The organism is Rhizobium sp. NFR03 (genome assembly GCF_900111275.1).
Lineage (GTDB): Bacteria > Pseudomonadota > Alphaproteobacteria > Rhizobiales > Rhizobiaceae > Ferranicluibacter.
The window spans coordinates 573,474-688,816 of the sequence record NZ_FOGR01000004.1 but is presented as its reverse complement, the minus strand read 5'-3'; the positions used below and the strand labels follow the sequence as shown (position 1 = coordinate 688,816).

98 protein-coding genes and 4 pseudogenes (2 of these 102 cut by a window edge) are annotated in these 115,343 nt (G+C 62.2%); 52 read left to right on the top strand and 50 right to left on the bottom strand.

The features are described from left to right. The 3 genes from BSG19_RS16340 to BSG19_RS16330 form a co-directional block, all read right to left on the bottom strand. Positions 1 to 2,380: the 5' portion of an efflux RND transporter permease subunit gene (locus BSG19_RS16340; protein WP_092989036.1), read on the bottom strand. 803 nt of this gene lie to the left of the window's left edge; 2,380 of the gene's 3,183 nt are visible here — the first part of the coding sequence; the start codon lies at positions 2,378 to 2,380; its stop codon lies beyond the left edge, outside the window. Between the two features lie 198 nt (positions 2,381 to 2,578). Beyond that, positions 2,579 to 3,766, bottom strand: coding sequence for an efflux RND transporter periplasmic adaptor subunit (locus BSG19_RS16335; protein ID WP_092989035.1), 1,188 nt, complete (start codon positions 3,764 to 3,766; stop codon positions 2,579 to 2,581). A gap of 30 nt (positions 3,767 to 3,796) precedes the next feature. Beyond that, positions 3,797 to 4,612: an alpha/beta hydrolase fold domain-containing protein gene (locus BSG19_RS16330; RefSeq protein ID WP_092989137.1), complete on the bottom strand. Its 816-nt coding sequence runs from the start codon at positions 4,610 to 4,612 to the stop codon at positions 3,797 to 3,799. Between the two features lie 141 nt (positions 4,613 to 4,753). On the opposite strand from BSG19_RS16330, the gene BSG19_RS16325 reads away from it, so the two are divergent. Next, the gene (locus tag BSG19_RS16325; protein WP_092989034.1) at positions 4,754 to 5,665 is read left to right on the top strand and encodes a LysR family transcriptional regulator; all 912 of its coding nucleotides are present in this window, start codon (positions 4,754 to 4,756) and stop codon (positions 5,663 to 5,665) included. Between the two features lie 243 nt (positions 5,666 to 5,908). Here the strand turns inward: BSG19_RS16325 and ugpC are convergent, their stop codons facing one another. From ugpC to BSG19_RS16295, 6 genes and pseudogenes are all read right to left on the bottom strand, one after another. Next, positions 5,909 to 6,973, bottom strand: coding sequence for an ABC transporter ATP-binding protein (gene ugpC, locus BSG19_RS16320; protein WP_092989033.1), 1,065 nt, complete (start codon positions 6,971 to 6,973; stop codon positions 5,909 to 5,911). Between the two features lie 16 nt (positions 6,974 to 6,989). Next, positions 6,990 to 7,832 carry a carbohydrate ABC transporter permease gene (locus tag BSG19_RS16315; RefSeq protein WP_092989032.1) on the bottom strand — a complete coding sequence of 281 codons (843 nt, stop codon included), beginning with the start codon at positions 7,830 to 7,832 and terminating at the stop codon, positions 6,990 to 6,992. Beyond that, positions 7,822 to 8,754: a carbohydrate ABC transporter permease gene (locus tag BSG19_RS16310; protein WP_092989031.1), complete on the bottom strand. Its 933-nt coding sequence runs from the start codon at positions 8,752 to 8,754 to the stop codon at positions 7,822 to 7,824. The genes BSG19_RS16315 and BSG19_RS16310 overlap by 11 nt, the downstream gene beginning before the upstream one ends. Before the next feature lie 12 nt (positions 8,755 to 8,766). Beyond that, positions 8,767 to 10,038: an ABC transporter substrate-binding protein gene (locus BSG19_RS16305; RefSeq protein WP_092989030.1), complete on the bottom strand. Its 1,272-nt coding sequence runs from the start codon at positions 10,036 to 10,038 to the stop codon at positions 8,767 to 8,769. A gap of 37 nt (positions 10,039 to 10,075) precedes the next feature. After that, positions 10,076 to 11,686, bottom strand: coding sequence for an FAD-dependent oxidoreductase (locus BSG19_RS16300; protein WP_210185396.1), 1,611 nt, complete (start codon positions 11,684 to 11,686; stop codon positions 10,076 to 10,078). Beyond that, a pseudogene (locus tag BSG19_RS16295) lies at positions 11,683 to 12,752 on the bottom strand (LacI family DNA-binding transcriptional regulator). Before BSG19_RS16295 ends, BSG19_RS16300 begins: the two are co-directional and overlap by 4 nt. Before the next feature lie 258 nt (positions 12,753 to 13,010). On the opposite strand from BSG19_RS16295, the gene BSG19_RS16290 reads away from it, so the two are divergent. Together BSG19_RS16290 and BSG19_RS16285 are read left to right on the top strand one after the other, a co-directional pair. Then, positions 13,011 to 14,759 (top strand): methyl-accepting chemotaxis protein, encoded by a 1,749-nt coding sequence (locus BSG19_RS16290; protein ID WP_210185395.1) that lies wholly within the window; start codon positions 13,011 to 13,013, stop codon positions 14,757 to 14,759. Positions 14,760 to 14,841: 82 nt separating this feature from the next. Continuing rightward, positions 14,842 to 15,327 carry a GAF domain-containing protein gene (locus BSG19_RS16285; protein WP_092989029.1) on the top strand — a complete coding sequence of 162 codons (486 nt, stop codon included), beginning with the start codon at positions 14,842 to 14,844 and terminating at the stop codon, positions 15,325 to 15,327. 261 nt (positions 15,328 to 15,588) lie between these two features. Here the strand turns inward: BSG19_RS16285 and BSG19_RS16280 are convergent, their stop codons facing one another. From BSG19_RS16280 to BSG19_RS16200, 17 genes are all read right to left on the bottom strand, one after another. Continuing rightward, on the bottom strand, positions 15,589 to 16,668 hold the full coding sequence (locus tag BSG19_RS16280; RefSeq protein ID WP_092989028.1) for an ABC transporter ATP-binding protein: 1,080 nt from the start codon (positions 16,666 to 16,668) through the stop codon (positions 15,589 to 15,591). Further along, positions 16,665 to 17,465 carry an ABC transporter permease gene (locus BSG19_RS16275; RefSeq protein ID WP_092989027.1) on the bottom strand — a complete coding sequence of 267 codons (801 nt, stop codon included), beginning with the start codon at positions 17,463 to 17,465 and terminating at the stop codon, positions 16,665 to 16,667. The genes BSG19_RS16280 and BSG19_RS16275 overlap by 4 nt, the downstream gene beginning before the upstream one ends. A gap of 1 nt (position 17,466) precedes the next feature. Beyond that, positions 17,467 to 18,336, bottom strand: coding sequence for an ABC transporter permease (locus tag BSG19_RS16270; protein ID WP_092989026.1), 870 nt, complete (start codon positions 18,334 to 18,336; stop codon positions 17,467 to 17,469). 95 nt (positions 18,337 to 18,431) lie between these two features. Beyond that, positions 18,432 to 19,439: an ABC transporter substrate-binding protein gene (locus BSG19_RS16265; RefSeq protein WP_092989025.1), complete on the bottom strand. Its 1,008-nt coding sequence runs from the start codon at positions 19,437 to 19,439 to the stop codon at positions 18,432 to 18,434. A gap of 44 nt (positions 19,440 to 19,483) precedes the next feature. Continuing rightward, on the bottom strand, positions 19,484 to 19,816 hold the full coding sequence (locus tag BSG19_RS16260) for an NIPSNAP family protein (protein ID WP_092989134.1): 333 nt from the start codon (positions 19,814 to 19,816) through the stop codon (positions 19,484 to 19,486). Positions 19,817 to 19,821: 5 nt separating this feature from the next. Then, positions 19,822 to 21,285, bottom strand: coding sequence for an aldehyde dehydrogenase (locus BSG19_RS16255; RefSeq protein ID WP_092989024.1), 1,464 nt, complete (start codon positions 21,283 to 21,285; stop codon positions 19,822 to 19,824). Positions 21,286 to 21,289: 4 nt separating this feature from the next. Continuing rightward, on the bottom strand, positions 21,290 to 22,330 hold the full coding sequence (locus tag BSG19_RS16250) for an LLM class flavin-dependent oxidoreductase (protein ID WP_092989023.1): 1,041 nt from the start codon (positions 22,328 to 22,330) through the stop codon (positions 21,290 to 21,292). A 3-nt stretch (positions 22,331 to 22,333) separates the two neighbouring features. Next, the gene (locus BSG19_RS16245) at positions 22,334 to 23,263 is read right to left on the bottom strand and encodes a flavin reductase (protein WP_092989022.1); all 930 of its coding nucleotides are present in this window, start codon (positions 23,261 to 23,263) and stop codon (positions 22,334 to 22,336) included. Next, the gene (locus BSG19_RS16240; protein WP_092989021.1) at positions 23,260 to 24,099 is read right to left on the bottom strand and encodes an alpha/beta fold hydrolase; all 840 of its coding nucleotides are present in this window, start codon (positions 24,097 to 24,099) and stop codon (positions 23,260 to 23,262) included. The genes BSG19_RS16245 and BSG19_RS16240 overlap by 4 nt, the downstream gene beginning before the upstream one ends. Before the next feature lie 13 nt (positions 24,100 to 24,112). Then, entirely contained in the window at positions 24,113 to 24,715 is a 603-nt protein-coding gene (locus BSG19_RS16235) for an amino acid synthesis family protein (protein ID WP_092989020.1), read from the bottom strand. A gap of 105 nt (positions 24,716 to 24,820) precedes the next feature. Next, a complete protein-coding gene (locus tag BSG19_RS16230; protein ID WP_092989019.1) occupies positions 24,821 to 25,993 on the bottom strand; it encodes an iron-containing alcohol dehydrogenase in 1,173 nt (390 codons plus the stop codon). 47 nt (positions 25,994 to 26,040) lie between these two features. Then, positions 26,041 to 26,772, bottom strand: a complete 732-nt coding sequence (locus BSG19_RS16225; RefSeq protein WP_092989133.1) for an amino acid ABC transporter ATP-binding protein — start codon at positions 26,770 to 26,772, stop codon at positions 26,041 to 26,043. Positions 26,773 to 26,799: 27 nt separating this feature from the next. Then, complete coding sequence (locus BSG19_RS16220; protein ID WP_092989018.1) at positions 26,800 to 27,489, bottom strand: amino acid ABC transporter permease; 690 nt, start codon at positions 27,487 to 27,489, stop codon at positions 26,800 to 26,802. Between the two features lie 82 nt (positions 27,490 to 27,571). After that, positions 27,572 to 28,432 carry an ABC transporter substrate-binding protein gene (locus BSG19_RS16215; RefSeq protein ID WP_092989017.1) on the bottom strand — a complete coding sequence of 287 codons (861 nt, stop codon included), beginning with the start codon at positions 28,430 to 28,432 and terminating at the stop codon, positions 27,572 to 27,574. Positions 28,433 to 28,628: 196 nt separating this feature from the next. Further along, the gene (locus BSG19_RS16210; RefSeq protein ID WP_092989132.1) at positions 28,629 to 29,324 is read right to left on the bottom strand and encodes a GntR family transcriptional regulator; all 696 of its coding nucleotides are present in this window, start codon (positions 29,322 to 29,324) and stop codon (positions 28,629 to 28,631) included. A 402-nt stretch (positions 29,325 to 29,726) separates the two neighbouring features. After that, positions 29,727 to 32,123, bottom strand: a complete 2,397-nt coding sequence (locus BSG19_RS16205; RefSeq protein ID WP_139274787.1) for an RICIN domain-containing protein — start codon at positions 32,121 to 32,123, stop codon at positions 29,727 to 29,729. 201 nt (positions 32,124 to 32,324) lie between these two features. Next, positions 32,325 to 32,918 carry an SCO family protein gene (locus BSG19_RS16200; RefSeq protein WP_092989015.1) on the bottom strand — a complete coding sequence of 198 codons (594 nt, stop codon included), beginning with the start codon at positions 32,916 to 32,918 and terminating at the stop codon, positions 32,325 to 32,327. 422 nt (positions 32,919 to 33,340) lie between these two features. On the opposite strand from BSG19_RS16200, the gene gspD reads away from it, so the two are divergent. From gspD to gspG, 3 genes are all read left to right on the top strand, one after another. Then, positions 33,341 to 35,437 carry a type II secretion system secretin GspD gene (gspD, locus tag BSG19_RS16195; RefSeq protein ID WP_092989014.1) on the top strand — a complete coding sequence of 699 codons (2,097 nt, stop codon included), beginning with the start codon at positions 33,341 to 33,343 and terminating at the stop codon, positions 35,435 to 35,437. A gap of 5 nt (positions 35,438 to 35,442) precedes the next feature. Further along, positions 35,443 to 36,360: a type II secretion system protein GspK gene (locus BSG19_RS16190; protein ID WP_170866009.1), complete on the top strand. Its 918-nt coding sequence runs from the start codon at positions 35,443 to 35,445 to the stop codon at positions 36,358 to 36,360. Positions 36,361 to 36,951: 591 nt separating this feature from the next. Further along, entirely contained in the window at positions 36,952 to 37,422 is a 471-nt protein-coding gene (gene gspG / locus BSG19_RS16180; RefSeq protein ID WP_092989011.1) for a type II secretion system major pseudopilin GspG, read from the top strand. A gap of 48 nt (positions 37,423 to 37,470) precedes the next feature. Here gspG and BSG19_RS16175 read toward each other — a convergent pair whose 3' ends face one another. Genes BSG19_RS16175 through BSG19_RS16165 form a run of 3 tightly spaced genes read right to left on the bottom strand, consistent with a single transcriptional unit; the run spans position 37,471 to position 39,576 of the window. Further along, the gene (locus BSG19_RS16175) at positions 37,471 to 37,977 is read right to left on the bottom strand and encodes a hypothetical protein (RefSeq protein WP_092989010.1); all 507 of its coding nucleotides are present in this window, start codon (positions 37,975 to 37,977) and stop codon (positions 37,471 to 37,473) included. Continuing rightward, positions 37,974 to 38,513 carry a hypothetical protein gene (locus BSG19_RS16170; protein ID WP_092989009.1) on the bottom strand — a complete coding sequence of 180 codons (540 nt, stop codon included), beginning with the start codon at positions 38,511 to 38,513 and terminating at the stop codon, positions 37,974 to 37,976. The genes BSG19_RS16175 and BSG19_RS16170 overlap by 4 nt, the downstream gene beginning before the upstream one ends. Then, a complete protein-coding gene (locus BSG19_RS16165) occupies positions 38,506 to 39,576 on the bottom strand; it encodes a hypothetical protein (protein ID WP_092989008.1) in 1,071 nt (356 codons plus the stop codon). Before BSG19_RS16165 ends, BSG19_RS16170 begins: the two co-directional genes overlap by 8 nt. Positions 39,577 to 39,786: 210 nt before the next feature. Between BSG19_RS16165 and BSG19_RS16160 the strand changes: the two genes are divergently transcribed. From BSG19_RS16160 to BSG19_RS16140, 5 genes are read left to right on the top strand one after another with little or no spacing between them, the layout of a single operon-like run. After that, positions 39,787 to 41,595 carry a GspE/PulE family protein gene (locus BSG19_RS16160; RefSeq protein WP_092989131.1) on the top strand — a complete coding sequence of 603 codons (1,809 nt, stop codon included), beginning with the start codon at positions 39,787 to 39,789 and terminating at the stop codon, positions 41,593 to 41,595. Then, on the top strand, positions 41,592 to 42,809 hold the full coding sequence (locus BSG19_RS16155; RefSeq protein WP_092989007.1) for a type II secretion system F family protein: 1,218 nt from the start codon (positions 41,592 to 41,594) through the stop codon (positions 42,807 to 42,809). The genes BSG19_RS16160 and BSG19_RS16155 overlap by 4 nt, the downstream gene beginning before the upstream one ends. Further along, positions 42,806 to 43,273 carry a GspH/FimT family pseudopilin gene (locus tag BSG19_RS26120; RefSeq protein WP_092989006.1) on the top strand — a complete coding sequence of 156 codons (468 nt, stop codon included), beginning with the start codon at positions 42,806 to 42,808 and terminating at the stop codon, positions 43,271 to 43,273. The genes BSG19_RS16155 and BSG19_RS26120 overlap by 4 nt, the downstream gene beginning before the upstream one ends. Further along, positions 43,257 to 43,640 (top strand): PulJ/GspJ family protein, encoded by a 384-nt coding sequence (locus BSG19_RS16145; protein ID WP_092989005.1) that lies wholly within the window; start codon positions 43,257 to 43,259, stop codon positions 43,638 to 43,640. Before BSG19_RS26120 ends, BSG19_RS16145 begins: the two co-directional genes overlap by 17 nt. After that, a complete protein-coding gene (locus BSG19_RS16140; protein WP_092989004.1) occupies positions 43,637 to 44,260 on the top strand; it encodes a hypothetical protein in 624 nt (207 codons plus the stop codon). The genes BSG19_RS16145 and BSG19_RS16140 overlap by 4 nt, the downstream gene beginning before the upstream one ends. 619 nt (positions 44,261 to 44,879) lie before the next feature. Here BSG19_RS16140 and BSG19_RS16130 read toward each other — a convergent pair. Both BSG19_RS16130 and BSG19_RS16125 read right to left on the bottom strand, forming a co-directional pair. Continuing rightward, complete coding sequence (locus BSG19_RS16130; RefSeq protein WP_092989002.1) at positions 44,880 to 46,151, bottom strand: hypothetical protein; 1,272 nt, start codon at positions 46,149 to 46,151, stop codon at positions 44,880 to 44,882. 30 nt (positions 46,152 to 46,181) lie between these two features. After that, on the bottom strand, positions 46,182 to 46,391 hold the full coding sequence (locus tag BSG19_RS16125; protein ID WP_139274785.1) for a hypothetical protein: 210 nt from the start codon (positions 46,389 to 46,391) through the stop codon (positions 46,182 to 46,184). 308 nt (positions 46,392 to 46,699) lie between these two features. On the opposite strand from BSG19_RS16125, the gene BSG19_RS16120 reads away from it, so the two are divergent. Together BSG19_RS16120 and BSG19_RS16115 are read left to right on the top strand one after the other, a co-directional pair. Continuing rightward, positions 46,700 to 48,934, top strand: a complete 2,235-nt coding sequence (locus BSG19_RS16120) for a putative bifunctional diguanylate cyclase/phosphodiesterase (protein ID WP_092989000.1) — start codon at positions 46,700 to 46,702, stop codon at positions 48,932 to 48,934. Between the two features lie 52 nt (positions 48,935 to 48,986). Beyond that, a pseudogene (locus BSG19_RS16115) lies at positions 48,987 to 49,599 on the top strand (hypothetical protein); the annotation flags it as partial. Between the two features lie 276 nt (positions 49,600 to 49,875). Here BSG19_RS16115 and BSG19_RS16110 read toward each other — a convergent pair. Then, the gene (locus BSG19_RS16110; RefSeq protein ID WP_092988999.1) at positions 49,876 to 50,784 is read right to left on the bottom strand and encodes a LysR family transcriptional regulator; all 909 of its coding nucleotides are present in this window, start codon (positions 50,782 to 50,784) and stop codon (positions 49,876 to 49,878) included. Between the two features lie 115 nt (positions 50,785 to 50,899). On the opposite strand from BSG19_RS16110, the gene BSG19_RS16105 reads away from it, so the two are divergent. After that, positions 50,900 to 51,592 (top strand): type 1 glutamine amidotransferase domain-containing protein, encoded by a 693-nt coding sequence (locus BSG19_RS16105; protein WP_092988998.1) that lies wholly within the window; start codon positions 50,900 to 50,902, stop codon positions 51,590 to 51,592. A gap of 367 nt (positions 51,593 to 51,959) precedes the next feature. Here BSG19_RS16105 and BSG19_RS16100 read toward each other — a convergent pair whose 3' ends face one another. Next, on the bottom strand, positions 51,960 to 52,523 hold the full coding sequence (locus BSG19_RS16100) for a TetR/AcrR family transcriptional regulator (protein WP_092988997.1): 564 nt from the start codon (positions 52,521 to 52,523) through the stop codon (positions 51,960 to 51,962). Between the two features lie 103 nt (positions 52,524 to 52,626). Between BSG19_RS16100 and BSG19_RS16095 the strand changes: the two genes are divergently transcribed. The 15 genes and pseudogenes from BSG19_RS16095 to BSG19_RS25755 all read left to right on the top strand — a co-directional run. Further along, positions 52,627 to 54,036, top strand: coding sequence for an amidase (locus BSG19_RS16095; protein WP_092988996.1), 1,410 nt, complete (start codon positions 52,627 to 52,629; stop codon positions 54,034 to 54,036). A gap of 281 nt (positions 54,037 to 54,317) precedes the next feature. Continuing rightward, positions 54,318 to 55,454, top strand: coding sequence for a transporter substrate-binding protein (locus tag BSG19_RS16090; RefSeq protein WP_092989130.1), 1,137 nt, complete (start codon positions 54,318 to 54,320; stop codon positions 55,452 to 55,454). Beyond that, positions 55,451 to 56,032 (top strand): ANTAR domain-containing response regulator, encoded by a 582-nt coding sequence (locus BSG19_RS16085; RefSeq protein ID WP_092988995.1) that lies wholly within the window; start codon positions 55,451 to 55,453, stop codon positions 56,030 to 56,032. Before BSG19_RS16090 ends, BSG19_RS16085 begins: the two co-directional genes overlap by 4 nt. After that, complete coding sequence (locus tag BSG19_RS16080) at positions 56,032 to 56,880, top strand: ABC transporter permease (protein WP_092988994.1); 849 nt, start codon at positions 56,032 to 56,034, stop codon at positions 56,878 to 56,880. The genes BSG19_RS16085 and BSG19_RS16080 overlap by 1 nt, the downstream gene beginning before the upstream one ends. Position 56,881: 1 nt before the next feature. Beyond that, on the top strand, positions 56,882 to 57,802 hold the full coding sequence (locus tag BSG19_RS16075; protein WP_092988993.1) for an ABC transporter permease: 921 nt from the start codon (positions 56,882 to 56,884) through the stop codon (positions 57,800 to 57,802). A 37-nt stretch (positions 57,803 to 57,839) separates the two neighbouring features. After that, entirely contained in the window at positions 57,840 to 59,459 is a 1,620-nt protein-coding gene (locus BSG19_RS16070) for an ABC transporter substrate-binding protein (protein ID WP_092988992.1), read from the top strand. A gap of 81 nt (positions 59,460 to 59,540) precedes the next feature. After that, positions 59,541 to 60,485 (top strand): acetamidase/formamidase family protein, encoded by a 945-nt coding sequence (locus tag BSG19_RS16065; protein WP_092988991.1) that lies wholly within the window; start codon positions 59,541 to 59,543, stop codon positions 60,483 to 60,485. Beyond that, a complete protein-coding gene (locus tag BSG19_RS16060; protein ID WP_092988990.1) occupies positions 60,476 to 62,152 on the top strand; it encodes an ABC transporter ATP-binding protein in 1,677 nt (558 codons plus the stop codon). Before BSG19_RS16065 ends, BSG19_RS16060 begins: the two co-directional genes overlap by 10 nt. 155 nt (positions 62,153 to 62,307) lie before the next feature. Further along, positions 62,308 to 63,090, top strand: coding sequence for a FadR/GntR family transcriptional regulator (locus BSG19_RS16055; protein ID WP_092988989.1), 783 nt, complete (start codon positions 62,308 to 62,310; stop codon positions 63,088 to 63,090). Positions 63,091 to 63,122: 32 nt separating this feature from the next. Continuing rightward, a complete protein-coding gene (locus BSG19_RS16050; protein WP_092988988.1) occupies positions 63,123 to 64,631 on the top strand; it encodes an ABC transporter substrate-binding protein in 1,509 nt (502 codons plus the stop codon). A 63-nt stretch (positions 64,632 to 64,694) separates the two neighbouring features. Continuing rightward, positions 64,695 to 65,642, top strand: coding sequence for an ABC transporter permease (locus tag BSG19_RS16045; protein ID WP_092988987.1), 948 nt, complete (start codon positions 64,695 to 64,697; stop codon positions 65,640 to 65,642). Positions 65,643 to 65,680: 38 nt separating this feature from the next. Further along, the gene (locus BSG19_RS16040) at positions 65,681 to 66,523 is read left to right on the top strand and encodes an ABC transporter permease (protein WP_092989129.1); all 843 of its coding nucleotides are present in this window, start codon (positions 65,681 to 65,683) and stop codon (positions 66,521 to 66,523) included. A gap of 14 nt (positions 66,524 to 66,537) precedes the next feature. Next, positions 66,538 to 68,343 (top strand): gamma-glutamyltransferase family protein, encoded by a 1,806-nt coding sequence (locus BSG19_RS16035; protein WP_092988986.1) that lies wholly within the window; start codon positions 66,538 to 66,540, stop codon positions 68,341 to 68,343. Between the two features lie 13 nt (positions 68,344 to 68,356). Beyond that, positions 68,357 to 70,168 carry an ABC transporter ATP-binding protein gene (locus BSG19_RS16030; protein ID WP_092988985.1) on the top strand — a complete coding sequence of 604 codons (1,812 nt, stop codon included), beginning with the start codon at positions 68,357 to 68,359 and terminating at the stop codon, positions 70,166 to 70,168. An 87-nt stretch (positions 70,169 to 70,255) separates the two neighbouring features. After that, positions 70,256 to 70,357: pseudogene (locus tag BSG19_RS25755) on the top strand (IS5/IS1182 family transposase); the annotation flags it as partial. A gap of 285 nt (positions 70,358 to 70,642) precedes the next feature. Here the strand turns inward: BSG19_RS25755 and BSG19_RS16025 are convergent. Continuing rightward, positions 70,643 to 72,568, bottom strand: coding sequence for a methyl-accepting chemotaxis protein (locus BSG19_RS16025; RefSeq protein WP_092988984.1), 1,926 nt, complete (start codon positions 72,566 to 72,568; stop codon positions 70,643 to 70,645). Between the two features lie 375 nt (positions 72,569 to 72,943). Between BSG19_RS16025 and BSG19_RS16020 the strand changes: the two genes are divergently transcribed. Further along, on the top strand, positions 72,944 to 74,794 hold the full coding sequence (locus BSG19_RS16020; protein ID WP_092988983.1) for an ABC transporter ATP-binding protein: 1,851 nt from the start codon (positions 72,944 to 72,946) through the stop codon (positions 74,792 to 74,794). 67 nt (positions 74,795 to 74,861) lie between these two features. On the opposite strand, the gene BSG19_RS16015 is transcribed toward BSG19_RS16020, so the two are convergent. The 13 genes from BSG19_RS16015 to BSG19_RS15955 form a co-directional block, all read right to left on the bottom strand. Continuing rightward, complete coding sequence (locus BSG19_RS16015) at positions 74,862 to 75,287, bottom strand: thiol-disulfide oxidoreductase DCC family protein (protein ID WP_092988982.1); 426 nt, start codon at positions 75,285 to 75,287, stop codon at positions 74,862 to 74,864. A 95-nt stretch (positions 75,288 to 75,382) separates the two neighbouring features. Continuing rightward, entirely contained in the window at positions 75,383 to 76,750 is a 1,368-nt protein-coding gene (locus BSG19_RS16010; protein WP_092988981.1) for an SDR family oxidoreductase, read from the bottom strand. Next, a complete protein-coding gene (locus BSG19_RS16005) occupies positions 76,747 to 77,214 on the bottom strand; it encodes a DUF2269 family protein (protein WP_092988980.1) in 468 nt (155 codons plus the stop codon). Before BSG19_RS16005 ends, BSG19_RS16010 begins: the two co-directional genes overlap by 4 nt. Before the next feature lie 179 nt (positions 77,215 to 77,393). Then, positions 77,394 to 77,603 (bottom strand): DUF4287 domain-containing protein, encoded by a 210-nt coding sequence (locus BSG19_RS16000; RefSeq protein WP_092988979.1) that lies wholly within the window; start codon positions 77,601 to 77,603, stop codon positions 77,394 to 77,396. Between the two features lie 240 nt (positions 77,604 to 77,843). After that, positions 77,844 to 79,169, bottom strand: a complete 1,326-nt coding sequence (locus BSG19_RS15995) for an NAD(P)/FAD-dependent oxidoreductase (RefSeq protein WP_092988978.1) — start codon at positions 79,167 to 79,169, stop codon at positions 77,844 to 77,846. Between the two features lie 12 nt (positions 79,170 to 79,181). Then, positions 79,182 to 80,069 carry an ABC transporter permease gene (locus BSG19_RS15990; protein ID WP_092988977.1) on the bottom strand — a complete coding sequence of 296 codons (888 nt, stop codon included), beginning with the start codon at positions 80,067 to 80,069 and terminating at the stop codon, positions 79,182 to 79,184. 42 nt (positions 80,070 to 80,111) lie between these two features. Continuing rightward, positions 80,112 to 81,062 carry an ABC transporter permease gene (locus BSG19_RS15985; protein WP_092988976.1) on the bottom strand — a complete coding sequence of 317 codons (951 nt, stop codon included), beginning with the start codon at positions 81,060 to 81,062 and terminating at the stop codon, positions 80,112 to 80,114. Positions 81,063 to 81,181: 119 nt separating this feature from the next. After that, positions 81,182 to 82,846: a peptide ABC transporter substrate-binding protein gene (locus tag BSG19_RS15980; RefSeq protein ID WP_092988975.1), complete on the bottom strand. Its 1,665-nt coding sequence runs from the start codon at positions 82,844 to 82,846 to the stop codon at positions 81,182 to 81,184. A 134-nt stretch (positions 82,847 to 82,980) separates the two neighbouring features. Beyond that, entirely contained in the window at positions 82,981 to 84,312 is a 1,332-nt protein-coding gene (locus tag BSG19_RS15975) for an NAD(P)/FAD-dependent oxidoreductase (protein ID WP_092988974.1), read from the bottom strand. After that, the gene (locus tag BSG19_RS15970) at positions 84,313 to 85,026 is read right to left on the bottom strand and encodes an SDR family NAD(P)-dependent oxidoreductase (protein ID WP_092988973.1); all 714 of its coding nucleotides are present in this window, start codon (positions 85,024 to 85,026) and stop codon (positions 84,313 to 84,315) included. It lies immediately after the preceding gene. After that, complete coding sequence (locus BSG19_RS15965) at positions 85,023 to 85,508, bottom strand: MarR family winged helix-turn-helix transcriptional regulator (RefSeq protein ID WP_092988972.1); 486 nt, start codon at positions 85,506 to 85,508, stop codon at positions 85,023 to 85,025. Before BSG19_RS15965 ends, BSG19_RS15970 begins: the two co-directional genes overlap by 4 nt. 291 nt (positions 85,509 to 85,799) lie before the next feature. Further along, the gene (locus tag BSG19_RS15960; protein WP_092988971.1) at positions 85,800 to 87,446 is read right to left on the bottom strand and encodes an ABC transporter ATP-binding protein; all 1,647 of its coding nucleotides are present in this window, start codon (positions 87,444 to 87,446) and stop codon (positions 85,800 to 85,802) included. Between the two features lie 294 nt (positions 87,447 to 87,740). Further along, entirely contained in the window at positions 87,741 to 88,703 is a 963-nt protein-coding gene (locus BSG19_RS15955) for a GlxA family transcriptional regulator (protein WP_092989128.1), read from the bottom strand. 74 nt (positions 88,704 to 88,777) lie between these two features. Here BSG19_RS15955 and BSG19_RS15950 point away from each other — a divergent pair, with 74 nt between their 5' ends. Next, positions 88,778 to 89,455, top strand: coding sequence for a DJ-1/PfpI family protein (locus BSG19_RS15950; protein WP_092988970.1), 678 nt, complete (start codon positions 88,778 to 88,780; stop codon positions 89,453 to 89,455). A gap of 44 nt (positions 89,456 to 89,499) precedes the next feature. On the opposite strand, the gene BSG19_RS15945 is transcribed toward BSG19_RS15950, so the two are convergent. After that, positions 89,500 to 90,411 (bottom strand): DMT family transporter, encoded by a 912-nt coding sequence (locus BSG19_RS15945; protein WP_092989127.1) that lies wholly within the window; start codon positions 90,409 to 90,411, stop codon positions 89,500 to 89,502. A 282-nt stretch (positions 90,412 to 90,693) separates the two neighbouring features. Here BSG19_RS15945 and BSG19_RS15940 point away from each other — a divergent pair, with 282 nt between their 5' ends. From BSG19_RS15940 to BSG19_RS15910, 7 genes are all read left to right on the top strand, one after another. Continuing rightward, entirely contained in the window at positions 90,694 to 91,443 is a 750-nt protein-coding gene (locus BSG19_RS15940) for a helix-turn-helix domain-containing protein (RefSeq protein WP_170866013.1), read from the top strand. A gap of 405 nt (positions 91,444 to 91,848) precedes the next feature. Then, a complete protein-coding gene (locus BSG19_RS15935; protein ID WP_092989126.1) occupies positions 91,849 to 93,009 on the top strand; it encodes an ABC transporter ATP-binding protein in 1,161 nt (386 codons plus the stop codon). A gap of 71 nt (positions 93,010 to 93,080) precedes the next feature. Next, positions 93,081 to 93,935 (top strand): carbohydrate ABC transporter permease, encoded by an 855-nt coding sequence (locus BSG19_RS15930; protein WP_348272144.1) that lies wholly within the window; start codon positions 93,081 to 93,083, stop codon positions 93,933 to 93,935. Next, positions 93,935 to 94,756: a carbohydrate ABC transporter permease gene (locus BSG19_RS15925; protein WP_092988967.1), complete on the top strand. Its 822-nt coding sequence runs from the start codon at positions 93,935 to 93,937 to the stop codon at positions 94,754 to 94,756. The genes BSG19_RS15930 and BSG19_RS15925 overlap by 1 nt, the downstream gene beginning before the upstream one ends. A gap of 77 nt (positions 94,757 to 94,833) precedes the next feature. Beyond that, the gene (locus BSG19_RS15920) at positions 94,834 to 96,129 is read left to right on the top strand and encodes an ABC transporter substrate-binding protein (RefSeq protein WP_092988966.1); all 1,296 of its coding nucleotides are present in this window, start codon (positions 94,834 to 94,836) and stop codon (positions 96,127 to 96,129) included. Between the two features lie 85 nt (positions 96,130 to 96,214). Continuing rightward, positions 96,215 to 97,015, top strand: coding sequence for a phosphodiesterase (locus BSG19_RS15915; RefSeq protein ID WP_092988965.1), 801 nt, complete (start codon positions 96,215 to 96,217; stop codon positions 97,013 to 97,015). Positions 97,016 to 97,143: 128 nt separating this feature from the next. Next, the gene (locus tag BSG19_RS15910; protein ID WP_092988964.1) at positions 97,144 to 98,937 is read left to right on the top strand and encodes a bifunctional diguanylate cyclase/phosphodiesterase; all 1,794 of its coding nucleotides are present in this window, start codon (positions 97,144 to 97,146) and stop codon (positions 98,935 to 98,937) included. 36 nt (positions 98,938 to 98,973) lie between these two features. Here BSG19_RS15910 and BSG19_RS15905 read toward each other — a convergent pair. Then, a pseudogene (locus BSG19_RS15905) lies at positions 98,974 to 99,636 on the bottom strand (GntR family transcriptional regulator); the annotation flags it as partial. Positions 99,637 to 99,960: 324 nt separating this feature from the next. Here BSG19_RS15905 and BSG19_RS15900 point away from each other — a divergent pair. From BSG19_RS15900 to atzF, 10 genes are all read left to right on the top strand, one after another. Continuing rightward, the gene (locus BSG19_RS15900) at positions 99,961 to 101,088 is read left to right on the top strand and encodes a BMP family ABC transporter substrate-binding protein (RefSeq protein WP_092988963.1); all 1,128 of its coding nucleotides are present in this window, start codon (positions 99,961 to 99,963) and stop codon (positions 101,086 to 101,088) included. A gap of 42 nt (positions 101,089 to 101,130) precedes the next feature. Beyond that, positions 101,131 to 102,264 (top strand): ABC transporter permease, encoded by a 1,134-nt coding sequence (locus tag BSG19_RS15895; RefSeq protein WP_092988962.1) that lies wholly within the window; start codon positions 101,131 to 101,133, stop codon positions 102,262 to 102,264. Further along, a complete protein-coding gene (locus BSG19_RS15890; protein WP_092988961.1) occupies positions 102,261 to 103,187 on the top strand; it encodes an ABC transporter permease in 927 nt (308 codons plus the stop codon). The genes BSG19_RS15895 and BSG19_RS15890 overlap by 4 nt, the downstream gene beginning before the upstream one ends. 50 nt (positions 103,188 to 103,237) lie before the next feature. Beyond that, a complete protein-coding gene (locus BSG19_RS15885) occupies positions 103,238 to 104,254 on the top strand; it encodes a formamidase (RefSeq protein ID WP_092988960.1) in 1,017 nt (338 codons plus the stop codon). A gap of 11 nt (positions 104,255 to 104,265) precedes the next feature. Beyond that, positions 104,266 to 104,967: a biuret amidohydrolase gene (locus BSG19_RS15880; RefSeq protein ID WP_092988959.1), complete on the top strand. Its 702-nt coding sequence runs from the start codon at positions 104,266 to 104,268 to the stop codon at positions 104,965 to 104,967. 20 nt (positions 104,968 to 104,987) lie between these two features. Beyond that, the gene (locus BSG19_RS15875; protein ID WP_092988958.1) at positions 104,988 to 106,067 is read left to right on the top strand and encodes a cyanuric acid amidohydrolase; all 1,080 of its coding nucleotides are present in this window, start codon (positions 104,988 to 104,990) and stop codon (positions 106,065 to 106,067) included. Between the two features lie 82 nt (positions 106,068 to 106,149). Beyond that, positions 106,150 to 107,634, top strand: coding sequence for an ABC transporter ATP-binding protein (locus tag BSG19_RS15870; RefSeq protein WP_244529289.1), 1,485 nt, complete (start codon positions 106,150 to 106,152; stop codon positions 107,632 to 107,634). Next, complete coding sequence (locus BSG19_RS15865) at positions 107,634 to 108,317, top strand: cysteine hydrolase family protein (RefSeq protein WP_092988956.1); 684 nt, start codon at positions 107,634 to 107,636, stop codon at positions 108,315 to 108,317. The genes BSG19_RS15870 and BSG19_RS15865 overlap by 1 nt, the downstream gene beginning before the upstream one ends. Next, the gene (locus BSG19_RS15860) at positions 108,295 to 108,663 is read left to right on the top strand and encodes a cupin domain-containing protein (RefSeq protein WP_092988955.1); all 369 of its coding nucleotides are present in this window, start codon (positions 108,295 to 108,297) and stop codon (positions 108,661 to 108,663) included. Before BSG19_RS15865 ends, BSG19_RS15860 begins: the two co-directional genes overlap by 23 nt. After that, positions 108,660 to 110,474, top strand: a complete 1,815-nt coding sequence (gene atzF, locus BSG19_RS15855; RefSeq protein WP_092988954.1) for an allophanate hydrolase — start codon at positions 108,660 to 108,662, stop codon at positions 110,472 to 110,474. The genes BSG19_RS15860 and atzF overlap by 4 nt, the downstream gene beginning before the upstream one ends. 24 nt (positions 110,475 to 110,498) lie before the next feature. On the opposite strand, the gene BSG19_RS15850 is transcribed toward atzF, so the two are convergent. Beyond that, positions 110,499 to 111,638 (bottom strand): ROK family transcriptional regulator, encoded by a 1,140-nt coding sequence (locus BSG19_RS15850; protein WP_092988953.1) that lies wholly within the window; start codon positions 111,636 to 111,638, stop codon positions 110,499 to 110,501. A gap of 214 nt (positions 111,639 to 111,852) precedes the next feature. Between BSG19_RS15850 and BSG19_RS15845 the strand changes: the two genes are divergently transcribed. The 4 genes from BSG19_RS15845 to BSG19_RS15830 form a co-directional block, all read left to right on the top strand. Beyond that, positions 111,853 to 113,082, top strand: a complete 1,230-nt coding sequence (locus BSG19_RS15845) for an extracellular solute-binding protein (RefSeq protein ID WP_092988952.1) — start codon at positions 111,853 to 111,855, stop codon at positions 113,080 to 113,082. 94 nt (positions 113,083 to 113,176) lie between these two features. Next, on the top strand, positions 113,177 to 114,271 hold the full coding sequence (locus tag BSG19_RS15840; protein ID WP_092988951.1) for an ABC transporter ATP-binding protein: 1,095 nt from the start codon (positions 113,177 to 113,179) through the stop codon (positions 114,269 to 114,271). Next, positions 114,271 to 115,128 (top strand): ABC transporter permease, encoded by an 858-nt coding sequence (locus BSG19_RS15835; protein ID WP_092989125.1) that lies wholly within the window; start codon positions 114,271 to 114,273, stop codon positions 115,126 to 115,128. Before BSG19_RS15840 ends, BSG19_RS15835 begins: the two co-directional genes overlap by 1 nt. Continuing rightward, positions 115,125 to 115,343: the start of an ABC transporter permease gene (locus BSG19_RS15830; RefSeq protein ID WP_092988950.1), read on the top strand. 651 nt of this gene lie beyond the right edge of the window; 219 of the gene's 870 nt are visible here — the first part of the coding sequence; its start codon is at positions 115,125 to 115,127; the stop codon falls past the right edge of the window. Before BSG19_RS15835 ends, BSG19_RS15830 begins: the two co-directional genes overlap by 4 nt.

Genomic DNA, 115,343 nt, shown 5'->3' with positions numbered 1-115,343 from the left:
CGATATCCTCCGGTTTTGCACGATATTTCGCATCTGCCTGCACCCGGACGCTGTAGGTCCGTCCGAAGGCGTTGAAGTCATTGACGTAAAGCGAACCGAGATAGATCTGCAACGCATCGAACACGTCGGTGACGGACACGCCGAGCTGTTCGGCTTTCGTACGGTCAAGATCTGCAAAGAGCTGCGGCACGTTGATCTGGAAGCTCGAGAAGATGCCTGCGAGCTCCGGCGTCTGGTATGCCTTGGCGATGAACGCCTTCGTTGCCTCATCCAGAGCCTGATACCCGAACCCGGCGCGATCCTCGATCTGCAACTTGAAGCCACCCGTGGATCCGAGACCGTTGACTGGCGGCGGCGGGAACATGGCGATGAAAGCATCCTGGATGCCCGCATACTTCTGGTTCAGCTGCATGGCGATCGCGCCGCCCGAAAGCTCGGGTGTCGTGCGTTCCTCGAAGTCGTCGAGGATGGCGAAGACGATGCCGGCGTTCGAACCGATCGTGAAGCCATTGATCGACAGGCCGGGGAAGGCGATCGCATTCTTCACGCCCGGCTGCTGCAAGGCGATATCGCTCATCTTCTTGATGACGCTCTCCGTCCTGTCGAGCGTTGCGCCATCCGGCAGCTGAGCAAAACCGATGAGGTACTGCTTGTCCTGCGCGGGCACGAAGCCGCCCGGAACCGCATTGAACATGCCATAGGTGGCCCCGGCAAGCGCGAGATAGATGACCATCACGACGCTCTTGCGCGACAGGAGACCGCCGATGCTGCGGCCGTATCCGTTCGATGCCGCGCCGAAGGCTCGGTTGAAGCCGCGGAAGAACCAGCCGAATGCCTTGTCCATGGCGATCGTCAGCATGTCCTTCTTGGCATGATGACCTTTCAGGAGAAGTGCTGCGAGTGCCGGAGACAGAGTCAGGGAGTTGATCGCGGAAATGACAGTGGAGATGGCGATGGTCAGGGCAAACTGACGGTAGAACTGTCCGGAAAGCCCCGTGATGAAGGCGAGCGGCACGAAGACCGCGACGAGGACCAGCGCAATCGCAATGATCGGTCCGGACACTTCCTGCATCGCGCGATAGGTCGCCTCCCGCGGTGCAAGTCCGTTCTCGATATTCCGCTCGACGTTCTCAACAACGACGATCGCGTCGTCGACGACGATACCGATGGCGAGCACGAGACCGAACAAGGTCAGCGCGTTGACCGAGAAGCCGAAGACGTACATGACCGCGAATGTGCCGATGATCGAGACGGGAACCGCGATCAGAGGAATGATCGACGCCCGCCATGTCTGCAGAAACAGGATCACGACGACGACGACGAGAGCGATCGCTTCCAGGAGTGTATCGATGACCTTCTCGATGGATGCGCGAACAAACTCGGTGGTATCGTAGACGATCTCGAACCGAATGCCGTCCGGCATGGCTTTCGACAGTTCCGCCATGGTGGCGCGGACATCGTCGGAAATGGCGATGGCGTTGGAACCGGGCGCCTGGAACACAGGCACGGCCACGGCAGGCTCGCCATCAAGCAACGAGCGGAGCGTATAATCGGCAGCACCCATTTCGATGCGGGCAACGTCGCGTAGCCGGGTTATCTCACCGTTTGCTCCGCTCTTGACGATGATATTGCCGAACTGTTCCGGCGTTTGCAGACGGCCTTGCGCATTGACGGAGAGCTGAAGATCGACGCCGGGCAGCGTCGGTGAGGCCCCGATGATGCCGGCTGCGGCCTGGACGTTTTGCTGGCGGATGGCCGTCGTGATATCGCTTGCAGCAAGCCCGTATTCGGCGGCCTTTTGCGGATCGATCCAGACGCGCATGGAGTAGTCGCCGGCACCGAATACCTGCACCTGCCCGACACCCTCGATACGGGCCAGCCGGTCCTTGATATTGAGAACGGCATAGTTGCGCAAATAGGTGAGATCGTAGCGCCCGCCGGCGGAAACGAGATTGACCACCATCATCAGGTCGGGCGAACTCTTGACCGTGGTCACGCCCAGCGCCCGCACCTCGGCCGGCAAACGGGGTTCCGCCTGCGAGACGCGGTTCTGGACGAGTTGCTGCGCCTTGTCCGGGTCCGTTCCCAGCTTGAATGTCACGGTCAGCGTCAGGACGCCATCCGCGGTGGCCTGGCTCGACATGTACAGCATGTCCTCGACGCCATTGATGGACTCTTCGAGCGGCGTTGCCACCGTCTCGGCAATGACTTTCGGGTTGGCGCCCGGGTAGGTTCCGCGCACGACGATGGATGGGGGAACGACATCCGGATATTCGGAAATCGGCAGTGCTCGCATGCCGATCAGGCCCGCGACGACGATGAGGACCGACAAAACGCCGGCAAAGACCGGCCTGTCGATGAAAAATCTTGAGATATTCATGTCATTAACCCCTCTCCGGGAATGATCAGAAGACAAACACACCATGCTCGCGGCATTGCAATCGCGAGTACGGGCATAGGAAGAATGGCATGGCGGCGCCGATCCGGGCTCGGAGCGGCGCAGTGCGGCTTGAACCGGACGGATAGTGTGTCGCCGCTTTGTCGGACGACCCGTAAAGTACGGGTTCCTGTCCGGCCGCTACTGCTGCGCAACCTTGGCTTCGGTTTGCGGATCGACCAGCGCCCCGGGACGAATGCGTTGCAGCCCGTTGACCACGATGCGGTCGCCGGCGCTCAGCCCCTTCTCAACGATCCTTTGACCATCGACGGTGCTGCCGAGTTCGATCTGGCGATAGGCAACTGTGTTCTGAGGATCGACAACGAAGACGAACTTCTTGTCCTGATCGGTTCCCACAGCCTTTTCGCTGATCAGCAGGTGGTTCTCCGGCGTCGGGTCGCCCATGCGGATGCGCACGAACTGGCCCGGAAGCAGCCGTCCGCCCGGATTGTCGAAGATGGCACGAACCCGCACGGTGCCGCTTTGAGCGTTCACCTCGTTATCGATCAACTGCAATGTCCCGCGGATGGGACCGCCCTGCTTTGCCCCGGTCGCCAGTTCCACGGGTACGGCGGTCAGATCCGGCGTTCCCGTGCCGTTCTTGTCGAGTTGCGCCAGTGTCCGGCCAATCAGGTCCTCGTTGACGTCGAAGCTCGCATAGATCGGATCGACCGACACCAGGGTCGTCAACACAGGCGAACCGGAGCCTGCTGCCACGAGATTGCCCTCCGTGATTTCGCGGCGACCTACCCTGCCCGATATCGGTGCGCGAACTTCTGTATAGCCAAGTTCAAGACCCGCCACACGGAGAGCAGCTTTTGCCGACTGTACGGCCGCCGCGGCTTCGGCCTTGGCGCTGCGACGCTGCGCAAGATCGCTGTCGGAAAGCACGTTCTTGGACGTTAGCCGCTCGCCGCGCTCAAGCTCCGTCGTCGCGTAGTCCAGACGGGCTTCAGCCGATGCTACCTGCCCTTCCGCCTGCGCCACGGCTGCCTTGTAGGGCTCAGGATCGATCGTCAGGAGAAGATCGCCGGCTTTGACCAGCGCACCTTCACGAAAATCGATAGACTGGATCGCTCCGGCGACACGTGGACGGATCTGAACGCGCCCGACGGCCTCCAGGCGACCGGAAAACTCCTGCCACGTCGCAACATTCCGTGTTTCGACGGCCGCAACCGTCACCGGAATGGCCTGCGGTGCCGCCGCAGCGGCAGGTTCAGCGGCCACGGCTCCTTCAGTCCTTTCGAAATAGAACGCTGCCCCCGCAACGGACGCAGCAATGCTCAGGCCGGCGCCCATCAGGGCCCAGCGGTTGGTCTTTGCTGTCATGGTCAACTCCTTGGCTCCAAGCGAGCCGCTCTAAACTATTGCCGGATCTCCTGATCGCAGCTCATCGACAAAAGCCGAGAATCCAGCGCCGACCGCGCTGATCCACGGACCCATGTGTTCCTTGTAAATTCCCGTCCATCCAAGGCTTGCGGGCAGAACCTGTTCCCGGACACGAACACCCGCCTCTCTGAGGCGTCCGGCATACGACCTGGCTTCATCCCGAAGGGGATCGTCCTCCGACGTCAGGAGAAAGGCCGGTGCCACGCCGGTGAGACGAGAGCACCCGCAAGGGGCGGCGTAGGGATGTTGCCCACCGCAGACCGCTCGCATGTAGTGGCGCCAGCCGTCCGCCCATCGCGCGCGCATACCGACATCCGCCTCACGCATCGACACGGACGTCATCTGTGGGTCGATCAGAGGCGACAAAAGCATCTGTCCGGTCAGGCGGCCTGGAAACCTGTCTCGCGCTTTCAGCGCGACACCGGCGGCGATATTCCCGCCTGCTTCGTCGCCCACGACGAAAATGGGCGATTTCGCCGTTCCCCCCAGCTCCTTGCGCCGTTCGTCTACGAAACGAAGCACCGAAGAGGCGTGGCTAAGAACCTCCGGGAAGCAGAAATCGGAGAGTTCCCCGTATTCCGCTTCCACGACAACCGCGCCACTATCCGCGATAGCCCTCGGAACGGGTCTTTCCGCCTCAGGGCGTTTTGCACTCAGAAAGGCACCGCCATGGAAATAGACAACGAGCGGGACCGGTTTTGCGGCGTGCCCACATTTATAGACACGCGCACTCAAGGATGGACCAACCTCCTCCGAGATGTCGATTGTCTGCCATGCCGTGTTCATGTCGATGGTTCCGGGCCCGAGCATCTTGCTCGTCGTGAGGACTATCTAGTATTGTTCGCGCGAACTCCACAAGCATCGACAATTCGTGATCAATGTTCCAGAAATCGGAACAGTCGGCCGATAAAGACAGGACCAGTTCTTATGGATCAGCTTTCCGCCATGCGCGTCTTCGTCCGCGTCGTTGAAACAGGAAACTTTACACGTGCTGCTGCAACGCTGAGCATGCCGAAGACGACGGTTACGAATTCTGTTCAGAGTTTGGAAGCGAAGTTGAAAACCACGCTTCTCAATCGGACAACACGGCGGGTGATCGTTACCACGGATGGCGCGCTTTACTACGAACGCGCCATCCAAATCCTCTCCGAGCTGGACGAACTCGACAACAGTCTCAGCAATTCCCAATCCCAGCCCAGTGGCAAATTGCGCGTTGAAATGGCGGGGGCTTTCGCGGATCTCGTCGTTATCCCCGCCCTCTGCGACTTCTATCAACGTTATCCTCAGATCAAGCTCGACATCGGTGTTGGCGACAGGCTTGTCGATTATATCGCCGAGAATGTTGACTGCGCTCTTCGCGGGGGAACACCGACCGACCAGTCTCTCATTGCACGCAAGGTCGGAGAAATGTCGATGAAGGTGTGCGCGGCTCCTCTGTATCTCCAGAAGTACGGCATGCCCCGGGAGCCCGAAGATCTCCTTCGCGATCACGTCGCGGTCGGTTACTTGATGGCTCAATCTGGTCGCGTTCTCGATCTGGACTTCGTTAGCGATAGCCGTTCCGTTGAGATTACGCCGAACTACATTCTTTCCGTCAATGACGCACGCTCCTACGTGAACGCAGCGATCGGCGGGCTCGGCGTCGCGGTTGCTCCCGGCTTCATGATCAACGCCGCCCTTGAAAGCGGCGCCTTGATAGATGTTCTTCCGGAGTGGAGAATTGAGCCTGTTCCCTTGTACATCGTCTATCCGCAGCGACGACATTTGAGCAACAAGGTTCGCGTTTTCGTCGATTGGCTCGCCAAGTTGATGCAAACCTTGCCAGCTGACAGGGTTTGAGGAGCGTTTAGTCGGCTCAGCCAAAATATGAGATTGGGCTTACATCACTGTCCTGACACGCATCGACACATGAGCCGCTGGAAATATTACGGATGATAAGGCCTTTAACGGAGCCTGACCACTTCCTCAGTTCCGATAGATAAGCGATCACAAACTCAGCCGTACGAGGCAAGTGGCTGTTCCAGGCCTGAACAGCGGGAGACCTGTGGAATTATAAAAAGTCTCTCTAAATTAGACGTTCTCTCAGTTAAGGCGGGTCGTTCCGTCTTCAGAAAAGAGGTGAATGGAGTCGATATCCAGTGAGACATGTATCATATCGCCAGGCGAACCATTGATCCTCTCACGGAAGACGCCGGCAACGAGGGTATCCCCCAGCTTCATCGTTACCTGCGTTTCAGACCCCATCGGCTCGATGAGCACAATCTCTGCACGAACACTCGCGTAGTCAGGATGATTATCTAATCGAAAGTGTTCTGGACGAACGCCATAGACAGCAGCCTGCCCAATAACGGTATCTGTCACCTTTGGCAGGGGCACAACGGCGCCCGACGTTTGGAAGCCCTCCTTGGTTATGGTACCTGTGAGGAAATTCATCGAGGGCGAGCCGATGAATCCAGCAACAAACCGATTTGCCGGATGGTCATAGAGTTCGAGCGGCGCGCCGATCTGTTCGACCTTGCCGCCGTTCAGCACGACGATCCTGTCCGCCATCGTCATTGCTTCCACTTGGTCATGTGTGACGTAGATAGTTGTGGTTTTCAGCTTCTGATGCAGCGCCTTGATTTCGCCGCGCATGACGACGCGCAGCTTGGCATCGAGGTTAGAGAGCGGTTCGTCGAACAGAAAAACCTGAGGATTACGCACGATGGCGCGACCCATGGCAACGCGCTGCCGCTGGCCGCCAGAAAGCTGGCGCGGATAACGATCCAGAAGATCGGTCAGCCCCAGAATACCCGCCGCCCACTTTACCCGCTCGGCAATCTCGGTCTTTGCCGCGCCGCGATGCTCCAGAGAAAAGCCCATATTGGTCGCAACTGTCATATGCGGGTAAAGCGCATAGGACTGGAACACCATCGCGATGTCGCGGTCCTTCGGGTCAAGTTCGTTGACGACCCTGTCGCTGATCTTGAGCGTACCGCCGGTGATCGTTTCCAGACCGGCGATCATTCTGAGAAGTGTGGATTTACCGCAGCCTGACGGTCCGACCAGCACGACGAATTCGCCGTCCTTGATGTCGAGATCGACGCCGTGAATGGTCTTTACTGCGCCATAGCTCTTGCGGATATCGGAAAGGGTGACGTCTGCCATGATGTGATCCGGTTGTTCAGCCCTTGAGGCCGGTATGAGCGAGGCCTTCGACGAATTGCTTTTGAGCAATGATGAAGACGATGAGGACGGGCAGCGCTGTCAGGGTGGCGGCTGCGAGCTGGATGTTCCACATCGGCCCGCCATAGGCGTCGGTATATTGGGTAAGCGCCTGCGGCAGCGTGAACATCTCGGAGCTGGAAAGAAATACGATAGGCTCAAGGAAAAGATTCCAGGAATGCAGGAACGTGAAGATGGCAACAGACGCCAACGCAGGTTTTGCGAGCGGCAGAGCGATTTTCGTAAAGATCTTGAAGCGTCCGAGACCATCGACGCGAGCTGCCTCTTCCAGTTCGGCTGGAAGCGTCACAAAAAACTGCCGCATGACGAATGTGGCAAACACGCTCGGCGCGCCGAAGATCGGCACGAGGATCAGCGGCCAGTGGGTGTTGACCATGCCGGCTTTCAGAAACATCTGGAATAGCGGCACGATCGTCACTTCGGACGGGATCAGCAGTCCGAGCAGAACGATCATGAAGACCGCATTCGCATACGGAAACCTGATCCGGGCAAAGGCGTAACCCGCCATGGACGAGATGATCATCGTGCCGACGGTCACCACCGCCGCGATATAGGCTGAATTCCAGTACTGACGGACAAAGGGCTGCAATTCGAAAACCTTCGAATACGTCGTCCAGTCGTAATTTTGCGGCACGAGCTGCGGCGGGAAGGCGAAGATATCGCTGATCGGCTTGATCGACGACGTCACCATCCACCATGTCGGGAACACGAAGGGGATGAGCAATACGCACATCACTCCGTAGAGCGCCAGTTTCGCGCGCGGGGAAATATCAGCTCTCATAGAAGACGATCCTCTTGCGCATCTGCCACTGGGCGAATGTCAGGATGGCAACGATGGCGAACAGCAGGATGGACAGCGTCGAGCCGTAGCCGAAGTAGTGAAACTGAAACGCCTGCTGGTAGAGATAGTAGACCAGCACGGTGGTCGAGAGACCGGGTCCGCCCTGGGTTAGCACCGCGATCTGCGCAAAGACCTGCAGCGAGCCAACGATGGTGATGATCGAGGTCAGCATGATCGTCGGGCTGATCAGCGGCAGGGTGATGCGGCGGAACTGCTTGTAGGCTGGAGCGCCATCAATGCGCGCCGCCTCGTAGAGTTCCTTCGGCACACCCTGAAGCGCAGCAAGAAACAGGATCATGTTCAGCCCGACATTCTTGAACACCTGCACGACGACGACCGAGATCATCGCGGTCGTCTCTTCCCTGAGCCAGTTCGGCCCTTCGATTCCGAACGTCAGGAGCATGCCATTGATGCCGCCGTTCTTCTGCAGGAGGAAACCCCAGACGATCGTCCAGGCAACCAGCGATACCACAACCGGCGAAAAGAACAGCGTGCGGAAGACCCCGATGCCCGCGAGCCTCTGGTTCAACAGCACGGCCAGCAGCAACGCCAGCGACAGGTTGAAGATCACGAGCCCGACGGAAAAGATCGCCGTCGCGCCCAGCACGTCAAGAAGGCTCTCGTCCTCTAAAAGCATCCGGTAATTCTGCGCGCCGGTGAAGGCGAAAGTGTTGGCGAGCACGTTCCACTCGTGCAGCGAATACCAGAAGACCAGCCCGAGCGGGATCAGCACGAAGACAAAGATCCCGATCATTTGCGGTGCGATGAAGAGGAAGCCGGCGAGGCTGTCGCGCCGCGTGATCGTCCAGAACGGCGATGAGGAGCGGCCTTCCGGACGGGCATCTTCCTGCGCGACAGCCATGATCAACCTCCTTCAGCGCTTCAGCAACGGGCCGATCTGGCCGCAGATTTTCTGGAGGACAGCCGGCACGTCCGCGTCCGGTCGCCAGACGGCATCGAGATTGGAGCGAACCATCTGCTGGATCTGGGCAAAGCCGGTATGACCTGGCATAACCGTGCCGGTGGCTATGCCCGAAATCACGACCTTTTCGATCTGTTCCTCACTGAGCAACGGATTGGTCTTCTTCAGAATATCGACATTCAGCAGTGACTTACGAGCAGATGGGAAGAATTGGCTGAGCTTGGCCGAGTTTTCCGGATTGGTCATATAAGCGACGAATTCAGCTGCCGTTTCTGCGTTCTTACCGGATTGCATGACGCCGATGCCCGCTTGGCCGATCAGCGCATATTCACCTGCCGGGCCCTTCGGCAGCGGCACGAGATCCCAGCTGAACGGCTTCTCCTTGGGCAACAGCGACGCACGGCTGATCTGGGTGATCGTCATCGCTGCATTGCCCGCGAAGAAATCGACTGTCTCGCCCGGGCCCGGGATAGCCTTCTTGGTGAACACGGCGTCGTGGATGAAGGTCAGCGCATCGGCCATCGGCTGGTCGGCCATGGCGCAGGTCTTGCCGTCTTCGCTCCAGGGCGATGCGCCCCAGCCTTTCCATACAGAGGTGAGATATTGCCATGCCTGATAGTTGAAATCGCGCACGACCAGCCCGCCCTTGCCGGATTTGGAGACGGCAGCGGCCGTTGCGATCGCGTTTTCCCAGGTCCATTCGCCTGCAGCGATCATCTCTGCCGGTGTTTTCGCGTCGGCGGCCTTGATCAGGTCGTTGTTGACGAAAACGGCGAACGGCGAAGTCGAGAATGGATAGGCGTAGAGCTTGCCACCTTCAGTCCAGCGTTCGGTGGCCCCGGCGCCGACCTCTTCGAGATTGTAGCCTTCTGTCGCCATCAACGTATCGGTCAGCGGGTAAAGCGCACCTGACTTGACGAAGTCATAGGCCGAGGTTTCAAAGATCCAAGCCATGTCGGGCGCGTTGCCACCGGCGATCTGCGTCGTCAGCGCCGTCGTATACGTCTCGAAGGGCAGCGACTCATAAGTGACGCTGACATTTGGATGATCCTTCTTGAACCCCCCGGCTATTTCGTTGAAAAGCTTCAAATGTGCTTCATTGGCGCTCCAGATGGTCATCCGAAGATTGACCGCATCCTGCGCCTGGGCGGTTCCGGCCAGCGCAAGCGATCCGAGGATCGCCAGCGCGCAGGCGGTCGATTTGAAAGTCCTTTGATAAAGCATTCCCAGCCCTCCTCCAAAGATGGGGTTGATCAAAAAATCAGTAGGCGGCGATCTCCGGCCAGCGGAACTCGATGCCTTCGCGGGTCAGCGCCGCTTGGAATTCCGCCAGATGGCTGTCCGTTGCCTGCACCTGATGTGGCGTAAGCCTCCTGCTCAGGCACCAAGCCGCCAGCATGCCGGCCACCTCGCCGATGTTCCATTCGACCGGGTGCAGGCGGTAGCAGCCGTTGGTGATATGCGTGGTGCCGATATTCTTGCCGGCGGGGATAAGGTTCTTCATTCGCTGCGGAAGCAACGCACCCAGCGGGATCTCGAACGGGCAGGACGGCACATCGACATAGTTGTCGCCGCCGGTCGAGGGATGCAGGTCGATGCGGTACATGCCAATGCCGATGCTGTCTCGATAACGCACCGCGCCCTTTTCCCCGCGCACGATGGAGGACAGGTCCTGTTCAACGATCCGAGTCACCGGCTTGATACGCCGGCCCTCACGGATATAGGGCGCCATGGCGAGGCCATGTTCAGTGCCGGTGATATCACCACGCAGACGCAGGCCGCTGTAACCCTGCCCTCCGTCGTGACGCAGTGCTTCCGTCTGCAGCCAGTAGAAGACAGAATAGGAAAGGTCAGCCGCAGATTTCAGATGACGTGCCTTTTCCTCGTCCGGGACGTCGATAATGGTGCCCTCCATGTAGTCGATCATCGGCCAGTTCACGAGGCAGATGTCAGACTGATAGAAAGCAGGCGCAAAGTTCTTGCGCGCTGCGATCCGGCGGAAAATCCAGAGGTTTTCGTCGCCGCCGCCCTTGCGCTGGTCGGCGTCGACAAGAAGCGGATCATCGTCCGGGTTCGGCGTGAACGACCGTGTTGTATGCTCCAGTGTGCGGGGATGCGGCGCCGTCAGGCCGAGCAGCGGGCCACCCCAGAAATGCGGTTGGTATTTGCGCCAGTAGTCATAGTTTTCCGGCTTGTCGATCGTCTGGTCGCCATCGACATGATCGATCGCAAAGCAGATAGAGACTGCCTGAACATTGTCCGGCTGGGCTTCCGCCGGCGCACTCGGTTCGCCGGTGTCGGACTGCGCCTCGAAGCCTTTAGCGTATTCCGTACCCGTCATCGGCAGAAGATCGCCGAGTTCGGTCGCGTCGAGAATGTATTCGGCGGAAATGACGATCTCGGCATTCGTATCGCGGTGGCGCACGGTGACTGAGCGCACCGTATCGCCCTCGACATCTGCGGCAACAGGCCGGTAGGGTTTCAGCACCGTCAGCCGGCCGGCACCGATATAGGGCATTAGCATGCTCTCCATCACTGCCAGGCTGACGCGTGGTTCCGCGCAGATGCGGCTCACCCAACCGCCGCCCGGATTGAGATCACCCCAGGCGCGGGCGCCTTCGGTCAACGGATAATAGTCACGATAATACTGTCGGACGCCGGCGCGCAGTTTGCGATAGGATCGCGTGATGCCGAACTGCTCGACCCAGGTATGCTCGTCCGATGGCACGGCCTGGCTTGTCAACTGACCGCCGATCCAGTCGAATTCCTCCGTCATGATAACGCGCTTGCCCGCCCGTGCCGCGCCCAAAGCCGCCGCCACTCCACCCAGGCCGCCGCCTACCACGAGAATATCTGCTTGCAATTCTTTCACGTCATTACATCCGTTTTGTTGATTGGCGTTTCTTCGCGGGATCCGACGGGCATAGCCCCAGTGTTTCGCCCGCGACGGGCTCACAGGTCAGAAGAATCTGGCTGCCGGAACTGCCGGTCTCAATGCGGTTGACCAGCATCGCCGTTGCCTGCCGTCCCATCTCCTCGCGCGGAATTTCATAGGACGTAAAGCGCACGGGGCTGCGGCCCGCGCGTATATGGCTGCCAAGCACGATCATCGAAATGTCCGAGGGCACCGAGAGCCCGCGTTCGCGTGCGAGCGCTTCGACACGAACGGCATCAGCCAGTTCAATGAAGAAGACGACAGTCGCAGCGCTTGAGAGGATCCCACCAAGGATCTCGTCCGCCGGCCTGTTCACCGCCTTTACGTGGAAGGAAAGCTCCGCCCGCTCGCCCAATGCCAGGCCAAAACCGTGCCAGCGATCGGCAACGGATTCCGCCGGGCCATCGGGGCCAACATAGGCAAGTTTCGCGTGGCCGAGTGCAATGGCCTGCTCGACGAGCCGTTTCGTACCAGCCGTGTAATCGCCGCCGACGTAGGGAACGGGTCCGCCTGCATCCTCACGTCGCCCGATTGCGACGAACGGGTAATCTTCCGCCACCAGCCGCGCCAGCTCCTTGCGGTCGAACTCACGGCCGAGCACGAGGCAGCCATCGGCGATCCTGAGCCGGTTGTTCTCAGAGAATATCTTGCGGTTGCTGCCGACACCGGCGCTGGTCAGAAGCAGGAGGTCGTAGTTCTGCTGCTGCGCCTCTTCTTCGATGCCGAGCAGGAAGGGCGTGAAGAAATCCGCCTGTTCGCTGGGGAACGCCGGTTCGTAAGTGAAGACACCAAGGATGCGGTTCAGACCCTTTGCCATGCGTCGAGCGATCGGATCAGCAACGTAACCGGTCGTGCGAATGACCTTCTGTACTCGTTCACGGGTTTCCGCCGGAATGCGCGCCAACGCAGTCGGTGCGCCATTTAGAACAAGCGAAACAGTCGCCTGACTAACGCCTGCAAGTCTTGCGATATCGTTCTGCGTCAATCGCTTATGGCCTGTCACGCAAGGCGCTCCCGAGCATCAGTCAAATTGCTAATACGTATTAGCTGCTAATGCGTATTAGCACGCTACCCTGGCGGTCTGTCAAGAGACATTGATCGAGGTGCGCGTTATCGCAATGGGAAAGCAATAAGCGCGCGCTATGGAATCGATATCTCGAAATTTCCGGCAATTTGGTACTGGCCGTACTCTGCTTTAAGCGCCCGTAAATGATCGTCGTGTAAGTTTGCCATGACGCCTAGTAGGTAGCGGCCATAAGGTATGAACGACATGCAAAGCTCATTCAGCCTGTTTAACAACCGTGCCGCCGGCTTGCTACGCGCACTTGAGAAGACCCTGGCAATCATTGAATTTGATCCAGACGGTCGGATTCTTCGAGCGAACGACACGTTTTGTTCGGTCGTGGGTTATTCATCATCAGAGATCGTCGGCAAACATCACAGCCTGTTCGTCGATACCGAGCATGCCAAATCACATGCTTATAAAGAGTTTTGGGAGAAGCTGCGGAGCGGGAAATCCGATCAGCAGGAGTACAGGCGCATCGCCAAGGGCGGGCGGCAGATTTGGATCCAGGCGTCCTATAACCCCGTGCTCAACGCAAGCGGCAAGGTCGTGCGGGTCGTTAAGGTTGCGACCGAAACGACGGCCGCCCACCGCAGGAACGCCGCGTTTGAAGCGAAGCTGGAAGCGATATCCCGCGTCCAAGGCGTCATCGAATTCACGCCAGGTGGTGAAGTCGTCACGGCGAACGAGAACTTCCTGTCGTTGCTCGGGTACAGTCTTGATGAAATTAAAGGCAAGCATCATCGGATGTTTGTCGATGATACACTGGCTCAGTCCAGCGATTATCGCGATTTTTGGGAAAAATTGAACGCCGGCGAATTCATCGCGGCCGAATTTCGACGGCTCGGAAAGAACAAGCGCGAGATCTGGATCCAGGCATCATATAATCCGATACTGGATGTCGACGGCAAGGTCACATCCATTGTGAAGTTCGCTACGAACATAACCGGGCGTGTTCGCGCCATATCGGAAGTCGCGCGCGGCATGGCCGCTTTGGCCGACAATGATCTCGAGTATCGACTCAACGAGGAATTCGAACCCGCGTTCGAACCGCTTCGGCTGGATTACAACACGTCGGTCAATCGCCTGCAGACGACCATGAGGAAGGTTACCTCCAGTTCCTCGATCATGTCGGCAGGAACCGAGGAGATTGCTCAGTCATCGGACGATATGTCCCGACGGATCGAGCAACAAGCTGCGAGCCTTGAACAGACCGCAGCAGCGCTGGATGAAATCACGTCTACCGTAAGACGAAGCGCGGAATGCGCCTTGGAGGCCGCTCTTGCCGCGTCCGGTGCGCGCAGCGGGACGGAACGTTCGGGGGCGGTCATGAGCCAGGCGGCGGTCGTCATGGGTGAGATCGACGAGAGCTCAAACAGGATTTCCCAGATCATCGGCGTCATCGATGAAATTGCATTCCAGACCAATCTGCTTGCCTTGAACGCGGGCGTCGAGGCTGCAAGAGCCGGTGAATCAGGGCGTGGTTTCGCCGTGGTTGCTCAAGAGGTCCGAGAGCTGGCGCAGCGGTCCGCGAAGGCTGCCAAGGAGATCAAGACGCTGATTTCATCGAGCTCGGATCAGGTGAAACGGGGCGTAAAGCTTGTTGGTGACGTCGCCGGCGCCCTAGAGGCCGTGACGGCGAAAGTTGGAGAAATCGATCTCGTCCTTTCCGAAATGGCGCGATCCTCGCAAGAGCAAGCCACCGGACTCGCCGAGGTGAATATCGCCGTCAATCAAATGGACCAGGTCACGCAGATGAATGCCGTCATGCTCGGCAAGGCGACGGATGCCGCCGGCCGCCTGAGACTGGCAGCTTCCGAGATGGCTGCCTTGATCGGCGAGTTCCGCGTTGGTGGCGATCAGCAAGACTGGCAGCGCCCAGAGGCTCGCGCACATCATCGGCAACACGCTCCTCGATCGGCGATGCCGCGATCCGCCAGAGGGTAACCTGGAGCGCCGAAACGTACGTGATTTCCTACGTCTTCAACCTGGTCAGTGGTCTGGCCCATGATCGAGAAGGACAGAACTTATGGACGCGGATCAGGAGGCGCGACGACTTGAGCGGCTTCACGAACTTAGCATCCTGGATTCACCGGAAGACCGGATGTTTCGGGGGCTTGCCGAACAAGCGCTGACATTGTTTCCGGGTGCGAGCATCGCCGCTGTCAGTCTCATCGACACCGATCGGCAGTGGTTCAAGACGATTGTAGGTTTGAACACGAAGGAAACACCACGCAGCCAGTCGTTCTGTTCACATACGATAGAAGCGCCAAAGCTCATGGTGGTTGAGGACGCGACGAGGGACAGCCGTTTTCAGGATAACCCGCTGGTCACCGCCGGGCCGGGTATTCGTTTCTATGCCGGTGTCAAGCTCATGAAAGGCGTTGGCGCTCTCTGCGTGATCGGTCGCACCCCTCGTCAGGCAACAGAGAGCGAGCTTGTTAAGCTTCAAAAGCTCGCAAGCCTCGTTGACATACAGCTTATGGCTCATGGCACGTTATCTGCGCTGGGATGACCGCAAACTCAACGACCTCCGGTCAACAATCTTAGCCTCCGCTTTTGCTCATGCGACCCGCAGATTTGCTGTCTCATTCCCCTTTTACTCGGACAGAATATTGTCGCGTGGAATTTGAAAGAGGTTGGCGTCAAGTTCCTGTATGGCGATGAAACGCGGGAGATGTCTTGATTTCGACCCCGGTTTAATCTGCGGCTGAAGGCTTCGCTGATGAGGAGCAAGCCAGAAACATCTCGGATCAGCTAAGCTAAAAGGCATCCTTCAACAGAACACGTGCGCGGAACCCGCATCGAAGGTGAGTTGCACGCGGTCGCCGCGGTTTAGACCGGCAATGGCCTCGTGCCCGAATGGCAAGCGAACCGAAACCAGTGCACCGTCGTCGGTCGTCGTCGAGACGTGAATATTGTTTCCAAGAAAGGTGATGTCACTGACTGTCGCTGCGATGCCTGCGTTCTCACCTGAGATTCGCGCGAGGCGTAGCCTTTCCGGCCGGAGCATAAGGGCCGCTTTGCCGCCGGCAGATGCAAAACCATGGAGAGGGATCCGGTCGAGTGCCCTGCCATCGCCAAGCGATATGGTGGCATGTCCATCTGAAGCCGAAAGAACTTTGCAAGGCAGGAAGTCGCTGTCGCCAATGAACTCGGCGACGAAGCGGGTCTGCGGATTGGAGTATAGTTCCGGCCCGGTTCCGATCTGGTCGATGATTCCCTTTGAAAACACGGCGATACGGTCGGAAAGCCGGAGCGCTTCCTCCTGATCGTGAGTGACGTAGAGGATCGTCACTTCCGTCTGCTGGTGGATGCGGCGGATCTCGTACTGAATCTCCTCGCGCAGCTTCTTGTCGAGCGCCGACAGCGGTTCGTCCATCAGAAGCAGGGGCGGATCGTAGGCGAGCGCGCGGGCAAGTGCGACCCGCTGCTGCTGGCCGCCCGACATCTGCGCCGGCCTTCGATCCTCGAAGCCCTCCAGCCGCACGAGCCGCAACATCTCCTTGACCTTGGCATCGACCTCAGCCTTCGGCAATCGCCGCACCTTCAGAGGGAACGCAATGTTCTCGCCGACGGAGAGGTGGGGAAACAGGGTGTAGCGCTGGAAGACCATCCCGATATTGCGCTTGTGCGACGGGATCGACAGAAGCGAGCGGCCGTCAAGCAGGATGTTGCCGGCAGTCGGGTCCTCGAATCCGGCGAGAATATAGAGCGTCGTGCTTTTTCCCGAGCCCGAAGGCCCGAGGAAGGTCAGGAACTCGCCGCGCCGAACCTGAAGATCGACATTCTCGACCGCCACGACCGGGCCGTACGCCTTGCGGATGCCCTGTATCTGCAGGAATGGTTCGGTCATGATTTCAGTCCTTTGCGGACGAGCGCGAACAGCGCCATCAAGATGACGGTCAACAGGATGAGAAGGGTCGACGCGGCCGCGACGACGGGCGTAAGATCCTGCCGTAGCGTGGCCCACACTTTGACAGGCAGGGTCTGAAGCGTCGGGCTCGACATGAAGATTGCCACCACAACCTCGTCCCAGGACGTTAGAAACGAGAAGATCGCCGCCGAAAACAGGCCATGGCTGATGGCCGGCAGGGTCACGCGGATCTTGGCCTCGAGCGGCGAAGCGCCGCACAGGACGGCCGCATCCTCGATCGATTTGTCGAAGCCTTCGAGAGCCTTGCCGATGGACAGGATCGAGAACGGCAAGGCGAGCACGAGATGCGCGATCACGAAGCCGAGCATCGTGCCGTTGAGGCCGATCTGCAGGAAGAAGGCATAAAGCCCCACGGCGAGAACCACGACCGGCAGGATCATCGGCGTCAGGAACAGCGCACGAAGCGTTTCGCGAAACAGGAACTTGCCGCGCACAAGGCCGAAGGACGTCACCAGACCGAGGAGAACCGACAGCACCGTGACGATGGCGGCGATCTGGAAACTGGTCCAGGCGGACTGGAGCCAGCGCGGATCGGCGAAGAAGTCCGCGTACCATTTCAGCGTCCAGCCCGGTGGCGGAAAGATCAGCCATTGCGACGACCCGAACGACAGGGCGGCGATGAAGAGGATCGGCAGGAGCAGGAACGCAGCGGTCAGGAGGCTGATGGCGAGCAGCGCGTATTTCCACCAGCCGAGGCGTTGGAAGTCGAGAAGCATGTCAGCGATCTCCCAGGCGTTGATCGCCGGCAAAGCGGAGCTGGACGGCATAAAGCGCCAGCGTGACGACGAGCAGCAGGAGGGCCGCGGCGCCGCCCATGCCCCAGTTGACGAGGGACTGGACGAACTGCGCGATCAGCTCCGCCAGCATCATGTTGGCCGTGCCGCCGAGCAAAGCCGGCGTGACGAAGTAGCCGAGCGACATGACGAAGACCATGAGAGCACCCGCAGCCATTCCAGGCAAGGCGAGCGGCAGGAGCACCCGCACCAGCGACTGCCAGCGGGTGGCGCCACACAGCGCAGCCGCCTGCAGGATGGCGGGATCGATCTTGCGGATGACGCCGTAGAGCGGAAGGATGATGAAGGGCAGCATGATATAGGTCATGCCGATGGTGACGCCGACGAGGTTGTTGACCAGTGGCAGCGGCTGGTCGATCAGGCCCATGCCGATCAGCATCTTGTTGATCAGCCCGGTCCGCTGCAGGAGCACCATCCAGGCGTAGGTCCGCGCCAGCAGGTTGGTCCACATCGAAAGGAGCAGGATCGCGAAGATGACCGAGGCGAGCCTGCCCGGCATGATCGCCAGAGCCCAGGCGACCGGAAAACCGATCGTCAGCGAAATGACCGTCACCACCGCCGAAACCAGGAACGTGTTGACGAAGATCTTCAGGTAGGTCGACGACCCGAGCAGGGCCACGTAGTTCTGAAGGCCGAACGCCGGCTCGGTGATGCTGCGCAGGAGGAGCGCTGCGACCGGAACCACGAAAAACAGCATGACGAAGGCGAGCGCTGGCAAGGTCCAGCGCAGCCCGCTCGGTCTCGCCGGCCTTACGGGCGCGGACGCCGTGGAAGCCCTGATCTGCGACGACATCGAAATCCCTTCCTGCCTGACCATGGATGACCAAAACGGCCGGTCCCGAGCGGAGGCCGTATGCCGCGCCGCCGCTCGGGACTTTGCCTTACTGCTTACTGGGCCTGCCAGGCGTACCAGCGCTCGCCGATCGCATCCCGGTTGTCGGCCCAGTAGGTCATGTCGGCGTTCACCTGGCTGGCGGTCTGCTGGTCAGGCAGGGTCTTGACGGTCTCGGCGTCCATCAGCTTGGCCGACTCGGTGTTGACGGGCGCGTAGCCCGTGGCTTTCGCCATATCGGCCTGCGCCTGCGCCGAGGTTGCGAGCGCGATGAATTTCATTGCGGCCTCCTTGTTGGCGGCACCCTTCGGCACGACCAGCGAGTCGGCGGCGGTGATGTTCTGCTCCCAGGAAGTCTGTGCATTGACGCCGCTCTCCTTCAACGCCGTCATGCGGCCGTTCCAGACGCTGCCGAACGGGGCTTCTGCCGATGCCAGAAGCTGCTGCGACTGTGCACCGCCCGACCACCAGACGATGTCAGCCTTGATCGTATCGAGCTTCTTGAACGCGCGGTCCAGATCGAGCGGATAAAGCTTGTCGGGGGCAACGCCGTCGGCGAGAAGTGCGGCTTCGATCACACCGGGCGCCGACCATTTGTAAAAGGTGCGCTTGCCCGGAAACGTCGTCGTGTCGAAAAGGTCGGCCCAGCTCTTCGGGCAGGTAGCGACGGCATCCGCGTTGCAGCCGATGACGAAGGAATAATAGAAGCTGCCGACAGAATAATCGGTAACGAAGCGGGGATCGAGCTTGGTCTTGTCGATGACGGAGAAGTCCAGCTTCTCCAGCATGCCGGCCTTGCCCGCCTGCGCCGCATAGTCGCCCTCGACATCGACAACGTCCCAGGTCACACCCTTGGCCTCGACCATGGCCTTGATTTTTCCGTAGTCGGTCGGGCCATCCTGAAGCACGTTGATGCCGCTTTCCGCCGTGAATTTATCCGCCCACGCCGCCTTCTGCGCGTCCTGAGTCGTCCCGCCCCAGCTGGTGAAAACCATGTCGGCTGCCATAAGCGGTGTCGTGAAGAGCAGTGCTGCCGTGGCAGCGGATGCGATCGCAATTCTCATGTTCCCATACTCCTTGTTTTATTAGAGCTTTTTATGCATATGCTTTAAAAATGACTGGTCTCGCCTCCCACTGGCGAAAACCGGGCAGGCTTCATGATCTTGTTCTCCGCCACCTCGATCAGATCGCGAATTCTGGGCAGGAAAGCCTGCCAGGCCGGGTCCGCCATCAATGCCGAGCGCCGCCGTTCGCGGTCGTCGAGACTGTCGAAGGCCCAGATGTGGACGATCTCGTTGATCGGACCGATCTCGCTGGAGAAATAGCCGACGAGCTGGCCGAGATGCGCCTTCTGGATCGCGATGCCCTCCTCCTCGACCACCTTCAGGTAGGCGGGGATCGCACCGTTCTTCAGTCGATAAGTCCGAATCTCGACGAACATCGGCATCACCGCATCACGAAGGGATCGGGGATCGGATCGTCTGACGTGCGCAGCCAGATCGTCTTGGTGCGCGTATAGTCCAGCACAGCCGCCATGCCGCCTTCGCGGCCATGGCCCGACAGGCCAAAGCCGCCGAAGGGCGCGATGGGGGAGACGGCCCGGTAGGTATTGACCCAGACGACGCCGGCCCGGATCCCCTTCATCAGGCGATGGGCGCGGGTCAGGTTCTGGGTGAAGACGCCGGCGGCAAGTCCGTAGACCGTATCGTTGGCCAGATGCAGGGCGTGTGCTTCGTCCTCGAAGGACACCACCGACAGGACGGGGCCGAAGAATTCCTCGACGAGAGAGGGCGACGCCACGCCGTCGCAATCGAGGATGGTCGGCGGATAGTAGAAGCCGTCGCCCTCGATCGGTCTGCCGCCGGTCACAAGCGTTGCGCCTGCCGCAACCGAGCGTTCGACAAGTGCGACGATGGCCTGCCGCTGGCGGCTGGTGGCAAGGGGGCCGACCTCGGTCGCCATGTCCAGCGGCGCGCCGATGCGGATAGCCTCCGCCTTCGATTTGAGCAGCGAGACGAACCGGTCCTTGATGCTCTTCTCCACGATCAGGCGCGATCCGGCGACGCAGCTCTGCCCGGTGGCGGCGAAGATGCCGGCGATCTGCGCATTGGCGGCACTCTCGAGATCGGCATCAGCGAACACGATGAAGGGCGATTTGCCGCCGAGTTCAAGCGATGTCGAGGCGAGGTTTTCCGCCGAGTTGCGCACCACATGCCGGGCCGTTTCGGGGCCTCCGGTGAAGGCGACGTGCGATATCTTCGGATGTCGGCCGAGCGCCGAGCCACAGGATGGGCCAAAGCCGGTGATCACGTTGACGACGCCGGGCGGAAAGCCTGCCTCGTGGATCAGCCGGGCCAGTTCCAGCAGGGGGGCCGGACCGTCCTCGGATGCCTTGACCACGACGGTGCAGCCGGCGGCAAGCGCCGGGCCGATCTTCACGGCCGAGAGAAACAGCTGGCTGTTCCAAGGGACCACCATCGCCACCACGCCGACGGGCTCGCGCCGCAGCCAGACATCCATGTCGGGCTTGTCGATCGGAAGGTAGGAGCCTTCGATCTTGTCGGCGATACCGGCGTAATAGCGGTAATATTCCGCGACATAGGCGATCTGGGCCGATGTCTCGCGGATGATCTTACCGGTGTCGCGGGTTTCAAGCTCCGCCAGTGTCTGCGCGTTTGCGGCAACGAGATCGGCCAGGCTGTAGAGGAGCTTGCCGCGCTGGGTCGCCGTCATTTTCGGCCAGGCACCGTCATAAAGCGCCGCATGGGCCGCGGACACGGCCCGGTCGACATCCGCCTTCCGCGCTTCGGGCATCGTCGCCCACACCGCGCCGGTCGCCGGGTCGAGGCTGTCGAAGCGGGCCTCCCCGTCGAGGAACTGGCCGTCGATATATTCCTGGAAACGCTCCATGCCCTTACTCCGCAAATGCCGGCATGACGTCGGCAATAAAGCGCTCGAGCGACGCCTTCTTCCGCTCGAAGCTCATGCCGGTGTCGATCCAGAAGGAATACTCGTCGTAACCCATCGCCTCATAGGCCCTGATGCGCTCGATCACGTCGTCCGCATTGCCGACCACGTTGTTCTGCCGCATCGCCGTTCCCGAGAGCATGGCGTTCGCCGCGATGACCTCTTCCGGAATGGCTTCGATGAGCCCCTGGCGGATCGGCTTCTCGTTCTTGAACCAGGCGAAGAAGTAGTTGTAGTAAACGCTCATTTCATGAGCGGCCTGTTCGATATCGTCCTCGGTCGAGCCGACATAGGTGTGGCGCAGCAGCATGATCTTCGGGCGTGCGACCTCCGGATGGGCCGCGCAGGCATCGTTGAAGCGCGCCATCAGCGTCGTCACCTCGTCGTCCCCCTGCCAAAGCGGCGTCACCTGCACATTGCAGCCGTTTGTGACCGCGAATTCATGCGAGTTCGGATCGCGTGCCGCAACCCAGATCGGCGGATAGGGTTTCTGCTGCGGCTTGGGGGCCGATGTCGTCGCGGGAAATTTGAAATAGGCGCCGTCATGGGCATAGTCGCCGTCCCAGAGGCCCTTGATCGCGGGGATCAGCTCGCGCATCCGTTGTCCGGCGCCCCAGGCGTCGAGCCCGGGCAGCAGCCGCTCGTATTCGAACGCATAAGCGCCACGGGCGATGCCGATATCGAGACGGCCGTTACAGATGATATCCGTCATCGCCGCTTCGCCGGCGAGCTTTATCGGATGCCAGAAAGGTGCGATCACCGTGCCGGTGCCAAGTCGGACATTGCTGGTGCGGCGGGCAAGATCGGCGATGGTCACGAACGGGTTCGGGGCGATGGTGAATTCCATGCCGTGATGCTCGCCGGTCCAGATCGCATGCATGCCGCCCTTGTCGGCGATCTCGCACAGCGCAACGAACTCCTCGTAGAGCGTCTTGTGGTCCTGGCTGGCGTCGAGGCGTTCCATATGGACGAACAGGGAGAACTTCATGGCTCAGGCACCTTTCATGCTGATGGCGTGTACCCGTCCCGCACTCTCGTCGCCGACATAGACGCCGAAATTGCCGATCGAACTCTCCAGGGCGAAGCGATTGACGATGTCTTCGGTCGATGCCGTATCGAACGTGCGGCCGCCGAGGCTGGCCGGCGCATGGAAGGCACCGCTGCGCGGCACTCCGTCTGAGGCGAAGGCGCGGTAGACGATGTGCTGCCGGCCACCCGCCTTGTCCTCGAAGACGGAATAGAGAAAGCCGACGGTGATGCTCAATCCCGTCACCTCTTCCAGATGCCCGATCAGCGCCGTTGCTGGATCGCCATCGAGAACCTCGCAGGCGGGAAGTGATAGCGTCTCGTCGCCGATGAGGAGAATATCGCCATTGCGCTCGACCACGGCACCGACGTCGAGCTGGCCCTCGCTGGCCGCCGAAACCGCCCGGCCCGCCAGCCGCGGCGTGAAATAGCCGCCACGGGCATAGCCGAGCCCGTTGCGTCCGCTATTGCCGAAGGCGGTGATCCGACCGAGAAGGATGACGTGGTCGCCCGCCTCCAGCACGCTGTCGAGCGCACAGTCGAACCAGGCCGCGACGTCGTCGAAGACCGGAGCGCCGGATGGCGCGTCGGACCATGACACGGCGGCGAACCGATCCTCGACCGGCCGCGCAAACGTGTTGGAGACATCCTTCTGGTTTTCGGACAGGACATTGACCGCGAAGCGGTGGGTGCCGGTCATGGTCGCAAAGTTGCGCGATGTCCGGGCAAGACAGACCAGCAGCATGGGCGGGTCGAGCGAAACCGAGGTGAAGGAATTGGCCGTGAAGCCGATCGGCCGGCCCTCGGCATCGCGCGTGGTGACGACCGTGACGCCCGTCGGGAAAGCGCCGAAGGCGTCCCTCAATGCGCGCGGATCGATGGTCATCTCCGTCATCTCGCCTCCTCCCCATGTGAAAGCCATTCGGCAAGCAGCGCGTTTACGGCATCCGGGGCCGTCAGGTTGACCATATGCCTGTGTCCCTCGACGATGCGCGCCCAGCCATCGGGCGTCATCGCCGCCATCTGCGCCGCCATTTCCGGCGTCGAATTGGGGTCGCGCGAACCCGTCAGGAACAGAGCGGGGCAGCGCACGTGGCGCCAGTCGTCCGCATAGGTCTCGTCGCCACCGGCAAAGGCATTGTAAGCCACGGCGTACCCCTCGGGATCGACCATGCCCAGCCAGCTGCGCGTCAGTTCGCGCGCCTGGACGCTGTTGGCATCTTCACCGAACCAGCGCTGCAGGGGTCCTTCGCGATCGACGCCCTCCGTGCGGATGGAGGCGGCCCGCGACAGGACAGCGGCCTTGGCGGCGGGATCGCGACGGTAGACGCCGTTGAGATAGGCGACCCGTGCGATCCGGTCGCCGAGCGTGGCCGCAGCACCGCCTGCGATCAGCGCGCCCATGGAATGGCCGGCAACATTGGCGGTCTCGATGCCGATATCATCGAGGAACCGTGCAAACCAGGCGACGAAATCTTCGAGCGTGCTGCCGGTCGGCAGGCTTGCGCTTTCGCCATGACCGGGCATGTCGATGGCGACGATGCGATGGGTCTTTTCAAACGCCGCGATCTGCGGCGCCCAGGCGTCCAGCCGCATGCCGACGCCGTGGATCAGGACCAGCGGCTCGCCCCTGCCCGCCTCGAAATAGGCAGCACCTCTGGCGGAACGGCGTCGCGCGAACGTTGGCTGCGGCGATAACGGGTGGGACGGAGCGCTCTGTGTCTTTCGCATCGCGCGGCCCTTTTCAGACGCCGGCCGGGTTTTCGACGTCGTTGCCGAGATCTTTCAGATCCTGGTACCGATCGCCGATGCGATGATGCGGACGCCCGCCGACAGAAGCCCCCAGCGCCACGACGATTTCGTCAGCCGCCGGCGCGTCGGGGATCGCGGTGTGGATCGTCAGGTAGTGCGAGCGGCGCCCCTCGTCGTTCTTGTCCATCAGCGGTATCATGATCGGCGCGTTGGCGGGACCGCGCGTGTTGCAGAAGGCAAGATAGGACTTTGCGCCAACAGCATGCCGGTAGTGGTTGCCGAAGCGCAACGTGTGGATCAGCGCCGAGGCGTGCTCGATCTCGCCGTCGAGCCCGACCACCGCCGCCTTGCCGTAACCCTCGACCGCCTCGCCGGAGCCGACCGCTTCGATAATCATCCGCGTCAGCAACTCGCCTAGAACGGGCGCCAGCGCATGGATCTCCGGCTTCAGATCCTCGACGAAGCCTCGCCCCGCCCAGGGGTTCTTCACCACCGCGAAGGCCGAGAACAGTTTCAGCGGCTGTGCCGCGGCCTTGCCGCCCTCGATGAGCGTGGTCTCAACCTGCAAAAGCGTCTTGCGGATCTGGATGGTCATGCTGTTTCCTCGCAAATATGATCTTATGGTATGCCATATTATATTCAAGTCAATCGGAATTCTTTATGTATTCCTTGATCTTGAAAGTCATTTCAAAACAGGGGTTTAAACGCCCTCATATTCGTATGCGAGACGATACAGCGTCTCCATCTCGGATGCGGTCGGAATGCGCGGATTGTTGTTCGGTGTTCCCGATGCCAGTCCTTGGCGAACCATCTCCGGCAGAAGATCGAAATAACGTCGCCGATCGACACCGAACGCCCGGAGTGTGGGAACCTTCAGGCGTCGGTTCAGCGCTTCGAAGGCGGCAACCAGCTTGTCGCCGGCAAGGACATCCCCATCCGCTTCCGTGGCGAAACCCAGCGCGCGCGCCGCAGCCGCGTAGAGCGCCGGCGCCGAAGACAGCGAGAAGCGGGTGACCAGCGGCAGGACCATGGCATTGGACATGCCGTGCGGCACATGGAAAATCGCCCCGATCGGTCGGCTCAATCCATGGATCAGCGCGGTCGAGGTGTTGGAGACCGCAAGGCCCGCATGCAGGGCACCGAGCATCATCGCCTCGCGCGCCGCGTGATCGTCGAGATTGTCAGCCACGCGCTCCAGGTTCGCGCCGATCTGCTGCAAGGCGGACAAAGCCAAGGCCTCGGCGTGTGGATTGCCGTTCCGGTTCACGAGAGCCTCGAGCGCGTGGGTCAGTGCGTCGATGCCTGTGTCCACGGTCACCCGGTAGGGGCAGGTCAGCGTCAGCTCGTAATCGACAATGGCAGCGACCGGCAGCGCTGCCGTGCCGAGGATCAACATCTTCTCGTTGGCAGCGGCATTGGTGATGACGGCGGCGCGCGTGACCTCTGACCCGGTGCCCGCCGTCGTCGGAATGGCGACCACGGGCATGACGACGGCATCCACGATGCGCGGCACCTTCAGCGCGGAAAGCGGTTCGCCGGTGGTGACGACGATGGCCGCAGCCTTCGCCGTATCGATGGCGCTGCCGCCACCGATGGCGACGAGGCCGTCATGCCTGCCGGCAACGACCCGCTCGGCGACGACGGCCACCGAGATATCGGTCGGATCTTCCACCACGTCCGAAAAGATGCCGGCTTCGATCCCTTCGCGCATCAGGGCATCGCGGAGGGCATCGGCGTGACCGAGCCTGACCATCACCGGGTCCGCCACGAGCAGCGGCCTGATAACCCCCAGCCCCTTCAGCACGCCCGGCAACCTGAACCGGCTGCCGCCGCCGATGAGAATTTCGCGTGGCATGAGCACACGGTTGATCATTGCGATACTCCGCTTCGAGGGACGTCCGGGAATGACGGCGACAGGCTTCAGTGCGCGAGAATCTTGGACAGGAATGATTTCGCCCGCTCTGTCTTCGGGTTATCGAAGAAGCTCTCGCCGTCACCGATTTCGACGATCTCGCCGGCATCCATGAAAACGATGCGATCGGCGACCTTCCGTGCGAATCCCATTTCGTGCGTCACGACGATCATCGTCATGCCCTCCTGCGCGAGAGCCACCATGACGTCGAGCACCTCGTTGATCATCTCGGGGTCCAGCGCCGAGGTCGGCTCGTCGAACAGCATGGCAACAGGGTCCATCGCCAGAGCCCGCGCAATGGCCACGCGCTGCTGCTGGCCGCCGGAAAGCTGGCCCGGGTATTTTCGGGCGTGGGCCGTCAGACCGACGCGCTCGAGAAGGGCGTTGGCCTTGGTAAGGGCTTCCTCGCGGTTACGGCCCAGCACCTTCTCCTGACCGATGCAGAGGTTTTCCAGAATCGTCAGATGCGGAAAAAGCTCGAAATGCTGAAACACCATCCCTACCTTGGATCGCAGCTTCGGCAGATCGGTCTTCGGATCATGGACGCCGATGCCGGTCACGAGCACCTTGCCCTCGCCGATTGTCTCCAGCGCGTTCACGCACTTGATCAGCGTGGATTTTCCCGAACCCGAGGGGCCGCAGACGACCACGACTTCGCCCTTCGTGACGGTGAGGCTGCAGTCCTTCAGGACCTGAAACGCAGGCCCGTACCACTTGGAGACGGATTGCAGCTCGATCATGTTTGGCTGGCTCATCGGATCATCTCCTCAATGCGCATCTGCCGACATCGGCCCATAGGCCTTGCCGAAGCGTTTCTCGATCCGTCGCTGGATCAGTTCCCAAGCGGTTGTCATGGCGAGGTAGTAGAGCGCCGCGACGACGAAGAGTTCCAGCACCAGAAACTTCTCTTGGATGAGGACCTGCGTCCGCCGCAACAGCTCCTCCATGGAGATGATGGAGGCGATCGAGGTCGTCTTCAGGACCCCGTTGACCGAGTTTCCAAGCGGCGGAATGATGATCTTGAACGCCTGCGGCGCCACGATGTAGCGCATGACCTGCGACGGGCGCATGCCGATGGCGAGCGCGGCATTGATCTGGCCGCGCGGCACGGCAGCAATCCCTGCGCGCACGATTTCCGAGAGATAGGCCGCTTCGCACAGCGTAAGACCGATCAGCGTCGACTGGAGCACCGTGAACTTGATGCCGAGTTGCGGCAGGCCGGTATAGATGATGATCAGCTGGACCAGAAGCGGAGTGCCCCGGAAGATCCAGATGTAGAAATAGGCCGGACCCGACAGGAACCGGTATTTCGACATGCGCATCACGGCAATGACGAAGCCAAGGATCAGCCCTGCGGCCATGGCGAAGATGGTCAGCCCGAGGGTGACCATAGCCCCTTCGAACAGGTAGTAATTGGTCAGGTATTCGAAGAAGCCGTCCCAGTTCCAACCCTTCATGTTGTCTCCAATTCAGGCACGAGCATGCGCGACGGATCGCTCCGCCGTCATGATGACGAGGTGGGGAAATCGAAGAGGCGGATCAGCCGTCCTGTCCGAGGACGGCGAGATCGCCGGGGGCCTGCGTCACGCCATAGGCCGACATGATCTTGTCGAGCGCGCCGTCGGCCTTCATCTCCTTGAGAGCGGTGGAGACGGCTTCGGCGATATCCTTGTTGCCGAACGACAACGATCCGGGCGTCGGGTACATGCCGGACAGCGCATGGGTGAATTCGCCGCGGTCCTGATACTGCTTGGCAACCGGATCGATCGACACGGCCGCCTGCACCTGGCCGGCCCGAAGCGCCTGATAGACGGTGGCGTAGTTGTCGAACAGGTTGATCGTCATTTCCGGCAGGCCGCGCTTGGCGAAGTCGGCGTTGAGTTCCTTGATCTTGCGCTCGGCATAGCCACCGATATCCGTGCTGACCGTCTTCCCCGCGAGATCGTCGATCTTGTTGATCGGGTCCGCGCCTCCCACCACCGTGGAAATGCTGATGGCGAGATTCTCATAAGGGATCATGAAAAGGATCTTGCGGCGCTCGGCAGTGACGAACAGGCCGGCATTGATCATGTCCCAGCGGCCGCCCTGCAGGCCGGGAACCATGGCTGCATATTCCGTGCTGATATATTCGGGCGTGAGGCAGAGCCGCTTGGCGACCTCGACACCGATCTCGATGCGCATGCCCATCAGCGTGCCGTTCTTGTCTGCATAGGCCATCGGCGGAAGCGTCGGGCTCGTCGCCATGACAAGATGGCCGGGCTTGGTCAGCTTGTCGTCGGAAATCCTGGGCTGGCAGTCCTGCGCCAGGACCGAGCCTGCAAGAAGGGACAGCGCGGCTCCATAAACAATAATTCTCGTCGTTGCACTTGCATGGCAGAAAAATCGGTTCTTCCCAGTCATGATCTTGCTCCGCTCTTGTATTATTAATTATGGCATACCATCCCATCAATGAAACGAGGGTGTCAAGCGCGGCTGTAGCGTTTTCACGACGTCGATGCGTCAACGGCACGTATGGCCTTGAAACGACCGGTAAATTCTAACAAGGATCTCGCGGAGCGAGGGGGCGGGAGCGCACGCCGCGCCTCTGTGCTACAATTCAGGCCGATGGCGTCTGGTTTGCGATCACGGCTTCGGCAATGGCGGCCGCGCTATCCACGTGGTCCATGGCGGCACGGTACGCGCCCTCGCCGTCCCCTTGCCGTATGGCTTCGATGATGCGTTCCATCTGGGCCGGGCCTTCGACGTGGCGGTTATCCGTCTTGATGGTCATCGACCGGAGATGGTTTATCCGCACGGTCAGCAGATTGACGATGCCCCACGCCACCTGGCGATCGACCTTGCTGAACAGCGCGTGGTAGAAAGCGGAGGTATGCGTCAACACGCCGCCCATGTCCTTCTCGCCGTAAGAGCGGCGGATTCCGTGCAGGGCCTCTTCCAGCGCGGAAACAATGGACGGGTCGCCGCGCTCGGCGCAAAGCCTTGCGGCCATGCCTTCCAGCGCGCCCCGGATTTCGTAGATCTGCCGGGCTTCGCCGGGATCGAGCAGGGCGACGATCGGTCCCTTGTTGAGGAGATTGGCCACAAGGCCTTCCGATTCGAGATGGCGCAGAACTTCGCGGACGATGGTCCGGCTGACGCCGAGCTGCGCGCAGAGATCTCTTTCGACCAGACGGTCGCCCGGCTTGAAATGACCGCTGACGATGGCTTCGCGCACCTTCTCCAGCGCCAGTTCCCGCAGCGTCTTCGTCGGACGCTCAACCTTGATCCCGAAATCGCTTAATCCCGCCGTCATCATCTGCCCCTGATATCGATATCATAGCCGGTCGCGGTATGCAGAACCAAACCAAAGCTATATTATGGCGTACCAGTATCTAGATAAGTGACGAGGCGTTTGCAACCGAACACGGCAAGGAGATCATGACGCATCCAGGACCGGCAACAGCCAGGCAAGGATAGTCGGATCAAGCGAGAGGCCGGGATCATCAGCCGCGGTTCAAAGTCAGCCCATCTCAGCGTGCCAAGGCATAATGGTTCGGCACTTCTCATGGCGTGAACGCCTGCAAACAGCAACCGCATCGAACGATGCTTTGGCCGCCTCCAGCACGTCCCCGGCTTTGCCAGGTGTTTCATCTCGGACTGTCCCAACGGCTCGGCAAGATCGGCGGCCCTTTTCGAGGGCCGCCGATATGAAACCTTATCCGCCGACCGTGACGGAGGCACGCCAGGCCTGGTTGCCTTGTCCGTTACAGACCCATTGCGTGACCGTAGCGCCGGTGGCAAGCGAGACACCGAGAACGTCGAGGCACTTGTTGCTGGCCTTTACCGTCATCGTCAGCCCCTTGTCGGTCTCGGTTGGACGCCAGATCTGCGCATCGTTGGCAAGGCAGGTCCACTGGTTCAGCTTGGCACCGTCATTTTTGCTGAATCCGTAGTCGTCCAGGCACTTGTTGGTCTGCTTATTGACCAGCGTGTAGCCGCCGTTGACCGCCTTCCATGTCCATTGCTGAATGGCAGCCCCGGTGCAGCTTTCCTGAATAATCTGGGCACCATCCGCATAGGAGCCGCCTTGAACTGACAAGCAGAGGTTGGAGTGGGAGGCGACGAGCGATGCTGTCGTGCCGTTGTCGGGAATTTTCGACCGCGGCCCTGTGAGCCAGGCCTGATTGGCCTGTCCGTTACACGCCCATTGTGTCACCGTCGCGCCGTTGGCAAGCGAAGCGCCGAGAACGTCGAGGCACTTGTTACTAGCCTTGACCGTCATCGTCAGGCCTCGGTTTGTCTGCGTCGGCCGCCAGATCTGCGCGTCGTTGGCAAGGCAGGTCCACTGGTTCAGCTTGGCGCCGTCGTTTTTGTTGAACCCGTAATCGTCCAGGCACTTGTTGGTCTGCTTGTTGACCAGCGTGTAACCGCCATTGACCGCATTCCACGTCCACTGCTGAATGGGAGCACCGGTGCAGGTTTCCTGAACGATCTGGGCGCCGTCGGCATTGGAGCCGCCCTGCACGGACAGGCAGAGATTTGAGTGTGCCGCGATCAGCGGCTTGGTCACTCCGTGAGCCGGCACGGTAGCCACCTCGCCGTTGCCCGTACCGGGAGTTCCGGTTGTACCCGGTGCCACGGTGACGAAGCCGCCGGTCTCTCCGTTCTGCCCCGTCGGGGGAAGGTCGCCGTTATCGGCTATCGGGGATGGAAGACGCATCATCCGGGCGATCGACGGCACGCCCTGCTCGTCGAGCGCAAAGAGCATGTAGTATCCCGGTGTCGCTTCGAGGGCGCTGGACGTGATCTTCAGGTCGTAGCTGTCCCCGTTCTTCGTGAAGGGCACATCGAGGAAACGCTGATCCGTGTTGAAGCTGTGCGTGACGGAACCCGTCTTGATCATCGTGAACCGCGTGATCGGACGCGGGCCGGTCGCCTGCACGGTTACGGTCTGACCCAGCTTGACGATGCCGGGTTCGCTCGCAATCTCCGGTCGCTTGGCGCTATACCCGTTGGCGTCGAAAAGATAAGGCGGCGAATAGATCTCGACATTGTTTCCAATGATCGGACCAGGCGCGCCGCCACCCCCAACGAGAACGCGACCGTCCGGCAGAAGAAGGGCAGAGGAGTGATACAGGCGCGGCGTCCTCATCGACGCGCCGACGCGCCACTGTCCCGTGTTCGGGTTCCAGATCTCGGCGGCATAAGCCACCTTGTTCATGGTATTGTTGCCTTCGGCACCACCGGTCGCCAGCACTTCGCCCGTCGGCAGAAGCGTGCCTGTCAGCCAGTGCCGGCCATAGGCCATGGCTCCGGTTTCCGTGACCTTGTAGGGGTAGGTCGAGAAATCGATAATCGACGCATTTTTCGAGCCGGGGGGCGCCGATTGATCCTCGTTGTGGGTGATGCCTCCGCCGAACTGCAGGATCTTGTTCGGTGCAAACATCACGGCAGTGGACGTGCCGCCCCAGTTCGTCCCGGTGAACGCCTGGAAATCGCCGACCGACCCGTTTCCGTCATATCCGATACGGTACATCACCTTGCCGGCGACGACGAAGACCTTATTGCCTTCGGTCGGGTACACGTGCGGATACCAGTAGCGCCGTTCCTTGTCGTCCGCAGGCTGGCGGGGTTGCGTCGTGCCGTTCAGCACGGTCCAGCCATTGCCGGGCGCGTAGATCTCCGCTGTCGTACTGGCATCCGCCGATCCGTCATAGGGTTTCACGCCGCCATTCACGATGATGCGACCATCCGGCAGTGACGTCGTCGTGGCGTACCAGCGTGGATAGCGCACGTCCTGAAGCCGTGTCATTCGCTTCGTCTTGAAGGAAAAGTTTTCCGTCTTGAAGGTGTTTCTGTCGGCCGCGTTGGTCGAGCCGCCGACCATGAGCAGGTTTCCGCTCCACGGTTCCAGCACCTGGCCGACGCAGAAGCTGTCGACATCGATCCCGTTCGGCAAAGTAATATGGCTGTCGTTGCCAAGGCCGAGCTTGGGATCCCAAATATCAACATCGAGCCCTCCCTGGTCGTTGCGAGGGTTGGCACCGAAGGTCGCAACCTTACCGTCCGGAAGCAGAGCCGCATGAATCGGTATACGTGGCCAGGCCGTCACGGGGCTCCACGCCCCCTCTACATTTGGGGGTCCGGCGAGCGCGGGCGACGAGACGAGACAAAAGAGACTTATCAGGGCCGATGTCCGGCGGGCTGCGCGATGATTAGGCCGCAGATGCGGCGAAGGGAACGGGTGGGTCCAGGTCAATATCTATCTCCTTAAATATATATGTCGGAGAGTCCTTCCGACAAATTGGGTTCATTATTTCAAAAGGTTGGGACCCGCAGATGCGCTCATATGCGTGCCGATCCGTCTACTGACTTCGTGATAGTCCATGTCGTAGGGAAAACGTTCGACCTCGCGACCCTGGGGGTCGAGGAGTTGAACGGAACTCGTATGGTCCACAGTGTAATCGGGGCCATCCTGAATATTGCGCACTGCGACGATCCGGCGGCTGATGGCGAAGCGATCGATGGCCTCGACGTCTCCGCTGACTGTGACAATGCCATGGCCGAGCGGCTTGACGTAGGCGGCCATCAGCTCCGGCGTGTCACGCTTGGGGTCGACGGTGACGAAGACAGGCGTAATCTGTTCCTGCTGGACGGGCGCCAGCAAGTCGAGGGCGGCCGTCATTTCGAACAGCGATGTCGGGCAGACTTCGGGGCAATGCGTGAAACCGAAATACATCAGATGCCAGCGGCCCTTGAGCGAGGCTGCGTCGAAGGTGCGGCCTTGCTGATCAACCAGTCCTGGTGGCACGGATGCTGCCATGTCCTGAGCCGACGCGGACGCCGTTTGAACCAGCAGAATGCCTGCAAGCAGAACACCGTAAAACACGCTAGAAAGAAGAGGCATATCCGTTTCCTGTCTAATATAGGAATTCCTATATCAGCGTCATGCCACTGGATAAAGTTAACCGGAGCCTGCAACCGGCACTGGCAGGCGAATTCGCCGATATTGCTTAATATTCACGATGTGCATCATGACCAGGCGGTGGAGCGGTCACTGCGGAGGCATGCATTCTCCAAGTGAAAACCCTTGTCCGGCAAGGCGTTGACAGGAGTTTTCCATGTCAAACGCGCGGCAATGACGCCTGTCATTCGCGCCATCGGCGATCAATGTCATCCTTATGAATATCGAATGACAAACGGAAATGCGGTAAAATCTGCGTTTTGGCGACATGGCTTTGAAAAAGCGACAGCCCATAAAGTTAACCCTAATTTAACGACGACTGTTTACATCTTGTTAAAGTCAATGGCCCACCGAGAGAGCAAGGCGTGCGCAAACAACTTCGGACATGCTGCCTTCCGGTCGCACTGCTTGCCGCAACGGGCGTGACACTTTCGGGCTGCACCCCGAAAGAACCCTCGGTTGCAGGCGGACGCACGGGGCTGGAGGCAACGCAGTCCCTCAGCGCGCCGCTGCCGAGCGGTGCGCGTCAGCCAGCCTATCCCGGCGGTCAGGTGGCCCGGGGCAACGGCGAAATCTCGCTTCTGTCGGAAGAAAGCACAGGTCCTTCGCGTCCGGCCTTTGAGGATCGTGGCGACAAGGTGACGCTCAATCTGGTCAATGTGCCGATTGCGATGGCAGCGAAGGCCGTTTTCTCCGAAATCCTCAAAAAGAATTTTTCCGTTTCCGATGCCATCTCCGGCACGGTGACGCTGCAGACCACGCGTCCGATGTCGAAACAGGCTTTGGTCGATACGTTCGAGGCCGTGCTATCGGCGCGCGGATACGGCATCTCCAGGCAGGGCGATACCTTCATGATCGGCGTGCTGGACGGGGTGAAGACCGGTTCGGTGAGGGTGTCGAACGGCGGAGACGTTTCGACCGGTCAACAGGCCCGCATCGTCCCCCTCGCCTTCACGTCGGCGACCGAGATGGAGAGGATAGTCAAGTCGATCGCGCCGGAGGGCGTCCTGCGCGTCGATACGCAGCGCAACATGCTGGTGCTGACCGGCACGAATGCAGAACTCAACACGATGCAGGAGACGATCACCCTTTTCGATGTGGACTGGATGAGGGGCATGTCCGCCTCCATCTTCCCGCTCTCCTCGGGCGCGGACCCTGCGGTTCTCGTCAAGCAGCTCGAGGCTTTGTTCAATGCCGGCGCCGAGGAGAGTGCGGGCACCGTAAAATTCCTTCCGAGCCGGGAGCTGGAAGCCATTCTCGTCATCTCCCCGCGCCGCGTTTACCTCGACCGGGCCCGCACGATCATTGCTCGCCTCGACAATGCGGCGGCCGGCCACACCGGGCAGACGTTCATCTACAAGGTCGAGAACCGCACGGCGAAGGAACTGGCGGCCATCGTCCAAAACTCGCTGGGCAACGGCACGGCCGGCAGCAGCGCCCTGTCCGCCCTCTCGACGCCGGAACGGGCGACCCTGCAGGACGGCACGACGGACGACCGGTTGGCAACGGCGATGGCGGCGGGTGGAAACGGCTCCGCCTCCAATCCGGGCAATATCTCCGTGGTGGCGGACGAGGCCAATAATTCCCTCGTCATTGTCGCTTCCCGCCGCGACTACGACCGGCTTCTGGGCATGCTGACACGGCTTGACCGCATGCCGAGCCAGGTGCTGATCGAGGCTGTCATCGCCGAGGCAACGCTCGACGACACGCTGAAATTCGGCCTGCGCTACTCGCTGGGCGCCGCCAACGTGTTCAAGTTCACCAACGACGACGACGGGAATATCGCAAACGATACGTCCGGCTTCACCTACTCCGCGAAAAGCACGGATTTTCGCGCGGTTCTCAATGCGCTGTCCCGCATCACCGACGTGAAGGTGGTCTCGTCGCCCACACTCACCGTTCTCGACAACCGCACGGCGAAGCTTCAGATCGGCGACCAGGTGCCGACCGTCAGCGAAAGCCGGACGTCCGATATCGGGGACAACACGGTCACGAAGGTCGAGATGAAGGACACGGGCGTCATCCTCAACGTCACGCCGCGCATCAGTTCCAACGGCCATATCCTGCTGGATATCGACCAGGAGGTGAGCGACGTGGTCAACACGACCACCTCGGGTATCGATTCCCCGACGATCCGCCAGCGCAAGGTTTCGTCCACGGTCGTCATCGGCGATGGCCAGAGCATCGTCATCGGCGGTCTCGTGCAGGAAAAGCGGCAAAAAAGCACGGACGGCGTACCTGTTCTCGGCAAGCTGCCGATCATCGGCGCAGCCTTCCGCACGCGCAACGACATTGCGAAGCGGACGGAACTCATGATCTTCATCCGGGCACGCGTCATGCGCGACCAGACGGCCGCGCAGACCGTCGCCGATGAATTCCGCAGCCGGCTGAACGCCATCAGCCTCCAGCAGCCCGGCACGGCCTCGTCCAGCACCTGGGATCTGCTGCGCATGACCGAATGAGCCGGATGGCGGCGCACGACGAGGAAGACGGCTTCGTCCTCATTCCGGTCCTCGCGATCGTGCTCGTCTTCGTCATGGTTTCGGCAGGCATGGCGGCGCGCTCCCGCCTGCTGGTGCTTCAGGAAACCAATCGTGTCCGCACCGTCGCGCTGGGCGCCGCTGTAGACGGTTTCACCAGGCTCGCCGCACTTGACATCGCCGGGCCGGCGGCGCGTCTCGTGCCTGACGGAAGCCCGCAGCACTGTCGTCTGCGCGATATGGATATCACGGTTTCCGCAACGGACCAGGACATGCTGCTGGACCTCAACGGCGCATCGCTGCCGATGCTGGTGGACGTGCTGACGGCGACGGGGCTGGCGACCGACGCGGCGAACGTCATCGCCAACCAGATCGTCGACTTCCGCGATCCGGACGACGCTTCCCAGCCGCTCTTCGGTGCCGAACGCTTCGAATACCAGCGGGCCGGACTGGCCTGGGGGCCGCGAAACGGCTATTTCGCCGATACGATGGAGATCGCGCAGCTTCCGGCCGTCACCCCCGTCGTCCTAGCCCGGATCGAGCCGCTTCTCACGATCTACAGCGGCCGCGCGGCGATCGACGTTGCGTCGGGCGGGCCGGTCGCAGCAAGGATCGATTCCGCCGCACAAGGCCGCGTCGAGCGCTGGCAGACGCCAAGCCGGCGTTCGACATTTGGCATCGTCGTCGAAGCGGCGATCAAGGGCCGCGCCACGTTTGCACGCAGCGCCATCGTGGCCGTGACCGAGGGGAAAGCGCCGCGTTTTCTCAGATGGGCGAGACCCTCGCCCCGGGAGGATGTCGCGCCGGTCGCCTCTGTCGAAAGTTCGGGGAACGAGAGACCGGCACCCATCTGCGCCCTGTTCTCCACGCTCTTGCCCCCAGCCGCCGGCCAACCCTCGTCGTGATCCGCCGAGACCAAAGGCCCGGCCATCGCCACGAGAAGGCCGAGGACCAGATGTGGACCAAAGCGGATGCGGGTCACGGGCGTGACCGTGCCGCCCGCCATGCGGCGCAGGCCGACCGTGGCAAGGCCTGACAGGCACGCTACGAGGAGCAGGATCTGCACGCCGTCGAGCCCAACCAGAACAGCAGAGGCTGCAAGGAATTTGACGTCGCCGAGCCCGATGCCGCTGCGGCCGCGCCAGTGGCGATAGGCGATGCGCACGAGCACGAAGAGCGCCAGCACGATTATCCCGTCAATGAGGCGTTCCACGAGAAGATCTCGCCCTGACATGGCCGAGACGGAGATGCCGAGAAGGGCCAGCGCGACATTGCAAGCGTCGGGAATGATGCCGTGACGGAGATCCGCGACGATAACGACGAGGCAGATGGCGAAGAGTACCACAGCGGATAGCATGACCCACAGCATCATCGCGCCGGATCCTCGCGCATTGAACCTTCGATCTTAACGCCGGATTCCGATTTCTCCATTAGGCTTTGCGCACAGAACGTCATGAGCCTCCCGGCGGGGGCTGTTTGAGCCCAAAGGTTTCGCCATGCAACATAGCCCGCAACACCCCCACCTGTCGCGCCCTTCCGAAGCCGCCAGAACCACTGAAACCGCTCAGGACGGCTTTACGCTGGTCGAATTGCTGGTCGTTCTCGCCATCATCGCCATGCTCGCCTCGCTGATCGGCCCGAAGGTGCTCGGCTATCTCGGCGGTGCGCGCAAAGACACGGCATCCTTCCAGATCAGGAACGTGGCGAGCGCCGTCGATCTTTACTACCTCGGCACGGGCACCTATCCGACGGGCGAGCAGGGTCTCTCCGCGCTGGTGGCGGCACCTGCGGGTGTGAGCGGCTGGAGCGGCCCGTACCTCCAGAGCCGTGGCGCGCTGACCGACCCCTGGGGTCGCCCCTATCTCTACGAGCCCAAGGACAATGGCTATGTCGTATCCTCGCTCGGGCGGGACGGCCTGCCGGGGGGAGATGGCGAGGACAAGGACGTAACGACCGGCACACCCTGATACCGACGACCCTACAAGACGCGGGAGGCAGCGGGCGAGCCGCCAAGCTCAGGGCTGCTGACCCGACAGCGCGTCGGCGTAGGTGATCGTGCGGATCTCCGAGCCGCGGGTGAGGATCACGGTCTCCGGCTCGATCGTCCGCACGATCCAGCCATCGATATCCATGCCCTGCGTGAACCATCGGGACGGGTCGGACGCGAACATGACTTTCCGCTCCGCGCCATCCAGCAGGAAGCCATTGACCACGAAGGCCTCGACCGGCGGGGGCATCGATCCGCCGGGCACCGGCAGCATACCCGTCGATGTCTCCGGGCGATGCAAGGGATCGAACGGCGCCCGCGCGAGGAAACTGCCGGCTTCAGGCGCGGCGCCCCCCGGCGAGGTGTTTTCCGCAGCCATGGGCGGCAGGTCGGATATCGGCCAAAACAGAAGCGACCCCGCGACGAGGGCGAGCGCGGCGGCACAAATCGCACCATATCTCTCAGCCGGTAGAAGGCGAAGGCGCGAACGGCGAATGGACGGCGGCTCTTCGCGCGCGACGGCGGGAGCGGTCACTTCGTCTCTCCTTTGGCAAAGGCGGCGGCAAGGGTGAAGCGCGCGGACAAAACCAGCGGCGACCGGTCGTCGTTCGTGGCAGGCAGCCCGGCGGGTACGATAGAAAAGGCAGATGCGCCAAGACGCGGTGTTCCCGCCTCCAGCGCCTCAACGAAATTCCGCACACCCGACGGCGTTGCGGTGGCGGTCACCGCAACCTCCAGAAGCCCCGCCATGCCATCCCTTTGCGGCAGGCCTTGCAAGGTCTCGATGCGAAACGCGCCGTCCGGCGCCGCATTCCGGATGCTGGCAGACACTATTTCCAGCGCCTGTTCCCGGCTCGGGCTCCTGATAATAGCGCCGTTCAGCCGCTGATGGGCGGCAAGCCGCGCCTGGAGCGAGCGGATCGTCCCGATCTCGCGTTCGATCTCGGACTGCGTTTCGTTATAACCGGAGACAGGTCCCGACAGAAGCAATGCCGCAAGACCCAGCACGCAGCCGAGAATCGCGAGCGCGCCGACCCGGCGCCGCAACACGGAGCGGTCGATGTCAATCATCCTTATATTCCGTCTGCGCCGAAACGGGTGGACGAACTTCCAGCGCAAGGCTGTCCGGCGGATCTGCCCTTTCGGCCGGCAGGGCGGTCAGGATCGCCGAACGATCGAACGAGGCTCGGAGAGCCGCTGGATCCCCCCCGCCGAGCCGAAGCCGGATCCGGCCATCGGCAAGGTCGATACCGGTATAATAGACGTCCGTCGTCTGCCGGGCGGAGATCTCGTCGAGCAGCACGGTCAGCTTCGGGGCGCGGCCCAGCACGTCCACTGCCGCAAGCGAAGGCTCGTCGAGCGGCGGCAGGCCGCGCACCTTCGTCATGGTGTCGAGCTTCTGGGCGGTGAGGCCCTCCAGCGTTTGCCCGGAGCGCAACGCGACCAGGAACGGCAGGCACAAGAGAATGGCGAGCGCCGCGGCCCAGAGCAGGCGGGCGGGCCGTGACAGACCCTTGATGAAGCCACGCAGGCTGGCGTCGTCGGTCGACAGGAGATCGACCGGCAGCCCCCGTCCCTGAGATCCGTCAACCGTGATCCGCGACAACGAAAGACCGGCGGCTTCGACCACGGTGGTAATCCGGGCGATGCGGTCGCGTCCCAGAACGACCTGGCGAAGATGCAACTGCCCGGTTACCGGATCCTCCGCCTCGACATACCAGTCCCAGAGAACCGCCTCCGGCCGGAGCGGCGTGCTCTCTGTCATCTCATGCCCGAGGATCGCACGCGCAGCGCGCAACGCCTGTCGCGGCAGAGTGCTGGCGCGCACGAGGCAAAGCGTTCTGGGAACGTCCAGGTGGAGCGTCGCGCTCCGGCCGCGCTCGGCAATGGCATCCACAACACCCGCGAATTCTAAGGACGAAACCGCAAGCGGCGCAGTGTCCTGCGTCTCGACTGTCAGTTCGCCATCCGGCAGCATACGGATTGTCAGGTCGCAGGTTCTCTTGCCGGGAGCACGGGCGAGAAAAGCAGCAGGTACCATCGCGCGCAGTTCGCCGAGCCACCAGCCGACACCCCGGCGCACAGTTTCGGAAAGTGTTGCGGATGACAGGCGGTTATCGGCTGAGGAGATCATGGGAACCGGCTGGTGGATTGTATATAAACTCTTTCTAAACCTTAACCCTCTACAGTTCGTTAAACAATTGGTTCTTGATGCCGAACCGCCCGTCGCCTTCCGGACAGCCGGCTCTTCGCATGCCATACCGAAGCGCCTGCGCCATCGGCGCGTGTTGCGGTGAAGGTCTCCGACGATCGTGCGATGGCATGCGAGGAATGGAACGGTCCGATGCTGATCTGGGGTGCGAAACGGCGGCCGTCGGGGCCAAAACACGATCGGCGCAACGCGGACCGGCCGCAGCCGAACGGCGGGACCGGCCGGTCAGCGACCGATTTCCTCGCCGTCCTGCGAGAACAGGCCGTCCTCGATCAAGCCCAGCTCGACCGGCTGCAATCGGCCATGGAGGGCGGGCGGTTTGACTGTCTGCCTGTGCTGGCGACCGAACTCGGGCTGATTGCGGAGGTGGATCTCTCACATGCGCTTGCCCGTTTCTGCGGCTTTGGCGTGCTTGCGCCGGGCGACCTTCCAGAGAAAGCCGTCCTGACGGATCTCCTGCCGCCCGAGCTTTGCCGCCGACAGCGAATAGTGCCCGTCCGCGAAGATGCGGCCTCGGCCACGGTCGCGATCGTCGATGTCTTCGACCACGATCTCATGGGCGCGCTGGCCTATAGTCTGGCGCGCGACGTACACTTTCTCGTCGTCGGTCCCGCAGCCTGCGAGGCCGCACTCCGCACGCTTTACGGCGAGGATTCGGTCGGCAACGGCGAGGCGGGAGGGAACGGAGACGACGAGGACGTCATCGACGACGCGCTCGACCGGCTGGAGGACGTCTCCCGCCGCGCCCCGATCATCAGGCTGACAAACCACCTTTTCAGAACCGCATTCGAACAGGGCGCGACCGATATCCACGTCGAACCGGGCGAGACCGAACTGCGCGTACGCTACCGGGTCGATGGCATGCTCGTGCTGCCGGAAACCTACCAGAAATCGCTCCATAACGGCCTTTCCACCCGCTTGAAGATCCTCGCCGGCCTTAATATCGCCGAGCGCCGGCTTCCGCAGGACGGGCGCATGAAGATGGTCGATCGCGGCCGCGAGGTGGACGTGCGTGTTTCCGTCCTTCCGACGCCGCACGGGGAAAGTCTCGTCCTGCGCCTTCTCGGACGCAGCCTCGCCGCCAGCGGGTTCGAGGGCCTTGGCCTCGACGCCGCGATGATCGGCTCGATCGAGCGCATGACTGAACGGCCGAACGGGCTATTCCTCGTCACGGGTCCCACCGGCAGCGGCAAGACGACGACGCTCTACACGGCGCTCGCCCGGGTCAACGACAGGACGCGCAAGATCATCACGGTCGAGGATCCCGTGGAATACCGCATCGCTGGCGTCACGCAGGTGCAGGCGCATGCCGATATCGGGCTGGATTTTGCAGCCGCGCTGCGCTCCATCCTGCGGCAGGATCCCGACATCGTCATGATCGGCGAAATTCGCGACGCCGAGACGGCCCGGATCGCGGTCCAGGCGTCGCTGACCGGACATCTCGTTCTGTCCACGCTGCATACCAACTCTGCGGCCGCCACGATTACCCGTCTGATCGACATGGGGTTACAACCCTACCTGCTTGCCGCCGTCCTTAACGGAGTGGTCGCCCAGCGGCTGCTTCGGCTGCTGTGCGACGCCTGCAAGACAGAGACGCCCGCGACCGACGCCGAACGACGGCTCGTCGCTCGGCGTCGGCCGGAATATGCGGAGCGTCCGCTCCGCCTGGCACGGCCCGTCGGATGCCCGCACTGCGCAGGGACGGGGTATCGCGGGCGCACCGTGGTCGCCGAGGTTCTCGATCTCGACCGCACCGCACGCTCGATGATCGCCGATGGAGCGTCGGAGGCCGAAATAGAGGCTCATGCTAACTCGCTCGGCATGCGCTCGCTCGCGTCGGTCGGCATCGGGCGTGTGATCGCGGGCGATGTCTGCATCGAGGATGTCCTGCGCAATCTCGATCTCGATGGCATGCCGGACCTGAGGGAGGCCGTTTCGTGAACACCTTCCGGTTCGAAGCGATCGATCAAATGGGGCTTCGCCGCACCGGCCGCCTTCAGGCCGATAGCCGGGAGGGCGCGCTGTCCCAGTTGCGGGCGGCGGGGCTGCGCATGGTCTCGCTGACGCCCGCCGCAGAGGCACTGCCCTTCTGGAAACGCGATCTGTCTGGCGGAGACAAGCCGTCGCGTCGCGACGTCATGCGGTTCTTTCAGGATTTCGCAACCCTGCTCGAGGCCGATCTCACCGTGGACAAGGCGCTCCGCCTGTCGCTGCGCCAGGCCTCCGGTCGTATTCGGCCCGTCGTCCAGGCCATGCTCCAGTCGGTCGTCGCCGGGCGTTCCCTGTCGGACGCCATGCGCGCTCATCCCGCCGTGTTTGCGGAGGATGCTGTCGAAACCGTGCGCGCAGGCGAGATGACCGGGATGCTGTCCGAGGTCGTCGCGCGGACAGCGGAGGCCATGCGCCGTCAACAGGAAATGCAGAGCGCCATCGTTTCCGCGCTGATCTACCCGGCTCTTCTGCTCGTCATGGCACTCGGCATCATCGGGCTCGTCGTCACCTCGCTGCTCCCCTCGATCGCGCCACTCTTCGATGCGCCCGGTGTCGTCGCTCCGGCCCCGATCCGTTTCATGAAAGCCGCGGAAACCTTCTTTTCCGAAAATGGCCCGTTGCTTGCAGGCGCAAGCGTCGCCATCGGCCTTGCCCTCCTCGTCTGGTGGCGGCGGCCGCAGGCGCGCGCGTGGAGAAACCGCAATGTGCGGCGCCTGCCGCTTCTCGGCGGCATGCTGAACGAAATAGACGTCGGGCGGGTCTGCCGTATTCTCGGAACGCTTGTCGCGGCCAATGTGCCGCTGCTTCACGCCCTGCGCGCGACCGTCGATCTGCCCGGTGGCCATCTCTTCCGCGAGACCCTGGCCCTCTCTCATCGCCGCATCCAGGAGGGAGCGCGGCTGTCCGATGCCCTGTCGCCGCTTGGGAAGGCTGCACCGCAGATGCTGGACATGATCCGCACCGGCGAGGAGGTCAATCGCCTCGCCGACATGCTCCTGCGCGCCGCCGATCTTGCCGAGGAAAACGTCCGAACCCGCATCGACCGGCTCTTCACCGTGCTCACGCCCGTCATCACCTGCGTCATGGGGCTTGTGATCGGCGGATTGATCATGTCGATCATGAGCGCCGTGCTCTCGGTCAACGATCTGGCGGCGACCCCGTGACCCGGCCTGTCCCGCGCGCGACGGAGGCAGGCTTTACCCTCGTCGAGATGATGGTGGTCCTCGCCATTCTCGTCGGCGTCGCGTCGGTGGCGACGGTCGGGCTGCGTCCCGCCGCGAACGTGCGCGTGGCGGCAAGCACGACGACCGCCGTGGTCACGCTTCTGAAGCTTGCCCGCATCGATGCGATCCAGAATGGACGCAGATCCAACGTCACCTTCGATGTTACCGCACGCACGATGGGGCGGGACGGCACGCCGCCTGTCGCCATAGCAAAAGGCGCGACGCTGTCTGTGGAAACCGCGCGCGAAGCAGGCGGGTCCGGCCTGTCCGTCATTGCCTTCCTGCCCGACGGGCGCTCGTCGGGCGGTCGCGTCGATATTGGAGCCGGCGGCGAGCATCGCTCGATCACCGTCGACTGGCTGACAGGCCTTATTCGCGAGGAGCACCATGGCGCCACACGATGACACGGGTGCCGGGGGCGGCGAAGAAGGAATGATGCTGGCCGAAGTTCTCGTCGGCCTCGCCATCTTGTCGCTCGTCACGCTGGCCATGCTGCGCGTCTTTTCGGGAACCACCATGGCCGTGGACCGTGTCGAACGGATCCGCGACCGCCTCTCCGTCGCCGAAGACGTGCTGTCAGAGCGGGTTGCCGACGTCCCGGTTCGCGTCGGACGCGAGGCCGGCCATCGCGACGGGCTAGACTGGTGGCTGGACGCGGTGCAGGTCGATATGCCGGGGGCTGCAGTTCCAGCCTATGCGATCCACATTCGCGTGGGCAATTCCGCCGGCCCGCCGGTGCTGTCCTCCGTCGTCTACGGGAAGGAACCATGAGCGAAGAGCCGGTCTACGAAAGCGGCGAAGACGGCACGACCCTCGTGGAATTGCTGGTGGTGCTGGGCCTTTTGGTTCTCGTTGCGATCTTCATGACCAACGGGCTCGGCGCAGTGCGGGCGATGCTGCCTGTGGCCGAACGCATCGCGGCGGGCGACGAGATGGCGGCGGTCCGCGACCACCTCCGCCGCACCGTCTCCGAAGCGATCGGCCAGTCGCTGCTGGGCGAGGATCGCCTTTTCAAGGGCGAGACGACCACGCTGAGTTTCGTGGCACCATCGGATCCCGCCTTCGAAACAGGTGGGCTGGTGCGCGTGCTCCTCTCGCTGGAGCCGGACGGACCGGGTGACTTTTCGCTCGTCGAGCGGCGCAGCATGGACCGGGAGGATTTCCGGCTGGAGACGGGGCGATCCGTGCTCGTCGAAGGCATTACCGCCTTCTCGTTTTCCTTTCGCAGGGGCGGCAAGACGATCGCCCGGATCGCACCGGGTGAGACCCTGCCCGACCTCGTCGATATCGCCATCGTCTTCAAGGCCGGCAACTCGCGCCGGTGGCGGCCGCTGACGATCGCGCTCGCAGGACGCTCGGCACAGGCCGGCTCCGAAGCGAACCCTCCTTAAGCCTGTCCTGCCATGATATGCTGATGACAGTCCGACATGCGGAGCGATGTGCCGGGTATCAGCAGCGGCGTTGGTTATTGCCGTTCGGTTACCCTACGACGTGCCGGCTGAAGAGGACGATGCCCCGAAGGCTCTTGCCGTGATTGTGCCCGGCAGGGCAGCATCGTCTGTATGGAGACCTGCGCATTTCTTGTCGAAACGCGCAGGACATTCTGCGCATTTCGGCTTTGCGCCGGCAACGTAGCGGATCTTCCCATATCCCGACGCGGTAAGTCGCAGTTCGAAATTGCGCATTAGATCACGGGGCCAGTCCTGAGGGTCGCCGTGAAACGAAACCGTCATCTTTGTATCGCGCACGAGACCGTCCGCCCGAAACATTCCGGGTTTCACGATACTGAATAGATCTCTCCCCTTCGGAACCATTCTAGAGAATTCACGGATTGTCACCCCGGCATCCGGAAACTGACTGAAAAATATCTCTGGCAGCGGGAATGCCAAATGGTAGCGAAACTTGGCTCTGTCGATACAGTCGCGATCCTGAACTGCATCGATATCGACCGAGTTTACTTCGGGTCGTGCGTGAAATGCTGCGGATGACGTATGAGCGCGCGACATCGGATCACGCCGTCTTGCGCGTAACACGGTATAGCGAGACCTCGTCACCCATCGAAAGACACTTTTCGGTGGTGGTCCGATAAGAATCTGCCCGTCGGCTGAGAGCTTCGTAGAAGGCCTCGGTCAATGGAGGCTTTTCTTCTATATTTCCATTGTAGAGCAGGTTCATGATGGCCCGGAACCCGCCCGGGAAAAGGTAGGTGGTGGCAAAATCCGCCCTGCCGTACAGATTTAGATATCCAACGCTTTCATAGTCGTCGTGAACCACGAACACGGCTTCCTCACGCGTCAGTTTCGTACACTCGACCCGCCCCCACCCGACGCAGTTGATGATAGCCAGAAGCCCGAAGACCCAGTCCTGGCGCGTCTCACACATCGGCTCGACCACGGCCTCCCATTCGGGCGAACGCCAGATGCCGCCGAACGTCCTGAAGCCGCAGCGATGCCCGGCTTCCTCAAGCAGCGGTTCGACAACGTGCCTTCCCTCCGTCCCATATTTTCGGATGGCTTCGTTGACGCATTCGAAGCTGATGCGGTCGTAGTATTGGTGAGGATGCCAGGTGATCATGACATCGAAACTTCTGATCAAGCCGCCATCCACGTCCTGCGATCCGAACAACGGAAGTGTCAGGACGGCTGCGCCAACTGCCGCAGCGTCGATATTGCTGGCGAGGTTCTCACACAAGGTGTGGGAGGCGGAAAGAGGGCCGACACCCTTGCCGTCGAACACGGAATAATTTGCACCATCCGGCTTGAGTTCGAAGATGTTGCGATGACCGCCCGTTTCGGCGGCACAGACCGTTTGATGCGTCGAAAAATGGTCCTGCGGCAGATCGAAAATGGCGGATGCAGCGCCGGCGAGCCAGCCCCTGGTCATGAAGCCGACAGGCGCGTCTGACGTGCCAAACTGTTCCTTCCAACCTTCGGCATAGTGCTGGCTGTCGGATATCGTCGTTCCGCCAGATGCATCGATCGCACCAAAGTCAAGCAGCCCGAATCCCTGCCAACTGTAGAAATTGCTGGCGAATGCCTTGCGTTCTTTCAGCCCTCGCAAATTCAATGTCTCGAACAGGCCCTTCAGTTGGAAATACGACTGCTCGACAGCAGAGCCGATGAGGAGAGGCTCGGACGACAGGAATTGACCGGCATCCTTCCATATCGTGCGCATCAGATAATTGTTGTAATAGTTGCAATGGAGGATATGTGCCTTGCCATGATCTTTGCCGCCGACAATCATGCGGGCGTGATCCAGGTCGATTTCCAGCGGAACCATCATTTTCGTTATCCTCAGATATACATGCCGCCGTCAATAGGGGCACGGCATGCCGACAACGGCGCTTGCTTCTTTGCGCATAACAACGACGAGTTCCTCAGATGCATGGGTTGACGGTCCAATGCTGGCAAACGCCAACCCCTCGCGGGCGGTGAAAGGCAAGGTTCGCATCCGCAAACGGCTTTCCGCCATGACCTCACCATTCTCTCGCGTCCAGGTAATGATGTCATAAAGCGCCGTCATCAACCGATCCATCTGTCATGAGCGTGTTGATCAATTCATTCGGTCCGATCCGAAGTATAAGATTTCTGGTTGAATCCTGGTAATGTTCTCTGAGCTGGACAGGCTAATTTGCATATCCTCTCATCTATTCTCTTGGCCAAACACTTAGGAAAAGTTAACTTTCCTAATATACAATTCTTTTTATAAGCTCTTGCGATCACGAAGGAAACTGACCACGGACGCCGGCGATTTGTGAATCACATCATCGCGGCAGCGGGCCGAACAAGAGAAATTGCTCTGACAAGAATTATGAAACGAGGCTGGTCCAAATGAGTTGTCGTCTTCCCGATCAGCAGGACGAATCCCTGAGCCGTCAACGCGCGCTTGAAGAAAAGCTGTGGTGGCACGAGGCGTTGATCAACAATATTCCAGCCAACCTTTATGTAGAAGACATGGAGGGACGGTTCATCATTGGCAACCGGGTGGCGTCCGAGAGCTACGGCCTTGGCACGGCGGACCGCTTCAGCGGTAAAATCGATTTGGATTTGAATGCGCATACGTTCGGACAGGAGGTGCTGTCCTCGCGAAAAGCATTGGTGGGGATGGAACAGGAAATTGTGGGTGCCGACGGCCGCAGCCGCTGGATGTTGACCTCCAGGTTTCCCATCAAAGATGCGAACGATGCGCCCGCCGGCACGGTCGGTTTTGCCTACGATATCACCGATCGCAAGGAAGCCGAGACACTGGTGCTCGCGCAGGCAAACATGTTCGGCATGGTCGCGCGCTCGGTACCAATCGAAGACATCGTCAGTAGCATCATTGTCCTGGTGGAAGCGCAGGTGCCCGGCGCCATCGGATCGGTCCAGATGTTGTCGCAGGACCGCCGCCATCTATCGGAGCCTATCGCGCCAAATCTTCCGGATGCGTTCAGGACGTCGATTGGCCAAATGAATGTCGATCACGCATTCCCGTGCGGCGGCCCTGCTGTCTTGTCAGGCGAAACCGTCATCGTCGAGGATGTGCAGTCAGATCCGGTATGGCGGGAGCTTGCCGAAGCGGCGACGACGTGCGCAATCCGTTCAAGCTGGTCGGCCCCTGTAGTGTCCTATCAAGGCGAGGTGCTCGGCACGTTCTCGCTTTATACCTCGAGCGTCGCGTCTCCGACCACGTCGCAGTCCGACATCATCGCCATGGCATCCTACATGCTGGGCGTTGCTGTCGAGCGCAAACAGGCCGAACAAACCATCCAGTTCATGGCGCGTCACGATGCGCTGACCGGACTTCCCAACCGTCTGACGTTCCACGAACGCCTGACCTCCGCTCTCGAACTGGCGAAAGAACAAGACGGTCGGGTGACACTGGCTTTCCTCGACCTCGACAATTTCAAGCTGATCAACGACAGTCTCGGCCATGATGCCGGAGATCAACTTTTGAAAACGATCGCCGACCGGGCAACGTGCAGCATCGGGAGGTCGGATCTGATCGCAAGGCTCGGCGGCGACGAATTCGTCCTTCTCCTGACGGACCCGTCGCCCGAAGGCGATTTCGGCCATGAGAGGCTTCACGATCTAAGACGCACAATCTGCGAGCCATTGACGCTGTCAGGACGCTCGTTCCAAATTACCTTCTCGATGGGCGTCGCCAGCTTTCCGGAACACGGGGATACGTCAGCAGCCCTGCTCGCCAACGCCGATCTTGCCATGTATCGCGCCAAGGCTTGCGGTCGCAACAACACGCAGTTTTTTTCGCCGGAGCTGGCCGCGATGTCTAACGCAAAGCTGCTTCATCATCAGCAACTGCGCGATGCGATTACCGGTGATCAGTTCGTTCTTCACTATCAGCCTCAGATCGACATCGACACCGGGCATATCTTCGCCTTCGAGGCACTGGTGCGCTGGAACCATCCCGACCGCGGCACGGTCTCGCCGGCCGAGTTCATTCCGCTAGCGGAAGAAACGGGGTTGATCGTGCCTATCGGCGACTGGGTGCTGAAGACGGCATGCCAGCAGAACAGGGCGTGGCAGGATGCGGGGTTCGCGCCTGTCGTGGTCAGCGTCAATGTTTCCGCCCGCCAGTTCGGCGAACCGAACTGGGCCGCGCGTGTCGCCGAAATTCTCGCAGAATCCGGCCTTGAAGCGCGCTATCTGGAACTGGAACTAACCGAAAGCCTGATCATGCAGGATTTACCGAAAGCCAGGGCCATGATGGACGAGTTGAACACGCTCGGCGTCCGGCTTGCGATCGATGATTTTGGCGTAGGATATTCAAGCCTCAGCGCGCTCAAGAGCCTTCCGGTAAATCGGCTGAAAATCGATCGCTCCTTCGTCAAGGACATTCCGGCGGACGCTGGCGACATGGCCATAACCGAAACCATTATTGCGCTGGCCCAAAAACTAGGTCTTCACGTCGTCGCCGAAGGCGTAGAGACACAGGATCAGGTAGATTTCCTGCGCGGCTGCGGTTGCAGAGAGGTTCAGGGCTATCTGTTCGGCCGTCCTATGGAAGCCCAAGAGTGCGTACGTCTGCTGGAGCGCGTGCTATCTGTAGAAAATCAAGCGGCCTGATGAGAGAATCAGGCGGTAACTGAGCGTGTGACCCAGCGACGACAGCGTTGGCAACGGCATCTTCGAGGTCCGCCGCTCGCGCCGTCTTGTTATTTCCTTCTTCGCCACTGTCGGCAATTACGACTACGGCTTCTACTGGTATCTCTACCAGGATGGCACGATCCAGCTCGAAGCCAAGCTCACCGGCATCATCCAGACGGCAGCCGTGGCCCCCGGCGAAACCTATCAGTGGGGCGGTATGGTCGATGACAATCTCGGCGGCCCGACGCACCAGCACTTCTTCAACGCCCGCCTGCATATGGATGTCGACGGCGGCGGCAATACCGTCACCGAACATGAATTCGTGCCCCGTCCCTGGGGTGACGACAACCCCTACGGCAATGTCTTCGACACATGGTTTGCCAAAGTATGTTCAGCAGAACCGCAACATCGAGAATGCCGACCTCGTGCTATGGCATTCCTTCGGCCACACCCATGTCTGCAAGCCGGAGGATTTTCCGATCATGCCCGTCGAATATGCCGGTTTCACACTGAAGCCGAACGGCTTCTTCGACGCCAATATCGCGATGGACCTGCCGGTCGAAAGGAAAGGCCAGAGCAAGGACAATCGCCCGGCGGATTGCTGTGTACAGAAGGACAAGACGAAGAGCGGCGGCTGCCACTGAGGCCCAGGACAGAACACGTGGAGGCCCGGCGCATACCGGGCCTCCTCCCGGAAGCTTTATCGCCTTGAGGGATGCGAACCGTCTGCGTCATCAGCGCAAAAAGCATGGGTAATTTCTGTTCAGGCACCGGAGAGCTGACGAAAAATGTCCGCACCATGGAAGCCTGGTTGCCAAACATGATTGCACACCGTGCTTGCCGGGCCGCTGTTAAAACGATCGGCTCGACCCCAGCGTCGTGGTCCCAGCTTTCGACACTGCCTGACCCAGCATGACCGTCTACGAGGGAAGGTACAGCTCCTTTGCCACGTCTGAGATCAAAGCCCGTAGCCAGCGATGGGCAGGGTCGCTGCGGTAGCGCACATGCCAGGCAAGCTCCACCGGAAACGTTCCGAGATCGACGGGAGCCGGCAGCACCTTCAGCCTCTCGTCCCGCGCCAGACGCTGGCAGATCAGGCCCGGTAGCGTCGCACAGTAGTCGCTCACCGCGATCATTTCGGGCACGGCCAGGAAGTGCGTGACCGATACCGCCACATCGCGCGTGACACCGCTCTGCTGCAACGCCTGGAAAAGGCCGGCCCGCATCCGTCCGGGCGGCACCACGTTGACGTGCTTCATGCGCTCGTACTGGTCCTTGGAGAGGTGATCGGCGACATCAGGATGATCTTTCCGCACCACGCAGGCGAGACCATCGTCGAGGAGGTGTTGAACGACCATGTTGTCGGGCGGATCGACGATCCTGCCGATCACCATTTCCGTGGCGCCGGACACAGCGCCGGTTTCAACGAGGTCGTTGCCGAAGGGCGTCAGGCGCAGGCGGATGCCGGGGGCCAGTTCCCTCAAACGCGCCACGATGACCGGCATCAGCACGAACTCGACATAGCTGTTGGGCGCGATCGTAAATTGGCGGGTGGCGCGCTCGGGATCGAATTCCTGCTGCCCGCCGATCGCCTCGTTGAGACTGGAGAGAGCCGCGCGCACCGCCGGTGCCAGCTCCTCGGCCATCTGCGTCGGCCGCATTCCGTAGCGCTCCCGAATGAAAAGCGGATCGCGCAAGGTGTCCCGAAGGCGGTTCAACGCGTTCGACAAAGCTGGCTGCGTCATGCCCAACCGCTCGGCGGCGCGCGTGACGTTTCGCTCGTCCATCAATGTCAGGAACACCGGCAGAAGATTAAGGTCGTACTTCATCCAGTCATATTGACGGCAGCATAACTGAAATCAAGAAGATAAATTTCCGGAATGGTGCGAGACGGGGCATGATCAGGCCATCCGAACAGTCGGACAGATCGAAAGGATCACGCACATGAACATTCTGATGGTTCTGACCTCGCATGACCAACTGGGCGATACCGGCCGCAAGACCGGGTTCTGGCTGGAAGAGTTCGCAGCTCCCTACTACGCCTTCCTTGAAGCCGGCGCCAAGATCACCGTAGCCTCACCGAAGGGCGGCCAGCCGCCGCTTGATCCCAAGAGCGACGAACCGAGCTTCCAGACGGAGCAGACGCAGCGCTTCAAGGCCGATCCCGCCGCCCAGGCGGTCCTGGCCGAAACCGTCCCGCTCGCCTCCGTCTGGCCAGAAGATTACGATGCGGTGTTTTATCCCGGCGGTCATGGCCCGCTCTGGGATCTGGCGGAAGACAAGGACTCCATCGCCATCATCGAATCCCTGTCCCGCGCCGGCAGGCCTGTTGCCTTCGTCTGCCACGCACCGGGCGTCCTGCGCCACGTGAAGGCCGCAGACGGCACGCCGCTGGTCCAGGGCAGAAAGGTCACCGGCTTCAAGAACTCGGAAGAAGACGGCGTTGGATTGACGACGATCGTGCCCTTCCTGGTCGAAGACGTGCTGAAGCAGAACGGCGGCCTCTATTCCAGCGGCCCCGACTGGTCGTCTTATGTGGTCCAGGATGGGTTGCTGATCACCGGCCAGAACCCCGGCTCCTCGCTCGAGACGGCTGCCGTCCTGATCAAGACCCTGCGAATGGCCAAAGTCGCCTGAGGACCCTACGAGGCACCGCCGCAAGGCGACGCCTCCTCATTCCTGAAGACACGTACTGCGGATCTATCGCCGACGGCAGGCGGCGTTTCCCTCACCCCGGCAAGCTGAATCCACTCAGCCGAGGCTTGCAGGGCTCAGGGTGCGCGACGCATGCGAAGTTGCCTACAAGTGCCGCCATATTACCGGCAAGGCTCTGCCCTCGGTAACGGACTCTTGCTAAGTTCTAGACCATCTGCTCTCGGTCCATGACGAAGGTTCGGGTCTGCTTAGCTTCTGCAAGACCTGAGCTTGTCGTTGGGGAACTGGTCCCCGGCCTCGCTATTGATAGTCCAAGGTCGCCCCGAAACCTTAAACCGCCGACGGCTCACTACTGTGGGAGAAGCCCTGCCCTTTGGTAGCTCGTGATCATCGCATCGAAGATGGTGATATCGGAACGGCTGCGTGCAACAAGCTGGGCACCGGCGATCGCTGCGAAGATGGCACGTGCCCGGTCCTCCGCGTTCTCCTTCTCAACCATCTCCGCCTCGATCAAGCGGTCTTGGAGCCACGCAACGTTGACGTCGGCGAACGTCTGGACCTGCCTTCGAACCGGCTCCGGGAGATCGTCGTACTCGGCGCCGAGGAAGCTTCCAAGGCAGAGGCGGTTGCCATTTACCAGCGAGTTCCGAAACGTGTCGGGGTACTCGCGCAGGCTCGCCTTTGGATCTTGATGGCGGCTTTCCACCTCGTCCAGCCAAGCCTTCGTATCCTGCCAGTACCGTTCCGCGATTGCTGCAGCGAGCTCAGCCTTGCTTGCGAAATGATGGTAGATACTGGCAGCCTTGATGCCGACCTCACCCGCCAGTTCGCGCATGTTCAAGCCACCATAGCCATGTGCTTGGGCACTCAGCCGACCGGCAGCCAGAATGGCTTCTTTCGCATTCGCACTCATTCCGTAGCCCTCTCATCTTGCCTACCGATTGTTAGATAGGGGTTGACGGATCAGAAAGATAGTCTTAGCTACCACCTAACGATTGTTAGTTAGGATGAGAACGATGACGAGCGAACTGAATTATCTTGATGCCACGAAACTTGCAGAACTGATCCGGACGAAGGAGGTATCGCCCGTCGAGATCATGCAGGCACACCTCGATCGGATCGAAGCGACCAACCCTCACGTCAACGCGATCGTCACCGTCGCTGCGGGCGCACTGGACGCAGCGAAGGCTGCGGAAGCCGCCGTTCTTGCCGGAGGTGAGCTTGGGGCCCTCCATGGCGTGCCGTTCACAGTCAAGGATTCGATCGACACGGGCGGCGTACTCACGCAGCGGGGCTCGCCGATCTTCAAGGGCCGCCTCCCGGACGAAGATGCCACGAGCGTCGCCCGCATGAAGAAAGCCGGCGGCATCCTGCTGGCCAAGACGAACCTTCCGGAATTCTCTTACTGGATTGAGAGCGACAATCTTCTCTCCGGCCGCTCGAACAATCCCTGGGATCTCGATCGCACGCCGGGCGGATCGAGCGGAGGCGAGTCTGCTGCCATTGCAGCCGGGATGTCACCGATCGGCCTTGGAACCGACCTTGCCATATCGGTCCGCGGACCGGCAGCACAAACGGGGATCACATCGATGAAGGCGACGCACGGACGCGTGCCGATGACCGGCATCTGGCCGCGCGCTCCGCGCCGTTTCTGGCATGTCGGACCCATGGCCCGCTCGGTCCGCGATATCGCGCTTGCCTTCTCGCAACTGGCGGGACCTGACGGCAAGGATGCCTTTGCCAGCAGCACCACCTTGTTCGACGCTGGTCTTGGTCAGCAGCCGTCCCGTCAACTCCGTGTCGGCTGGATGGTCGGTCCAGGATTTGGTCCGGTAGACCCCGAGGTTGCTGCGACAGTCAAATCAGCCGCCGCGGCCTTGAGCGACATCGGCGTCTTTGTCGAGCAGGTCGGCATTCCCGCGCTTGAGCGAGACTTCGCACTCGACGTCTTCAACCGCCTGCACGTCATGGAAATGAAACCCGCTTTCGAGGAGGCGATTGCAGGTCGCGGAGACGATGAGCTCTACAAGATGGCCAAGACCATGCTGGCCCTGCCGGACACGTCCATGAAGGACTACATCGACGCCGAGCAGGTCGCCGAACGGCTTCGGGATGGCTATGCCGACTACTTCTCCCGCTATGACGCCCTGATCACGCATGTGCTACCGATCCCGGCCCATAAGCACGGCGTCGAGGCGTTCGTCATCGATGGGCAAACCGTTGATGCGACCTATCTCCAGGGTGCCACCGTGCCGCTCAACATCACCGGCCTGCCCGGGGTGTCGATGCGGTTCGGGACCAGTAGCGAGGGAATGCCGATCAACGTTCAGATCGTCGGCGCCTGGCAGGCAGAGTCAACGATCCTGCATGTCGCCTCGCTGCTGGAAAGCGTCAGCTCGGTGCGTGGCCTGCACCCGAACCTATAGTCCCGTCTACGGGATCGCCGGTCGTGATGCTGGTCGGCGATCGTTGACATCGACACACTCCTGGTATGTTTCGGCATCCCCTCATTGACACCGCCGACGCCGCATTCGCTGTCGTAAACATCCCCTTGACAAACAAGGTCTGCACCTATTTTAATCATGCAACACGATTAAGCAGTCGTCGTATTTTACATGGCCTTTAGTGGCCACTGGGCAGTTTGGCCTCATGACGTCCCGCATTCCGCGGGAAACGCGTCATGAGGCTTTTTCGTTTTGGGTTTGTCATGCACGACGCGGTAAAGATCGGCATCCTGTACTCCACCATCGGTCCGTACGGATCGATGGGGCGGGACGCCCGGGATGGTGCGAAACTCGCGATCGACGAGCTGATGAAGACGTATGGTGATCGCATCAAGCCGGAATTCGTCGATCCGAAGGCGCATATTCCCAACTATCTGGATGGTGCGCGCACCATGTTACGGGACCGGGGTTGCCGGCATATCGTGGGCACCATTACGTCGCTGGCAAGAAAGGAAGTTCTTCCCCTCGTCGAGAAGCACGACGGCCTCTTGTGGTACATGTGCCCTTACGAAGGCTTCGAGGCCAATGAAAACGTCGTCTACATCGGCGGCTGCCCCAACCAGCATCTCCTGCCTGTTTTCGATTATCTCCTGCCACGATATGGCAACCGGCCTTATCTCGTCGGCGCAAATTATGTCTGGGGCTGGGAAATGAACCGGCTGGCGCGGGAACTGATTGGCGCTGCAGGCGGCGAGGTTCTGGGAGAACGCTATCTGCCGTTCGAGGAAACCGCGGTCGAGCGGATCGTCTCCGACATCGAACAAAGGCGGCCCAGCTTCATTCTCAACAACCTGATCGGCCCATCGAGCTACGCCTTTCTGGCTGCGATCAAGGCGCTCGGCGCGCGCGACCCGGCCTTCAGGCCTGAAAACTGCCCGGTCGTCAGCTGCGATCTGACCGAATGTGAGCTGTCCGACATCGGTGTCGGCGTCGCCACGGGGCAACTCAGTGCCGCAGCCTACTTCGACAGCCTCGCCACGCCGGAAAACGTGGACTTCAAGCAAAAGGTGGCGGCACGTTTCGGCGCCAGCCGGCGCATATCGAGCGTGTTCGCCTGCGCCTACACGTCCTTGAAGTTATGTGCCGAGGCGATCATCGCTGCCGGCACGGACGACCCGGTCGCTGTGCGTCAGCGCCTGTCGGCCTCACCCGCGCGGTCCGTTCTCGGGCCAATCCTGATCGACCCGGAAACCCATCACGCGGCTTTGCCGTTTCATCTCGGCCGCATTACAGATGAAAACGGATTCGAGATCGTGACCTCGCAAGCGGCGATTGCCGCCGACCCCTATCTGACCGGGCGCAACCGTCGACCGGTGCCGCAATTGCGGGTCGTTTCATGAAGGAAACACCGAACTTCACAGGCTGGCACGCAGCGCTCCTGCACCGGGAAGACAGCATGACCGACCGCCTCGTGCGGCAGCTCAAGCTGTTGGGCTGCTCCGTGACGCAGCAATGGCAGCCGCTCGCCGAGGACGCGTTGCCCGACATCGTGCTGGTGGATGCGGATCAGGGCTGGGATGGCCTTCTGCCCTGGCCGCGCGGAACCGCACCCCGCCCTATGGTAGCGCTCCTCGGTTCTGAAGCCCCCGGGCGGATCGCCTGGGCGATCCAGCAGGGAGCCGGGGCGATCATCGCGAAACCGCTCTCGGTTTCCGCCGTCTATCCGGCGCTCGTCATGGCACTCGACATCCACCGGGAGCGCCTCGCGGTCGCGGAGAAGATCCAGCATCTCGAAGAGAGGGTCCGGCTGAGACCGCTCGTGCATGCCGCCGTCCAGCAGATTATGGCCGCACGCAAGGTCGATGAGCACCATGCCTACAACACCCTGCGCAGCTGCGCCATGAAACGGCGGATGGCCATGGAGCAGATGGCAGCCTCCATCGTCGGTGGCGCAGAGCCGATGCCGGAGGCCGTCTGATGCGCGTCCTGAAAACGATGATCCGCCAGCCGTCGGCGCTTTTCGGTCTGTTCATTGTCGTGCTCGTCATGGGGCTTGCTATCGCCGCACCCCTGATCGCGCCCTACAGCCCGAATGAACAGATGTTCGACGGCCTGACGCTCGAAGGCGCGCCGATGCCGCCGGGCGCGCAGTTTCTACTCGGGACCGATACGCTGGGCCGCGATCTCCTTTCCCGGCTTCTCTACGGCGCCCGAACGTCTCTCGTGATCGGTCTCGTGGCCAACGGGATCGCTGTGTCCATCGGCCTTCTCATCGGCATCCTGGCGGGTTACGTGCGCGGCCTCTTCGGCAATCTGTTGATGCGGTTCACGGATCTGATGATGGCGTTTCCCGCATTGCTGCTTGCAATCGTGCTGGCGGCGCTTCTGCGACCCAGCCTCTGGATCGTCGCGATGGTCATTGCCTTGGTGAACTGGGTTCAGGTCGCGCGGATCGTCTACACGGAAACGCGCGGCCTCGTGGAGCGGGACTTCATTCTGGCGGAGCGCGCGCTGGGGGCGGGCCATCTCAGAATTCTCTTTCATCACATCCTGCCGCATCTGATGCCGACGGCCATTGTCTGGGGCACGCTCGGCATCGCGACGACAGTGCTTCTGGAGGCGACCCTGTCGTTTCTCGGCATCGGCGTACAGCCGCCGCAACCGTCATGGGGCAACATCATTTTCGAGAGCCAGAGTTATTTTCAGGCCGCGCCCTGGCTGGTCTTCATTCCCGGCGCCGTGATCCTGCTGACGGCGCTGTCCTTCAATCTCGTCGGCGACGCGCTGCGCGACATCCTCGATCCGACCCAGCGCGGGAGAGGTTGAGATGGTCCTGCTGCTTGCCCGCCGCGTCATTCAGACGGTTTTGATCCTGCTCGGCGTCGCTGCGATCACGTTCCTTTTGCTCTACGCGCTGCCTGCCGATCCTGCGCGCATGATCGCCGGCCGCAGCGCCACGGCGCAGACCGTCGCCAACATCCGGCATGAACTCGGACTCGACAAGCCGCTGGCGGCCCAGTTCTGGGCCTATCTCCAGGGCATCGTCACGGGAGACCTCGGCCGGTCCTATGCGCAGAAGACGGATGTCGGCACGCTCATTGCCGCCCGGCTTCCCGCCACGCTCGTGCTCATGGCAGCCGGTATCTTCATCGAGGTCCTGCTGGGCATCACCTTCGGCATCGTCGCGGCCATACGTCGCGGCGGCGCGGTCGACCGGATCGTGATGATGGCGTCTTTCGTTGGGGTCTCCGCACCGCAATTCGTGGCTGCCCTGCTGCTGCTTTATCTCTTCGCCGTCACGCTTGGATGGTTCCCGATGAGCGGTTTCGGCACCTTCGCGCATGTTGTTCTACCCGCGACAACGCTCGGCATTCTCGGTGCCGGCTGGTATGCGCGCATGGTGCGCTCGGCGATGATCGAAGTGCTGAACCAGGACTATGTCCGGACAGCACGGGCCAAAGGCCTGTCTTCCGCCCGTATCGTCCTTCGCCATGCGTTGCCGAACGCACTTCTGCCGATCATCGCGATGATCGGCATCGACATCGGCCAATTCATGGGCGGCGTGGTCGTGGTTGAAGCCGTCTACGGATGGCCGGGCATCGGGCAGCTTGCCTGGCAGGCCATCCAGCAAGTCGATATTCCCATCATCATGGGCGTCACGCTGGTGTCGGCACTTGCCATCGTTCTCGGCAATCTCCTTGCCGACATCGTCACGCCACTGATTGATCCGCGCATTCGGGCGCGCTGATTGCAAACCGCAGCCAAAACTAAAAGGGGAACTCAAAATGCTCAAACGCTGGCTTCGACAGACAACCATCGCCGTGACGCTTGCCGTCACGCCGGTGTGCGCCTTCGCTCAGGATGCCCCCGCACAGGGCGGCGACATCGTCATCACCTACAAGGACGATATCGCCACACTCGATCCCGCAATCGGCTATGACTGGGTCAACTGGTCGATGATCAAGAGCCTCTACTCCCGCCTGATGGACTATAAGCCGGGAACGCCGGAGCTCGTTCCGTCGCTAGCCGAGACCTTCGAGGTTTCGCCGGACGGCCTGACCTACACCTTCAAGCTTCGCAAAGGCGTGAAATTCTCAAACGGTCGCGACGTCGTCGCATCGGACGTGAAATATTCGATCGAGCGTGCCGTGAACCCGAAGACGCAAGGGCCGGGCGCGGGCTTCTTCGGCGCCATCAAGGGGTTCGATGCCCTCTCGGGCGGCACGTCCGAGACGCTGGAAGGCATCGAAGTGCCTGACGATGCGACTGTGGTCTTCCATCTGTCGCGACCCGATGCGACCTTCCTGCATGTTCTCGCCATCAACTTCGCATCCGTGGTTCCGAAGGAGGCCGTCAAAGCTGCCGCCGGCGATTTCGGCAAGAGTCCCGTTGGCTCCGGCACGTTCGTCCTGAAGGAATGGGTCATCGGGCAGCGTCTCGTCTTCGAACGCAACCCCGCTTACTTCGTCAAGGACATGCCTCATATCGACCGATTTACCGTCGAGGTGGGCCAGGAACCGCTGGTGGCGCTGCTGCGTCTCCAGAAGGGCGAGGTCGATATTGCCGGCGATGGCATCCCTCCGGCGAAGTTCCTCGAGATCCGAAACGCCCCGGACGGTGCCGACATGATCGTGGACGGCGAGCAGCTGCATACGGGTTATGTGACACTGAACACCAAGGTAAAGCCGTTCGACGATCTGAAGGTTCGCCAAGCCGTCAACATGGCGATCAACAAGGAGCGCATCACCCGCATCCTCAACGGTCGTGCGACGCCCGCCAATCAGGTGCTGCCGCCATTGATGCCCGGATACGACAAGAGCTACACCGGTTACGGCTACGACGTCGCCAAGGCCAAAGCCTTGCTGGCGGAAGCGGGGCTTGCCGATGGCTTCGAGACGATCCTCTATTCGACCAACACCGATCCGCAGCCTCGCATCGCTCAGGCGATCCAGCAGGATCTCGCCGCCATCGGCGTCAAGGCCGAGGTGCGGGCACTGGCGCAGTCGAACGTGATTGCCGCGGGCGGCACCGAAGGCGAAGCGCCGATGATCTGGTCCGGCGGCATGGCCTGGATCGCCGACTTCCCGGATCCGTCGAACTTCTACGGACCGATTCTTGGTTGCGCGGGCGCGGTACCGGGCGGGTGGAACTGGTCGTGGTATTGCAATCCTGATCTCGACAAGCGCGCGATCGCGGCGGACTCGATGTCCGATCCCGCCAAGGCGTCCGAGCGTACCGCGGCGTGGGAGAAGATCTTCACCGACATCATGGCCGATGCACCCTGGATCCCGGTGACGAACGAGCGCCGCGTGGTTGCCAAGTCGCCGCGCATGGGTGGCGAGGACAATATCTATATCGACCCGACGCGAGTGATCAACTACGACGCGATTTTCGTGAAACCGTAGACATCCCAGGATGCACCCTCTTCCCGGATCTTGGCAGAGGGTGCGTCAAAAAATATAGGCAAGCTTATCGAGGGGAACACCATGTGCGTCGCTTGCACCTACACCATTCACCGCGCCCAGCATAATTTCGGCTGGAACAAGGACTTCGAACCGGCCGTCGTCGCCAAACCGGGCGAGACCATTCACTTCGAATGCCTGGACTCGTCCGGCGGGCAGCTCGGGGCCGGTTCGACACTTGAGAGCCTTGCAGCGCTCGATTTCGGAAAGATCAACCCGGTCACCGGCCCTGTATATGTCGAGGGTGCGACCCCAGGCGATGCGCTCAAGGTCACGATCCGCCGGTTTATTCCCTCCGGCGTTGGCTGGACGGCCAATATTCCCGGTTTCGGGCTGCTTGCGGATCAATTCAAGGACCCTGCCCTGCATGTCTGGACCTATGATGCCAACACCATGGCGCCATCGCTCTTCGGACCCGGCGGCAAGGTGCCGCTGAAGCCTTTCGCCGGCACGATCGGGGTCGCACCGGCCGAACCGGGTCTTCATTCCGTCGTGCCACCCCGCCGTGTGGGCGGCAATCTCGATATTCGCGACCTGACGTCGGGCGTCACGCTCTACCTGCCGGTCGAAGTCGAGGGCGCGCTCTTCTCGATTGGCGACACGCATGCGGCCCAGGGGGACGGCGAAGTTTGCGGCACCGCCATCGAGAGCCAAATGGAAGTCGAAGCGACCATCGAACTCGTCAAGGACGCGCGGCTTCAAAGCCCGCGCTTCACCACGACGGAGCCGGTGACACGCCATCTAGACGGCATGGGCTATGAGGTCACCACGGGGATCGGGCCCGACCTGATGACGGGCGCCCGCGAAAGCGTCATGCGGATGATCGATCTGCTGGTCGCCGAACATGGCATGAGCCCTGTCGATGCCTACATGCTCTGCTCCGTCTGCGGTGATCTCCGGATCAGCGAGATCGTCGATATGCCCAACTGGGTCGTATCCTTCTATTTCCCAAGAATCGTATTTTCGTGATGATCCCCGCTTCGGTTCTTGCAGTTGACAAGCTCTGCGTGGACGCGCGCACGCCAGAGGGCCTGCGGCGCGTCATCGACGACGTCAGCTTTTCGTTGACTGCCGGTGAGACACTCTGCATCGCCGGAGAAAGCGGCTCGGGCAAGTCCGTGACGTCGCTCGCCATCATGGGGCTTCTCCCGAAGACGTCGCTGCAGATCGCATCCGGCAGCATCGCCTTGGAGGGTCGCGAACTTTCACGGCTGCCGAACCGGGCCATGCGCAGCGTGCGCGGTGGCGATATCGCCATGGTGTTCCAGGAGCCGATGACATCCCTCAATCCGGTCATGTCCATCGGCGCGCAACTGACCGAGGCGATCCGCGAACATCAGGGGTCGGAAGGGAAAAGCGCCGATGCCACGGCGTTGCGCATGCTCGATGCCGTCCACATGTCCGAGCCCGCCAAGCGGCTGAAGCAGTATCCGCACGAACTGTCCGGCGGCATGCGCCAGCGGGTGATGATCGCGATGGCGCTGTCATGCCGGCCGAAGGTGTTGATCGCCGACGAGCCGACGACGGCGCTCGACGTCACGGTTCAGGCGCAGATCCTCAGGCTTATCAACGAATTGAAGCGCGAGTTCGGCGCCTCCGTCGTTCTCATCACCCACGACATGGGCGTCGTCGCCCAGATGGCCGACCGCGTCATCATCATGCAGTCCGGCCGCATCATCGAGCAGGGCGAAGCCGTGCCGCTCTTCGGTGCTCCGAGGGAGAGATACACACGCGAACTTCTGGCGGCCGTGCCGCGGCTGGGCTCCTGCTCCGGCACTGAAGGGCCGCCGCGAAAGGGGGCGCAGCCGGCCCAACCACCAGCAGCGGATCGTCAGCCGGTTCTCACCGTTCAGAAGCTGGACGTCACCTACGGCAAGGCGACAGGCTGGCTGTTCGGCAAGACCCCGCCATTGCCGGTCGTCAGCGATGTGTCCTTCGAGATTCTGCCCGGCCAGACGCTGGGTCTCGTGGGCGAAAGCGGTTCGGGTAAGTCCACAACTGGGAAAGCCGTTCTCGGCCTCCTGCCATTCAAGGGCAATGTCGTCATCGACAACAGGAATATCGCCGGATTGAGCCAGCGCCAGATGCGCCCCGTGCGCCGCTGCGCACAGATGATCTTCCAGGACCCCTATGCCTCTCTTGATCCCCGCATGGCGGTCGGCGCAGCGATTGCCGAACCCCTCGTCATTCATGGACTGGCAAACAAAGGTGAACGCGAGGATCGGGTGGCCGACCTTCTCCGCCGGGTCGGTCTCGCGCCGGATTCCGCAAGCCGCTATCCGCACGAATTTTCAGGCGGCCAGCGCCAAAGGATCTGTATTGCGCGCGCTCTGGCGCTCGGCCCGAAGCTGATTGTCGCGGACGAAAGCGTGGCAGCCCTCGACGTTTCCGTCAGAGCCCACGTGCTCGATCTGATGCTGGAACTCCAGGAAACGATGGGGCTCGCCTATCTGCTGATCTCGCATGACATGGCGGTGATCGAGCAGATGTCCCATAACGTCGCGGTGATGCGGTCGGGCCGTATCGTCGAGATGGGCTCGCGCCGGTCCGTATTCGAGACTCCCCGCAATGCCTATACGCAGGCCCTCATCGAAGCGGTCCCCGTGCCCGATCCGAGACGCCGCCATCTCGTATGAAGCAGCGCTGCGGTAACGCGTCCGTATACTGCCCCAGGCTCCGCGACTGAATGTTCCAATAAATAGGCAAAATCTATCACTGCCTAAGAAAATGGCTTGACTCCACAGTGCGCTGCTGATTGCATAACAACCAATTCAAATTGGTTCGAACCATTATGATTGCATCGGTCCTCGATAACTCCGCTATCGCTCTCGAAAAGCTTCGCACGCTTCTCGCAACCCTGGCCGGACGCGAGGAAACGAAGCTTCCAACCGAGCGGGCCTTGTCGGAAACCTTCGGCGTCAGCCGGGGTGCCATACGGCGAGCGCTGGAAGTTCTCGAAGCGGATGGTTTGGTCTGGCGTCTCCAAGGCTCGGGCACCTACGCCGGACGCCGCCCACAGGAGATCCGGACGGACGGCGGCCGGCCGCCTCTCGCAACCAATTTCACTGAGATCATGGAAGTCCGGCTACGGATCGAGCCGCCGCTGGCGCAGCTTGCCGCTGTCCGCGCCACGGCGGACGAGATTGCCCGCATGCGCGAGCTCACCGTCCGCATCGGCCAGACGGAAGATGCGGATGCGCGTGAACTCTGGGACGGCGCGCTGCATCGGCAAATCGCCGCCAGCGCCCGCAACGGCCTTTTCCTTGCTCTGTTCGACACGGTGAACAAAATCCGTCAGGACGAGACTTGGCGGGTCATTCGCGAGCGCGCTCGAACGCTTGCCAATTCCCGCGAGACCACCAAGGGTCAGCATTCCGCCATCATCGATGCCATCGAGGCGCGCGATCCCGTGGGGGCCGGCGAAGCGATGCGCGACCATCTCCTGCTGATCCAGGAAATTCTGATCCGTCAAACGTCTCTGGAACCCGTGCCAGCGGGGGTTCCAGCGGAGCCGTCGTCCTCCTCCGACACCAGCACCGACGCGGGCATAGAGTCTTTGATCGAACTCACCTGATCCCTCCTCCCCTCTCCGAAGGATGCCTGCCGATGACCTTTCGCCGCCTCGCCACCTGCCTCCTCCTGTCGACCGCGCTTGCCGGTCCCGCCCTTTCGGCCGACCTTCGCATCGGCCTTCTCGACGATGCCGACGTTCTCGACCCGGCCCAGTCGCGCACTTATGTCGGCCGTATCGTCTACGCCGCGCTCTGCGACAAGCTGGTGGATATCTCCACCGATCTGCAGATCGTGCCACAGCTCGCAACCGACTGGACATGGTCGGACGACGCGCGCAGCCTTGTCATGAACCTGCGCCAGGACGCACGCTTCCATGACGGTGAGCCCTTCAACGCCGAAGCCGTCGTTTACAATATCGAGCGCATGAAGACCCTTCCCGAGTCCCGCCGCAAGAGCGAGCTCGCCTCCGTCGAGAGTGTCGCTGCGACCGGTCCCTATCAGGTGACCTTCAAGCTCGGAAAGCCGGATGTGTCGCTTCTGGCACAGCTGTCCGACCGGGCCGGCATGATGGTCTCGCCGAAGGCGGCCGCAGCGAGCGGCGCGAATTTCGGCGCGAAACCCGTCTGCTCCGGGCCGTATCGCTTCGTCGAGCGTATCCAGCAGGACCGCATCGTGCTGGAGAAATTCGCCGGGCACTGGGATGCCGCGGCCTATCCGCTCGATCGCGTCACCTACCTGCCCATTCCCGATTCGACAGTGCGTCTCGCCAATCTGCGCTCGGGCGACCTCGACATGGTGGAGCGGGTTTCGGCGACGGACGCGGCTTCGGTAGCCGCTGACGCCAGCCTGAAGAGCGAGACCGTCATCGGCCTTGGCTATCAGGCCCTCTATGTGAACGTTGCAAACGGCGCCCGCGCCGACAACCCGCTCGGCAAGGACAAGCGCGTCCGTCAGGCCTTCTCGCTGGCGATCGACCGCGATGCTATCAATCAGGTCGTCTACGAGGGCACGCAGGCGGCGGGAAACCAGCCGTTTCCTCCGGAAAGTCCCTGGTTCGACAAGACCTTCCCTGTTCCCGCCCGCGACATCGAGAAGGCCAAGGCGCTGATGGCGGAGGCAGGCGTCACCTCCGTCGATATCCAGCTTCAGGCGGCCAACGTGCCGGTAACACTGCAGGCCATGCAGGTCGTCCAATCCATGGTGGCCGAAGCCGGCTTCAACGTCTCGCTTCAGGCGACCGAGTTCACCACACTTCTTGCTGCGCAAAGCTCGGGCGACTTCCAGATATCCCGTTCCGACTGGTCCGGGCGGCTGGATCCCGATGGCAATATTCACCAGTTCATCACCTGCAAGGGTGGGCAGAACGACGTGAAATACTGCAATCCGAAGCTCGACGCGCTTCTCGACGAAGCCCGCACGGTCACCGATCCGGTCGCCCGCAAGGCGAAGTACGATGCCGCCAATGCCATCATGCAGGACGATCTGCCGATCATCTATCTGGGAAACCAGTCGTACATCTACGCCTTCGACAAGAACGTCACCGGCTTCAAGCCCTATCCCGATGGCCTGATCCGCCTGCGGGGCATGGATAAGGCTGAGTAATCATACGTCTCTTTCGGCGGGGCATGCGTCCCGCCGACACCCTTCCCGCCGTGAGGCCCGCCGATGACAAGCTATATCGCCAAGCGCCTTCTCGTCGCCATTCCGACGCTTCTCATCGTGTCGGTATTCGTTTTCCTGCTCCAGAAGCTCCTGCCCGGAGATCCCATCCTGGCGCTGGCGGGCGAGGAGCGCGATCCCGCGACCATCGAATTCCTGCGTGCGAAATACCACCTCAACGATCCCATCGTCTGGCAGTATATCTACTGGTTCCGTGATCTGCTCCATGGCGACCTCGGTATCTCGCTGCGCACCAACCAGCCGGTCACCGAGCTGATCGCCGAGAAGCTGCCCGTCACCATCCAGCTCGCCGTGCTCGCCATGATCATCGCCATGGGCATCGGGATCCCCGCAGGCATTCTGGCGGCGGTGCGCAAGAATTCGGCGCTGGATGTCGCGGCCAATCTCGTCGCCTTGTCGGGCCTCTCGGTTCCCAATTTCTGGCTCGGGATCATGTTGATCCTGCTCGTCTCGGTCAATCTCGGATGGCTACCCGCGTCCGGCTACGCGCCTCTCTTTTCCGATCCGGTGCGGGCGCTGGAGACGATGATCATGCCCGCCTTCGTGCTCTCCACGCCCCTTGCAGCCACACTCATGCGCCACACGCGCTCGGCCATGCTGGGCGCGCTCAAGGCCGACTACGTCCGCACCGCGCGAGCGAAAGGCCTGTCCCCGCGGGTGGTCGTGCTCGAACACGGTTTCCGTAACGCTCTCCTGCCTATCGTCACGCTCTCGGCGTTGCTGTTCGGCGATTTGCTCGCCGGCGCCGTCCTCACCGAGCAGATCTTCACCATTCCGGGCTTTGGAAAGCTGATCGTGGATGCCGTGTTCAACCGCGACTACGCAGTCGTCCAGGGCGTGGTGCTGTGCACGGCCGTCGGCTTCATTCTCATGAATCTTCTTGCCGATGTCCTCTACGTTCTCCTCAACCCCCGCATGAGGGCCGCATTGTGACGATCACCGCAACCACCGAAGTCCCACCGGCCGCGCTCCTGCGCGACACCCCGTTCCGCCGCTCCTGGCGCAAGCTCGCGGCAAACCGTGCCGCGCTCGTCGGGCTCGTTATCGTCGCCTTCTTTGCGCTCGTCGCGTTGCTGGCACCAATTCTCCCCCTGCCCGATCCCATGGCGACGAGCTGGAGCGCGATCCGCAAGGCGCCATCTGCCGCGCATTGGCTGGGCACGGACGAGATCGGCCGCGATATTCTCTCGCGCCTTGTCTGGGGCACGCGGGCGTCACTTTCGGCCGGTATCGTCTCGGTGTTGATCGCGGTCGTGATCGGGGTGCCGATCGGGCTCGTGTCCGGCTATTTCGGAGGCTGGCTCGACCAGATCGTGTCACGCATGACCGAAGCCTTCCTTGCCATGCCGTTTCTGATCCTGGCCATTGCCCTTGCTGCTTTCCTCGGTCCCTCGCTCGGCAACGCCATGATTGCCATCGGCCTTTCCGCCATGCCGGTGTTCGTGCGACTGACGCGCGGGCAGGTGCTGGCAGTCAAGACTGAAGACTATGTGGAGGGCGCACGCTCCGTCGGGCTTCGGCATCCCCGCATCCTCTGGCGCTACATCTTCCCCAACGTGTTGCCACCTATCGTCGTTCAGGCAACCCTGACCATCGCGACGGCGATCATCGCCGAAGCGTCGCTCTCGTTCCTCGGTCTCGGCCAGCAGCCGCCATCGCCTTCCTGGGGCTCCATGCTGAATACGGCAAAGAACTTTCTCGGTCAGGCGCCCTGGATGGCGCTGTCGCCGGGGGCGGCGATCTTCACCGTCGTCATCGCCTTCAATCTCCTGGGCGACGGCCTTGCCGACGCCCTCGACCCGCGTGAAACCTGATCCGAAAGCTGACCATGCTTCCTCCCGTCAAGACACCGTTCACCACCCGTCCCGAGATCCTCGGCACGTTCGGCACCGTGGCATCAACCCACTGGATCGCCTCGGCCGTGGGCATGAGCATTCTGGAAAAGGGCGGCAACGCCTTCGACGCCGCGGTCGCCACCGGCTTCGTGCTCCAGATCGTTGAGCCCCACCTTAACGGCCCCGGCGGAGACCTGCCGGCAATTTTCTATTCGGCCAAGACCGGCCGCACGGAGGTCATCTGTGCGCAGGGCACCGCGCCGGCCGGTGCGACGCTCGAGCATTATCGCGGCGAAGGGCTCTCGATCATCCCCGGCAACGGCCTGCTGGCAACCGTCATTCCCGGCTCCTTCGACGGCTGGATGCTGATGCTGCGGGACTACGGCACGATGACCGTCCGCGAGGTGCTGGAACCCGCGATCTTCTACGCCGCCGAGGGGCATCCGACGCTTGCGCGCGTTTCCGCGACGATCGAAGGCCTGGCCGGCTTCTTCGAGACGGAATGGCCGACATCCTACGAGACCTGGATGCCGGGCGGGGCGGCGCCCGCGCCGCTGTCCCTGTTCCGCAATCCCGTGCTGGCCGAAACCTGGGGGCGGATCGTCGTCGAGGCGGAGGCTGCCGGCGGGCGGGAGCCAGGCATCGAGGCAGCGCGCAACGCCTTCTATCGCGGCTTCGTGGCCGAAGCCATCGTGGATTACCTGCGCGATGCCGAGGTTATGGACGGCAGCGGCGCGCGCCACCGGGGCGTTCTCTCCGGCGAAGACCTTGCCGGCTGGTCGGCCCATGTCGAGGCCCCGCAGACCTATGACTACCACGGCTGGCAGGTGGCAAAGACGGGACCGTGGGGGCAAGGGCCGGTGCTTCTCCAGTCGCTGGCGCTGCTGAAGGGTTTCGATCTCGCCGCCATGGATGCCAATGGTCCGGATTTCGTCCATGTCGTCACCGAGGCCATGAAGCTCGCCTTTGCCGACCGCGACGTCTATTATGGCGACCCTGCTTACTCCGACATCCCGATCGAGACACTGCTGTCTGACGCCTACAACGACGAGCGGCGGCGCAAGATCCGCATGGACATGGCATCCCTCGACCTCGATGCCGGGCGTCTTCCCGGTTTCGAGACGCTGCACGACCGCACGATGGCCATGCTGAACGCCGAGGGCATGACGGCGGGTGCTGTCTATGAGCCGACCATGTCGCACCTCTCCGAAAAGCGCGGCGACACCGTGCATATCGATGTCATCGACCGCTGGGGCAACATGGTTTCGGCCACGCCCTCCGGCGGATGGCTGCAATCGTCGCCGATCATTCCCAAGCTCGGTTTCTGCCTGAACAGCCGTGCTCAGATGTTCTGGATGACGCCCGACCTGCCGACCTCGCTTGCGCCGGGCAAGCGCCCGCGTACGACGCTGACGCCATCGATCGCCCTTCACGAGGATGGTCGTCGCATTGCGTTCGGCACCCCAGGCGGCGACCAGCAGGATCAATGGCAGCTCTCCTTTTTCCTGCGCTATGTTCATCACGGCGGCGACCTGCAGGCGACGATTGATCAGCCACTCTTCCACACGACGCATTTTCCGGGGTCGTTCCATCCACGCACCCGGGAGCCGGGCAACCTTACGATCGAGCGGTCCTTCGGCGATGCGACGCTTGCAGAGCTGGAGCGGCGCGGACACCGCCTGACGGTGTCCGACCCCTGGAGCATCGGCCGGCTGACGGCCGCCCAGCGCGATCCTTCCGGCCTCTTGCGCGCGGCGGCGACGCCACGGCTCATGCAGGCCTATGCCATTGGTCGATAAAGGAGCCTCATCCGTGACCAGCGAGCCCATCCTTTCCGTCCGTGATCTCGGTGTCGCCTTTCCGGATCGCGGTGGCTGGAAGTCCGTCGTGCGCAATGTCTCCTTCGACATCGCGCCTTGTGAAACGGTCGCCATCGTCGGAGAATCCGGCTCCGGCAAGAGCGTGACATCGCTCGCGCTGATGCGGCTGCTGCAGGAGGGCGCAAGCCGCACGGAAGGCACGGCCATCATGGGCGGGCGCGACCTGCTGACGATCCCGGAACGGGAGATGCGCGACGTTCGCGGCAACGAGATCGCCATGATCTTCCAGGAGCCGATGACATCGCTCAACCCCGTCTTCACCATCGGCCGGCAGATCTCCGAGGTCTTGATCCGTCATCGCGGCATGGACAAGGCCGCTGCCCGCGCCGAGACTGTTCGCACGCTGGAGAAAGTTCGGATCCCCAACGCGGCTGCGCGGTTTCACGCCTATCCTCACGAGTTTTCCGGCGGCATGCGCCAGCGCGTAATGATCGCCATGGCGCTGGCCTCGCGCCCAAAGCTGCTGATTGCCGACGAGCCGACAACGGCGCTCGACGTGACCATTCAGGGTGAAATCCTCGATCTCATCAAGACGCTTCAGGACGAGGAAGGCATGTCCGTTCTCTTCATCACGCACGACATGGGCGTGGTGGCCGAGATTGCCGACCGGACGCTGGTGATGTTCCGTGGCGAGGTGGTGGAAGAAGGGCCGACGGGCACGATCTTCCAGAGCGGGAAGCAGCCATACACAAGGGCGCTTCTGGCGAGCGTCCCGCGGCTCGGCTCGATGAACGGAGAGGCTGCGCCGCGCCGTTTTTCGGTTGTCGATGCCGCGAGCGGAATTGCGGCCGAAGGCAGGCCGCTTTCCTCCGCAATCGGCCCCGCCGGCTCCCCTATCCTCAGCGTGAGGAACCTGACGACGCGCTTTCCCATTCGCTCGGGTTTTTTTAGTCGGCAGACGGGCGCAATTCACGCGGTGGAAAACGTTTCCTTCGATCTTCGCGCCGGCGAAACCCTGGCGATCGTCGGTGAATCCGGCTGCGGCAAGTCGACCACCGGCCGTTCCGTCATCCGTCTCGTCGAACCGACGGCCGGCACGATCCAGCTTGACGGCTACGACGTGCGCGCTCTGCCCCCGGCAGACCTGCGACGCATGCGCCTGAGCGCGCAGATGATTTTCCAGGATCCTTACGCCTCGCTCAACCCGCGCATGAGCGTCGGCGAGACGGTTGCCGAGCCCTTTCTTGCGCACCAACTTGGTACGAAGGCAGCGGCCCGAGCGATGACAGCCGACCTGCTCGCCCGCGTCGGGCTTGGCGCGGAGGCGATGGACCGGTATCCGCACGAATTCTCCGGTGGCCAGCGCCAGCGCATCGCGATTGCCCGCGCTCTGTCTTTGAAGCCGAAGGTGATCGTGGCCGACGAGGCTGTTTCGGCGCTCGATGTCTCCATCAAGGTTCAGGTCTGCAACCTCCTACTCGACCTTCAGGAGGAGATGGGTCTCGCGTACCTCTTCATCAGCCACGACATGGCCGTCGTGGAGCGCATGAGCCACCGCGTCGCCGTCATGTATCTGGGTGAAATCGTCGAGATCGGGCCGCGCGAAGCGATCTTCGAGAACCCGCAGCACGCGTACACCCGCAAATTGATGGCTGCAGTCCCTATTCTCGACCCGACTCGCCGCCAGATGAAGCGGTTGACGAACACCGACGAGCTGAAAAGCCCCTACAGACCTATCGGCTATCAAGCGCCCAAGCGCAACTACATCGAGGTTTCCCCAGGTCATCTGGTTCAGTGCGACTAGGATCCGAACCCAATAATGAGGTTTCCTTGCGCACTTCGACGTGATCCACTCGCCTGAGCAAGGAGCCGGTTGCATGTCTGATTTCTTTTGGTTTCCGATGCGCAGCGGGAGCGAATACAGCCGCTTTTACCGACAGATGTGCGAGGCAAGCCGCGTGTGGGTGACCGCCGGGTCTTGAGCGGGATTGTCCCATGCGCTGTGGCGGATGTCGGGCATCCCTCGGCCGGAAGACCCACCGCGATGGCGCTGCGCATGCCGGGTCCGTGCTGCGCATGCCGGGCGTGTTGGCCAGATCGATGATCGGGATCCCCATGACGCGAAGGTCATCAAGCCGGGAACGTCCTGAGGGGCGTAGGGATCGGCGTTGCCGCCCCATCCGCTTGATGTACGGATGGGGCGGTGCGCGCGAAGATTTTCCGAGGGTGCAGGCGAGACGCGATTGTCTCTGACGCTTCACCTCGGCATTCAAGCTCCTTAGAACTCCTCCCAGCTTTCCTTGACGGCAGCGTTTCCGGAGAAAGCTCTTGCCACTTTTCCAGCGATCTTGCGCGCAGGCGACGCTACAGGACGATGCGTGGAGCCTGCCGCCATGACGGCTGCTGTCTGTCGCAAGGCATGTCCCACCTGGAACTGCCCGACCAGATCGCGAAGGCGTTCGGCCTCCGAGACCAGTGCCGCGCTTGCGGCATTGCTTTCTTCCACCATGGCCGCGTTCTGCTGCGTCACCTGGTCCATCTGGTTGACGGCCGTGTTGACCTCGGCAAGACCGACGGACTGTTCGCGCGCCGATGTGGCGATTGCATCCATGTGCTGGTTGATCGTCACGACGTAGCCTTCGATCGTGCGAAGGGCGTCACCCGTTTCGCTCACCAGCTTCACGCCACTCTGCACCTCGACGGATGAGTTGCGGATCAACTCCTTGATTTCCTTGGCCGCTTTAGCGGAACGCTGCGCCAGTTCGCGCACTTCCTGGGCGACGACGGCAAAACCCTTGCCGGCATCTCCGGCGCGTGCCGCCTCGACGCCTGCGTTCAGCGCGAGAAGGTTGGTCTGGAAGGCGATCTCGTCGATGACGCCGATAATGTTGGAGACCTGGTTCGCAGACTGCTCGATCTTCTGCATGGCATCGACGGCGTTCGCCACGACCTTGCCGGACTGGACGGCACTGGCATTCGCCTGCACGGCAACCGAGCGGGCCTCGTCGGCGCGCTTGGAGGAGTTGGAGACGTTCGCCGTGATCTGGTCGAGGGCGGCTGCAGTCTCCTCAAGCGACGCCGCCTGCTGCTCCGTCCGCTTGGACAAATCGTCGCTGCTCTGGCTGATCTCACGGGAGCCGTTGTCAATCTGCGCGGTTGCCTCTGCAACCGAACGCAGGGTCTCCGCAAGCTGCGAGACGGCACCGTTCAGATCGTGACGAAGAGCGTCGAAATCGGGAGCAAAGGCATCGTTGAGCTGGAAGCTGAGATCGCCGGATGCCAGACGGCGCAGACCTGCGGCAAGACCTGCGGTCGCTTCCTGGAGGCGAAGCTGGGCTGCAGCTTCCGCCTCTGCTGTCAGACGGATACGATCTGCCTCGCCCTGAACACGAGCGGCATCCGCTTCCTCTTCCAGACGCTTGTTGGCGATCGCCGCCTGACGGAAGATTTCGACCGCGCCTGCCATCTGACCGATTTCGTCGGGGCGGCTCGTGTAAGGAATGGCCACCGACGTGTCACCACCCGCAAGATGGGTCATGGACTGGGTGATGACCTCGACCGGCCGGGCAATGCCGCGCAGCACGTAGAAGGCCGCCGCGACAAGGACGAAGCCGACGAACAGCGCCGCGCCAAAAATCTTTGACATGACGGAGTCGTAGGTCATGCCGCTTTCGGCCTTCGAGTCGGCCGCGCCTTGGGAGTCATAGGCGACGAGAGCTGCCGTCGCGGTTTCGACAATGCTCGCAGTGTCGCGCATGCCGTGTCCGAAGAGATAGCCGCCGAGATCCTTCGCGCCGTCGCCGGACATGTCCAGCATGTAGCTGCCGTGTTGGATGTAGTCTGCAACGGCCGGCGGGATGGCGGCAAAGATCTGCCGTTCGCGATCGGTCGAGATCATCGCGTCGTAGGCCGAGAGCGAGGCCCGTAGAGCGGCTTCCTTCTCGCGCGCAAGGGCAAGCGAGTCCTTCATCCGATGAATGTTGACCTCGACGAGATGTTGCGCGTAGGCGACGCGCAGGTCGTTCAGCGCGGTCTGGATCCGTCCAGAGGCCGCAGTCTTCGGCAGCCAGTTGTCGGCAACGTCGATCGTGCGCGAATTCAAGGATTGAAGGCCGCCCAGCGTCAGCCAGGACAACATCACGATGACGAGGCCGATGACGCCGAAGATCGCGGTCATCGCCAGTTTGATGTTTGGATGGGGCATGTCGGATCTCACCTGAGGAGTTGCACGCCGCGAGACCACACGCGGCACCGGAAAAAGAATGTGTGAAGCCTCGGCGGAGTCCGGTCGAGCTCCGACCTGAAATGATCCTTCAGCCCGCTCGCCTGGTCGGCCCCCATCCGTCGTCAGCATATGTCTAACAATTAAATCTTAATGTATCATTGCCGGATGCTGCACGCCGAAAGCTGCAAGCATCGGCGGTAAGATGGTGGCGAGTTCGCAACATCCGGTATCGCGCAAGACGGACGTGCCGTTGCACATCGCCTGAAGGCCCATCATGTTCCGGTAACGATTGCAATTCAGGGTAGACAGGCCGGGAAGCCGAGCGCGGATTTTCTCAACGAAGCGGAGCAAGCCATGTCGATTGCAGACAAGATCTACCGTCCGTTCGAGACGCTGATCCGCCCACTGGACATTCCCTACCGCCCCCTGCCCTCCACGGGACCATTTGCGGTCCTTCTTCACTTCATCTCGATGTTCCGCGGTGTCCTTCTTCTTCTGGCATTGTCTGCGATGGCAATGGAAGGGATCAATTTGTCGATCGTCTGGGGGTTGTCGGTCATCGTGGATGGTGTGACGCAACACGGTGCGTCCGCCTTTCTGGCGAATGAATGGCCACTCCTGACCGTTCTCGGTCTCCTGATCTTCCCCGCAATGCCGATCGCTTCATTCCTGCTCAACACTCTTCAGTCCCATACGCTTGGCATCGGCATGCCGGCGGCGATCCAGTGGCAGGGCCATAAAGCCGTGGAGCGGCAGGATCTCGCCTTCTTTCATGAGCTGTTTGCCGGACAGGTCGCCTCGCGGCTCCAGCAGGTATCCTCCGCCGTCCAGCAACAGATCATCGCCGCCTTCCAGACCGTCCCGCGCTTCCTGTTGCAGATGGTGGGTTCGGTGATCCTGCTCGGCGCTCTGTCCTGGCAACTCGCCCTGCCGGTTGTCATCTGGATTGCGCTCAACGTCGCATACGCCGTCAGAACGGTTCCCACCTTTGCCGAGCGTTCCCGCCGAACGGCAAGGCAGCGTAGCTTGGTTGCCGGTGCCATCACCGATCTCTACACCAATATGCAGATGATCAAGCAGTTTGCCGCCGAGGACAGCGAGGCAGGCACCATCCGCCGCACCATCCAGACGTCCGTGCAGACGCAGCAGAGCGAACAACGCATCTACCGCACTTCCGAACTGGTCGTGGTGATCCTCAACACGGCGCTGTGGCTGAGCATGCTGACGATCGGATTTTCCGGCCTGATCAAGGGGTTCCTCTCTATCGGCCAGTTCGTGGGCGCGGTGTACATCCTGCAGCGTCTGTCCACGCAGATCTTCGTTTTCCTGCAAATGGGCCAGCAGATCTTTCAGGCCGTCGGGACGATCAAGGATGCGATGCCGGTGATGACCACGCCGCCCACCATCCTCGATCGGCCGGGCGCGGGCGCGCTCGTCGTCGATCATGGCGGGATAAGGTTTCAGGACGTCGGTTTCGCCTACAAGTCCGGCAAGCCTGTTTTCACCGATCTTTCCCTGACCATCCGCCCCGGCGAAAAGGTCGGCCTCGTCGGGCTTTCGGGCGCGGGCAAGACGACGCTTGTCAGTCTTCTGCTGCGCTTTTACGACATCCAGAAAGGAGCGATCCTGATCGACGGGCAAGACATCCGCGACATCACACAAGGCAGCCTTCGCCGCAACATCGGCGTGATCGCGCAGGATGTAGCGCTGCTGCACCGGTCGGTTGGCGATAACATCCGCTATGGCCGTCCAGAGGCGACGCGGCAGGAGATCGAGGAAGCGGCCAGGACAGCGCGCGCCGATGGCTTCATCGGCGACCTTTCGGACGGTGAAGGCCGGAAAGGTTACGAGGCCTTCGTCGGCGACCGCGGTATCAAGCTCTCGGGCGGTCAACGGCAACGTGTCGCCATCGCCCGGGTGTTGCTGAAGGACGCGCCGATCCTGGTGCTCGACGAGGCGACCTCCGCCCTCGACAGTGAATCGGAGGCCGCGATCCAGGAAAAGCTTGAACGGGTCATGGCTGGAAAGACGGTCATCGCCATCGCACATCGCCTCTCGACCATCGCCATGATGGACCGGATCGTCGTTCTCGATCAGGGCCGCATCGTGGAGGAAGGCAGGCCCGAGGAATTGATAAGGCAGGACGGCCTGTTTGCCCGTCTTTGGAAACGTCAGACGGCCGGCTTCATACCGGAGGACGAATAGCAGGCAGGGTCCGCGATAAGATCGCGTCGCCCGCACGGTATCCGGGTGGCCCCGATCCCGCCTGGCTTCAGAGAATCCGGTCCCTGTAGTGTTTCGGGGCTACCCAGCACGTGTCGCGCCGGCCGAAGACGCGGTAGCGATGACGCGCGACGAAGCGGTAGACGGGATCGCGCAAGGCGGCAGGGACGATCCGGAACGCCCGGACGACAGACCAGGGAAAGCCGAGCGTCTCGTAAATGCTGAGGACGGCGTCGCTGTCCCGCCGCATCCGGTCTCCATCCACGACAAGCAGGCTTGCGGGATCCGCCGGATCCATTCCGTGCCTGCGATACAGGGATTTTCCGATCTCGCTCTGCATGGAAGCCAACCGGAACACGGCCTTGCGGTCTCGTTCCAGAACGAACTGCGCATTCGCCGAACACAGGACGCATTCCGCATCGAACAGGATGATGGGACCGGTGGAAGGTATCGCTAAATCAGGCGTCGGTATCATGTCACATGTATAGCCGATGTCGGCGGCCGCTGAGAAGTGCCTGCCGTCATATGAACGGCCCACCCTGTGAACCGCTTTGCCTGCCGCAAGACGTGCTACCGCTCTTCGAGCACAGCCAGCCCGACCATCATCAGGATGATCGACGGGCCTGTCTTGACGAGGGCGCCAAGGGGTTCGATCCACATATCGGGGGTGATCAGGGCGGCGGAGACCATGTAAAAGAGGGAGAGCCCGATGCCTGCGAGGAGGCCGATGCGGCATGTTCGGCGATGGAGGATCGCAAGACCGATGGAGATGTCCATCAGGCTGGTGACGATCGTGATCGCCTTTGCCAACGGTTCGGCAAAGCCGTGATCCGTGAGGATACGCGTCGCCGCATCGAAAGCGACCGTCAGGGCGATGCCGCCGGAGACGACCCAGAATACCACGAGAACGCCGATGATCATCGCCTTGAGCAGGTAAAGGCGGGCAAACCAGCGCTCCTGCACGGTCGCGGCCGTCATCGCGAGCGTGCGAGGCCCCGAGAGCGGCTCGAGGCCTGTTTCATGGCGCCACGGTGCGGGATCGCCGGTGACGCCGCGCGCCATCTCCACAAGCGCCGTCGAGCGGACGGGAGGACGCCACCCGAGCCGGGAGACCAGGTCGCCGGCCCGGCTTGCTGTCGTGAGCATCCAGCCCGGCACCCGAATCCGTCGTTTCGGCCCGGCAAGGCGGCGCGCCAGCCCCGCGAGCACGCTACCGACCGTCGAAGCCTCCGCTTCCATGATGTCCCAGTGTGCCTGCCACGCGCGCCGGCCTGTTGTCCACTCCCCAAGAACGACCTCCACGGTGCGGCCGATATCGCGAGCATCCGTCACGGCGAAGGGCCGGCGGCTCACCGCCTCCGGCAGATCGAACGGGAGAACCGCCAGGGCGCGCATCAGGGCGCTACCGCCGAAGGCTGCCTCTGCGTGAACAAAGCCCGGGTGCAGGATGATAAAGGGCAGGCCGGACCCCGCGATGGTCGCTTCCGCCGCCCGCTTTTCCCGGCTGAAATCCGTCAGATCGTCCCGTCCATCGCCGGGGATCGAGACGTGAACGAGAAGCCGGGGATCGCGGCCCGGCTGCCCGTCTCTGTTGTCTTCGCCGGTCTCGTCCCGCAGGATGTCAACGAGCGTGGCAACGAAATCCCGGTTGGCCCGCGCGGCCGGCGAGCCCGGCGCATCCTGAAGCGCACCGATACAGTTGACGATGACGTCGGCCCGCATTTTTGAGATCGCCGCCTGCAAGGCCGGTCTTTCCGCATCGACGAGAGGCATCTGAACGGCCAGACCGTCCCAGGCGGCACTTTGCACGGGCGTGAAACGGCGGGCGACGGGCACGACCGTATGGCCTTGCGCCAGAAGGTATCCGCAGATCGCCTCACCGATCAGACCGGAGGCGCCGAGAACGGCGACAATAGGGGGACGGGGTAGCTGGGTCATAGTCCGGGCTTTGCAATCATGAGCCAGAGGATGGCCATCACGGAGCCGAAGCCCGGAAAGCCGAACAGAAACCAGATCCGGTAAAAACGGTGATAGCCCGGGGAAAGCGCTGTTCCCGCACGGGCGGACTCCAGCGCGAGGTCACGCATGCGCGCCTGTATCCAGACAACGGGCAACCAGAAGGCGCCGGCTACCCCGTAGAGCAGGAGCGCCACCCCGAGCCAGCCTTCCCACAGGGGAACGTCCATCAGATCCGCCAGGAGATAACCGGTGATCGGCTGGACGATCACGGCGCTCGCGGTAAAGACCATATCCGCCACGACCACCACGCCCGCCGTCTTCGCCACAAATCCGGCATCTCCGGAGCGGTGGGCCATCAGCATGAAGAACGCGATGCCCGTTCCCGTCCCCAGAAGAACGATCGCGCCGAGGACATGCAGATATTTGAGGAGAAGATAGTCCAATACAGCCCGCCCGGATCCTGCCCGACCCGGCGCTATCGCGGGTCCGCACTATCCTGCTTAAACCGCCCGGTTGTGCAATGTAAATCCAAGGCAGGACAAGGGGCCGGGCATTGTGCGCCGAGGACGTTCCTCCGATGCAAGCCGCACGCCCGTGAGCCTGTAGGTCCCGGCTTACGCCCCTATCGTCCGTCGCGAAGCGTATCGGCGACAAGCGCGTTGGCATGACCATGTCCCATTCCATGATCCTCCTTGAGCCATTTGACCAGCTCCATATGCTTCATTCCGTTTTGACCGCGGATGAGGTCTTTCCACTCCTCGATCGGGCGACCGTATTTCGCCTCGATAGATGGAAAATAGGATGCAGGGCCTTTCAGGGAATTCATAGCCATCACACCTCCAGATCGGCATTTGCCGATGACGACAATGATAGCATGGCCTGAAGGACTGTCACTATGGATGAACAGGAGCCATCCAGGGCTCTGCTTCTCTCCGTTGGACAGCGGACGCCGTGGTCCTTAACCCCGCGCGCGGGCGCAGGATCTTATCCGCGCCCCTTGGAATGGCGGCGATGGGGTGACCCGTATGCGCCGAAGGCTTGGCTGATGTCGTGTTTCGTTCGTGAAACGGGTTCATGCGTGCGGCGGCAGCGCTGCGCCCGAAAGTCTGGTGATGAGATTGTCGCGCAGCCGGTAATAACGCAGCGTCAGTGCTGGCCCGAAGCCCATGTAGAAGGGTGCTGCCTTCAACGGCTCGAGCCGCAAGGCCAGTTCGTTGTCCGGCTTGCCCAGAGCCCATTCCGACAGGATGGACCCAAGCATGGAGCCGGTCGGCACCCCGCGGCCGGACAGGCCGGTCAGCGCGACGACGCCGGGAGCAAGATCATAAAAGCGAGGAACCGTTCGGACCTGCATGTCCAGTTCGCCGAACCAGAAATAATCCCAGCGGATGTCCTCTTCCAATTGAGGATGCAGCCATTTCAGCCGCTCGCTCATGACCCGACGGGTATAGTCCATGTCGCGGCCTCGACGGCCCATCGGAAACATGGATGCGACGATCCGTCCTTCGGCATTGTACTTATAGACATAGATGTCGCCGCGCCCGTCATGAATGGTGGTGTTGTGCGGCAGGACGGTCCGGCGCGTTTCGTCCGATAGAACCTGCGTGGCGGCCACGAAGACGCGCTGGATCTTGAAGGTCCTGTCGAGTTTCGGCCAACCGCCGACCGTGTAGGCGCCCGTGGTGAAGATGACCTTGTCGGCGATGACCTCGCCAGTCGCAGTTTTGACCACCCAGCCGCCTGCCCCCTCCCGCGCGCAGTCGATGGCAGCCGACCTTGTGAAAATCTCGCCACCTTCCTGGATGACCGCTCGGGCAAGACCGCGCGCATAACCCAGTGGATTGAGATGCCCGGCCTCCTCGTGCAGCCAGCCGCCGTGGAAACGCGGACTACCGGTGATCGCCGCGACGTCATTGCGATCGAGCAGCCGGGTTTTCGCACCCACCGCATTGTAGCTTTCGACCTTGCGCTTGATATCGTCGAGCGCGCCTTTGTAGGGCGCGCCCATCACATAGCCGTTCTGTACCCATTCGCAGTCGATCTGGTAATCGCGGATCATGGCAGAGACGCGATCGTTGGCGCGCGTCTGCCGGGCAATCAGCCGTTCGGCCCACGGCTCACCCAGCATCCGCCTCAGCTCAGGCAGGCTGTAATGGGTGAAAGTCGGCGTACAGTGGCCTGCATTGCGCCCGGAACCGCCAAAGCCGGCTTCCTCGCGTTCCAGAACGACAACCTTCACGCCGGATCTGGCCAACTCCAGCGCGGTCGTCAGGCCGCAATAGCCGGCGCCGACGATGCAGACATCGGCCTTGACCCGGCCGACGAGGGGTTCTGTGCCGGGAGCAGATGTCGCGGTGGCATACCATAGCGTCGTGTCGAACGGCGAGAACGCTGTCATGACGCGATGCCCTCAGTTCAGATCGCTGCGGGCGTCCAGCGCATCGCGCAGGCCATCGCCGAGAAAGTTGAAGCTGGTCACCGCAAGGGTTATGGCGACGCCGGGCACGATGGCAAGCCAGGGCGCCTTGTCGAGATATTGCTGAGCCCCGTTCAGCATATTGCCCCAACTGGGAAGCGGCGGTTGAATGCCATAGCCGAGGAAGCTGATATAGGCCTCCAGCAGAATGGCGCGGGCGACGGTCAGGGTGGCTGCGACGATGATCGGACCGATGGCGTTCGGCAGCAATTCCCGGAACATGATCCATCCGTTCGGCAGGCCGAGCATGCGCGCGGCCAGCACGAAGTCACGCTCGCGCAGCGAACGGACTTCGGCTTCCACGAGACGGGCGATCTCCATCCAGCTGGTGACGGCGATGATCAGCGTGATCATAAAGGGGCTTGGCTTGACGAAGGCGGCGAGCGCCAGAAGGAGAAAGATGCTGGGAAAGGACAGGAAGGCGTCGACGAACCGCATGAGCACAGCGCCGACGCGCCCTCCGTAATAGCCGGCAACAACGCCGATGACCGTGCCGATTGCAGTCGACAGCACCATGGCGAAAAAGCCGACGAGCAAGGAGATCCGGCCGGCATTGAAGAGGCGGGCGGCGATGTCGCGGCCGAGCGGGTCCGTGCCGAAGATGTGGTAGCCGGTCAGCGGGGGCGCAAATCGGGCGCGCAGGTCGATGTAGAGTTCGTCATAGGGCAGCAGATGCGGTCCCACCACGCAGGCGAAGATCATGATGCTGATCATGATAAGGCCCAGCACCGCCAGTCTGTGGCGTGCGAAGCGGCGAAGCGTGCGGTTTTCCCACCAGCGGGAGCCGGCGGCGGTGTTGGTGGGGCGAAGCGTTGCGGACATGATCTCTCCTTGCGTGGGTGGCAGCATCGGGGCGTTGCCGCCCTACCCCAGTCGGATCCGGGGATCGACGATGGCGACCATCAGGTCGGCGAGCAGGCTCCCGAGCAGCACGAGAATGGCGGAGAACATCAACAGCCCCATCACCACCGGATAGTCGTGATAGCCGAGGCTATCGAGGAACAACCGGCCCATCCCCGGCCAGGTGAACACCGTCTCGGTGACCAGTGCGCCGCCGAGAATGGTCGGAAGTTGCAGGCCGGCAAGGGTAATCATCGGCAGCAGGGCATTGCCAACCACATGCTTCATCAACACCCGACGCGCTGTCAGCCCCTTGGCGCGCGCGGTTCGCACGAAGTCCTGGTTGATCACGTCAAGCGTAGCGGTCCGCATGTAGCGGCTCCACACTGCGATGTTGACCAGGGCCAGCACGAGGCTCGGCATCACCAGATGGATGGCATAGTCATAGAATGACTGGTCGCCGATCGTGTACATGTTGCCGGCGGGGAGCCATTTCAGCCTCAGGGCAAAGACATAGATGGCGACCAGACCAAACCAGAAGGTGGGGATCGACAGGGCCACCATAGCGCCGATCGTGGCTGAATAATCGAAGATCGAGTAGCGCTTCGTCGCGCCCTTGATGCCGATCCACGTTCCGATCAGGATCGAGACGATGGTCGAGGAAACCATCAGAAGCAACGTCGCGAACAAATGCCCCGATATGATGTCGAGAACCGGGCGCTGGTCGCGGTAGGATTTCCCCCAGTCACCTTGCACAAGACGCCATGCCCATTCGAGATACTGGATCGGGAGTGGACGATCGAGACCCATCTGGTGCGCGATTCGGTCGAGCGCCTCGCGGGTCATGCCGGGCGTCAGCGCGAACTGCGACAGGGGGCCGCCGGGCGCAAGGTTGAGGATCGCGAATCCGATGATCGAGACGAGCAGCAGCAGCACGAGGCTCTGCCACACGCGATGAAGCAGATAATACAGCATCGACAGACTCCGGATCGTGCCGACAGGCGCGGCAGCGGTGAGTGGCAAAAGGCTATCGAGGTGCCGGAACGATATGGCCCGGCACCTCGGGAGACTTGGGCGCTTGGCGCCCGCCCGGCTTACGCCAGATGCCAGGCGCCGACATTCCACGTGTCGATGCGCGTGTTGATGTTCGGCGTGACGTTTTCAATGCCCTGCTTGTGGCCCCGTACCGTGGCGTACTGGAAGAGAGGCAGGAACGGTAATTCCTTGCGCATGACCTCCTGGATCTTCAGGTACACGGCCTTGCGTTCTTCCGGCACAAATATGCTGCCGCCCTTGGCGAGGAGCTCGTCGACCTCGGTATTGACGAACTGCCAGTTATTCTGCCCTGCCCCACCCTTCGCGGCGCTCGATGTCGAGCGGAAGAAATCGGACGTGTCCGGATCCGGGCCGGTCAGGAAGTCGAGGCCGACGATCACCGTGTCGAATTTCGACAGCATCCAGTAGTCGCCCCACATGACGGCCGGCGGCAGGTTGGAGATCGTCATCTCGACACCGATATCCTTGAAGGATTGCTGCATGAACTGCTGCACTTGCTCGCGAATATGGTTGCCGGCCGTCGTCGAGCAGGTGAAGGACAGCTTGACGCCATCCTTGGCGCGAATGCCGTCGGCACCTGGGGCCCAGCCGGCATCGTCGAGCAGCTTCGTCGCCTTTTCGACCGAATATTCGTGTTTGGGAAGATCGGGATTGTAGTAGAAGGATTGCTGCGGGACGTAGCTCTCGGTCGGCGTCGGCAGACCGTAATAGAGCGCTTCGATGATCGATTGCTTGTCGATCGCGTGATAGAGCGCTTCACGAACGGCGGCGTCCTTGAACTGCGGCCGTTCCATGTTGAAAGTGAAAGATTCGATCGTCGAACCCGGCACGACGTTGATCACCTTGCCTTCGAGAGTCTTCGCCTCGTCATAGTGGTCCGGCGTGATCCATTGCAGACCGACGACGTCGATGTCGCCCGTCTTGAACTGCGTGTAGAGGACATTCAGGTCGGGCACGTATTTGTAGATCAGCCGCTCGACATGCGGACCCTCGCCGAAATAATCGGCATTGGCGTCCAGTAGGACATAATCTCCGGCGATCCGCTCTTTCCACTTGAACGGACCGGTCCCGACAGGCGCATTGTTGAACGGCGCTGTGTTGCGATCGGCTTCCGCGCCCAGCGCATGCTTCGGCGTGATGAAGGTCGAGGCGAGGATCGATAGATAGGGCGCAAACGGCTCTGCCATCTTCCAGGTGATCTCGGTCGGCGAGACCACTGTCAGATCGCGAACGAACTCATGGCCGGTTTTTCTCCAGGAGCGGAAATTTGGATCGACAAGAAGTTCAAGCGTGAACTTGACGTCCTCGGCGGTGAACGGCGTGCCGTCATGCCACTTGACGTTCTCGCGCAGCTTGACCTTCCAAGACAGGCCATCAGCGGAAATGCCGCCATTCTCGACTGTGGGAACCTCGGCTGCCAAGGCCGCGATGAACTTTCCGGTCTCGTCGACGTAAAAAAGCGGATCGAAGATACTGAAATGAATACCTTCATCCACTTCGATATGCGGCATGTGCGGATTGAAGACGGTCGGTTCCTGTGAAAAGCCGACGGTCAGTTGACCCTTCAGCGCCTTTGTCTGCTGCGCCATCGCACGGCTGAAGCCGGCAAGGCCCGAGAAAGCGACGCCTGAGGCGCCAACTGCCAAAAGTCCGAGCGCCTGACGGCGTGTCGTGTTCATGAAAGGCTTGGTCTGTTTGGACATATCAGTTCCCCTTGATCCGATGATTGAAAAGGATAATCGGTTCGTCCGCCTCTCCGGGCGGTTGGCCGCCGACAGCCATTGGCCGCCAGATGCTTTTTCAACGGCCGGCCGGTCTCCCCGCCGGCCGATCTTTCCTAAAAGCCGCTGACCAGTTTGATCTTCGAGCCGTCGCTGAAACGGCTGAACCGGAAATCACGGCGATCGACGATCGGGGTGCGACCGGTCACGATGTCCGCCGTCAGTCGGCCCGCCGCCGGTCCGATCCCGAACCCGTGGCCGGAAAACCCGGTGGCGATATGGAAGCCCGGAATGGCGTCGATGGCATCGATCACCGGAACGGCATCCGGGGTCACGTCGATCATCCCGCCCCAGCTCTGGGCGATCTCCGCCTTCTGAAAAACAGGGAACGCCTTTGCCAGCCGCGCCAGCGCGCCATTGACCATGGCCTTGGATGGAACCGGGTCGAGGACCCGATTGTATTCGAAAGGCGATGCCTCATCGAGCGCCCAGCGGCGCGGAATGCGCGCCTCGTCGAAGAAGCGTCCGCCCAGTCGGAAGCGCAGCGAGCGCCATTCATAGGACAGCGCCGGCATGAAATTTTTGGCATAGCGGAAAGAGGAGGGAACGATATCGACGACATTCTGCGAGCCGTCGGCGATGGTATAGCCGCCATCCGCGCGCTTGCGCAGGGCAAAGCCACTGGCCCAGATGGCTTCCTCCGGTCCGCCCGCAAGCGGTTTGGTGCGAAGCACCGAATTCAGCACCTTCAGTTGCGGCAGATCCAGGCCATGATTGCCACAAAACAGACTAGACCACGCGCCGCCGGCCAGTACCACCGACGTACAGCCGATTTCGCCACGCTCGGTGACGACTCCGGAGACGCGGCCGCCGGACATCTGCAGGCCCCGCACCGCGCACTCCGTGAGGATATGCGCGCCCTTGTCCCGCGCCGCCTCGGCAATCGCGGGCGCGGCCTTCTGCGGCTCGGCCCGGCAATCGCCCGCCGTGTAGAGCGCACCGGCGATTTTCATCGTGTTGCCGGGATATTTCGCGTTGAACTCTGCCGCGCTCAGCATATGAGATTCGATCTGGTAGCCTTCCAGATTACGGTTCCACCGCTCGTGCTCGTCGAACTGCTTTTCGTCGGCGCAGGTGAAAACGATCCCGGAGCGCTTGAAGCCAGTCTCCCTGCCGGTGCGGCGGTTCAGATCCGCCCAGATCCGCAGGCTTTCCGCCATTAGCGGGACTTCTCGCGGATCGCGACGGGAAATCCGCACCCAGCCCCAGTTGCGGCTGGATTGTTCATGACCGATCCCACCCTTCTCGCACAACGCGACACGAAGGCCGCTCTCGGCGAGTTCAAGCGCCGTCGACGTTCCGATGATCCCGCCCCCAATGACAACGACATCCACCTCCTTGGGCAGATCGGCATCGCCGTGGACAGGAACGACATAAGGACCGGGCATTCAGAAAAACTCCTCAAGCTGGCAATTGACGGCGAACTCGGCGACAGACGCCTCGTTCGGAAGAGAGATCAGCATGGCGATGATGCAGGCGAGATCGGCTGGCTGGGTCAACTGATCGGCCGGCCGGTCGGTGAGCGCAGCTGCCATATCGGTTGCGACAAAACCGGGGCACACGGCGGTCGCGCGCACACCCTTGTCGAAACCCGCCTGCCGGATGGCGTGCGACAGGGCGACGGCGGCAAACTTCGAGAGCGAGTAGCTGCCGGCCGCAGCCGACTTTACCCGCTTGCCGGACAGCGACGCGAGAATGATGAAGCGGCCGCAGCCGGTGGCGCAGAGCGCGTCCCAGGCCGCTTTCGCCAGCCGTCTTGGCGCCTTGACGTTAACCGAGAACATCGCGTCGATATCCTCGTCGTCCGCCTCGATCACCGTCTTGGGGATCATGATACCGGCGTTGGCAACGATGGCATCGATGCGACCGAAGCGTTGCAGGGCCTCGTTAACCCAGCGCTGCTCGGCCTGTGTGTCGTCTGCATCATAGGCAACGAGCTGAACGGCATCTTCATGTCCGACCGCCCAGGTCGGCATAACGGGTTTGCGCATGCCGAGCGACACCGTCCAGCCCTGACGCAGAAGCTCTGCCGCCACATGATTGCCGATTCCCCGGCTGGCGCCGGAGATGAGGGCGACGCGCTTGATCTGATGAACGCTCATGCCAACCCCACGATGCGCCTGTAGGCGCGGCGGAGAATATCCATGAGTTGCCGCTGTTCGTCTTCGGGCATGAAGCTGAAGAAATCCTGCGACTGTTTCGGCACGAGTTCGCGGATGCGGACGGCGAGCGCGGAGCCGGCTTCGGTGATATAGAGTTCCTGCGCGCGGCTGTCCTCTTGCGAAACCTCACGGCGGATCAGGTCATGCGCCACCATCTGGTCGATGACCCGGCCCATGGCCGAGCGGTCCCGCATGGTCAGATGGGCAATCACGGATGGGCGGATGCCCGGATAATCGTCGACCAGCAGCAATGTGGTGATCTTTCCTGTTCCCTTGGCGACATCCAGACCGTCGAGACAGGCATCGAGGTCGCGTGATACGGCGAGGTTGAGCGTGCGAATGTAGAAACTCAGGGTGTTCTCGAGCACATCGAGATTGATTTCCTCCGGTGTGGTCGGCGGTTTGGTCGATGGCTTGTGCATGCGAGTTCCGTTCGAATGGGCAAAAGATGTGCGTTGGCTGACGCGTTGTTAACGCGCCACCGGTTCCTGTCTTCCGTCCATGTCGTATTGCAAACCTGTCACAACATGAAAGGACAAATAGTGGATCAATGCAACTAAATTCCTCTCGAAAATCTAAAAAATTCAAACGTTTTCAGCTACTTGATAAGACGTGAATGTACACTGTCGAACCGCTGAGGATCGACGTTGATCGTGCTCTCCATCGTCACGCGGTATGCGACCGCAGCGGACATCTGCGCGTCTAGCGCATGGTCAGTTGCCGGTAGCGACCATGTCAGGCTCCCAGTCCGCTCCTGGAATGGCTGCAACGAGTTTGCGCGTGTAGTCGTGCGACGGCGAGCGGAAGATCCGCGAGGGTGGACCTTGCTCGACCACGGACCCCTTATGCATCACCAGCACGTCGTCGCAGATCTGGCTGGCCACCCGCAGATCATGGGTGATGAACACCATTGCGACTTTCATCTCTGTCTGAATGCGGGCCAGAAGTTCGAGGATTTGCGCCTGAATGGAAACATCCAGCGCGGAGACTGCCTCGTCGGCCACGAGAACGACGGGATCGAACATCAGCGCGCGGGCGATACCGACGCGCTGCCGCTGCCCGCCGGAAAATTCATGCGGAAAGCGATCATACGCCTGCTCGTCCAGACCGACACGCTTCAGGAGGCTCATTGCCTTGTTTCGAGCCTCATGCACAGCAGATCCGTGGGCGACCGGTCCGACCGTGAGGATCCTGCCGATCGTGTGGCGGGGATTGAGGGAGGCGAAAGGGTCCTGGAAAATCATCTGGATGTAGGGGCGAAGCGGCCGGAAGCTTTCCTGGGTCATGCCCGCAATGTCACGCCCGTCGAAGCGGATCACACCGCCGTCCGGCTCCAGCAACTTCAGAAGGATCCGCCCAAGTGTGGATTTTCCCGAACCGCTTTCGCCGACGACGCCGAGTGTCTGCCCCTTGCGCAGCGTGAAGCTGACGCCGTTGATGGCCTTGACGACGCGCGGCTTGCCGAAGAACGAACCCGAACTGCGATACTCCTTCTCGAGGTTCTCGACTTCCAGAACGAGCGGCGTTTCCCTGGATATCCTGTCTTCGGTTCCACGCATACGCGGAACGGCAGCGACGAGGCGCTGCGTATAGGGATGAGCCGGGCGGACGAGCACCTGATCGGCGCGGCCCTGCTCGACCATATGACCCTTTTCCATGACCACGACCCGGTCGGCGATTTCAGCGACCACACCGAAGTCGTGGGTGATGAACATGACGCTCATGTTCTTCCGCTTCTGGATTCGCCGGATAAGATCGAGGATCTGCGCTTGTGTCGTTACGTCGAGTGCGGTTGTGGGTTCGTCGGCGATCAGGACATCGGGATCGAGTGCCAAGGCCATGGCGATCATCACACGCTGTCGCTGGCCGCCGGACAGGCGGAAGGGATATTGCAGCCGCATGAGCAGCGGGTCCGGCAGGCCCACCTCCTCCAGGAGATCCAGAACCTTGGCCTTGCGGCTTTGCGCCGTTCCCTGCCCATGCGCTTCCAGAACCTCGCAGATCTGATCGCCGACTGTCATCAGTGGATTGAGCGCAGAGAGCGGATCCTGAAAGATGATCGAGACCGCCTGCCCCCTTAACGGCCGGATCCTGTCTTCCGATACCGCGAGGATATCCATATCCTTGAAGTGAATTTCGCCGCCCGTCACTTTGATCGAGGGCGGCAGCAGCCCCATGATCGTGTTGGCGGTGACGGATTTTCCGGATCCGGACTCGCCGATGATGCACAGGATCTCACCTGCGTGAAGATCGAAGGAGACATTCTGGACGGCATGGGTGCGCTCCATACCGGGCGGTAACGCCACGGTCAGATTGCGCACGGACAGGACGACGCCCGAAGGCGTTAAGGGCTGCGACATACGTTCCCCTTGTTCTTAAAACTCTGTTCGCTCTGGCCAGCCGTCTCCACCCGGCATCAAAATAGTGGATCATGTCCACTAAGTTGTCCAGTCTTTATGCAAGCCTCTATTGAGGCTAAATTTTGGGCATTAACGGGGAGGGTCTGCGGATAGCTAATCCCTCGTTGCCGTCACTGCGTGTGCCGGACACAGCGGCACGGCCGTCAGCGACAGCGCTGCCCCATGATCCACGCAGGATCACGATGTGTGTGAAGGTATAACGTCGAAATACTGGACTTTTGCCTCACGACTGCGTTACCCGTGAAACCGGCTACGATACGCCGCCGGGCCGACACCAAGTCGCTGGAGGAAGACGCGTCGCATGGTCTCGGTGGATCCGAACCCGCAGCGCGCGGCTGTTCGCGTCACGCTGGCACCGTCCTCCAGAAGCTGGCGCGCGCTTTCGAAGCGGATGGCTTCCACGCTGTCGGCCGGGGTACGCCCCGTGCTCTGGCGGTAGCGGCGCGAGAAGGAGCGCAGGCTCATGCCAGCCCGATCCGCCAACACGGCGAGCGACAGATCGCGGTCGAGATGGTCGGCGATCCAGCCATGCAACGGCTCGAAGGTGTCGTCCGTTTCCTGAAGCGCGAGCGCCGCGCTGAACTGCGCCTGGCCGCCCGGCCGTTTGAGGAACACGACGAGCTGGCGCGCGATGGCCAGCGCCAGCGGTCGGCCCATGTCGGCCTCCACCATCGCCAACGCCAGATCAATGCCCGCCGTCACCCCGGCCGACGTCCAGATTGGTCCGTCCCGGATGAAAATCGGATCGGGATCGAGGTGAACCGCAGGAAAGCGGGCGGTGAATTCGGCGCATCGCCCCCAGTGCGTCACGGCACGGCGGCCATCGAGAAGGCCGGCCTCGGCAAGCAGAAATGCACCGCTGCACACCGAAGCGGTGCGCGATGCGATCGCCGCACGTCGCCGGATCCAGTCGAGAAGGCCGGCGTCGCGGCAGGCGGCGTTCACGCCATAGCCGCCGGAGACGATCAGCGTTCCCCCGGCCACCTCGCCGGCAAGCCTGGTGGATCGCAGAACGATGCCGGAGCTCGTCACCACCTCCACGTCCGTCGAGACGATGTCGATCACATAGGGCTTGGGCGTCCCGGCCGGTGAGAGATCGTTGGCCGTGGCGAACACCTGCGCCGGCCCCGTGATATCCAGAATCTGGGCGTTCTCGAAAGCGAGGATCTCGATGCGATGGGGTAGATCAATTGGCATGAAACGAGCGATGATTGGCGCAAAGGCCAATTCATGCTGCGGTATGGTCAATCCGTCAACAAGGGAATGGGCTCATGACGCTACACTTTGGAATTCTCTGCTTTCCCGCTGTCCAGCAGCTGGACCTGACCGGTCCTTACGAAGTCTTTGCCTCCGCTAGTGACGCCAGGGTCCATCTCGTCTGGAAGAATCTCGAACCGGTGAGAGCCTCGACCGGTCTCTGGCTGCAGCCCGACATGCGCTTTGCCGACGCGCCGGATTTCGATGTCCTTTGCGTGCCCGGCGGCGCGGGCGTCAACGCGCTCCTCTCCGACGACGAGACGTTGACTTTCATCCGGGAGAAAGCCGCCAAGGCGCGCTACGTCACGTCGGTCTGCACCGGATCTCTCGTCCTCGGTCGTGCCGGTCTTCTTGAGGGTCGTCGAGCCACTACGCACTGGAACGCGCATGATTTCCTCGAAAGCTTCGGGGCGGTGCCCGTCAAGGAGCGGGTCGTCCGAGACGGATCGCTCATCACGGCGGGTGGCGTCACCTCGGGGATCGACTTCGGCCTTGCCGTCATCGCGGAACTCATGGGCCGAGAGGAAGCCGAAACGATCCAGCTCTCGCTCGAATACGCGCCGGAACCTCCCTTCGGCTCGGGCCTTCCGGAAACCGCCTCGTCCTCCGTGCTCGCCGCCGCCAAGGCCCGCATGGCGGGATCGCGACGGGAGCGAGAGACGCTTCTATCCCTCGCGACCGCGCAAGCATGAGTTCGATACGAAGGCTAAGATCAAGAGCAATCGAGCGGTTGATTTCAGTGCGATGACGCGGTCTCGGGGGCTGGTGCGACCGACCGCGTCATCGGGCGCGCGAAGATCACGACATTGCCGGCAAGTGTCAGCACAAGTCCGACGATCGCAAGTGGCGTCCAGTGATAGCCCTCGTAGAGGGTCGAGAGCGACAGGGCGACGACCGGGAAGAGCACCGTCGTATAGGCGGCTCGCGACGAGCCGATGCGCGAGACCAGCATCAGATACGTGGTGAAGCCGATAACCGAGCCGACCGCGGCGAGATAGAGCATCGCCATCAGATACTGTGTGTCGGGCGGCGCTATGACCGGCGTGCCGGTCATGGTGATGAGGACCAGAAGAAACAGGGAGCCATATGTCATGCCCCAGGCATTGGCGGTGGCGGGTGCGATCCCCTCGGCGCTGTTGCGGCGGGAGACCATGTTGCCCAGAGAGAAGAACAGCGTTCCGAGCGCCGACAGGCCTACGCCCTTCCAGGTATCGACATTGAAATGAACGAGGATATCCGGGCCGAACAGCAGGAGCAGCCCGGAGGCGCCAAGGACCGCCGCCACCACGGTGCGCGCTGTAATCCGGTCGCCGAAGAACAGCCGAGCATTGATGGCGTTATAAATCGTCGCCAGCGAGAAGATGACGGAGATCAGCCCCGATGGCACATAGCTGGCCGCGTTGTAGAAGCAGATGAAGTTGCAGCTGAACAGGCAGAGCGCCTGCATGAAAATGAACGGCTGATGCCGGGCCGCGGGAATCCTAAGCTTGCCCAGCACGCCAAGCACGACGAGGAAGATGAGGGCGGCCGTGGCGAAACGGTAGAACACGGAAACCAGCACGGGCACCGGCCCGACCTGCATGGCAATCGCGATCCAGGTGGTGCCCCATATCACGACGGTTGAAACGAACAGAATGATATTGGCCATGACGTCCTCGCTGTAAGGGCAGATGGATACGAGGAAAACGGCGGCGCTGATTGCAGATTCTTGCGGTGAAATGGCGTCGAGCAGCAACAGAGGCCACCTCTATGCTGGCATGCACTGAACTCCGCGATAGAATGAGGCTCGTTTCGCAAGAGATCCTCCATGACTGCCGACAACCCGTCCGTCTTCAGCTTTCTCTCGGCCTCGCCCTGCGCGCAGGTTACAGACGCGCTGACTCTCGGCTTCGGACGATCGGCGGCGATCTGGCGCAACGCCCATGACCGGATGCGCTACGAGCAGCCGGACGGCCACACATTCAGCCTGTATCTCAAAGGCGGCTCCGGCACCCGCCGTATCGATCAGGGCAACAGCAATGGTTGGCCGGGTGCACTCTGTATCATGCCGCAGGGCGCCTCTTCCGAATGGGAGATCACCGACGACTTCACCTTCGTCCACCTCTATGTGCCGGATCAGGAGATGCGCCGGGTCTTTACCGAAGTTTTCGATCGCGACTGCCGCCTGATGGTGGTGCCCGAAACGACTTTCGACAACGCGCCGGCACTCGCCGTGGCGTTACGTGAGGTCGCACATGCCACGCGGTCCGGGGATACGCTGCTTGCCGACGAGGCCATCGCAACCGTGCTTTCCGGCCTGTTTGGCGATCCCCGTTATGGGGGAAACCGGGCCATCTCGATCAAGAGCGGCCTGGCCCCCGCTGTGCGCCGCAGGATAACCGACTATATCGAGGCACATCTCGACGCGCAGATCACCTTGCCGGATCTCGCCGCCATCGCCGGCCTCAGCGAATTCCACCTGCAGCGTATGTTTCGCATCAGTTGCGGTGTCTCGCCACACGGTTGGGTCCTGCACCGGCGTCTTGATCGCGCCAAGACGTTACTGGCCGGCGCCGAGCCCATTGCCCGGATCGCTTCAGCCTGCGGCTTCAGCAACCAGAGCCATCTGACCCGGGTATTCAAAGCGACGACCGGCACCACGCCATCAACTTTTCGGCAGAGCGTTTCCGGTCGGGCCTGAACACTGCCACCTCTTTCCGGCTGGCTGCGATCAGGTTTTTAAGAATATAGCCGCCTTATCGGCAAACCCTTCACGATGGCGCCACCGTGCGCACCTCAAATGGTCGAGGATGAGGCGGTCCCGCGAGACGTGGACCCCCCTTCCGGGCGAGGCCTTGTATCCGTTGGGGGCCGCGTTGGTGGACCGGGACTGCCTTCACGAGTGTGTCGCTCCTCGCCATATCGGCAGGGTCTGCGCAAGGTCAGGAAGCACAGGATAGGCAGACGGAAAACCGGCCAGGGGTGGCAAGGCTCTGACCAATATGCGCCTCACAGGCTCTGAACCGGCCCGTCATCAATCTTTCGTCAAATGGTTGTCCGCCTGTCATATCGACGCGCCATACGCGCCCTGGAACAGGAGCGCATCATGCCGTCGAAAGCTATCGATCTTCGCCACATCAGAAAACGGTTCGGGTCGGACGAGGTCCTCAAGGGCATCGATCTCTCCATCCGTCCGGGCGAATTTCTGTCGCTGGTCGGTATGTCCGGGTGCGGCAAGTCCACGCTGCTCCGGATTATCGCGGGCCTCGAAAACCCGGATCAGGGCGCGGTCGCGATCGGCGGCGCTGACGTGACGAATGTCGATCCGAGCGATCGAAACCTTGCCATGGTGTTCCAGTCCTACGCGCTCTACCCGCATATGAGCGTACGGGAGAATATCGCCACGCCGCTGCGCATGCGCCGCCTGCCCATGTCGGCGCGGCTGCCGTTGGTCGGCGGTCTGTTCGGGACGTCGAAGGTCAGAAAAGCCATCACAGAGGATGTCGAGCGGGCCGCTGGAATGCTGCAGATCGACCATCTTCTCGATCGCAAGCCGTCGCAGCTCTCCGGTGGTCAGCGCCAGCGCGTGGCCCTTGCCCGCGCCCTCGTACGCTCGCCGGCAGCCTTTCTCATGGACGAGCCCCTGTCCAACCTCGATGCCAAGCTGCGCGCCCATATGCGCGAGGAACTCGTCTCGCTGCATCGCCGCCTCGGCGCGACCTTCGTCTATGTCACGCATGACCAGATCGAGGCGCTGACCATGTCGGATCGCATCGCCCTGATGTCGGAAGGGCGCATCGAGCAGCTGGGCACGCCGGATGAACTCTATCGCCAGCCCGCGACGCTGACGGTCGCGCGCTTCATCGGCTCGCCGTCGATCAATCTGCTGCCGGTCGACGTCGATAGCGCGGGCGAGATTTCCGCATTCGGGCAGGCGCTCGGCCTTCGCACCACGGGCGAGACAGGCCCGGCCACGCTCGGCCTGCGTTCGGAAGACCTCTTTCTTGCCGGCGAAGGCCGTCCCTCGCATGAAGGTTTGGCCGTGAAGGTTCTGCGCAGCGAAACCCATGGCGCCGATCGCTTCATGACCTGCCAGCTCCTTGCCGATCCCGCGGTGCGCCTGACCGTGCGCCAGACCGCAACGGCAAAGCCGGGCGTCGTATCGGAGGGCACCGTCCATCTCGGCTTCCATGCGGAGCGTGCGCATCTCTTCGGCGCCGACGAGCTGCGCCGGCCGCTCACTCTACGCGAGCGGGTGCTGGCATGACGGCCGTCCCTACAGATCTGTCATTGCCGGTCAAACCCGGCGTCACCTCGTCCAGCAGCGGCGAACGCCGCATGATGCGCAACGGCCTGATGTTCTCGGCACCGGCCGTATTCCTGTTGCTGGCGATCTACATCCTGCCCATGCTGCTGCTCGCCGTGTTCTCCGTCACGGACTATCAGCTCGGCGCCCTGTCGATCCGCTTCGTCGGGGTGGAGAACTTCACCAAGGCGTTCCACGATCCGGTGTTCCTGCGCGCGCTGTCCAACACCGTGCTCTATGCCGCCCTCGTCATTCCCTTCGGCGTTTTTCTCGCGCTTGGCGTCGCACTTCTCGTCCACGGAACGAAGCGCAGCCGGGCTTTCTGGGAGGTCGCCTATTTCCTGCCGGTCACCGCAACGCTGGTGGCCATGGCAACCGTCTGGCAGTTCCTGCTGCACCCGTCGCTCGGGCCTGTAAACGCTGCCATCACGTGGCTTGGCTTCGAGCCCGTGAGCTTTCTGTCGAACCCGTCGCTGCTCATCCCGACCATGGCGCTCATCGGCATCTGGCAGGTGCTCGGCTTCAACATGGTTCTCTTCCTGGCGGGCCTTACCGCCATTTCGAAGGACCTTTACGAAGCAGCACGGCTGGACGGCGCCAGGAGTTCGCTCGACCGTTTCCTCACCGTGACATGGCCGATGCTCGGGCCGACGACGATGTTCGTCATCGTGACCACCTCGATATCCGCCTTCAAGGTGTTCGAGACGGTGGCGGTGCTGACCAAGGGCCGGTCCGGCTCGGAGACGCTGCTGTTCGATCTCTATCTCGAAGGCTTCGAATATTCCAACACCGGCTATGCGGCAGCCCTCACCCTCATCTTCCTTGCCATCGTGCTCGTGCTGTCCATCGGGCAGACGCTGCATCTCGACCGGAAGGTGCATTATTGATGACCGCTCTGCGCAAATTCACCCCGCATGCCGTTCTGGCGCTGGGCGCCGTCTTCATGCTGCTGCCCTTCTACTGGATGGTGCTGACCTCCATCCGCTCGCCGGCCGAGATCTTCGACGTCTCTCTCTGGCCGATCCCCAAAACGTTCGACGCCGTCGAGAATTACGCGCGCGCTGCCGGTCAGGTTCCGATGGGCCGGTTCATGCTGAACGGCGTGATCGTCTGTCTCGGCATTCTCATCGTGCAGGTGCTCACCGCTGTTCCCGCCGCCTATGCTCTGGCCAAGCTGCGCTTTCCGGGCCGCCGGCTGCTTCTGTCGCTGGTCATCGCGGCCCTCTGCGTGCCCATCCAGGCGCTGGCGCTGCCGCTCTTCGTCGGGCTTGCCAAGGCCGAGCTGCTCAACACCTATTTCGCGATGATGGCGCCGTTCTTTCTCTCGGTCTTCGCCATTTTCCTCTTCCACCAGTCCTTCCGCAGCTATCCGAACGAGATCATCGAGGCGGCACGGCTCGACGGCTTCTCGGAACTGGAGATCTGCTGGCGTCTCGTCCTGCGCGGCTCGCTGCCGTCGCTCGCCGCCTTCACGGTCTTCTCCCTCGTCGCGCACTGGAACGATCTCTACTGGCCGATGATCGTCGTGTCCGACACCAACCTCGCGCCGCCGCCGCTCGGCATGCTGTTCTTCTCCGATGTCGAGACCGGCGCCAACTACGGCGCGCTGATGGCCGGCGCCACGCTCATCACCGCCCCCATGCTGATCTGCTTCCTTCTCGTACGGCGGCACTTCATCGCGGGCATCACCATGACCGGCGTCAAGTGACGCCGCCCGAACCGCCCCTCCTGCCTTAACCCGACCTCCCAAACCTCCCGATACCGCACGTCCCCAAGGAGACTTCGATGACCCTGACCCGACGCACCGCCATCCGCGGCCTCGTCTTTGGCCTTGCCATGGCCGGCCTCAGCACGGCCGCTTCCGCCAGCGACGAGATCACGCTGAACGTGCTTTACAACCTGCCCGGCTTTACAAAATTCCATCAGCCGCTGGCCGATACGTTCATGAAGAACAACCCGACGATCAAGATCAATTTTCTCGCGCCCGCTTCCGGCTACAATGAAGGTCAGCAGCAGGTGCTGCGCGCAGCCGTTACCGGCAACCTGCCCGACGTCTATTTCTCCGGCTACAATCTGACCGGCGAACTGGTGCACACGCTGGCGCCGCGCAACCAGATCACGGATCTCGGTCCCTTCATCGAGGCCGAAGGCGGCGCGGCCTTCCTCGAGAAGAACTACAGCCCGAAGATGTCGGCGCTCGGGCAGGTGGACGGCAAGCAGTACGGCCTGCCGGTCAACGCATCCTCGCCGATCATGTATGTGAATGCCGAACTGGTGCGCAAAGCCGGTGGCGATCCCGACAACATGCCGAAGACCTTCGAGGACATCATTGCGCTGGCTGCCAAGATCCACGCACTCGACCCGAAGATCGCCGGCATGGGCTACGACATCAACGGCTGGCCGGACGACTGGCTCTGGCAGTCGCTGATCTTCCAGCAGGGCGGACATCTGGTCGATCCCGCCACCAAGACGGTTGCCTTCGACAACGAGATCGGCCTCAATGCGCTGAAACTCGCACGCCGCTTCGTCACCGATGGCGGCCAGACGCTGCTCGACTGGGACCAGTCGCGCCAGCAGTTCGGCGCGGGCCTCACCGGCTTCATCTTCTCGACGCCCGCCCATGTGCAGACGATCCAGGGGCTGGTCGGCGATCGCTTCGAGCTGAAGACCGCGACCTTCCCGCTCGACAATGCGGAAAAGGGCGGCGTGCCCACGGGCGGCAACTCCGCCGTCATTCTGACGCAGGACAAGGCCCGGCAGGATGCCGCCTGGAAGTACCTGAAGTGGATCACCGGTCCCGAAGCGCAGAACCTCATCGTGCGCATCACCGGCTACCTGCCGACGAACAAGCTGGCGACCGGCCCGGACTATCTCGCGCCGTATTACACCGAGAACCCGAACATCAAGACGGCCTCGCTGCAGGCCGAGCGGTCGCTTCCCTGGGCCGGCTATCCCGGCGGCGACTCGGTGCGGATCTGGCGCACCCAGCGTGACATCATCGGCACCGTCATGCGGGGCGAGGTCACGCCTGAGGAAGGCCTCAGCCAGATCGTCGCGCAGACCAACGGCCTGATGAACTGATCCGGCACGCTGCCAGCTTGAAACACCGACGGCTGCGGAGCCCTGCCTCCGCAGCCGTTCCCTTTCCCGACAAGGCGCTTGACCCATGAAAATCATCCAGCTGACCGACACGCATCTGCTGCCTCCGGGCGCGACCGTTCACGGCGTCGATCCCGAGGTCCATCTGAGAGCTGCCGTCGCCGATATTCTGGAGAAGCATGGGGATCCACACCTGCTCGTCATCACCGGCGATCTCTGCAACGACGGCGATCCAGAGGCCTATGCGCTTTTGCGCGAGATCCTCTCTCCCTTCACCTGCGACATCCGGCTGCTGCTCGGCAATCACGATGCGCGCCCGGCTTTCACCGCCGCCTTCCCGGAACAGCCGCGCGATGAGAACGGGTTCATCCAGTCCCATCTCGATACGCCGTTCGGCCGCCTGCTCTTTCTCGACAGCCACGGGGCCGGCATCATCGGCGGTATATACGACACCCAGCGCCTCGCCTGGCTGGATGACGCTCTTGGCAACGCCGGCGAAAAGCCGGTCACCGTCTTTGTGCATCATCCCCCGGTTCACTCGGGCATCGCGCATTTCGAGAATATCGAGATGCATGATGATGGCCTTCTGCTGCAACGGCTCGCAACCCACCCCGCCGGCATTCGTCACATCGTCTTCGGGCACATCCATGTGCCTCTGGCAGGCACCAGCGCGACGGGCATCGCCTATAGCTCCGGTCAGGCCTGTTCCCACAAATTCGTCACCGATATCGACGCGCCCGATCCGTTCTGGACCGCCGGCAACCCCTGCTATCGCATCATCCAGCTCGACGAGAACGGCTTTCGCGCCTATGCGGCCGAGGTCGGCGAGACGCGGACGGCGCGCGCCGGGCCCTGTGCCGGGCCGTGACATCTGCGTGGCCCCGTCCCGAGATCATGTAACGTGCCATGCTTCTTCATAAAACTGTCATTCTGCGCAAACCAAACGTTTAAACTCCCCTGCGATGGTCGGCACAGTTGTCGTCCTGGAGACCGCCGGTGAGTGCCCTTCTCGAAACGTTTTCGCCCCGTCATCTCGGCCGCGACCAGATCGTGACCCTGTCCAAGCTCGTCGTCGAGACCGCCTTGCAGCCGATCGTCGAGGCGACGACCGGGACTTGCTTCGGTTACGAGTCCCTGATGCGCGGCTTCGACCGGCTTGGCTTCGGCTCGCCGCTGGCGCTTCTCGACCGGGCGCATGAGAATGGCGAGCTTCTGGCCCTGGAGCACATGGTCATCAGCCGGGCGCTTGCGGCGTTCGCCGCGCTGCCGGGCTTCGAGCAGCGCACCCTCTTCGTCAATTTCGATACGCGGCTGGTCGGCGCGGATGACGAGGCGATCCTCCACCGGCTCGATGCCCATCTCAAGCGCGTCGGCATCCCGCCTTCCAGCATCTGCTTCGAACTGTCCGAGCGACACGACAACGAGACGATCGCCGCGTTCGACACGCTTCTCGACCGGTTGCGGCAGCACGGCTTCAAGCTGGCGATCGACGATTTCGGCGTCGGCTTCAGCGGCCTGAAGCTCCTGTCCAATGCGGACGTCGATTACGTCAAGATCGACCGTCACTTCGTGTCCCACATCGAAAGCCTTCCGCGAAACCGGCAACTGGTCCGGCACATCGTGACGATGGCGCACAAGCTCGGCGCGCGCGTCATCGCCGAAGGCGTGGAGACCGAGGCGGAGTTTCACGTCTGCCGCGATCTCGGCTGCGATTTGCTGCAGGGCTATTTCGTGGCCATGCCGACCGTCTGCCATGCGGATCTGAAGGTCAGCTATCCGCACCTCGCGCAGGCCGACGATACCAAGCGGCGGACCGCCTCGGCCGACAGCGTGCTGATCCGCCGGCAGGTCGAGCATCTCCCGACCGTGCAGGAAAGCGCAAAGCTCGAAACGATCTTCGAGCTTTTCCGGACCTCGCCCCAGCAGGCCTTCTTTCCGGTGCTGAACGCCAATGACGAACCCCGGGGCGTCATTCACGAATATCACCTGAAGGAGATGATCTACCACCCGTTCGGGCGCGATCTCCTGCAAAACCGGGTCTACCAGCGCCGCATCTCCAGCTTCGTCACGCCGGCACCGGTTGCCGATGTGAATATGCCGGCCCATGAGATGCTCGACATCTTCACCGGCGCGAACGGCAGCGATTGCCTGATCCTGACCGAGAACATGCGCTATGCCGGCATCCTGTCTTCTGCCTCTCTGCTGCGCATCATCAGCGAGAAGCAACTGAAATTCGCGCGCGACCAGAACCCCTTGAGCGGCCTGCCCGGCAACCGCGCCATCCGCGACCATGTTCACGAATCCATGCTCGACGGCGACCACACCCGCTTCTTCTGCTATTGCGACTTCGATAATTTCAAACCGTTCAACGACCAGTACGGCTTTCATCGTGGCGACGCCGCCATCACGCTGTTTTCGGCGCTTCTGCGCCGCCACTTCATCGGCGACGGCGATTTCATCGGCCATGTCGGAGGCGACGACTTCTTCGTCGGCCTGTCGGACCTGCCGGAGAGCAAGGTGGACGACATGCTGACGCGGCTGCTCGGCGCCTTCAAAAGCGGGGTGGAGGAGCTCTACTCGGACGACGATCGCAAGCGTGGCTTCATCATGGGGTACGGCCGCTCAGGTGTCGAGCAGGCCTATCCTCTGATGCGGTGCAGCGTCGGCGTCCTGATGCTGGAAAAGGGCACGATCCTCACCGACGTCAATGCCGTCACCGCCCGCGTCGCCGAGTTGAAGAGCCGCGCCAAGGCGAGCCTCTCCGGGCTGGTGATCGACGGCCTGGCGTAATCGCTCGAAGCATCTCTCTCGGTGTTCGCCGCGTGTCGCGGCGAATACGATACTGGCATCGCTGACGATCGAGACATGATCAAAGGCTGCCTTTCCGGCAGCGGTCGTGTCGGCCCGCAGGATGGCGGTGACGATGCGGTCATGTTCCTCGTAGGATTTCGACAACCGGCCCGAAAGACGGAACTGCGCGCGGCGAAACGGTGCAAGCCTTGCGCGGGTCTGCGTCGCCAGTTCGAAAAGGTGGTCGTTATGAGCGCCGCGGTAGAGCCGGTTGTGAAACTCGGTATTATAGGCGGCATAGTCCTCGGGCACGCCCGAACGCACGAGCTGCATCGAGGTGCGGTGCTCGTGTTCGAGGGCATGCCGCTCGTCTGCCGTCATGCGCGCTGCGGAAAGCCGGGCGCAGATCCCTTCGAGTTCCGCCATCGCCTCGAACATCGCATGAAGATGGGCCTCCTCCACAGTCGTCACGATCGCGCTGCGGTTCGGCTCGCGGCCGACCAGCCCCATGGCGCCGAGTTCCCGCAGGGCTTCCCGCACCGGCGTTCGCGAGACATCGAAGCGTGTCGCCAGAGACAGCTCGTCCAGCCGCTCCCCGGGCACCATCATGCCGGTCACGATCATATCGGCGATCGCGCGCACCATCTGCTCGACGGTCGTTCCGGTGCGTGTGACGGTCTTCCGTTTTGCCTGCGTCACGTTCGTCTCAATGCCATTCTCATCACTGCATACAGATGACGGTCCGGCGCGGCCATGTCAATCGTCTGTTTAAGACATTGAAAACATGACAGTTGCGTCGGTTTTCATGAACTGACCCCGGTAACGCGCACATGGAACAGCCTGAAAGGCTCGCAGAGCCGTAAAAATAGGCAAATCATTTTAAAACTGCATGCACTTTCCGCAGTCCTGTTGCGATCCCATAACGGGGTCTAATGTTTACAGATGGTTACCGGGTGGCACGGTCATTGCATACACTTTTATGTCCAACAGCCATCGGCCCAGCGCCGCACGGGGAACATGATGATGACCAACCGCTTTTCCATGAACCGCCGCCATTTTCTCCAGGCCTCCGCCGCCGGCCTTGCGGCAAGCGCCGTGCCGGGCCTGATGGGGTCAGCCGCCTTCGCGCAGGAAGCGCTGACCGTCGGCTTCATCTATGTCGGCCCCAAGGATGACTACGGCTACAACCAGGCGCATGCCGAAGGTGCGGCCGTCATCAAGGCCATGCCGGGCATTACGCTGGTCGAGGAAGAAAACGTACCCGAGACAGTCGATGTCCAGAAGACGATGGAGTCGATGATCAACCTCGATGGCGCCGCGCTGATCTTCCCGACCTCCTTCGGATACTTCGATCCCCACATGCTGGCGATGGCGGCCAAATATCCCGATACCCAGTTCCGCCACTGCGGTGGCCTTTGGCAGGAGGGCAAGCATCCCGCCAACACCGGATCCTATTTCGGCTATATCCATCAGGGCCAGTACCTGAACGGCATCGCCGCCGGGCATGCCTCCAAGTCGAAGAAGATCGGCTTCGTGGCCGCCAAGCCGATCCCGCAGGTGCTGCAAAACGTCAACGCGTTCCTGCTGGGCGCCCGCTCGGTGGATCCCGCGATCACCTGCCAGGTCATCTTCACCGGCGAATGGTCGCTTGCCATCAAGGAAGCGGAAGCCACCAATGCGCTGGTGGACCAAGGCGTCGACGTCATCACCTGCCATGTCGACAGCCCCAAGGTCGTGGTCGAGACGGCGGCTGGTCGGGGCGCTTTCGTCTGCGGCTATCATGCCAACCAGAGCCCTCTGGCGCCCGAGAAGTATCTGACGGGCGCCGAATGGGCCTGGGGCAATGTCTACACCGACTTCATCCAGAAGGCCCAGGCCGGCGAGAAGCTTGGAAACTTCGTGCGCGGCGGTCTGAAGGATGGCTTCGTCAAGATGAGCCCGCTCGGCCCCGGTGTTCCGGAGGCAGGCCGCAAGGCTTTCGAGGCAGCCCATGCCGAAGCGATGACGGGCAAGCTTTCCGTATTCAAGGGCCCCCTGAAGGACAACAAGGGCAATGCGGTGATCGCCGCCGACAAGGCCTATGCCGAGGACGCGATCGATCTGGAAAGCATGGCCTATCTCGTCGAGGGCGTGGTCGGCTCCACCTCCTGATATCCCCTGCCACTGGCCAACCCAAGCAAAGGGAAACGCGTCATGACCGTCGAAGCGAACAATCCTGCGCTGTTGGCAGGCTCCGGGGGTGCCGCGTCCTTCCGCCCGGCGCTCGAATGGCTGGCGCGGCGGGCGGAGCCCGTCGTCATCGGCCTTGCAGCGATCGTCACCGGTCTGGCGCTCTTCTCGATCTTCATTCTCGCGATCGGCAAGTCGCCGCTTGCGCTCTTCCAGATCATGTATACCGGCGGCTTCGGCAGCTGGTTCTCTATCCAGAACAGCCTGTCGCGGGCCGCTCCCCTTCTCCTCACCGCCCTTTGCGTGGCGCTGCCGGCACGTCTCGGCCTCGTCATTATCGGCGGCGAGGGCGCGCTGGTGCTCGGTGGCGTTGCTGCGGCGGCCATTGCCACGCCGCTCACCGGCCTTCTGCCGCCCTATCCGACGCTCGTCGCGATGGCGCTCGCGTCCATGGTCGTCGGGGGCGTCTGGATCGGCGCGGTCGGCTTCCTGCGTCACTATCGCGGCGTCAACGAGACGATCTCGTCGCTGCTGCTCTCCTATATCGCCATCGCGCTGATGAACCAGCTCGTCGAAGGACCGCTGCGCGATCCCGCCAGCCTCAACAAGCCCTCCACCCTGCCTCTGCCGCCCGAATACATGATCGGCGCCATCCCCGGCATGGACGTCCATTGGGGCCTTGTCATCGCCATCATCGCCTGCATCCTCTCCTACGTCCTCATCGAGGCGACACGCTTCGGCTTTGCCGCCCGCATGGCGGGGGGAAATGTCCGCGCGGCGCAGATTCAGGGCCTGCCGGTCGGTCGGCTCATCGTCGGGTTCACGGCCATCGCCGGCAGCTTCGCGGGGCTCGCCGGAATGCTGGAGGTCGCCGCCGTGCAGGGTAGCGCCAATGCCTCGCTTGCCGCCGGCTATGGCTACACCGGCATCCTCGTCGCCTTCCTCGCACGCCACAATCCGCTGGCCATCATCCCCATCGCTATCCTGCTCGGCGGGCTGGAGGCATCCGGCGGGCTGATCCAGCGGCGGATGGGACTGCCCGATGCCACGGTCGTCGCCCTGCAAGGCACGCTCTTCATCGTCATCCTCTTCTGCGAAACCTTCTACGGCCGCTTCAAGGTCTTCAATCCCGATGTGTGGAAAGGAACCCGCGCATGAGCGAGACGGATATCGGCCTTTGGGGCGTGCCCCTTGCCATCATCGCCGGCGCCATCCGCGTCTCCACGCCCTTCATCTTCGTCTCGCTCGGCGAGGCCATCACGGAGCGCTCCGGACGCATCAATCTCGGGCTCGAAGGCACGCTCGTCTTCGGCGCGATGACGGCCTATGCCGTGGCGGTGCTCACGGGCTCGCCCTGGCTCGGCGTGCTCGCGGCCATGGGAGCAGGCGCGGTCTTCGGGCTCATCCACGGCTTCATCTGCCGTTTTCCCCGGGTCAACGACATCGCGATCGGCATTGCCATGATGCAGTTCGGGCTGGGCTTTGCCTTCTTCCTTGGCAAGCCCTTCATCCAGCCATCAGCGCCGAAGCTGCCCTCCATTCCGCTCGGCAACTGGTCATCCTACCCGCAGGTGCAGGCGGCGCTGAACATCAACGTGCTGTTCTTCGTCGGCTTTCTTCTTGCACTCTTTCTCTATTGGGCGTTCCGCAACACGCGCCCCGGCCTCATCCTGCGCGTCGTCGGCGATTCCACCGATGCGGCCCGCGCGATGGGCATCAACCCGGACCGCGTCCGGCTTCTCGCCACCGCGCTCGGCGGCGCGCTCGCGGCGGTCGGCGGGGCCTATCTCTCGCTCTACTATCCCGGCTCGTGGAACGAGGGCATCTCGTCGGGTCAGGGCCTCATGGCGGTCGCGCTCGTCATTTTCGCCCGCTGGAACCCGATCAACTGCTTCCTCGCCGCCCTCCTCTTCGGCGGCACCGGCGCACTCGGGCCGGCGCTCCAGTCGGTGGGCGTCACGCAGGGCTACTACCTCTTCTATGCGGCGCCCTACGTGCTGACGCTTGCCATCCTCATCGCCACATCCTCCCCCCACCGCGCGCTCTCCGGTGCACCGGGCGAGCTTTCCCTGACGAAATAACGAACTGCAAAAATGCGCATGCGCAAAACGACATACGAAGGAGCTTCCACATGAACGGTCTGGGTGGTCTCAACATATCCGAACACGGCGTCGGCATCGGTCTCGTACAGCTGCAACTGCCGCTGACCGTGACGAAAGCCGATCTTGCGCGCCAGACGCAGGTGATTGTCGACCTCGTTGCCAAAGCGCGCCGCAACCAGCCCGGCATGGACCTCGTCGTCTTCCCGGAATATGCCCTGCATGGCCTCTCCATGGACATCAATCTCGAGATCATGTGCGACCTCGACGGACCCGAAGTCGCAGCCTTCAAGGCGGCCTGCAAGGAGAACGCGATCTGGGGCTGCTTCTCGATCATGGAACACAATCCCGGCGGCATGCCCTACAATTCCGGCATCGTGATCGACGATCAGGGTGACCTGAAGCTCTATTACCGCAAGATGCACCCCTGGGTGCCTGTCGAGCCATGGGAGCCGGGGGATCTCGGCATACCCGTCATCGACGGGCCGAAGGGTGCCAAGCTCTCGCTCATCATCTGCCACGACGGCATGTTCCCGGAGATGGCGCGCGAATGCGCCTACAAGGGCGCCGAGATCATGATCCGCACGGCCGGCTACACCGCGCCGATCCGCGAATCCTGGCGCTTCACCAACCAGTCGAACGCCTTCTGCAATCTCATGGTGACGGCGAGCGTCTGCATGTGCGGCTCGGACGGCACGTTCGACAGCATGGGCGAAGGCATGATCTGCAATTTCGACGGCACGATCATCGCGCACGGCACGTCGGGACGCGTCAACGAGATCATCACGGCGGAGGTCCGGCCGGATCTGGTGCGCGAGGCGCGGCTCGGCTGGGGCGTGGAGAACAACATCTACCAGCTCGGCCATCGCGGCTATGTCGCGGTCGCCGGCGGGGCGGGCGATGCGCCCTACAGCTACATGCACGACCTCATCGCCGGCACCTACCGGCTGCCCTGGGAAGACGCGGTCAAGGTGACCGACGGCACGCCCTGCGGCTTTGAAAAACCCACCCGGAAATATGGCGAGAGCGCCAGCCAAGCTGCGGAATAGGAGAGACGATCATGGATGCGATGACCGAAACCGCCGGACACTACATCACCGCCGATCCTTATCCCTGGCCCTATAACGGCAAGCTGCGGCCCGACAATACGGCGCTCGTCATCATCGACATGCAGACGGATTTCTGCGGCAAAGGCGGCTATGTCGATCATATGGGTTATGATCTCGCGCTGGTTCAGGCGCCGATCAAGCCCATCGGCGCGGTACTCGCAGCGATGCGCGCCAAGGGCTACCACATCATCCACACCCGCGAGGGGCACCGCCCGGATCTTGCCGACCTGCCGGCCAACAAGCGCTGGCGGTCGCAGCGCATCGGCGCGGGTATCGGCGACGCCGGCCCCTGCGGGCGCATCCTCACGCGCGGCGAGCCCGGCTGGGACATCATTCCCGAACTCTATCCGATCGCCGGCGAGACCATCATCGACAAGCCGGGCAAGGGCTCGTTCTGCGCGACCGATCTGGAGCTGATCCTCAACCAGAAGCGCATCGAAAACCTCATCCTCACCGGCATCACCACCGATGTCTGCGTCTCCACCACCATGCGCGAGGCGAACGATCGCGGCTTCGAGTGCGTCATGCTGGAGGATTGCTGCGGCGCGACCGACTACGGCAACCACCTCGCGGCCATCAAGATGGTCAAGATGCAGGGCGGCGTCTTCGGCGCGGTCTCGAAGTCGCAAGCGTTGATCGAGGCCCTGCCCTGATGCCCCCCGCACACCGTGACATGCCCCGAGCCTCCGTCTGGCGGGTGCCGGCGAGCGGCCCCGCCGATGTATCGGGCGTGGAAGCGCTCTTTGCCGCAGGGCTGAAGCCTGAGGCGGTCGTTGCCATTCTGGGCAAGACCGAGGGCAATGGCTGCGTCAACGATTTCACCCGCGGATATGCCACCGCGAGTTTCGAGGCGCTGTTTGCACGGCATCACGTCAAGGCACCCTGCCTCGTCATGTCCGGTGGCACGGAAGGCGCGCTATCGCCGCACTGGACGGTTTTCGCGCGGGAAGATGCGAAAGAGACCGCCGACACGTCAGGCGAGGCCGCGCTCGCCATCGGCGCGACGCGCACGCCGCACCTCCCCTTCCATCATCTCGGTCGTCGCGAACAGGTACTTATGGTCGCTGAAGGCGTTCGGGCCGCCATGGCAGACGCCGGGGTCGACGATCCCAAGGATGTGCATTTCGTCCAGATCAAGTGCCCGCTGCTGACGCTTGCCCGCATCGCAGAAGCCGAAATGTCGGGTGAGACGGTGGCCACGCGCGACACGCTGAAATCCATGGGGCTCTCCCGCGGCGCCTCTGCCCTCGGCGTGGCGGTGGCGCTTGGCGAGATCGACGCGAGCGACATGACCGACGATGTCATCGGCTCACGGCTCGATCTCTTTTCCCGCTGCGCCTCCACCTCGGCCGGCGTCGAGCTCACGGATCACGAAATCATCGTGCTCGGCATGAGCAAGGCGTGGCGCGGGCCGCTGGCGATCGACCACGCCGTCATGGCGAACGCCATCGACACGGCGTCCGTGCGCGCGGCGCGGGCCCGGCTGCCGGATACGGCGCGGCTCGCGGCCGTCCTCGCCAAGGCCGAACCGGACCCGTCCGGCATGGTCGGGGGCCAGCGTCACACCATGCTGGACGATTCCGACATCGCCGGCACCCGCCATGCCCGCGCCTTCGTCGGCGGCGTTCTCGCCGGCGTCTTCGGTATGACCGACCTCTATGTTTCGGGCGGCGCGGAGCATCAGGGTCCACCGGGCGGCGGACCGGTCGCCATTATCGTGGAGCGCGAAACCGTTTTGGAACAGGAGAGCTGACATGCAGATCGTTCGCGATAGCAGAGGTCTGGAAACGGGCGCGGTTACCGGCAAGGCGGCAGCCGGCATCGAGACCATCGGCATGACGATGCGCTTCGGCAGCTTCACGGCGCTGGACGACGTGTCGATCCGCGTGCCCGCCGGCTCGTTCCATGCGCTGCTCGGCGAAAACGGCGCCGGCAAATCGACCCTCGTCAAGTGCATCATGGGTTTCTATCACGCGACATCGGGCTCGCTTCTGGTCGATGACCGTGAGGTGTCGGTCGCCTCGCCGCGCGATGCCGCGTCATCAGGGCTCGGCATGGTCTACCAGCACTTCACCCTGGTTCCCTCGCTGACCGGAGCCGAAAACCTCGTCATCAGCCGTGCCGAAGTGCCCGCCGTGATCAACTGGCCTAAGGAACGCAAGGACCTTGCACGCTTCATGGAGCGCATGCCGTTCCACATCCCGCTCGACCGGCCGGTGCGCGAACTGGCAGCCGGTGAGAAACAGAAGCTCGAAATCGTCAAGCAGCTCTATCTCGGCCGCTCCTTCCTGATCCTCGACGAGCCGACCTCGGTGCTGACGCCGGCAGAGGCCGACGAGATGCTGGGTCTTGTGCGCAGTCTCACGGAAAGCGGCGGGCTGACCGTGCTCATGATTTCCCACAAGTTCCACGAAATCACCAAGTTCGCCGACGCCGTTTCCATCCTCAGACGCGGCAAGCTCGTCGGCGCCGGCAGGATCGGCGATCTCTCCACCGCCGACATGGCCGCCTTGATGATCGGCGATGTGAAGCTCGCCGAACTCGACAGCCGCGCACCCGTGAAGGAAACGGCCGATACGGTGCTGAAACTCTCCCGTGTGAAAGCGCCGGATCGCTCCGGGCTGAAGACCATCGAGATCGACGACCTCTGCGTGCGCGCAGGCGAGATCGTCGGCATCGCCGGTATCTCCGGCAACGGGCAGAAGGAGGTGACCGAGATCCTGGCCGGCCAGCGCGCCACCTCTGCCGGCACCATTGAGGTCAACGGCGCAGCCTATGGCGCGACGCGTGCGGAAACCCGCAGGAACAATGTCCGCTTCATCCCGGAAGAACCGCTGCAGAACGCCTGCGCACCGCGCATGACGGTCAGCGAAAACCTGTCCTTCCGCACCTTCGACCTGAAGCCGGACGGCGGGAGAGCGATCTGGCTTTCGAAGGCGGCCATGAAGGCGCGCGCGACCGCGCTCATTTCCGACTTCAAGGTGAAGACCGCGTCTTCCTCCTCCCCCATCGCCGCGCTGTCGGGCGGCAATGTGCAGCGCGCCGTGCTCGCCCGGGAACTCACGGGCGATGTCGATCTGCTCATCGTCTCCAACCCCTGTTTCGGGCTCGACTTCTCGGCGGTCGCCGAAATCCGCGCCCGCATCATGAAGGCGCGCAATGCCGGCACGGCAGTGCTGCTGTTGTCGGAGGATCTCGACGAGCTTCTCGAACTGTCGGATCGCATCATCGTCATCTCGGAAGGAAAGCTTGTCTACGAGACGACGGCGCGCGGAGCCGATATCGGGGTGATCGGGGCGCATATGGCGGGGCATCACTAATGGCGGATATCCCGGCAGAACCCTTCGCCTTTCCGGCGCGCACCCACGAGATGGCGCTCGTCGTCATCGACATGCAGCGCGATTTCGCCGAGCCCGGCGGCTTCGGCGCGAGCCTCGGCAACGACGTCTACCGCATCGGCCGGATCGTGCCCGATGTGAAGCGGCTGATCGAGGGCTTTCGCGCTGCGAGCCTTCCCGTCATTCATACCATGGAGTGCCACCGGCCCGACCTGTCCGACCTCCCGCCTGCCAAGCGCGACCGTGGAAACCCGGCCCTTCGGATCGGTGACGAAGGACCGATGGGACGCGTTCTGATCGTTGGAGAAGCCGGCACCGCCATCCTGCCCGAACTCGCACCGGTCGATGGTGAAATCGTGATCGAAAAGCCCGGCAAAGGCGCTTTCTACGCGACCCGGCTCGGCGAAATCCTCAAGGAAAAGGGCATCACCCAGCTCGTCTTTGCCGGCGTTACCACGGAGGTCTGCGTGCAGACGACCATGCGGGAGGCCAATGATCGCGGCTATGAATGCCTGCTCTGCGAGGAGGCGACCGAGAGCTATTTCCCCGAATTCAAGGCCGCCGCCATCGCCATGATCCGCGCCCAGGGCGCGATTGTCGGCTGGACGGCGCATATCGACGATATTCTGAAAGGACTGCCAGATGCCCCAAACAACCCGGCATGAAACAACCCGCGACTTCTCGACGTCGGGAGGCTGGAAGGACCTGCCATTCGAAGCTTTCCGGCAGGGCGTGACGATCCACTGGATCAAGCGCTTCGAAGGCGACCAGCCGGGCGTGGCGCTCCTTAAATACGAGCCCGGCGCATCCGTGCCGCACCACCGGCATGAAGGCCTTGAAACTATCTTCGTCCTTGATGGCGTGCAGTCGGACGAGACGGGCGACTACGCCGAAGGCAGCTATATCGTGAACGCGATCGGCACCGAACATTCCGTCTGGAGCAAACCGGGATGCGTCGTGCTGATCCAGTGGGACCGGCCCGTCACCATCCTTGCGGAGGACCTGGCATGACCGGCATTCCCTCGTCCGGTCTCCCGGCTTTCGACATTGCATCGCTCTCGGTTTTCTATCGCAATGGCGGCAGCGTTTCCGACATCGTGGAGCGCGTGTTCGCCCGGATCGGGGATGTCGATGATCCCGGCATCTTTCTTCATCTTGCGGACCGCCAGGATGTGCTGGCAGAGGCGCAGCGCCTCGGCCCTTACAATCCAGCACGCAAGCTGTTCGGCATTCCCTTTGCCGTGAAGGACAATATCGACGTTGCGGGCATGCCGACCACGGCCGCCTGCCCGGATTATGCGTATACGCCGGAAAAAGACGCGGAGGTCGTGCGCCTCCTGAGGGAAGCCGGTGCCCTCGTCATCGGCAAGACCAATCTCGACCAGTTCGCCACCGGCCTCGTCGGTGTCCGCTCGCCCTATCCGATCCCGAAAAACGCCATCGACCCCGCACTCGTGCCGGGCGGCTCCTCGTCCGGTTCGGCGGTCGCAACGGCGCAGGGCATTGTCTCCTTCGCGCTTGGCACCGATACGGCGGGCTCGGGTCGCATTCCCGCCGGGCTCAACAATATCGTCGGCCTGAAGCCGAGCCTCGGCGCTCTTTCCACGACGGGCGTCATCCCCGCCTGCCGGACGCTCGATTGCGTCTCCATCTTCGCGCTGACGGTCGAGGATGCCTGGACGGTGTTCTCGGTCGCGGCCCGGCCGGACCCTGCGGACGCCTATTCCCGCGTCTTGCCCACCGGTTCCCGTCTCGCGCCGCCCGTGCTGACCATCGGCGTTCCCGCAAGCGCCGATCTGAAATTCTTTGGCGATACGGAGATGGAAGCAGCCTATGCGCAGGCGCTGACAACGCTCAAAGGGTTCGGCCACAGACTGGTGGAAATCCCCTTCGGCCCTTTCTACGACGTGGCGGACCTTCTCTACGAAGGCGCGTGGGTGGCCGAGCGCTATGCCGCGGTGAAGGCCTTCTTCGATGCGCGGGAAGACGTGTTCCATCCCGTGACGCGCAAGATCTATGGCGGCGCGAAGGTACTAACGGCAGCCGATGCCTTCAACGGCCTCTATGCCCTTCAGTCGCTGAAGAAGAGGCTCGCGCCCGTCATCGCCTCGGTCGATCTCTTCTGCGTGCCGACCGCCCCGCGCCACTATACGGTTGCCGAGCTTGAGGCCGAGCCGATCCGCGAGAATTCGCGGCTCGGGACCTATACGAACTTCGTCAACCTGCTCGACATGTGCGGTCTTTCAGTGCCCACGACGACGCGGCAGGATGGCCTTCCGGCAAGCGTCACTCTGCTTGCCCCCGCCGGCAAGGACGGGCTGCTCGCAACGCTCGGGCAGGCGCTTCACACCGCAAGCGGCCTCACGCTCGGCGCAACCGGCTGGCCGCAACCTGCACCCGTCGCCCATGAACCGGATACGTCCGACGACAGCCTGATCGACCTCGTCGTCGTCGGCGCGCATCTCTCCGGCATGCCGCTGAGCCATCAGCTTGTCGATCTCGACGGGCAATTCTCCCGCACGGCCCGCACATCCGACGCCTACCGGCTCTATGCGCTCGCCGGCACGGTGCCGCCGAAGCCGGGCATGGTGCGGGTTGCCGAAGGACAGGGCGCGGAGATCGAGGTCGAGGTCTGGCGGCTGACGCCTGCAGCCTTCGGCCGCTTCGTCGCCGCGATACCGACCCCCTTGGGCATCGGCACGATTGCCCTTTCCGACGGCACATTCGCCAAGGGCTTCCTCTGCGAGCCGGTCGCGATCGCGGCCGGCGCTGCCGATATCAGTGCCTATGGCGGATGGCGCGGCTATTGCGCAAAAGCCTGACATTCCCTGCGGGGGCAGGAGGCATCAGGTAAAATACCGCATCTTCAAAGGCAGGAGCGCCGCACCGATGGCGGCGGCGTCTCCGCGGGTCTCGCTGAGCACGAGCCGCGCCTCCTTCGGCCCGACGCCATAGCGGTGCACCCGCTGCGAGGGAAGGTGTACCCGTTCGATCATCATCCGTCCGAGTTCCGTCGGCAACTGTCCGCCGAAGACGATGGCCTGCGGGTCGAGAACGGCGACGAGCGTTGCGACCAGCCGGTCCACCTGCGGCATGGTCTCGGCCAGCCAGTCCTCGACGCCCGGCCATGCAGGGTCGAAATCCCGTCGCAGGGCATCGATGCTGTCGATGTCGATGCCGTTTTCCTGCAGGCATGCCAGAAGATATTGCAGCGCCGGCCGCCGTTCGGATTCTCCCGGCACATAGATGCCGCTGAACTCGCCTGCATTGCCGTGGAAGCCGTGGAACGGCTTGCCGTCGAGAATCAGTCCGCCACCGAAGCCGTAGTTGAAGGAGAGAAACGCAAACGTCCGGCACCAGAGGCCGACGCCGCGCATGCTCTCGCCGATCGCGCCCGTCGTCGCATTGTTCTCCAGCCAGACGGGCAGTCGGAAGGTGTGCTCGAGCTCTGGCCGAAGATTCCTGAGCGACCAGTCGGAGAGCGACTCCGGCGCGTTGAAGGCGCGATGCTCCGACACGAAGAAGCCCGACATGGAAAAGCCGAAGCCGGCGATCGTGTCCTTGCATATCCCATGCTCCGCCAGCAGCGCATCGAGCCTGATGGCGATGGCGCGCAGCGTCTCTTCCCGATTGCCCGGTTGAAGATCCAGCCGCTCCTCCACGATCACATCGCAGGAAAGGTCGGTGATGCAGAGAATGACCGAGTCCGTGTTGATGGACAGGCCGATGGCGCTTGCTCCATCGCGCGCAAGCTCGATGGTCGGGCTGGGCTGGCCGCGTGTTCCCCCGACAGGCGCCCCCGTGCGCAACAGCCCGCGTGCGACAAGCCCCTCCACCAGGCGGTGAACCGACTGCTGCGTGAGGTTCGTGTGGCTGGTGATCGTCGATCGCGCCATCGTGCCATGACGGCGGATGATATCGAGGATCATGCGCTCGTTATCGCTGGCAAGCGGCGCCTGCGAAAGCGCGTCCCGTTCCGCTGGCATGCTGCAATCTCCCGCCTGTAATCGCTCCGACGCCGTGGCCTTGGATACCGTGCGCGACCCGTCCCGACAACGATGCCGGACCGCTGATCCCACATTTTACAAATCCGTCATAAATATTACACTTAGTGTGTAGTATTTATGCTTCATCGAAACGCGCATATCGCCGACGGACGTTCGCCGTCTGCGCCGGTCGCCAGATTTCCAGGGAGCATCCATGTTCAGAACCATTCTCGCAGCCACCATCGTCACGTTGACGGCCTCCACCGCACCCTGCCTTGCGGCCGAGAGCAATATGAAGAACCTGACCTTCGATCTCTCCTCGGTCACGCGCGACAATTTCTACGAGGTCGTCGTCCCCGCGGCCAAGGCGGAAGGTTCAGTGACGATGTACAATTTCGCCGGCAGCTTCGGCGACACATGGCAGGAATTGATCCGCCGCTTCGAGGCGAAATACGGCATCAAGGTCAGCTATTCCGACGTCAAGGGCGACCAGGCGAACCAGCAGCTGATCGCCGTACAGTCCGCCGGACAGGATTCCCCCGTCGATGTCTATTTTGCCGGCGGCGGCGGTTATCCGCTGCTGTCGTCGAAGGGCGTCGTCGGCAAGATCGCGCTGACGAAGATCCTGCCGAACATGGACCATTACGATCCGGTTCTGAGCGATACCGTATTCGGCAAGCCGCATGGCGGCAGCTTTCCGCTCGTGCATCTCAACCAGACCGCCATTGGCTATGACAGCGCGACGGTAACGCCGGCGGAGGTTCCCAAGAGCTTTCAGGACCTGCTTGCCTGGGCGGAAAAGAACCCCAAGCGCCTCGGCGTCACGTCGCCTGCCAAGGGCGGTTCGGGCAGCGGGTTCCTCTATTCCCTGGCGCTCGATCTGCTCACGGGCGACTGCAAGGCCAAGCTGACCGACACGAACCAGACGCTCGATGAAGCCGAGACATGGGCCATGGACTCCGAGTGCCTCGATCCGGTCTGGGACTATTATCGCCGTCTGCTCGCGGTCGCCGAACTGACGAACGGCAATGCCGATACGCTGAACCTCATCAACAATCGCCAGCTTGCCATGGGCACCGTCTGGGAAGATCAGGTGATGACCTTTCTCGGCACGAAGCAGGTGCCGGACACGATCCGTCTGACGCTGCTGGAAAAGGGCCAGGTCGGCTCCGGCGACGCCATGTTCGTACCGGCCAATGCCACCCACGTCGCCTCGGCGCTCCTCCTCATCGATATGGCCATGAGCAAGGATTTCCAGCTCTGGAAACTCGAAAACAAGGCCTCGCGCTCACCGCGCACGGATGTGAGCACCGATCAGGTGCCGGCGGAGACGCAGGTCCACATGCTGCCGTCCAGCGTCTATCCCCGCCTCAGTGTCACCGCCTTCTGGGACATGGCGACGGCCCTGTCAGAGGCGCTGGATGAAAAAGTGATCAACCAGTAGCCAGCTTAATAGACTTCGATGCGGTGGCACGTGCCGCCGCATCGCGGTGGCGCCGAAGCGGCACGACCATCCTCCGATCGATCAGGAAACCGCCATGAGCATGCTTGAGATCACCGATATCACAAAGGATTACGGTGCGAGCCGCGCCCTTCATCCTGTCTCGCTCTGCGTCGAACAGGGCGAGTTCGTGACCATCCTCGGGCCGTCCGGCTGCGGAAAATCCTCGCTTCTGCGGATTGTCATGGGCATCAGCGAGCAGAGCGGCGGCGAGATTCGTCTGGCCGGCAAGCGGATCGACATGCTGCCACCCGAGCGGCGCGACATCGCCATGGTGTTCCAGTCCTACGCCCTGTTTCCCCATATGACGGTGGAGCAGAACCTGCGTTTCGGGCTGCGCATGAAGAATGTACCGAAGGCCGAACAGCAGACGCGGATCGCCCACGCGCTCGACATCTGCACCTTGTCCGGCCTGACCAGTCGCATGCCGCGCCAGCTCTCGGGCGGGCAGCAGCAGCGCGTGGCGCTCGCGCGCGCCATCGTCATGCAGCCGAACCTGCTTCTGTTCGACGAGCCCTTGTCCAACCTCGACGCAAAGCTGCGCGATACGCTGCGCCATGAACTCGTCGCGCTGCACCGGCGCATCGGCGCGACCAGCGTCTACGTCACCCACGATCAGGCCGAAGCCATGGCCATGTCGGACCGGATCGTGGTGATGAATGCCGGCCGGGTCATCGAGATCGGCACACCATTGGAGCTTTACCGCTCGCCGAAACAGGCGTTCACGGCGGGCTTTCTCGGCCAGACCAATCTCCTCGCCGTCACCGCTTCCGGGCGGCGCGCGCAACTGCCCTGGGGCCAGACGGTCGATCTGGCAACGGAAGCCATCGGACCGGCCCGGATATCCGTGCGGCCGGAAAGCATCGGCATCCACCCCGACGACCCTCGCACCCGCGACACCGGTCTGAGCGCACCGGCGACGGTAACCGGCGTCTCATTCATGGGCGCGAGCGCGCTCTACACGGTCAGCATCGGCGATACCCTGCTGAAGGTCAGCCACGCCGGCGGCGATGCACTGATCGAGCCGGGCCGCACCGTGGCACTGACGTTCCCGAGCCGCCTGCCCGTCCTTGAAGACCGGGGGGAGGACCGCGGGCGCGAAGACGGCGGACACGCCGCGGAGGCTGCATGATGCCGGCCAGCCTGCGCGACCGGCGCCTGCTCCTGCCGCTGCTTCTGGCGCCCGGGGTCGGTTACCTCCTCCTGTTCTTCGGTGGCCCGCTGGCCGCCGCCTTCATCGGCAGCCTGCGCCTGGAGGACGGCAGCTTCACGCTCACCTGGTACATTCGCATCTTCACGCGGCCCTCCATGCTGCGGGGCCTCGGCACCTCCATCTATTACGGGGTCGCGCCCGTTATCGTATCGCTCCTGGTGTCCGTGCCGTTGTCGCTTGCCATCCGCCGCCACTTCCCGGGGCGCAAGCTCTTCAGCGGTCTCTACAAGCTGCCGCTCGCAGTGCCCGGTATCATCGTCGGCCTGATGATCATCGTGGTCTTCGAGCGCGGCGGCTTCATCGACCGGGCAGTCGCGCCGCTCGGGTTCGGCCTGCCGAAGCTCGTGCGGGACGACTGGGGCGTCGGCGTCATTCTCGCCAGCGTCTGGAAGCAGATCCCGTTCATGACGCTCATCATCACCAGCGCGTTTGCCGCGATCCCGGAGGACATCCGGTCCGCCAGCCGCACGCTCGGCGCGTCACGCCTTACCACCTTCTTGCGCGTCGAAGTGCCGCTCGCCATGCCCGGCATTACAGCAGCCGTGCTCCTCACCTTCATCGGCTCCATGGGCTCCTACGCCATCCCGGATATCGTCGGCCCGCCGACGGCACGTCCGCTCTCGGTGTTGATGGTCGCAGAATTCAACCAGGGCCGGTTTCCCCAGGTCTTTGCCATGGGCATGGTGCTGAGCGCCTTCGCCGTGGCCGTTCTTGTCGCCTACTACAGCCTGACATCGCGCATCGGCGATGCGCATGGACGCGGAGATGCCCGATGACATCTATTGCCTATCCTGCAACCGGACTGACATCGCCGCGCAAACGCCGGTTCACACGGGAAGACCGCCTTCCCGTCGCGATCGGCCTCTATGTCTCGCTGTTCCTGGCCATCGCCTTGCCGCTCGGCCTGATGTTTCTCTGGAGCATCGCCGACGGCTGGCCGCCGCCCCATGTGCTGCCGCAGAGCTACACCACCGCCCGCTGGGCCGGCGTG

Bases quoted from the DNA above. Each gene is read 5' to 3' on its own strand.
- BSG19_RS15915 (WP_092988965.1), top strand. From the start codon at position 96,215: ATGAAAATCATCCAGCTGACCGACACGCATCTGCTGCCTCCGGGCGCG.
- BSG19_RS16265 (WP_092989025.1), bottom strand. From the start codon at position 19,439: ATGAGAATTGCGATCGCATCCGCTGCCACGGCAGCACTGCTCTTCACG.
- BSG19_RS15835 (WP_092989125.1), top strand. From the start codon at position 114,271: ATGCCGGCCAGCCTGCGCGACCGGCGCCTGCTCCTGCCGCTGCTTCTG.
- BSG19_RS15950 (WP_092988970.1), top strand. From the start codon at position 88,778: ATGACGCTACACTTTGGAATTCTCTGCTTTCCCGCTGTCCAGCAGCTG.
- BSG19_RS15985 (WP_092988976.1), bottom strand. From the start codon at position 81,062: ATGCTGTATTATCTGCTTCATCGCGTGTGGCAGAGCCTCGTGCTGCTG.
- BSG19_RS15840 (WP_092988951.1), top strand. From the start codon at position 113,177: ATGAGCATGCTTGAGATCACCGATATCACAAAGGATTACGGTGCGAGC.
- BSG19_RS16260 (WP_092989134.1), bottom strand. From the start codon at position 19,816: ATGTTCGTCGAGATTCGGACTTATCGACTGAAGAACGGTGCGATCCCC.
- BSG19_RS16025 (WP_092988984.1), bottom strand. From the start codon at position 72,568: ATGCCCCATCCAAACATCAAACTGGCGATGACCGCGATCTTCGGCGTC.
- BSG19_RS16045 (WP_092988987.1), top strand. From the start codon at position 64,695: ATGACAAGCTATATCGCCAAGCGCCTTCTCGTCGCCATTCCGACGCTT.
- BSG19_RS16145 (WP_092989005.1), top strand. From the start codon at position 43,257: ATGGCGCCACACGATGACACGGGTGCCGGGGGCGGCGAAGAAGGAATG.
- BSG19_RS15925 (WP_092988967.1), top strand. From the start codon at position 93,935: ATGACCGCTCTGCGCAAATTCACCCCGCATGCCGTTCTGGCGCTGGGC.
- BSG19_RS16050 (WP_092988988.1), top strand. From the start codon at position 63,123: ATGACCTTTCGCCGCCTCGCCACCTGCCTCCTCCTGTCGACCGCGCTT.
- BSG19_RS15895 (WP_092988962.1), top strand. From the start codon at position 101,131: ATGACCGTCGAAGCGAACAATCCTGCGCTGTTGGCAGGCTCCGGGGGT.
- BSG19_RS16090 (WP_092989130.1), top strand. From the start codon at position 54,318: ATGCACGACGCGGTAAAGATCGGCATCCTGTACTCCACCATCGGTCCG.
- BSG19_RS16085 (WP_092988995.1), top strand. From the start codon at position 55,451: ATGAAGGAAACACCGAACTTCACAGGCTGGCACGCAGCGCTCCTGCAC.
- BSG19_RS16200 (WP_092989015.1), bottom strand. From the start codon at position 32,918: ATGCCTCTTCTTTCTAGCGTGTTTTACGGTGTTCTGCTTGCAGGCATT.
- BSG19_RS16290 (WP_210185395.1), top strand. From the start codon at position 13,011: ATGAACGACATGCAAAGCTCATTCAGCCTGTTTAACAACCGTGCCGCC.
- BSG19_RS15880 (WP_092988959.1), top strand. From the start codon at position 104,266: ATGGATGCGATGACCGAAACCGCCGGACACTACATCACCGCCGATCCT.
- BSG19_RS16000 (WP_092988979.1), bottom strand. From the start codon at position 77,603: ATGGCTATGAATTCCCTGAAAGGCCCTGCATCCTATTTTCCATCTATC.
- BSG19_RS15870 (WP_244529289.1), top strand. From the start codon at position 106,150: ATGACGATGCGCTTCGGCAGCTTCACGGCGCTGGACGACGTGTCGATC.
- BSG19_RS16310 (WP_092989031.1), bottom strand. From the start codon at position 8,754: ATGGCTGTCGCGCAGGAAGATGCCCGTCCGGAAGGCCGCTCCTCATCG.
- BSG19_RS15945 (WP_092989127.1), bottom strand. From the start codon at position 90,411: ATGGCCAATATCATTCTGTTCGTTTCAACCGTCGTGATATGGGGCACC.
- BSG19_RS15935 (WP_092989126.1), top strand. From the start codon at position 91,849: ATGCCGTCGAAAGCTATCGATCTTCGCCACATCAGAAAACGGTTCGGG.
- BSG19_RS16285 (WP_092989029.1), top strand. From the start codon at position 14,842: ATGGACGCGGATCAGGAGGCGCGACGACTTGAGCGGCTTCACGAACTT.
- BSG19_RS16080 (WP_092988994.1), top strand. From the start codon at position 56,032: ATGCGCGTCCTGAAAACGATGATCCGCCAGCCGTCGGCGCTTTTCGGT.
- BSG19_RS16210 (WP_092989132.1), bottom strand. From the start codon at position 29,324: ATGACGGCGGGATTAAGCGATTTCGGGATCAAGGTTGAGCGTCCGACG.
- BSG19_RS16110 (WP_092988999.1), bottom strand. From the start codon at position 50,784: ATGAAGTACGACCTTAATCTTCTGCCGGTGTTCCTGACATTGATGGAC.
- BSG19_RS16125 (WP_139274785.1), bottom strand. From the start codon at position 46,391: ATGACGGCGCTTTATGACATCATTACCTGGACGCGAGAGAATGGTGAG.
- BSG19_RS16170 (WP_092989009.1), bottom strand. From the start codon at position 38,513: ATGATTGACATCGACCGCTCCGTGTTGCGGCGCCGGGTCGGCGCGCTC.
- BSG19_RS16280 (WP_092989028.1), bottom strand. From the start codon at position 16,668: ATGACCGAACCATTCCTGCAGATACAGGGCATCCGCAAGGCGTACGGC.
- BSG19_RS16335 (WP_092989035.1), bottom strand. From the start codon at position 3,766: ATGACAGCAAAGACCAACCGCTGGGCCCTGATGGGCGCCGGCCTGAGC.
- BSG19_RS15995 (WP_092988978.1), bottom strand. From the start codon at position 79,169: ATGACAGCGTTCTCGCCGTTCGACACGACGCTATGGTATGCCACCGCG.
- gspG (WP_092989011.1), top strand. From the start codon at position 36,952: ATGCAACATAGCCCGCAACACCCCCACCTGTCGCGCCCTTCCGAAGCC.
- BSG19_RS15975 (WP_092988974.1), bottom strand. From the start codon at position 84,312: ATGCCCGGTCCTTATGTCGTTCCTGTCCACGGCGATGCCGATCTGCCC.
- BSG19_RS16075 (WP_092988993.1), top strand. From the start codon at position 56,882: ATGGTCCTGCTGCTTGCCCGCCGCGTCATTCAGACGGTTTTGATCCTG.
- BSG19_RS15930 (WP_348272144.1), top strand. From the start codon at position 93,081: ATGATGCGCAACGGCCTGATGTTCTCGGCACCGGCCGTATTCCTGTTG.
- BSG19_RS16055 (WP_092988989.1), top strand. From the start codon at position 62,308: ATGATTGCATCGGTCCTCGATAACTCCGCTATCGCTCTCGAAAAGCTT.
- BSG19_RS15860 (WP_092988955.1), top strand. From the start codon at position 108,295: ATGCCCCAAACAACCCGGCATGAAACAACCCGCGACTTCTCGACGTCG.
- BSG19_RS15955 (WP_092989128.1), bottom strand. From the start codon at position 88,703: ATGCCAATTGATCTACCCCATCGCATCGAGATCCTCGCTTTCGAGAAC.
- BSG19_RS15990 (WP_092988977.1), bottom strand. From the start codon at position 80,069: ATGTCCGCAACGCTTCGCCCCACCAACACCGCCGCCGGCTCCCGCTGG.
- BSG19_RS16160 (WP_092989131.1), top strand. From the start codon at position 39,787: ATGCTGATCTGGGGTGCGAAACGGCGGCCGTCGGGGCCAAAACACGAT.
- BSG19_RS15890 (WP_092988961.1), top strand. From the start codon at position 102,261: ATGAGCGAGACGGATATCGGCCTTTGGGGCGTGCCCCTTGCCATCATC.
- BSG19_RS15980 (WP_092988975.1), bottom strand. From the start codon at position 82,846: ATGTCCAAACAGACCAAGCCTTTCATGAACACGACACGCCGTCAGGCG.
- BSG19_RS15900 (WP_092988963.1), top strand. From the start codon at position 99,961: ATGACCAACCGCTTTTCCATGAACCGCCGCCATTTTCTCCAGGCCTCC.
- BSG19_RS15885 (WP_092988960.1), top strand. From the start codon at position 103,238: ATGAACGGTCTGGGTGGTCTCAACATATCCGAACACGGCGTCGGCATC.
- BSG19_RS15965 (WP_092988972.1), bottom strand. From the start codon at position 85,508: ATGCACAAGCCATCGACCAAACCGCCGACCACACCGGAGGAAATCAAT.
- BSG19_RS15865 (WP_092988956.1), top strand. From the start codon at position 107,634: ATGGCGGATATCCCGGCAGAACCCTTCGCCTTTCCGGCGCGCACCCAC.
- BSG19_RS16225 (WP_092989133.1), bottom strand. From the start codon at position 26,772: ATGATCGAGCTGCAATCCGTCTCCAAGTGGTACGGGCCTGCGTTTCAG.
- BSG19_RS16035 (WP_092988986.1), top strand. From the start codon at position 66,538: ATGCTTCCTCCCGTCAAGACACCGTTCACCACCCGTCCCGAGATCCTC.
- BSG19_RS16215 (WP_092989017.1), bottom strand. From the start codon at position 28,432: ATGACTGGGAAGAACCGATTTTTCTGCCATGCAAGTGCAACGACGAGA.
- BSG19_RS15875 (WP_092988958.1), top strand. From the start codon at position 104,988: ATGCCCCGAGCCTCCGTCTGGCGGGTGCCGGCGAGCGGCCCCGCCGAT.
- BSG19_RS16220 (WP_092989018.1), bottom strand. From the start codon at position 27,489: ATGAAGGGTTGGAACTGGGACGGCTTCTTCGAATACCTGACCAATTAC.
- BSG19_RS16065 (WP_092988991.1), top strand. From the start codon at position 59,541: ATGTGCGTCGCTTGCACCTACACCATTCACCGCGCCCAGCATAATTTC.
- BSG19_RS16275 (WP_092989027.1), bottom strand. From the start codon at position 17,465: ATGCTTCTCGACTTCCAACGCCTCGGCTGGTGGAAATACGCGCTGCTC.
- BSG19_RS16255 (WP_092989024.1), bottom strand. From the start codon at position 21,285: ATGGAGCGTTTCCAGGAATATATCGACGGCCAGTTCCTCGACGGGGAG.
- BSG19_RS16325 (WP_092989034.1), top strand. From the start codon at position 4,754: ATGGATCAGCTTTCCGCCATGCGCGTCTTCGTCCGCGTCGTTGAAACA.
- BSG19_RS16250 (WP_092989023.1), bottom strand. From the start codon at position 22,330: ATGAAGTTCTCCCTGTTCGTCCATATGGAACGCCTCGACGCCAGCCAG.
- BSG19_RS16015 (WP_092988982.1), bottom strand. From the start codon at position 75,287: ATGATACCGACGCCTGATTTAGCGATACCTTCCACCGGTCCCATCATC.
- BSG19_RS16315 (WP_092989032.1), bottom strand. From the start codon at position 7,832: ATGAGAGCTGATATTTCCCCGCGCGCGAAACTGGCGCTCTACGGAGTG.
- BSG19_RS15850 (WP_092988953.1), bottom strand. From the start codon at position 111,638: ATGCCAGCGGAACGGGACGCGCTTTCGCAGGCGCCGCTTGCCAGCGAT.
- BSG19_RS16165 (WP_092989008.1), bottom strand. From the start codon at position 39,576: ATGATCTCCTCAGCCGATAACCGCCTGTCATCCGCAACACTTTCCGAA.
- BSG19_RS15920 (WP_092988966.1), top strand. From the start codon at position 94,834: ATGACCCTGACCCGACGCACCGCCATCCGCGGCCTCGTCTTTGGCCTT.
- BSG19_RS16235 (WP_092989020.1), bottom strand. From the start codon at position 24,715: ATGACCATCCAGATCCGCAAGACGCTTTTGCAGGTTGAGACCACGCTC.
- BSG19_RS16070 (WP_092988992.1), top strand. From the start codon at position 57,840: ATGCTCAAACGCTGGCTTCGACAGACAACCATCGCCGTGACGCTTGCC.
- BSG19_RS16230 (WP_092989019.1), bottom strand. From the start codon at position 25,993: ATGATCAACCGTGTGCTCATGCCACGCGAAATTCTCATCGGCGGCGGC.
- BSG19_RS16240 (WP_092989021.1), bottom strand. From the start codon at position 24,099: ATGCGAAAGACACAGAGCGCTCCGTCCCACCCGTTATCGCCGCAGCCA.
- BSG19_RS16010 (WP_092988981.1), bottom strand. From the start codon at position 76,750: ATGACCCAGCTACCCCGTCCCCCTATTGTCGCCGTTCTCGGCGCCTCC.
- BSG19_RS16020 (WP_092988983.1), top strand. From the start codon at position 72,944: ATGTCGATTGCAGACAAGATCTACCGTCCGTTCGAGACGCTGATCCGC.
- BSG19_RS16095 (WP_092988996.1), top strand. From the start codon at position 52,627: ATGACGAGCGAACTGAATTATCTTGATGCCACGAAACTTGCAGAACTG.
- BSG19_RS16270 (WP_092989026.1), bottom strand. From the start codon at position 18,336: ATGTCGTCGCAGATCAGGGCTTCCACGGCGTCCGCGCCCGTAAGGCCG.
- atzF (WP_092988954.1), top strand. From the start codon at position 108,660: ATGACCGGCATTCCCTCGTCCGGTCTCCCGGCTTTCGACATTGCATCG.
- ugpC (WP_092989033.1), bottom strand. From the start codon at position 6,973: ATGGCAGACGTCACCCTTTCCGATATCCGCAAGAGCTATGGCGCAGTA.
- BSG19_RS15845 (WP_092988952.1), top strand. From the start codon at position 111,853: ATGTTCAGAACCATTCTCGCAGCCACCATCGTCACGTTGACGGCCTCC.
- BSG19_RS16100 (WP_092988997.1), bottom strand. From the start codon at position 52,523: ATGAGTGCGAATGCGAAAGAAGCCATTCTGGCTGCCGGTCGGCTGAGT.
- BSG19_RS16140 (WP_092989004.1), top strand. From the start codon at position 43,637: ATGAGCGAAGAGCCGGTCTACGAAAGCGGCGAAGACGGCACGACCCTC.
- BSG19_RS16120 (WP_092989000.1), top strand. From the start codon at position 46,700: ATGAGTTGTCGTCTTCCCGATCAGCAGGACGAATCCCTGAGCCGTCAA.
- BSG19_RS16190 (WP_170866009.1), top strand. From the start codon at position 35,443: ATGGCGGCGCACGACGAGGAAGACGGCTTCGTCCTCATTCCGGTCCTC.
- BSG19_RS16245 (WP_092989022.1), bottom strand. From the start codon at position 23,263: ATGACGGAGATGACCATCGATCCGCGCGCATTGAGGGACGCCTTCGGC.
- BSG19_RS15940 (WP_170866013.1), top strand. From the start codon at position 90,694: ATGCGCTACGAGCAGCCGGACGGCCACACATTCAGCCTGTATCTCAAA.
- BSG19_RS16105 (WP_092988998.1), top strand. From the start codon at position 50,900: ATGAACATTCTGATGGTTCTGACCTCGCATGACCAACTGGGCGATACC.
- BSG19_RS16305 (WP_092989030.1), bottom strand. From the start codon at position 10,038: ATGCTTTATCAAAGGACTTTCAAATCGACCGCCTGCGCGCTGGCGATC.
- BSG19_RS15960 (WP_092988971.1), bottom strand. From the start codon at position 87,446: ATGTCGCAGCCCTTAACGCCTTCGGGCGTCGTCCTGTCCGTGCGCAAT.
- BSG19_RS16330 (WP_092989137.1), bottom strand. From the start codon at position 4,612: ATGAACACGGCATGGCAGACAATCGACATCTCGGAGGAGGTTGGTCCA.
- BSG19_RS15970 (WP_092988973.1), bottom strand. From the start codon at position 85,026: ATGAGCGTTCATCAGATCAAGCGCGTCGCCCTCATCTCCGGCGCCAGC.
- BSG19_RS16130 (WP_092989002.1), bottom strand. From the start codon at position 46,151: ATGATGGTTCCGCTGGAAATCGACCTGGATCACGCCCGCATGATTGTC.